The organism is Paenibacillus sp. FSL H7-0690 (genome assembly GCF_037980415.1).
GTDB classification, from domain to species: domain Bacteria; phylum Bacillota; class Bacilli; order Paenibacillales; family Paenibacillaceae; genus Paenibacillus_AQ; species Paenibacillus_AQ odorifer.
The window spans coordinates 4,902,076-5,017,418 of record NZ_CP150281.1; the positions used below are offsets into that span (position 1 = coordinate 4,902,076).

A 115,343-nucleotide genomic window follows, 5' to 3' on the forward strand; every position below is an offset into this window, starting at 1 on the left:
GCTTCCTCCTGAATTAATTGACATAAGTAAAGAATTTCTTTCGATTTTACATGAATTAAGAATTCCGTATAGAGAAGAAAACAATACATTTTTCATTTATGGATACATTTCAAATACTTCTCACTTTTCAAAGGTAATCAATTAAACTAACGGGACACGATAGTTCAATAATATGAGTTACAAACAAAGATACCCACTTCATAATGAGATAGGTGTCTTGCTTTCTATATCATATCCTTCTCTGCGCCATGAGCGACAAAGAGATCAAACAGATTAACTGATGGCTCCTTAGCCTTTTGCCTTATACTCCGTTTAACTGAATCCCCACCATAGCTAACCAATCCATATTTGCATTTCTACGTAAAGCCCAAAATGCTTTCTTATCCTGTTCCTGGAAGCTAAGAGTACATCAGTTGAAGCCTATCATTGACACTTATAGTTAATGAATAACAAGGCAATGTGATCCTCTTATGTTATCGTATCGCGCAATAATTAATATAGATTTCGGGCTGGATGTGTACTATGTGCGTTACAAGAATTCTATTTAATATTCTTCCTTAAATCTGCTTCTTAACAAGTAACAAGAACATAGTGGCGAACAAAATGATACTTTTTGCCGTACCACAACTTCGTTGTGATACGTCTTAAAAGTATCATTTTGTTTCTCCACCTACATAATTAGAATTATCGTTTGATTTCTCCTTAATATACTTACCTAGAGTGTCACTAAATGATTCGAAAGAGCGAAGCGATTCGAATCATAAACAAGGACAGGAGCGAAGCGGTGTCCGCGTTAGCCCGCAATGAGCGACAGCGAATTGCTAATTAACAATAAGTTTAACAGTCATCGTTCACATTAAAATTCTTGTTCTTATACTAGATAGCCATATTTGCCCAAAACTATGACATAACTTTTCCGAATATCATTTTATAAATCCCTTGATATAATTAGGTTTTTCAACCAAGTCATCATTACTTCTATATAATAAATAGAATTGATTGATTGCGTACTTCTTACTATTAATACATATAAAAACTTCTATTATTCATCAGCAGGATCGATAGGGTCAGTCAGTTTCTCAATCAACTTGTTATGTACATTTATGATACCTAGACCAGTATCCGTAGCGAGTAAGGCTTTTACCCTTGCGTCCGTTAAAATTCTATTGAAGTTCGTTGTTATGCCTAAAGCTAGAAACACATCTTTCTTGGGGTACTCTCCCTTTGATAATTTATATAAGTAATCAACAATTCTGTCAACGTTATCTACTTTTTTCAATCCTTTTTTCTTCTGCTGGAAGTCCATATCGGTAATTTCGACATTGTCAGTACCCTTGATTTGGCTTAACACCATTTTCATAATCTGTTCGTCACTATTGACAATAAAAAACTCGCCATGTGGCATTGCATTTCGTTGGATACGTTTGATACTCTGATAAATTTCAGAAGCAATATAGCCTAACTGGACAGCCCTAAATTCATCGTTTTTGAATCTGCCACGCACAATATCAATTGACTTCTTCCCCAAATCATCTTGCTTGTGCATCATGTATTGAACTAGATACTGCTCATATGGAATGTTGGGTGTTCCAATAATCCAACATTGTGTGAAATTAGAATATTCATTTTTACCAATCAAGTTACCAAACCAATTGATAGCGAATTTTTCTCCATTGTATTCATCACCAATCCCAATTCTAGATATTTCTGCTTGGTATAATAGTTCCAAGATGGCTTTGTGATTGTCCTTGTGGCAGATAATTAATGTCTTGTCGTCAGTCTTATGATTAGCTTTAATCTTCTCACAAATCTCAGGATAGAATTCACTATGATTATTTCGTAAGTGGCTTTTACTTGAATTAAAATTAAAAATTCTGAAAATCGAGTTGCTGTGATCTACAATCCTCTTCTGACCAATGAGTTTGAAGTTACCAAGATTGTAGATCCCATCTATTCCTGCACTTGCATCAAGGATGATGTTATTTTTCAGTCCCCACAACTTGTGTTTTCGATTGTATGTGGAGATGTTTCCGCTATTGTAAACACATTTGGTACTGTACCACTGATCAAGCCCAGCCATAAAATGCTTTAGCGTATTTCTGGTTTTATTATCTTTCTCATTTTCAATGTTCACTTCCATGACTTTCTGAAAATTCACTAGTGTTGCAGGATGAATCTTTGGTTCACAGCGTAATACTTTGTTAATGCTCTTCTGGACTTCCTGTTTTTGGAGTTCTTTTAAAAGCTTTTGGCAAACCTTATCATATTCTGGCTGAATACTTGTATGGAGTAGAGAACGAACTTCGTCATAAGTTTTTTTTGAAAAAGTATAAATAGGGAAATTTACTTTTTCGTCAATCACAAGTACTTTCCTGTTTACCATAAATGCTTGCCTCACTGTATCATCCAGACAGAGGTTGATGTAGCGTTGGTGGCTGATAATTAGAACACGAATATCTTTCAGTTTATCTATTTTGTATTGCCACTCATTCCAATTGTCAGACGTAATTCCTAATACCTTTGTAAGTAACGGATTATTATGATGTTCAAGATATTTCTGACTTTGTTGAATATCAATCGTGAATCTTCTAACTATCAAGTACGATTGTTTATTATCCCAATCATCTAAATTCTCATTAATCACTTCTATAATTGCCTTACTTTTCCCTAATCCCGCTTCCAATGCAAATACATTAAAACTATCTGATAAAGAGTGTTTTGAATTAATAACATTTTTTAATTCATTAATTTTATCTGTATAGAGCGAACCATAAACCCTTGCGTAATTATCTATCACGTTTTCATTAAGAGCCATATCTTCCTTAGATATTTCATCAAGCATATTTTCTATCTTCCCCATTCCGTTTCTTATGAATATGTGTGTATGTTTATAGATCAATTATTCTAGCAATCCACCATGTTTCACTTAATCATAGCAATATTACATTTTTCCGCAAAGTCTTAAAAAAAACGGTAATAAAATGTAATTTCAGCATCCGATTTACACTCATACAAAACATTTATCATAGCAGAACCTTGATAACATTAGATTTTTTATCTTGCTATCACTATAATAATAGGACAGTACTTTATTTGACATTAATTAACAGAAATTCTTTCCATTTACATTTTCGAACCCATCATAATATACTCCCCTTACAACAAGATTTGCAACTCAGATAAGGAGGTAGTACACATTACTACTGCTAGCAAGGAATACTTCAAACGATATTATTTGTCAAAGATACGAAAATGGTCTGATGAAGAATATATACGTGAGTTTCTAACTGTAATATCTCAGTCTGGTAAGTATCTTACGAGGAAAGGTTTTGATGAGATTAGCAAAATTCCTAGTATGGGTATCATCAAGGGTTTGAAAAAAACATGGAAGGAATTATTAGTTGAATATAATCAATTAAATGCTCTTTATGATTATGCTGTACAAGAATATCAGTTACACGCATTTAACAATGGTAAATCAGATTCCACAAAGTTTACGAGGGAACATCCTTATTTAAAGCAATATGTTTTTTCTGATGTTTTAGACATAGCGATCGTAAGAGAAAGATCAGGTTTCATCAATGAGCATTACAAAGGAAATTACAATGATTCAATATTAAGAAATCATTTTTTCAATGTTAAGAAACAAATAGGAACTATCCCCTCAGTTTCGGAATTTTTAGTCCATGGAAAAATATTGCCTAGTATTTATTGCGATTACTACGGAATTCAAAATCAATATTGGGACGAGGTACTTAGGAGAATGATAGATGATGAAAATGAACTAAATATGTACTTTAAAAAGAGAAGTTTGTCATACAAGGAAAAATCCATCCTTGCCATGAAAAAGTTTAAGGAGGAAAGTCTCATTCCAATGTCAGAACTAGAAGATGATTTTAAGAGAGTCTTTGATTTGTTTCTAAAAAAATACGGCACTCACCCAACAAGAAGACTATTTAATAAACATTCCAAATTTAGTTATAGAATAATTTGTGAACGACTAAATCTAAAATGGAGCGAAGTCCCAAACCACTATGGATATAAAATAATGGAAAAAAAGATATCCGAGAAAATATTTTTAGAAATAATTAAAGAAATAGTGAATTGTAAATATCAAAGAGAAAAAACATGGTCTTGGCTTTATTGGTATACGAGGCAAACACTTATATTGTGATGGTTATTTCGAGAAAATTAATCTCATTGTTGAGTTTGATGGAAAACAACATCGTACTCCTGTTCCAAATTTCGGGGGAACTGAGAGATATTTAAGGGATAGGCAGAATGATAAACTGAAAGAAGAGTTAGCCAAAGAGAGGAATTACATTTTTATGAGAGTCTCTTCTAATGAGAGATGGAGCGATATTGACTATTTGAAAAAAAGATTATCAGAAGCAGGACTAATCATAAAATAAAATTTTGACTTTGTAGATAATGTTATGAAAAACCAAAAAGATCGTAGCCAGTACAATAATGAGATATTTGAAAGTATTCCTCCCAATCTATCGATGAATATACTCACCAATGCTAGAATGGTTATCTGACAGTTATCATCACAGACAAGTTTTTGGTGCTCATAAACTTCAATAATAATGAGGAATCTTCTTTATTCTGAACCTCAGTACTCAGTCTAAACTGAATCTACATTTTATTTAGAGTATCAGAGGAGAAAAAAAGATGGAATAAAACAAATTTTCACACTTAAGAGCAGCATAAAACCTCTATCTCAGATGGGGATAAATCAATTGTGATTTTTAAAAAAAATACCCCTAATCTTATTAAAAAGATTAGGGGTTAGGGGTATTTCCCTCTTTCACAGATGCTTAGTTCAAATCTATTCTGGAACCTACTATCTTAACTCCATTAGGTGTTAATGTAATGGAACTGGAACCACATCTAAGAGTAATATTTGTATCAGACTCCACTACTACCTCTCCACCAACTGCATACATTTTTACAGCACTGCCTTGTGCTGCATTTAACTCTAACGCTCTCATATTTCCTGCGTCATTAGTGTATTGGAATTGCATTGCACTTGGAAGTTTTCTAATATAACCAATGTTTCCACCTACACCATTACCTTGACCCCAAATCATTTCTGGATAGCTGTAATCCGAATTCGAGTCTTCTTTATTTAAAAGTAACATAAATTTCGTTATATCACTTTTTGATGAATTGCCTGTGTTCAACTTTAAGAAGTTATTACGTATATACACATAATCCTGCTTTTCTCCGTTTCTTTCTACTGCTTTCAAGCTGTTTACCATCAGATCAGAGATATATCCATTAGTCTCTTCATCAAGTACTAATTCCCCATCTATGTCTGGTTCGATAATCAGCTTTCTCGCCCGAAGCGTTCCATCATTATGAACCCAAAATCTTTTTTCTCCATTGACCTTAATGTCAATTCCTTCATTTGCATTTAATCTGATTACTTCGCCACGCTTACCATTAATCGTAATTCCATCCTGCCAATCAAATATAATCGCATCGCCTAGATTAGCATCAAGAATACGCAATCTTCTTGTACTCATATCTTCTGCAAATAAGTTTCCATCAACATCAACATAGAATGTTTTATACCAACTTGGAGATTGTGCAGTTCCATCATTACGCTCAATCTTAATTCCATATGTTGCATTCAAAGTAGTCTTATTCTTCATGTTACCTCTGGTAACTACAACGCCATTCAAAGCATCTATAACAGTATTGTTATAGTTTCTTCCTAATTGTAATGAACTCTTCTCAAGGAAGTCTGCAAGCATACTTCTTCCATACTCATACGCCTTGTAGAAGTCCTCCCACTTGGCGTGGAAGATATCCCTTGTAGAGTGTAGGTCATCAACAATATGAGTCTTAGCGTTCATGTCAGCCCATACAGGAGCCATATATGATGTCAGGGCATTAAACGTATTCGTCAAATCTTCTCCTGCTGAAACCAATCTAGTTTTCGCAACATCAAGACCTGAGTAAGTAGAATCCCTGTCACTATAAATAGTCGTTGCATACCTATCCAACTGTTCTTCAAGAGTAATGTATTGTTTTGTAATACTCTTGTATTGATTGATTAATGTTATCTTTTCTGTTGACATAATCACATCATCGAGGATAATCGAATCCAACACAGAGAAGTCGAAGTTGAGCGCAGCGGCATCCAGCAATACTTTTCCTTGCTTAGTTTCGATTCGTAATCGTTTCGCTACTAAATCCTCTGCAATAAGCGTTCCATCTTCATATGAAGAATTACCAATAGAAGCATACACTTTATTAGTCCACTTATTATTCTCCCACTTCTGCAACGCCAATCCATTCGTTGCATTAAGAACTGAGCGGTATTTTCCATCATCACGCAAAGCAATGAATCCAAATTGACCAATAACAACATTATTATAGTACTGACCCATGTTAAGTCCTGAATAGAACAGAGCATCTTCAATTTTGTTACGAATGTTAATTTCTTCGTCGTAGTATGTCCTAAATTTCAAGATGAACTCTGCTCTGTCTGGAATCTCACTCGTTTGATCTGTCATAGGAGAATTCACATTGATGTTTAATGGACTATCCTTTGTGATGATTTCGATATACTGAGAGATATAAGTCATTAACGCGAAATACGCATCTGTCAAAGGGGTTGTTGAATACAAGTCAATTATGCTTGGAGTCTTGGCAAAGAATTGTGCATCCATATCAAAAATATCATCACGCTGAGAACGTTGATATCCTTCTGCTTGTTTAAGCATTCTGTGATAGCCAGAATTGATCTTGTATAACTCTGTGATGATTTGCATTTTTTCCATTGAAGTAAGCTTATTGTCCATTACTATAGTGTTGAAGTCACCAATGCTCAGATAGTTATTCTCAGCGTCCAGAATGACTTTTCCAACCTTATTAACAATTTTAATATTCTCAGCTACTAAACCCTTCGTGTAGAGCGTACCATCCGAAGGGTCAGCCCACATTATCTTCTCCCATCCATCTGAATAAGTAGCAGTGTCTTTGCTTGCTCTATCAATAACAAAGCCTTCTGTGCTATCCAGCTTAACTCTAGTGACATCGTTGAATGACCAAAGCCCAAATACATCAGGCTCCTCATCAACTAGTCCGAGTTTCATAACTAGTTCGCCATTCCGATCAAAGATTTGCGTCTTACTACCTTGTGTCAGCATAATACCATCTTCATCTTCTAGAGCAAGGTTAACACCTGTAAAAAGCTTACCATATACCCTTTCTCCTACGATTAACTGCATATGAAATTGATTTAAGACATCACTTATAGTTAGTGTTTTAAACTTTACTTTTTCTGTAATCTCATGAGTAAGATACTTACTGACTCCACTTTTATTTAGCCTGTACACTGTTAATGTTCCACCAATTCCTTCATACGAGATACCATCAAATATCGACTTATATACATCGGAAACACTCTTCCCTTGGAGTAAATTTTCATATGCTAGTTTGTAGGACTCTTTTGTTTTTATCCCTGCTGTCACAACATTTACCCCACCAATAGGGATATCTGAAAAACAAACAATTTCAAAATCATTATAAGGAGATACTTGATATACAAACGACTTATTATCTTTAAATTCACACAGCAAAATATCAACTTCTTCTCCATTGTGACTTGTGATCAATAAGTTCCTGATAACAGTAGCATCTTTGAATTTTTCTTTTGAAAATTCCTCCACTAAATCGTAGCAATAGTTTAAGTTCCCAGAACAAAATAAAACCAAGTTATCAAAATGATATAACTTGGTCGCTTTTTGATCTACCCTATATAATTGTCCATCTAACATTGCTGATGTTGCTGAATCTGAACCTATAAATATATTATCATTGGTCTGTACAACAGTGGCATTGCTCATAACATCACTCCTATTTAAATTATTTCCAAAACAATTTTTAGTTACATAAAAAAAAGACCCTTGTCCATATCAAAAACGTGAACAAGGGTCTAAATAACACTGGAAATATTCTTTTTGTTAAAATCCCACTCTACTTTATCCCTCTTTTAGAAGAACTGATAATGAACTCACGATACTTCTTTTCTTTTTCTTTATGAAGATTGACATTCTCATTTTCGTACATTGATAACATAGGCACTGAAACACCTACTATTACAGAAAGGTCTTTCAACTTAATCTTTTTCTGTTTTCGTAATAATTGATACCCCTGTCTGATACTCATATTAAATTCCATCTGTATTCCCCCTCAAATTATCTTCTAACTATAAAAGTAATTACGACTGAAATAGTTAATCAATATTGGCAGAGAAGAACAGAATATAATACTGTATGTTTTACGACATTTCCATATCTAACAACCGACATTCACCATTATCAAACTCTAGGAACAACTTTCTATCCTTTAAAAGGATAACAAATAAGATATTCAAATTAAGATGACACAAGTATTTCCCCCGTTTAATTTTTCTAAGATGTAGTTTAACCTTTTGCGATCAACTCCATCAATCAAACTTATGCTCATCTAACAAATTATGATTTCATGTATTAGACGATTCACAACTTCTTTAGTCTTTTCTTTTTTTCACGACATGATTGTTACCTTTGTAGCTTCCACTTACTAAGTGGAGAATGATTTTGATACTTCTTAGCTATTTCTTCACGGGTTAAATCCATATAGGCTTGCTCTGTAACCGTGACTGAGCTATGACCAAGAATACGAGATAACGTATAGAAATCCCCGCCGTTCAACAAATAATGCCTTGCGAAATTATTCCGAATCATGTGAGGGTGAACATCTAACCCAGCCATTCTGCTAACATCTTTTAATTGCTTCTCGAATGATTGAATACTTAAAGGAGTTCCTTTTGTTGTTGGAAAAAGTAATTCAGATTCTGTGTATCGGTCTTTAAATTTTAGATATTGCTTTAATTCCCTCTGCATCACATTGGAAAAATAAACATACCGTTCTATTTTACCTTTAGTTTTAGTCAATAGAATCATTTTACTCTTAAAGTCGATAGCATCTACTGTTACTTCTAAGCATTCACCAATTCTCATGCCAGTATCTTGCAACAATAACACGATGATTTTATTTCGATATCCATGAAACTTGGTGTAATCAAATTTTTCAATCAATCCATTAAAATCTTCTTGGCTTATTCCCTTTTTCTGTCTCCTTACAGTTTTTATTTGTGAGATATTCTCAACAGGATTTTTAAGTAACTCTCCTTCTTGTTTCAACCAATTAAAGAAAACCTTTATGTTTCGAATGTAGTTATTAATTGTGATTGATGAAACCTCTTTTTTAAAATCCATTCTCTTTTCTGGAAAATTGACCAATTTGGAAGACTCACGATTTACTACTGTATATTTACCTCTTTCTTGTATATAAGCAATATATTGCCTAATGTGTCCAACACGTACTTCTCTCACCTTATCCACATCATGCTGATTCTTTAAATAAGCAACAAATAACTTCAAAGATTGTTCATAAGAGTTAATGGTCTTACGTGATAAATTTTTATTCTGACAATATGCTAAAAAGTCTTCTAAGAAAAACTCCAAATCCGATAACTTCATACAATTCCTCCGTCTCTTTACCTACAAAAACAAAACCCAATAAACCATATAGGTTTATCGGGTGAGATGGAAAAAGTTTATCGGCTTCAAAACAAGTTTATCGGTTTTTATATACTGACTGTAAACACCTTCCAACAATTCAAAATCCCTTACCACGCACTGCCCCTAACCCTTTCAACTAACCTTATGCTCAATCCGCAGCTTGTCCGCTACCATGGCAATAAATTCCGAGTTAGTAGGCTTAGATTTGGAGATATTAATAGTGTAGCCGAATAAATGGCTGATGGAGTCAATGTTGCCACGTGTCCAAGCGACTTCAATCGCATGGCGGATCGCGCGTTCTACGCGTGAAGGCGTGGTTTTGAACTTCTCAGCGATTGCTGGGTAGAGTGTCTTCGTAATCGCACCAAGGATCTCGATATTGTTATATACCATGGTGATCGCTTCACGCAGGTACTGATAGCCCTTGATATGCGCTGGGACACCGATTTCATGGATGATCGAGGTAATGTTAGCGTCGAGGTTCTTGCCCTTAGAGAGCGGCACTACATTCGATCTGGACGTCGACGAATAATTGTACATGTTGGAGGAGGAGCTCATGCTGCCTTGAGAGCCGACAAGCTGACGTACACGATTTGCCAGGACCTCCATATCGAACGGTTTCAAAATATAATAGGATGCACCAAGCTGTACAGCTCTTTGAGTGATGTTCTCCTGACCAAAAGCAGTCAGCATGATGATCTTCGGTTGAGGATTCAGATCCATATCACGTAGACGTTCCAATACACCTAGGCCGTCTAAATGCGGCATGATGATATCAAGAATAAGAACATCGGGAATTTTACGCGCTTCGCTAAGCATTTGAAGCACTTCTTCACCATTGTAGGCGATACCCGTTACGGTCATATCTTCTTGCTCAGAAATGTACTCGGAAAGCAAATTCGTAAATTCCCTGTTATCATCGGCCAACAACACTTCAATATTCTGCACTGGCTGCTTCCTCCTTAATTATATCTGCTATTCGAAAATAACATTTTTTTCTTGTCTCTTACGTTTTCGACATGGAGATCGAATTCCCTTCTGTCGAAAATTATTTTTCTTTATTTTTTTTCTGCGTTGGATTATAATTAAATATTTTATCTCAATGTTCGAGGTTCTTCGTAATCGTTCGACAAAAAATCTTAAGGCTAAACCGCCTTAAGATTTAATGAATACCTATTCTCCTGTTTGGTCACACCTGAATCTTGAAGCATCCATTCGATGAAGCATCCATAACCGGACTTAGGATCATTTACAAATACATGAGTTACGGCTCCGATGAGACGGCCATCCTGTACGATAGGACTTCCGCTCATGCCTTGAACGATACCGCCTGTCTTATCGATAAGACGTGGATCGGTGATCCGCAGCACCATTCCTTTAGTGGCTGGCGTTTGCTGATGTGCTACATGAATGATCTCAACCTTAAACCGTTCCACCTGCTGTCCGTCAACTACAGTTAGGATCTCAGCTGGACCTTCCTTGACTTGATCGCTCATCGCCACGGGGATAGGTTCTTTGTAAAGACTGTGCTCGGGATTGGAGCTCATTTTACCGAAGATGCCGAAGTCAGTATTGCTCTCCACATTTCCAAGCACTTGGCTTTCTTTCAAAAAATGCGCTCGTTTCTCGCCCGGATCGCCATCCTGGCTTTTGGATATGGAGGTGACACTGGACTGAACGATATGACCACTGCCTACAACAATTGGAGTACCGGTATTCATGTCTGTAATCACATGTCCCAAAGCTCCATATACACCTTGCTCTGGAGCATAAAAAGTTAATGTGCCAACACCCGCTGCTGAATCACGAATGTACAGGCCTAACCGCCACACTTTGTCATGAATGTCATACGCGGGCTTTAACTTAGCTGTATGCTCTTTACCTCCGCGTTTGAAGACAATGGTCAAGGGGTTATTCGCTTTACCAGCACGATCCACCAGCTTGGCCACCTTGGACAACTCGTCCAATTTCTCACCATTCATGGAGATCATCAGATCACCCGGCACTAAACCGCTGACCTCTCCTGGGGAAAGCTTAGTTTTCTCGGATACTTCAATCAGATGATGACCAACAACCAAAACACCTGCTGATTTCACTTTCACACCGATCGTTTGACCTCCCGGGATCACCTTAAGCTCGGAATGAATTCCTTGTGCAGTCACCTTGGCTGGTTCACCTTGCAGTGGTGCAGCAGAACTTAGGTTTGTTCCCGTTATGCCCGATAAACTAAGAAAGAAGGCAAATAAAAGGCCTGGCATTAACTTCCTGAGGTTAGGCTTCAATGGCTGTCACGCTCCCTTTTGCTTCTTTCGCTTGACGAAAAAGGTGGTCGCCAATTGCGTACCTATAAGATAACCTTGCCCCCAGGCTTTTATTACTGTCAATCATTGCTCCGCTTAGCTTGTTGCAGCCTTACTTGCCTCGGCCAGATTAAGCATTTCCTGCGAGTGGTGCAATGTTTTTTCGGTAATTTCTACGCCACCCAGCATCCTGGCCAGCTCCATTACACGTCCATCGTTCGTTAGGGATTCCACTTCAGTCATGGTTCTTCCATCCTCAACCTTTTTGCGGATTAAGTACTGATGGTCAGCCATACAAGCCACCTGCGGCAAGTGAGTAATGGAGAACACCTGACAGGTAGAGGACAGCTTAAACAGCTTATCTGCGATGGACTGAGCAGCTCTGCCGCTGACACCAGTATCCACTTCGTCAAAAATTAGAACTGGAATTGCATCATGGCGCGCAAAAATACTTTTCATTGCCAGCATAATACGCGACAGCTCACCACCAGAGGCAATTTTGCCAAGAGGTCTCAGGGGTTCGCCCGGGTTAGGGGATATCATAAATTCTGCGCTGTCTATCCCTTGTCTTGTGAGGCGAATACGCCGACCATTGTATTCGACTCCACGCGGGTCCTCCAGCCTGTCCAATTTGACCTGCAACGAGGTTCTTTCCATTTGAAGGTCTTTGAGCTCACCCTCCACTTGGGTGGCCAGATCAGCAGCACAAAGCTTTCGTGCTTCACTTAATTCCGTAGCTGCTTCCATTAATACAGACAGCAACGAATCGCGCTTCGCCGTCAGTTTCTCCAGATATTCATCTTTATTCTCAAGCAAATCAGTTTCCCGGTGAATTTGTTCATAATAAGCCAAAATCTGTTCTACACTTTCTCCATATTTACGTCGGAGTCCAGTGATCAAATCCAAACGATTCTCTATTTCTTCAAGTCGCATCGGATTGAACTCGATATTTTCCCGGTAATCACGAAGCTGAAAAGCAGCATCCTCTAGCTGGTAATATGAGGACTGCAGCTGTTCGAGCACTGTTCGCAGACCCTTCTCATCGTAACGAACTGCATCCTCAAGTCTGGAAATAACATTACCGATCGATTCCAAGCCTTGTCTGTCGTAAAGTAGCTCATATGCACCCGATACGGAATCCATCATTTTCTCACTGTGGGATAGTTTGACCCGTTCTTCGGTAAGTAATTCATCTTCTCCCGGTTTTAATCCGGCGGATGAAATTTCTTCAAGCTGAAAACGATATAAGTCAAGCATTTGGTATGCCTTCTGGCTGGATTCCTGCAGCTCTCGCAGCTCTTTCTCCACCTTCGCGAAGGCAGAATACCTTTCCTGAAAAACTGCCTTTAGCGGACCAATAATCGGTTCTCCGTATGTATCCAGCAGTCCCAGATGCCGTTCCGCCTTAAGCAAGTTCTGGTGCTCATGCTGGCCGTGTATATTAACCAGCTGCTCGCCGATCTCGCGAAGCATGGTAAGATTGACCATCTGCCCATTTACACGTGATGTACTTTTACCTTGAGAGGTAAGCTCGCGTCGTATAATAAGATGCTCCTCGCGCTGGGCCTCAATGCCAAGACGCTCCAAAGTCTCCCAAACGGGATGACCGCTGGGAAGACTGAAGAGCGCCTCCATCTCCGCTTTTTCACAACCATAACGAATGGAATCCGCAGAACCGCGGCCTCCAACAATCAATCCAAGCGCATCAATAATAATGGATTTACCTGCCCCGGTCTCCCCCGTAAGCACGTGGAAGCCAGGATAAAAATGCACATCTACCGCCTCAACGACGGCAAGATTGCGTATAGACAAGGTTTCTAACACTAATAGAGCACCTCCGAGAAGATGACAGGCATCTGATTAATTATAATTAAGAAATATAACCCATGATTTGTGAAATTACGGTCTTGCTGTCCTCAGGTAAACGGCAAATGATAAGGATTGTATCATCACCAGAAAGGGTTCCCATAATTTGCGGCCAGTCAATATTATCAATTAAAGCAGCGACAGAGTTAGCCGTACCTGGTAAACATTTCATCACCACAAGATTAGCCGAGGAATCGATCTGCACAAAATTATCCACAAGAACGCGCTTAAGCTTCTGAATGGGATTGTACCGTTGATCCGTTGGAAGTGAATATTTATATCTTCCATCATCCATGGGTACCTTGATGAGCAACAGCTCTTTTATATCTCGAGATACTGTGGCTTGAGTAACTTGAAAACCTGATTCCCGCAAGGCTTCCACAAGCTCGTCCTGTGTCTCGATATCCTTTTGTGTAATAATTTCACGAATTTTAATATGTCGTTGTCCCTTCATTGTTGCCTCCTGGTATATAAAAAATATGGATTCAGTTTGATTCTCCGTCGTCTTTGCCAAGCTTAATGACATGGATCGATGCTGTTGCTACATTAACATATAGAACGCCGCTGCATTCCGGATAGATCAGCAGGTAGGGAAGCAAGGTATCACGTAAGCCACTGCCAGTGAAATCCAAAGGCTTGCGTGGTCTGGAAAGGATAACTAAATATAAAGATCCTTCCTCTTTTGTCGCCACATAATCTATAAATAACCGGCTATACATCTGCGCCCCATTTACGTTGAAAGACAAGGGGATTTTTAATTTCCCTCCAACGACCTCATATCCTTCATCCTCAAGTATATCAATAGAGGGATGTGGAATAATCACTTTATTGAAAGGAATTTGATCCTTCATAAAAGAACGCGGAGAACTCTGCAGCCATACATATATCCGATATATTATAAAAATCGATAATGCTACCCCAATAAACGCCATAACGACCTTGTCAGAGCTACCCGCCACTATCAATCACCTCGGTGATTTATTCGCGTGAAGCCCTGGTAAATCCTGCTTCTAAGCTGTCTTTTTATAAGCTTTCCGCATAATTGATATTATTCGCTAATTCAGCAATTTACAATTACAACGAGCACAGTAAATCCAAAAAAAGATTCAAAATATAAAGACCCGGATTTTATACCGGGTCTTTATTTTAATAAATTCAATCCCTTTGAGCAAATCTGCTCCCTCAATCTTAACAGATGAAGAGGAATTTTCAAGGTTGAACTCTTCAGACTTCCCGCTCAAAAAAAACACCCCGCTGACCATTTGAGGTTGACGGGGTGTTCATAAAGCTCTAACGGCGCGCGGGGTTTCCATGAGTAGAACTCACATTAAAAGTACCCGTAGCCTGCTTAATCACTTCATCAGCAAGGGATGGAAAGTCCTCCACTGGAATGACTGCTGCAACAGCAGCTGCCGGCTGTACGGATGATTCTTCGCCTTCTGCCACTTCTGGCGTCAGTCTCCAATGAGCAAGAAACTCAATATTGCCTTCCCCGCCTGTAATTGGCGAAAAAGTCAATCCATGGAGACCGAATCCTAACTCTGCAGCCATAGTCAGTACATTAATCAAAACCTCTTTATGGACAGCGGAATCACGAATCACACCTGATTTTCCAACCTTCTCACGTCCAGCCTCAAATTGCGGCTTGATGAGTGCAGCGATATCTGCTGGACGTTGCAGCAAGGCTTTGAGGGGTGGGAGAATTATTTTTAAGGATATAAAAGATACATCAATACTGGCAAAGTCCGGAACAGGACCCTGCAAATCTGTAGGTGTCATATACCGGAAGTTCGTACGCTCCATAACGCTCACTCGCTCATCATTCCGCAGTGACCAATCCAGCTGGTTATAGCCAACATCAATGGCGTACACATGGCTTACACCATTCTGAAGCGCACAATCTGTGAAGCCGCCAGTGGAAGCACCAATGTCCAGCATGTTCCGACCGGTAAGATCAATATTAAATTGGCGAAGAGCCTTCTCCAGCTTTAGGCCTCCACGACTGACATACGGATGCACAGAGCCTTTAACCTTAAGGGTAGACTCCCGCGAGACCTTCATGCCAGCTTTTTCAATACGTTCCTCATCCGCGAGCACCAACCCTGCCATAATAGCAGCTTTAGCTTTCTCCCGGCTTTCATAAAAACCTTGCTCCACAAGCAGTACATCAATCCGTTCTTTACGGTGTTCCATGGTCATCTCCCGATCGTTCAAGGGTTACTAATTTCCGGCTTCCACTTAGGAAGACGAAGTCGTTTTGTAATTATAAGCACTTAGAGCCATCATGGACTTGATACGTGCACATAACGCTTCTACGGTAAGACCTGTTTGCTGACGTTGTTCTTTAATGGAGCCATGCTCCACGAAGATGTCGGGCACACCCATCAGATGTACACGAGCGTCATAAATTTCATGCTCCGCGTAGAACTCCAATACCGCACTGCCGAGACTTCCCGCTTGGCAAGCCTCTTCAATAACAACCATATTGGTTCCAGCATGAGCCAAATCCAGAAGCATGGAATTATCAAGCGGCTTCAGGAAACGCGCATTCACAACGCCCACCTGAATCCCTTCCCGCTTCAGCAAATCAGCGGCTTCTTCAGCCACTTGAACCATAGGACCACATGCCACTACAGCATATCCTTCTCCTGTACGCAGTCGTTCCCATGATCCTATAGGAAGGGTATGCAGTTCAGCGTCCAATGCCACACCTGTTCCGTTAATACGCGGATAGCGGTAAGCAATTGGACCGTCATTATATTCAAGTGCCGTCTTCATCATATGACGCAGCTCATTTTCGTCTTTTGGCATCATCATAACCATATTAGGGATATGGCGCATAAAAGCAACATCGTACACACCCTGATGAGTCTCACCATCCGCACCCACAAATCCAGCACGGTCAATGGCGAACATAACATTGGCATTATGGCGGCAAATATCATGGACGATCTGATCATAGGCACGCTGCATGAAGGTAGAATACACGGCGTATACCGGCTTCATCCCTTCCATAGCCAAAGCTGCACACAAGGTTGCTGCATGCTGCTCTGCAATCCCCACGTCAATCATACGATCCGGGAATTCCTTCGCAAAAGGAAACAAACCTGAACCGCCTGGCATCGCAGGGGTAACTGCAATCAGACGCGAATCTTCACGTCCTAGCTCAATCAGTGTACTACCAAATACTTCGGTGTACATTGGAGGACCTACAGCTTTAAGTGCCTGACCTGACTCAATTTTGTAAGGGGAAATAGCATGCGATTTATAAAAATCAGTCTCAGCCGGTTTATAGCCCTTGCCTTTGGTCGTCAGCACATGCACAAGCACAGGACCCGCCACGTTATCTGCTTGATGGAAGGTGTCGATCATTTTCTCCAGATCATGTCCATCCACTGGCCCAAGATACGTAAAGCCAAGTTCTTCAAACAATACTCCAGGAACCATCATATATTTAAGACTGTTTTTTAATTGTTCAGCGGTTTTCGCTAATCGTCCACCGATGGCCGGAATCTTCTTAAGCAGCCCTTCAACCTCGTCTTTGGCACGCAAATAATGACGGTCCGAACGAATTTTGCTTAAATAATTGTGCATCGCCCCTACATTCGGAGCAATCGACATTTCATTATCGTTCAAAATAACCATCAGCTTACGCTTCTCATGGCCAATGTGGTTAAGCGCTTCAAAAGCCATCCCGCCGGTAAGCGCACCGTCACCAATCACGGCAATCACCTTGTTGTCTTCGCCTTTTAGATCACGAGCCATAGCCATCCCCATCGCTGCCGACAAAGAGGTGCTGCTATGTCCAGCCTCCCACACATCATGTTCGCTTTCAGAGCGCTTAACAAAGCCGCACAATCCCTGATATTTGCGCAGGGTATCAAAGCGATCTTGACGGCCGGTCAGTATTTTGTGGACATAGGCTTGGTGGCCAACGTCGTAGATCATTTTGTCACGAGGACTGTTGTAGCAATAATGTAAGGCCAGCGTGAGCTCCACCACCCCCAGATTAGAACCGAGGTGCCCGCCGGTTGCTGTAAGCTTCTCAATCAGAAATCGTCGAATCTCCTCTGCTAGAGTAGTTAATTCTTCGACTGACAGTGATTTCAGTTGTTGTGGATCATTTATTTGTGGAAGCAGCACGAATAGTTCCCCGCTTTCCTAGATGTTGTAAAATATATAAAAACCATTATAACACAAACGAAACGGCTGTCGAAATACAGCCGCTTCGAAAGTTCATACTTAGTGATCACGTGCCATTAAATAATCTGCAATTTCCAGCAGGCGCTGGTTGTCGTAAAAACCGCCATTCAGCACAGCATTTCGGGCTGCTTCTGTAAGCTGCTTCACCTCAGCACGAGATTCCTCCAACCCAATAAAATAAGGGTAGGTTACCTTCTGCTGCTTGATATCGCTGCCTGTTTTTTTGCCAAGCTTGCCTTCATCACCAACCAAATCAAGAATATCATCCTGGATTTGAAAAGCTAGTCCGATGCTTGTACCAAAATCACGCAGAGCTTCAAGCTGCTTCTCTGTTGCCCCTGCGATACGTCCGCCGGCTAACAGCGAAAAGATAATTAAATCTCCGGTTTTATGCAGATGAATATACTTCAACTGCGCAAGATCTGTTAGTCCTTGCTCGCCTTCCATATCTGCAATCTGACCGCCGACCATGCCGCGTGGACCTGCCATTTCCGCCAGATCCTCCACTATGGATAAAACATTATCAGCAGGAATGCCAAATTTACGGGAGGCTTGTACCACACTATAAAAAGCATGGGTCAAAAGCGCATCACCCGCAAGAATAGCCGATGCTTCACCAAAGACTTTATGATTCGTCAGCTTGCCGCGCCGATAATCATCATTATCCATGGCAGGCAGATCATCATGAATCAACGAGTAGGTATGTACCATCTCAATCGCAGCTGCAACAGGCAAGGCTGCTTCACGGCTGCCTCCCAGTGATTCACAAGCAGCGATCACAAGTAACGGCCGGAGGCGTTTGCCCCCTGCCATTAGCGAATACTTCATCGCTTGCTGTAAATTTTCTGGAACCGTCCACGCTGCGGGAAGAATAGTCTCAAGCTCATGTGAGAGCAAATCACTTATCGATGCGATGTAATCCTCCAGCGGCTGCCGCATGCTTTCACTTGCGGAGCTTCCCTCCAGATCATTCTCAAAGCGATTCATCGGCGTCCCCTTCCAGACGTGCACCAAACGGCTTTTTGCGCAGTTCTCCGTCCTCTTGGGTAATCATTTCGATCTTACGCTCTACTTGTTCCAGCTTGCTGCCGCAAAGCTGCGACAGCTTCATGCCCTGCTGAAATAAATCGATGGCCTTCTCCAGAGGAACGTCGCCGTGTTCAAGCTCACGAACGATTTCCTCCAGTCGGTCCATAGCGCCTTCAAAATCAAGTTCCGCTTCCTTCGTCATCGTCTTTGCCATCCTCCTTCATCCCCCATACTTGGCAGTTCAGCTGTCCGTCATTCATCTTTATCACCACAAGATCGCCAAGCTGTACTTCAGTCAGCGATTTGATTAAATGTTCTTCCGCCTCGTCATACACTAAGCTGTAGCCTCGTGACATTACTTTAAGCGGGCTAAGCGCATCCAAATGGCGGATCTCCGCCACATAGCGAGATCGCTTCTCCTGCAAACGAGCCTGCATAGCGCCCATTAACTCACGGCGCAGACTGTCTGTGAGCTGACGTGCTGCGGCAACACTGTCGCGCGGATGGAACCGCTGCAGACTGTGATGCAGCACCGCCTTGCGCTCGCGGGAACGGCTGAGCCGTGCATCCGCCGAGCGCTGGAGCCGCTCACGCAGCATGTCCAGCCGCTGCGTGTGCTGAATCAGCGTGCGGCGCGGCCCTGCCAGCGCCAGCGAGCGCTGCAGCACCGAGTGGCGCTCGCGTCCACGCTGGGCGCGTTGTTGCAGCGCCTGGCGCAGCCGCTGCTGCAGCTGGAGAAGCTGCGCAGCTAGCTCGCCGGCATGAGGCACGGCCAGCTCAGCGGCCGCTGTGGGCGTAGCCGCGCGGAGGTCGGCGGCGAAATCGGCAATCGTGAAATCGGTCTCGTGGCCGACGGCCGAGATGACCGGAATCCTTGATGCCGATATCGCTCGCGCGACTTCCTCCTCGTTGAACGCCCACAGCTCCTCCAGCGAACCGCCGCCGCGGCCGACGATAAGCACGTCGGCTTCACCCATGGCGTTCAGCGCACCAATCGCCTTCACTATCGAAGGCGCAGCGCCTTTGCCTTGCACCAGTACGGGATAGATTACAATAGCTACCTGCGGAAACCGCCGCTGAAGCGTAATTACAATATCTCGTACAGCTGCTCCTGTTGGGGAAGTAATCACACCAATACACTTCGGGAACCGCGGCAACGAACGCTTACGAGCTTCTGCAAAAAGGCCTTCTTTTTCAAGCTTGCTCTTCAGCTGCTCATAGGCCAGATATAAACTGCCAATCCCATCAGGCTGCATATGTGTGGCGTAGAACTGATATTGCCCATCCCGTTCATAGACGGTCACATTACCTCTGGCAATTACCCGAGCGCCTTCTTTCGGAATAAAGGGCAGCCGCTGGTTATGAGAAGCGAACATAATCGCTTTAATGCGGCTGCTCTCGTCCTTAAGTGTGAAATACATATGCCCGCTGCCATGATGTGTAAAGTTGGAAATCTCTCCGCGAATCCACACATCCGAAAGTAAATTATCCGAGTCTAGCTTCATGCGGATATAACGGTTGAGTTCTTTGATCGAATAAACCTGCCGCTCTGCCGCCATGAATCTTACCCCTATTCCAGGCCGTGACGGCGTTTAGCCGCAATCAGCGTGTTGCTCATCAGCATTGTAATAGTCATCGGACCAACCCCGCCTGGAACAGGCGTGATGTATCCGGCAACTTCTTTTGCACTTTCATAATCAACGTCACCTGCGAGTTTACCGTTATCCAGACGGTTCATGCCCACATCAATGACAACAGCACCCGGCTTCACATAGGAAGCATCAATGAAATTAGCTCGTCCGATCGCTACAACCAAAATATCCGCTTGACGGCTAATCTCTTGCATATTAGCTGTACGGGAATGGCACATAGTTACGGTAGCATTTTCGCGTTGCAACAAGAGGGAAACTGGCTTTCCTACAATATTGCTACGACCAATTACAACGGCATGTTTACCTGCCATACCTGTTCCTGTACGTTTGATCAGTTCGATTACTCCTGCAGGAGTACATGGAAGAAGACTGTCGGCACCGATGACCAGGTTGCCTACATTGACAGGGTGAAAGCCGTCTACATCCTTTTCCACGGAGATTGCATCAATAACAGCCTTCTCCTCGATATGCTTAGGCAATGGGAGTTGAACCAGAATTCCGTCGATATCATCGCGTCCGTTTAGCTCTGCTACCAGTGCCAGAAGTTCTTCTTGAGAAGTGGATTCATCCAATTTATGCACTTCCGAATGGAATCCTAAGCTGATACAAGATTTCTCCTTATTGCGAACATAAACCTGAGATCCCGGGTCTTCACCTACTAGAATAACAGCCAAACCGGGCTTTACGCCGCGTTTCGCCAGTTCAGCAACCTCTTGGGCAATGCTAATACGAATTTCCTCGGATACTTGTTTACCACTGATGATTGCTGCTGTCATGTTAGTCTCTCCCCTTTTATATACTTTACTATGGTTTATAAATTAAGAATGGTCAGCTTTAATAGTATCTATCTCTTGGATCATCTTGCCGAGTACTCCGTTAACAAACTTCCCGGAATCATCCGTTCCAAAATGCTTGGCCAAATCGATCGCTTCATTCACCGCAACCTTCGCAGGCACATCATTGGCGAACACCATTTCATACGCTGCTAAACGTAGAATCTGACGATCCACACGTGACAGACGGCTCATTTGCCAGCCCTTCAGGTAATGTTCAAGTATATCGTCGATCGCTACCTTGTGCTCCCATACCCCATTCACATGCTCTACCACATAGTGTTTAAGCTGAATCTCGTCCGTGATTACACGTTCGGTTTCATTCTCTTCTGAGGCTTCCTCGAGCAGCATTTCTACAGCTTCCGCGCTTTCCACATCGTTCATTTCCATCTGATACAGGCTTTGGACAATAATCTCTCTAGCTATACGTCTTTTCATGTGTTCCTCCTAAAATCTTATATCGCATTAAAATATTCACTTGTACTGCAACAACGTCTACGACCCAAATATCGCTTCACACTTATTCATTCTTTCCCTATTCCTGTGAGGATTATTGCACAAAGCGAAGATACCTTCAGAGGAAGCTCGCAAATATACCTATCCCTTGTCGCAAAAAAACCGCAAAGCCTTTCTTCCGGGGGCAACGGACAACACAAACTTACGGTTTCCTGCTCCGGGAAAAAGACTATCGCGGTTCACTTAAAGGGACGCCAGCGTCCGGATAATCGCGAAACCAACTCCTGCCATTGAAACAGGGGCGCTTGCGCGGTATCCTTTCTTTTGCCGAGCGTATATCCGATGAACACTACCAGTGCAAAGAACAGCATATCCCAAAAACCGCAAATTAAATAAATCAAACCCAGACCAATGCCGAAAGTCACTCCGGCGATTCTACCCCCGTGACTTTCCCATACTTCTTTCCAAGACATAAGGGAAACTCACCTCTATTCCACTCGACTTTTGAAGCTTGGAGACTGCGTGAGGTTAGCAATATATACAGACACATCAGCAACCGGAATGCCGGTTGTCTCCTGCACGAAATCATGCACCTGACGTTGTACTTCTGTGGTAAGCAGCGGTAATGAATGCTCACCGTCCACTACTGCACGAATTGTAATTTCAAGGCCAGCCTGCGAGACACGAATACGTGACTTGAGATCTCTGATTCCCTTCACTTTACCGGCAGCCTTAAGACTCAGATTCTCAATAGTTTCCATTGAAATCTGGATATCCCCATACTCTGTACGCTGATCGACCGAAGGCAATGAAGCGCGATCACGGCGCAGAGAGATGTAGAAAAATCGGATGCTCAGAAGGAACAAGACAACTGCTACTATTATTGCTGTAATATAAGCTGCTGGTCCATTCTCAATCTCCAAAGTTCTAGGAATCGCACCGCTTAAGAGGAGGATGGCAATAACAGATAGTATTCCGATACTTAAGCTGTAGACAAACAGCAAAAGTCTGTCCAAAATTTTTGCCACGAGTCTCATAACCTCCTTAAATTAGAGTAAACCCTCGACTTTGCTGTCGGGGGTTTATGGAAGAACGATGACTGCTATTTCACACGAAGAATCGTTTCTGTTTCTTCGTTCTTGTCTACAGTGTTGTTGTTCTTGAATTGCACATCATGAATATGCACATTCACTTCCACAACAGTCAGACCAGTCATAGTCTCGATGGAGCGCTTAACATTACGTTGAATTTCAGCAGCCACTTCAGGAAGGCGATTGCCATATTCAATAATTACAGAAACATCCACCGCAGCTTCACGTTGTCCAACCTCTACTTTAACTCCTTTGGACAGATTCTTACGTCCAAGAAGTTCAACAATACCACCGGCGAATCCGCCGCTCATACCTGCTACACCTTTAACCTCAACGGTCGCCAGACCTGCAATAACCTCGATTACTTCAGGAGCAATCTGGATTTCACCGATTTCCGTCCGTTCGTATTCTGTCGGCAATGTACTCATTTTAGACTTCACACCTTTCAAGAAAGATTGTTCATGATTTCAAGCGTAAAGCACGTCTCTTATTAAACATACTATATCATTTGACGAACTTTATGACAAACAAACCGAAGTCGTCCTAAATTTCATACTCTTCAAGAAACTTAATGTCAAAGTTACCATCCAAAAATACAGGATGCTCCAACAGTTTCTGATGGAAAGGGATGGTGGTATGAATGCCTTCCACGGCGAATTCAGCCAAGGCGCGCTTCATCTTCGCAATCGCTTCCTGACGTGTAGGAGCCCATACAATCAGTTTTGCAATCATAGAATCATAGAAAGGGGAAATCGTATATCCTGGGTACGCCGCACTATCCACACGAACGCCAAGGCCTCCTGGTGGCAAATAAAAGCCGATTTTTCCTGGTGAAGGCATGAAATTACGCTCAGGATCTTCAGCATTTATACGGCATTCAATGGACCAGCCATTAATCACGATATCTTCCTGAGTGAATGACAGCGGATTGCCTTCTGCTACAGAGATCATTTCCTTAATCAAATCCACACCTGTAACCATTTCTGTTACTGGATGTTCAACCTGAATACGGGTATTCATCTCCATGAAGTAGAACTGTCCGTCCGGTCCAAGCAGGAATTCAAGTGTTCCGGCTCCCGAATAATTCACGGCAAGTGCTGCTCGAACTGCTGCATTACCCATTGCTTCCCGAATTTCCGGTGTGAGCACTGAACAAGGTGCCTCTTCAATCAGCTTTTGGCGACGACGCTGCACGGAGCAGTCCCGTTCACCTAAATGCACTACATTGCCATGTTTATCTGCAATAATCTGAATCTCCACATGCTTCATGCCTGTTAGGAATTTCTCCAGATATACACCAGCGTTACCAAACGCCTTTTGTGCTTCCTGTTGTGCAGCAGTAATCTGCTTCACTAAAGATTCCTCGTCCTCAGCAATCCGTATTCCCTTACCTCCGCCACCTGCAGTCGCCTTAACGATGATTGGGTACCCAATATCGCGGCCCAGCATGACAGCTTCCTCTACATCGCCTACAAGACCATCTGAGCCCGGGATAATCGGAACTCCAGCCAGTTTCATGGTTTCCTTCGCCACAGCCTTGTCACCCATACGGTTTATGGCATCTGGAGAAGGTCCTATGAAGATAATATTGCAAGATTCACAAATCTCTGCAAAATCCGCATTTTCAGCTAAAAATCCATAGCCAGGATGGATGGCATCACATTCCGTTAAGGTGGCTACACTCATAATATTTGTAAAGTTCAGATAGCTGTCCTTGGCCGGCATCGGACCGATGCAGTAAGCTTCATCAGCCAACCGGACATGCAGTGAATCCCGGTCGGGTTCCGAATAGACCGCGACGGTGGAAATGCCCAGTTCACGGCAGGCCCTAATAATGCGGACCGCGATTTCGCCGCGGTTGGCAATCAACACTTTTTGAATGTTCATGCGTTTCCTCCCAAAGTTTTGCGAAGCTTCCGCTCCTTAAGTAGTCTGCGGTATTTATTCCGGTTTAACCAAGAATAGTGGTTGACCGTATTCTACAAGCTGACCGTTCTCAGCAAGCACAGACACGATTTCACCTTTGATCTCCGCTTCCAGCTCATTCATCAGTTTCATCGCCTCAATAATGCAAACCGTTGATTTTTCACTTACACGGTCTCCAACATTAACAAACGAAGGCGTTTCCGGAGAAGCGGCACTATAAAAGGTCCCCACCATTGGAGACACAATTTTATGTAGTTTGCCTTCTGCAGCTGCTTGTGGCTGCTGCGCTGGAGGAACTTCACCTACTACCGGATAGGATACTTGCGGTACGCTCTGCGGCTGCGGGGCAGGCGTAAAGGGATAGGCAGCATAAGGAGTCGCCTGTACTGCTGTTCCATCAGCTTCAGGGCGATCCGGTTTGCGAATTGCAAGCTTCATTCCTTCGCTTTCGATCTCCAACTCATGTACAGAGGAGGTCTGGTCCAGCAATTTAATCAATTCCTTAATTTCGCTCAACTTGAACATATATCAGTTCACTCCTTCAGCTTTCTCTCGAAGCCACTTCTTAAGCGGACAAGATAACTTTATGTATTATATCACAATCGGTAAAAATGGAAAGAGCCCGGGGCAACCCGAGCTCTTTCGTCATTTTTCTTTTAATTATACAGCTTATTATTGCTCAGAAACGTATTGTACACTAATTTTATCTTGAGATACACTCAGTTCCTTCATTACGAGATCCACGATGCTGACCGCTTGCTTTACATCCAGTTTGTCGCTGAGAACGACTACTTTATAGCTGTCTCCAGCTTCTTCCTTTACAATCGCTTCGCCATATTTTTGTTGAAGCTGTTCTTCGATACCGGTAATTTTGGATTCTTTTTCTTCAAGATTAAGAAGTTGTTCTTGAGCGACTGCGTTATCAGCAGGTGTTTTGTCCATGTCATTAATCAAAGCAAGCAAGTCTTGTTGGTTCTTAAGATTCTTTTGCTCACGTTCATAAAGGTAGTTAGTGAACATGCTGCTCGCCGATACACTTTGAGAAGCTACTTCATCGAGAATTTCTTTGTCATTTTTAGCTGGAGTCTTGGTTGTTGTATTTGCGGCTGTATCTTTAGCAGATGTATCTGTTTTCGCGGCATCTTTAGCAGCAGTGTCGGTTGTTGCCTTCTCTGAGTCACTGCTATTTGCGGCAGCTTTACTGCTATCGTCCTTAGCAGCTGTAGTTGTACTTTCGTCCGTTTTAGCAGTAGTAGTGCTATCATCCGTTTTAGCGGTAGCAGCACTGTCATCCGTTTTGGCGGCAGTAGCGCTGTCGTCCGTAGTAGCGGCGCCAGTAGTGCTATCTACAACGCCTTCATCGGCAACAACATCGCCTTGACTAACAACTTCGTTCACAACAACACCTTTGTCGCCAACCGTTGGCAACGCTGCACCTGCTGTGTCTTTCAGGGAATCAACCTGCATTGTGCCAGCCGTGTCTTTTGGAATCGAAGCACCTGAGTCTTCAGTGAATAAATAATATGCAGAGAGGACCACCATCAAGCTGAGCATAGAAACCAACCATATCGTTTGTCTTTTGCCGTTCATTCCTAATTCCTCCTAAAATTTAATCTAGTGGCTGCTTCGGAAGCACTCACTTATTGACTTTCTCCTGCTACTCTTGTTTGCGTGGTACTACTGAAATGCGCTGGATTGGGACGTTCAAGCCTTTTTCTATAGCCTGCTCGACAAGTCCACGAACAACCTTGTTCTCTGCCCCTTTGGCAACTACCAGTACGCCGCGTACCTGAGGTTTGATCCGCTTCGTCACGATGGGTGTCTCGTCCCCTGATTGCGAGTAGGTTACGATTTCGCCATCCCTCGTATATTGTGTCGTATGACGTTTCCCCCCACTGGCATCCGTCTCTTCACTAAGCTGTTGGGAGTCATTCATATTACGCACCACGACAATTTCTTCTGTAGACTCCACTGTAACCATGATATCGACTGTACCGACGCCAACGATTTTCTCCAAAATTTCCTTCATCCGGTTCTCCATCGCTAGTTCGATGCTGTCGAACGAATTGGTCGTTGTGGTTGGATCACTCTGCACCAGCGCCGTTTGAGAGGACTGATTCACCGGCGGCTCACGCCCTGTATTCTCGTTATCAATCCTCTTCACATTGACGAAGGAATTGAATAGCATGATCGCTGCGCCCAGCAGACCCAGAATGATCAGCCAGCGAAAGGTATGGCTTCTCTTCGGACTGCCGGCCCCACCCCCAGCCCACTGCTCAAGCTTTTTCAGCCAATTGCTCACTCCCATCCCTCCTAAAAATTATAGTTTCTTAGAAACATCAAGCTCATGATTTGACGTTACTAGCCACGCTGCCATCCACCTGAATGACTTTGGGATCCAAATCCCACTTCAGTTCCAGCAGCTTTACAATGGACTCCATTTCACTCGAGGACGCGCTGTCTTCAGCTACAGTTCCGTTCACTGCTTTATTAGGTTCAGCTGATGATGTTGCTTCACTCCCTACGTTATCTGCCGGATTAGCGCCAATTTTAACTTCTACAGATGCTACAGGAGAGATTGTAATGGGTGCTGTAGTCGCTGTGCTGGAAGCTCCGGAAGTACCCGGGGAGTTAGCCGTTGTCTGAGGCATAGAGACCCTTACATTGGAAATGACAGGAACGTCTTCGTTACCAGTGCCGCCAGACTTCCCCATGCCCAGCGTTACGGTGACATTAACCCCGCGTTTGCCGGTCTCACTGATAATCTGCTCTTTCATCTGACCCGCCACCTCTTCGGCAGCGAGCTGCAGACTCTGTTCCTGACGGCCTTGTGCAAGCTTTTGCCCATCTGCCAGAATCTGTTCCAAGGATGGGTCTCCCTTCCCTCCGCCAGTGAACAAACCGCCCTCTTTCTCTTGCTGTCCCATAGCGACACTCAGTTCGGAGATTGCATCACCTTTCAGGAGAGAGACGATAGGGCTGAGCATCGTGAGCAGGATTAGGAGACTTAGCACCAATCTTGCATAACGCTCCATGGATTTGCTTGGGAGCAGCAATTCAACAAATGACGCCAACAGCACAACCAGGATGATCTCCCGCAGCCAACCGCCTAACCAGCTCATGGTTTCCCTCCTAAAGGTTTTGTTGCTTCACCTCATCATTACGGTCAAATTGCCCGCAGTCAGCATGATCGTAACCGCCATAAAAAACATTAAGGAAACAGCAGCCAAAGCAGCGAATACGTACACCATGCTTTTTCCAATCGTCTGGAGACAGACTACAATCGGTGTCTCTCCCAGCGGCTGCATCACAGCGGCGGCTATGTTGTAGATAAGGGCAAGCACCAGGATTTTGATTGCCGGAAAAGCACACAGGAACAATATGATAATGACACCCGATAACCCGATCGCATTCTTCACCAGCAGTGAAGCTGAGATTACTGTGTCTGTGGCATCCGCGAACATTTTGCCGATGACCGGAACAAAATTCCCTGTAATATATTTAGCGGCCCTAATGGTGACCCCATCCGTTACTGAGCTTGTTATCCCTCGCACGGAAATTACACCTAGGAACACAGTTAGCAGTACACCTAACAGTCCAGCACCGATGTTTCGCAGCAGGTTAGCCAGCTGGGTTAGTTTATATTTCTCTGACAATGCGCTGACCAGATGCAGCACTGCCGAGAAGAAAAGAAGCGGAAAAACAAGGGTGTGGATCATGGTGCCAACCGTATGAATCATAAAAACAATTAACGGATGGGTGACAGAGACCGTAACGATATTCCCCATCGAAGCCAGCAGCGCGAACAGCAGTGGAATCATCGCCATCATGAAATCGATCATCCGATCGATAGCATCCTTTGCATAACCAATAGCGATATTGAAGCTGTTCACGGCAATTACCAGCACCACCATATAACAGAGCGTATAAGCGACCTTACTGACCGTTTTTCGCTCAAAAGCGGTTTGCAGCGTCTCCAGAATCATGCTGAGCACACTGATCATCACAATCGTCACGAGCAGCTTTCCGTTGTACAGCACCTCATGCCACATAAAGCCTAGAAGCCCAGATAACACACCCTTCAAGCTGAGCCCCTTATCTCCTGGAAGCAGCATGTCCATTAGCGTGGGTGTGGCCCCGTCCGGGAAAAAACCACCATAATCCTTCATCAGCTGATCCCAGTACGACTCGACTTTATCTTTTGGCAAATTATTCACCTGGCTCTTGACCCACTGGTCTACCGGGGAGGAACTGCCGGATTCTGGTGTTGAGGAAGCTTGCACACTCTGAGCTGTACCTGCAAACCATAGAATGAAAAAGAATGGAAGCAGCAGCAGTATTATTTTTAGTTTTGGAGGACGGAAAACACTGCGCTCTTGCATAATTTCTCCTTCCGATTCGTTGCTCAGCTCTCTTTACGATTGCTTTAAGCAGGCAGTAGTTTCATGACGGTTTCGATAATGATGCTGATGATGGGTACGGCTAGTACCATAATTAGCACTTTGCCGGCGAGTTCTATTTTGGAAGCAATCGATTCCTGACCGGCATCTCGTACAATCTGTGCACCGAACTCCGCGATATAGGAAATGCCGATGATTTTGAAAACAGTCTTCAAATAAATCATTTCCATCCCCGATGACTCAGCCACCCGCTCCAGTGTAGAGAGGATCATTCCGATCTTGCCGATGAGAAACATAAAAATTAGAATTCCTGTTGTAGTAGCAAGAAGGAAGGCGAACATCGGTTTTTGTTCCTTCAGTACGAGAATCAATATGGTCGATATCAGCCCAACCCCAACAACTTGAATAATCTCCATGGCACGCCTATTGAAAAAGAAAGATCGTTTTTATTTCCTGCAGCAACCCGTCCAGCATACGAATCACCATGAACAGCACGACTACGAACCCGATCACGGTGACCCAATGTGCGAAATCCTCTTTTCCCATCTGTTTGAGCACCGTGTGTATCATGGCGATAATTATGCCAATGCCGGCAATTTGAAAAATCGCATTGACTTCAATATTCATTCCTGGCACCTCGCTAAAAGATCAAAATGACGATCAGTACTCCAAGCAGCAGACCCAGGCTTTTACTTAACTTTTCATATTTGCCTTGATCCTCTCTGGCCACCGACTCCTCCTGCTTCAATTGCTGCAATGCTAACGCGATATGAGTGCTCTGATTCGACCTATCGCTTGTGCCGAGAGTACAGCTGAGCTGGCGAAGAATCTCTCTTTCTGTCCCCTTCATAGCGGTAGACTTCCAATATGCTTCCATCGCCCGCTGGATGGCATCCTGGGCGCTTCTGTCATAGGGAGGGCTCATCTCCTCCGCTGTTTTGACAAACAACGATTTCAGCGGGTCCTTCGACTGATTCCCAATCCGCCGCATGGCTTCCGGCAGTGGGGTGAAGCCGTACATGATCTCTGTTTCCAACCGCTGTAGTGCTGCTATTAAACCTCTGATATGTCTGGGCCTGTCTGCATATTGACGAGCAAACTGGAGACCTGCAAGCGTACCAGCCACCACAATGAGCACAGCACCGAACAGCTTAAGCATGCAAATCACCACCTAGTCGATCCCCGGGAGAGATAAGCAGCATTCCTCTTTTCTGGCCATCCAGAATACGAAACGTGAGGCCTGCTTCTGAACGATGGAGTATGACATATCTCTCGAACATCTTTTGTTCCAGCAGTCCTCCAAGACCCGGCCTACGAGCCAACTCTGTTACATCTTTTCCGTGAGCGGAAGCAATGACAGATATTCCGGCATGCAGGGCCTCGGTAACTGCTTCGGCATCTTCAGGACGCCCAATCTCATCCGCGATTAATACATCTGGCGATAGCGACCGGATCATCATCATCATGCCTTCTGCCTTGGGACAGCCATCAAGAACATCAGTCCGCGGACCCACGTCAAAAGCGGGAACACCACGCCGGCTGCCAGCAATTTCAGACCGTTCGTCAACAATTCCCACCTTCAGCCCCGGTCTAATCCCTTCGCGCTTGCCCAATTCCCCTAAGGAGATTTGTCTTGCAAGATCGCGGAGCAGGGTAGTCTTGCCATGTTGTGGAGGGGAGAGAATCAAGGTGTGCATCATTCGCTGCCGCCCCTTGTCCAGTAAATAAGGCAGCACTCCATCTGCGATTCCAGGTACTTCTCGAGCAATACGGACATTAAAGCCAGTGATATCACGAAGATGCTCTACACCTCCGCCACTCAGTACTGTCCGACCAGCAAGTCCTATCCGATGACCGCCGGGAATCGTAATAAATCCTTTTCTCAGCTCTTCTTCCATCGTATATAGCGAATGGTTGCTGATCAGGTCTAGCAGTCGATGAGTGTCTTCCCGATCCGGCTTGTAAGCTTCTTCAGGCCTCTGCGTCAAACTGCCATTCACTCTTAGAAAGTGATATTTACCAGAGTAGTTAATTTCCAGCGGACGACCTTCACGGACACGAATCTCCTCCACCATTCCTAGCAGCGGAAGGGGAAGGCACTTTAACAGCGCTCTTACTTTTTCAGGAAACAATTGCAGCCAATCATCTGCCATACAAAGTACCCCCAAGCTGTCCTCTACTTAATTGCTTTATTCCATATTTATGCTTGTACGCGCCCAATATGCCTATCATCTATCATTTTTTCAAAATCCCGATTAAGAGAAAGGCTACACCGCAGCCCACCCAGCCTAATTTGCTCCATGACAGCTGCTGTGCCATCCCAGTCAGACCAATAGCTGTCGTCAATATCAATATGGTCGGGCCTACCAAAGCCAGTCCAGAATTGACAGCCAGCGCCTTATCGACCTGATTTAATCTGAGCATTATCAGCGCAGCTATAATCTCTGCACTGCCCGAGAACAACCGCAGAGTCGCCATCCAGCTTACATACTTGTCCAATCTACTCCACTCCTTTTACTAATTCATTCATACCAAAAGAGATCTGAGGCTTGTTTAGCTTTCTATTATTCATGGATATGCGTGGCTTTTTCACTTTAGACAATGAGAAATGACAGATTTGCAGATCAGACTGTGAAAGAATTCATAGTGAGTGGGTTCATAAATAAATATAATCAGTACGATAAAATAATTTTTACGAACGCCTTCATCTGTGGTATCCTTTTTAATTGGAAATATAGTGAGTTTATATTTTCAAAAAAAGGCAAACTAAAAAGACATAAGAAAAAGAGGGGATTTGTGTCATGCACGTACGAAATTACGGGCTACCGCTCAGCATGCGGTCCGTAGTCAGACCAGTAAGAGAAGCGGCAATCATTATTTTTTCAGCTTTTTTAGTCGCCGCAGGGATGAGATTATTTCTAATTCCTCATCAACTGCTAAGCGGCGGGGTAGCAGGGGTAGCTTCAGTCATCGGGTATGTAACTAATCCGAAGTACATCTCAATCATTTATTTTGCGATAAACCTTCCTGTTCTGATCTGGGGATTTATTGCAGTGGGGAAAAAGTACATCTTACTAAGCATGCTTTCCGTTTTAGCTACCACCTGGTTCATGACAATTATTCCTGCGGTGAAAGTGACCAAAGACCCGATTTTGGCTAGTATTTTTGGCGGCGTAATTATTGCTGGCGGGGTTGGATTTTCTCTCCGTGCCGGGGGTTCATCTGGAGGATTTGATATATTAGGCTCGATTATTACACGTAAGCGGGATATTCCTATTGGGAATGTACTCTTCGTAATGGATGGGATCGTTATTCTGAGTTTAGGCTTCTTTAAAAGCTGGGACTCAGCCTTATACGCTATGCTCTGTATTTTTGTGAAAAGCAGAGTGGTTGATATGATTCATATTCGTCATGTTAAGCTAACCTGCTTCATTGTTACCAAGGAACGGGATAAAATGCTGAATCGTCTTAGAGAGCTGCCTCATGGCATCACAGTAGTCAACGCAGAGGGCGGTTACAGTCACGAGGGCAATACAATGCTGATGACCGTAACGACCCGCTATGAGCTGTCAGAGCTGCGTAAGACTATCCTTGAGACGGATCCAAGCTCTTTCGTCAATGTACTTGAGACTGTTGAAATTCTAGGCCGGTTTAGACGTTTAGGATAAATACCCATATAGATGTAAAAAGGAACGCTGCATTCAAACCTGCAGCGTTCCTTTTCATTTATTGCTGATGCCCAAAAAGGAGACCCCGTAGCTAAATAGCTGTAGGATCTCCCTTTTTATTGATTGAACGGCTCTTAACGACGATCCTTAGGACCACCAACAAAGGCCTGCTCAGTTGTATCCAGATTATAAGCGGTGTGAAGCGCCTGAATGATCGATGGCAAATTACCGGATTCGATTACACAAGAAACCTTAATCTCAGACGTGCTGACCATCTTAATGCTTACGCCCTCTTGGGAGAGCACATCAAACATTTGAGCCGCAACACCAGGATGGCTAACCATACCCGCGCCAACAATAGAAACCTTAACGAGGTTATCCTCGGACGTTACTTCACGGTAAGGTAAAGTTTTATGGATTTCTTTAATTACTTCCTTCGCACGGTCCAGTTCATCAAGTGAAACTGTAAATGAGAAGTCAGCCTGCTCATTCTGCACACCACTTTGTACAATGATATCTACGTTTACGCCTTCTTCAGCCAGCTTGCCGAAGACTTGAGCGAGTACACCCGGTACATCAGGTACTCCTAGAATACTGACACGTGCTACATTCTTATCATAAGCAATCCCACTAACTACGACTCCTTGCTCCATGCTTGCTTCCTCCTTCACAACAGTACCTTCATTATGATTAAAGCTCGATCTAACGACCAGCTTAACTTGATGACGCTTAGCATACTCCACTGCACGCGGATGTAGTACCGCCGCTCCCAGATTGGCAAGCTCTAGCATCTCATCGTATGAGATTTCGTTCAGCTTGCGGGCTGTTTTCACAATGCGTGGATCTGTAGAATAGATACCATCAACGTCGGTATAAATCTCACATACATCTGCTTGAATAGCAGCCGCAAGGGCTACAGCTGTCGTGTCCGATCCTCCGCGGCCCAGGGTAGTGATCTCACCATCCAAAGTCATCCCTTGGAAACCGGCAACGATAACGATCTGTTCGCGTTCCAAAGACGCTACTACACGGTGTGGATCAATATCATTGATACGAGCTCTACCGTGGGTTTCGTCTGTACGGAACCCGGCCTGCCATCCTGTATAAGATACTGCATTCCGCCCGATCCCATGAAGAGCTATGGACAAAAGAGCAACGGAAATCTGCTCTCCTGTTGTCATCAGCATATCCATTTCACGTGCAGGCGGCTGCCCGTTTAATTGCTTCGCCGTATCGATCAAATCATCTGTTGTATCCCCCATAGCAGATACAACTACAACGCAGCGATGTCCCTCATCCTGCTTGTCTGCGATGCGCTTGGCAACACGTTGCATGCGTTCTGTGTCGCCGACGGAGCTGCCTCCGAATTTCATAACATAAAGTGACAAAGTCCCACTCACTCCCCATATCGGTCTATGTAGTTGCTTCTAATCGGTTTCCCGCTTTAAACCAGTATAATACGAAAATAGCGTAATGCGTTAATGATTTCATTAAAAAATTATTGATTTTCCAGAAGCTAACAAAAAGATAAGGTCAGCTTCAAGACACTAGCTGACCTCATTTCACTCGTCTTCCAGTTTTTTATTGAGAAGCTGGTCGATAAGTCAGGGCCATCACTCCAGAACTGAATCTTTTGGAGTCCACTAGCTCCAACGTCTTCTCTTCACCAACGTTATCGAACAGGCGCTGACCGCTACCCAGCAGAATCGGGAAGACCAGAAGCTGATATTCATCGACAAGGCCAAGCTGCATCAGGCTCTGCGCAAGCGTACGACTGCCAAAAACGAGAATATCTCTCCCCGGCTGCTCCTTCAGCTTGGACACCTCCTGAGCAAGATCGCCCTTGATCAAGCTTGAATTGCTCCATGTTGTTTCTTCGAGAGTTGTGGAGACTACGTACTTAGCGTATCCATTCATCATTTCACCGTACTCACCTGTCTGCTCAACCATATTTGGCCAAGCCTCTGCAAAACCTTCGTAGGTTGTCCGTCCTAACATTAGAGCGTCAGCAGCTTTCAGTTCAGCAAACTTGAAATGCTCCTGTTCTTCACTTCCGAATGAGAAGGTCCATTGTGGATTTTCCATAACACCATCAAGGGATATGAACTCAGATATAATTAATTTTCTCATATGCGCCTCCTTCTGATCCTTTAATTCGTAAGTATAACATTCTCACCCATACTGTTCCTCATGCATCCTCGTTTATATACCAAAAACCCCCCACCGTAATAACGGGGGAGGCTGATTGGTTATAAGTTCGGCAAGTATGATGCTTCCTACGCGCGGGAGATATATTTACCTTCGCGAGTATCAATAAGCAGCACATCTCCTTCATTGATGAACAGAGGAACTTGTACAGAATGACCTGTTTCAAGCTTGGCCGATTTAGTAGCGCCTTGAGCAGTATTACCCTTCACACCTGGCTCAGTTTCAACAACCTTCAGCTCTACGCTGGTAGGCAGGTTAATCCCAAGGATTTCACCTTGGTAACTGATGATGTTTACAGTCATGTTCTCTTTAAGGAAGTTCAATTCCCATTCAAGCTGCTTGCTGGACAATTCGAATTGGTCATAAGTTTCGTTGTCCATGAAAGCATGCTCCGATCCGCTTGCATACAAATATTGCACGCCACGGTTCTCAATAATAGCACGGCCAATAGTTTCACCAGCACGGAAAGTACGCTCAACAGTGTTACCATTGCGCAGGTTTTTCAGCTTAGAGCGAACGAACGCAGCACCTTTACCTGGTTTAACGTGCTGGAAATCAAGAACGGTAAAAATATCACCGTCCACCTCTACGGTCAAGCCTGTCTTAAAATCGTTTACTGAAATCACTAAAAATCCCTCCTGAATTCGATAATTAAACTACTACTTTTCTTACTTACAGTACTGTATATTCTTTGGACGAATGGGTCAGCAGCGATATTCCGCTCTCGGTGATCACAATATCGTCTTCAATACGTACTCCGCCAATCCCCGGCAAATAGATACCTGGTTCTACAGTAACGACCATTCCCGGCTGCATGATATCGTCACTCAGCTTGGACAAACGCGGCCATTCATGAACTTCCATTCCAAGTCCATGACCCGTGCTATGTCCAAATTGATCACCATATCCGTAGCTAGCGATGATATCACGTGCCAGTGCATCACATTCCCGTCCAGTCATACCCGGTTTGATATGTGCCAACGTATGTAGCTGAGCTTCCAGCACAATATCATAGATTTCTTTCAGCTTCGGATCTGGAGCTCCGAGTGCAATGGTACGAGTCACATCTGAGCAGTATCCATCGAGTAATGCGCCGAAATCAAGCGTAATAAATTCATTACCTTGAATTACACGGCTGCTTGCTACGCCATGCGGCATGGACGAACGTTCACCTGAAGCAACAATCGTATCAAACGATGACGCAGTTGCCCCGTGGGTACGCATATAGAATTCCATTTCCAAATCGACGTCTCTTTCAGTCATGCCTGGTTTGATCACATTCAGAATATGATTGAATGTAGCATCAGCCAGATCAGCTGCACGTTGCATAACAGCAAGCTCTTCAGCATCCTTGAACATACGGAGGTCTTCCACGGCTTTGGAAACTGGAACTAACACTGCCGGCTTAAGGGCTTCCGCATATGAGGTATAAGCGCTGAATGAGACATCATCCTGTTCGAAACCAACACGTACCTCACTGCCTGTTGGCAGCAACTCGCGTACTGTATCAATAAATTTAGGACCATGCTCTACAACCTTAACTCCTACCGCTTGATCCGCAGCCTGTGTCATGTACCTGAAGTCAGTTAGCAGATAACAATCATCACTTGTCACCAATACATAACCGGACGATCCGGTAAATCCACTTAAATAGCGGCGGTTATAACCGCTGGTTATCAACATTGCTTCCAATCCTTTATCCTGCAAAACCTTACGCAGCTTGGAGACGCGCTCGTTACCCATTTTCATTCTCCTCTCGAAATAGCCACATTGTATTTTAACATAGGGATATCCCCTTGAGAAGTTTTTTCGAGCCGTTAGGCAAGTGCAGTCGCTTGCTCACGCTTTCGTTCGTCGGTATACTCAATCGCCGCTGTGTATCCAATGAACATCCCCCAAAGTAAAAAAAGGCAGAACTCACTAATCACAGTGTTCCACGGCAGCTTAAAAGGCGGCTGCATAAGAAACATTTGCGAGCCGGGAATAAATATAACTACCCACCACAAAACACCATAAACCAATCCTGGCCAAGGTCCCTTCAGCTTGCGCAGAATAAGCACGTATAGCAGTGAGGCTATCACTGAAAATAAGATGAAAAACAAATAACCCACGAGATGTCCATACATTGTTGTCAGAAAAGTATGTTTAAAAAACGGCTCTGCTAAATAACCGGGACTAACCTTGGTAAAGCTGAACCAGTAGATTAACCAGTGCAGCCCTCCCCAAATCAAACCTGCGAAAAAACCTAATTCGAGCGCAAAAAACCAAATATTAGTATGATCTGATTGTTGTTGATGTGATTTGCTCATAGAATTGCCTCTCTTTCCGTATTTTTAATAACGATTTGTCTCTCCTTGTCCATATAAGGTAGTATGTGCAGCAAAAGGCGATCCAACTAGTAATGTCTTCAAAAATTAGTTACAATGTATTATATAAATCATATTAATTACGGGAAGGTGAATTGGTTGTCCCAGGAAACTCCCAGCTATGGCGGCCAAGCCGTCATTGAAGGCGTCATGTTCGGCGGCAAGCATATTAATGTAACAGCCGTGCGACGAAAGAATCAGGAGATTACATTTTTGGAGGTGCCAAGAAGCGATAAGAGCTGGGTCACTAAACTGCGCAAGATTCCGCTGCTTCGCGGCCTTGTCAGTATTATAGATGCCAGCGCCAAAGGCTCTAAGCACTTGAACTATTCGGCTGAATCCTATGCCGAAGATGAATTGGAACCCGAAGAACTGGCGAAAGAGAAAGCTAAGCCGAAGAAAAAGGACGAAGGCTGGAGCCTCGGAATGATTTTTGGCGTTGCTGTTATGGGTATTCTCTCCTTCTTATTCGGAAAGCTCATTTTTACGCTTGTACCAGTATTTGTCGAAGATTTTTTATTCAAGAATGCATTTGATAACTATGTACTGCACAACCTCATAGAAGGCGGCATTAAAATGGTTCTCTTGCTGGTCTATTTATGGGCGATTTCGCAAACACCTGTGATCAAGCGGCTATTCCAGTATCACGGTGCGGAACACAAAGTCATCAGCGCCTTTGAAGCAGGTGAAGAGCTGACTGTCCAGAACGTTCAGAAATACAGCCGTCTGCATTACCGCTGCGGAAGCAGTTTTATGATGCTGACGATTATCCTCGGCGTTATTATTTACTCCGTAGTACCCTGGGATAATCTTTGGGAACGTGTGATCCAACGGATTATTCTGCTGCCTGTCGTAATCGGTGTTTCGTTTGAGGTTCTGAAGGGTACCAACGCAGTAAGAGAAATTCCAGGTCTCAAATACTTGGGATACCCTGGACTATGGCTGCAGCTGCTCACTACCAAAGAACCAAAGGATGATCAGGTAGAAGTATCCATCGCCTCTTTCAATCGTATGCGTGAGCTTGATGCAGAGATTGAAGCCAGAGGATATACGGAGGCAAGTGTGTCAGGCGGCATATTGGATCCTGCGAAAGGATGAGTGTCCTATGATCAGGCATGCTTTAATTTTTTGGATTTCAGTAATTCTTGCAATATTCGGTTTTGTGATTGGAGTCTTGACTGAGCCTTTCTATACGCTGTCGAAGCTGATTCTCCCCTTAGTACTGTTAGTGATTATCTATTATGCTTACAAAATGGGACCAGGGAAATACGCTCGCAGCAGTAATGGATCTAGAATCAAAGTCAAACCTTCGCAGAAAACCATGACCAAGGTTGCTGGGATTCGCAAGACACAAGCAGCACCGGGCAAACGTAAAAGTTATCCCTTCCAAGTCATCGAAGGAAATAAAGGGAAAAACGATGATCAGCTTCCGAAGTACCATTAACTAAATAAAAACAAACACCAAAAAGCATCTCCACGTTTCAAAATAACGTGTGGGATGCTTTTTTTCTGATATTATAAAGCTTGCTTTTTATCTGGGGCGCCACTCCTTAAAGAAGTCTTCCCCTGCCTTCAGTCCGGCGGCATACAATTCGTCGCTTTGCATCTTCGTAATATTAAATTGGGTCGTGCCTATACCAAGCGTTGGGATGGTTACCGTGCGGACATATTTATCATCTTCAATATATTTCTCATCATGAGCAGACAGCATGGTGCTTACCATAGCTTGCAGCATACTGAACGGCCCCCTAATCCTGTGGGGCTGCGGGTCGGTTTTACCTACTGTTTGATACCCTACCGTAGGGATTCTTCTCCCCGGCACTTTACTATTCTCATTCATCCCGTCAAATAGCCATAAAGGAAAATTGCTTAATAACCCTCCATCCACAACGTATACAAATTGCTCAATAAAAGACTTCCCTCTAGCAGATTGTCCATTTAACCTGAGCATCACTGGATCAAAAAAATAAGGAATACTGCAGCTCATGCGCACAGCCTTAGCCACCTCAAAATGTTCAGGAGAGATTCCATACTGTTCTAACCCATCTGGTAAGACCAATATCCGGCCATTGGTAATGTCGGAAGCAATTATAGATAGTTTGCCTGGAGGCAGATCACGAAAAGTGATAATTCCCTTTTTTAGCAAAAGCGATCTCATCCACGATTCCAAGGCTTCACCCGAATACAATCCCTTCTTCAATAACACTCGCAGTGCAGGACCTACCCAAGCCGTATTATAGATGGGAGCTCGCTTCATAAACGATGAAAAAGAAGTTCCTTGGATCATCCGACTCATTTCCTCACCTTCATAACCCGCAGCCAGTAAAGTCGCTACAATTGCGCCTGAGGAGGTGCCAGCGACCTTTTTAAAGGTTCGCCCCGCCCTTTCCGTGGCTTCAACTGCTCCAGCGAGAGAAATCCCTTTTACTCCCCCTCCTTCAAACACAGCGTTAATCTCCATACACAAAAACCCCCCGTTTCCCATAGATTCTATTGCTTATCTATGAGCACGGGGGAGCATTCATGACTCCTTATCTAGAACAGTTATCTTATTTGGACTGAAAATAAAAGGTCAGCAAATTTGATAATCCAAACGGATTGCGGACAACAATGTCATTTGCTCTGAACATAATACTGCCTGCAACCTCTTTATATTTCTCATTATACTTAAGCTGGTTGATGATTTGGTCGCCACTTTGCCATTCTGCTTTCTGGTCACTTGCTCCAACCTTATAAGCAGCTTGTCCAATATAGAGCTTAACATTCGTATTCTCTACCTCTTTAACCCACCAATCTACTAGCTTATCGTAACGGGCAGTACTAAAGGACAGACTCCAATAAATTTGCGGTGCGACATAGTCAATCCAGCCTTGCTTGATCCATGTCCGAACATCGGCGTACATATCGTCATAAGCGGTAACTCCAGCTGTGGTATCCGAACCTGTGCTGTCTTTTTTGATATTACGCCATACACCAAACGGACTAATTCCATAAGAAACCTTCGGTTTCACCTTATGAATCTGTTCTCCCAATTGACGAACGAATTCATTAATATTATCGCGGCGCCAATCCGCCTTAGAGGACAGGTTCTTCGTGTTATAAGTCTTATAAGCAGTATCATCGGCAAAAGATACACCTGAAGGATAGAAATAATCATCCAAATGGACACCATCTACATCATAGCCTTTGACGACCTCCAACACTGTATCGATAATGTGCTGGCGGGCTGCTGGGATCCCTGGATTGATGTATTTTTTACCTCCTGCGTCTACAATCCATTCCGGATTTGACTTAGCCACATGATTACTTGCTAATGCGGATGTAGAAGCATCCGTTGTCGCGCGGAATGGGTTGAACCATGCATGGAACTGCATACCGCGTGAATGTGCAGCGCTGACCATATAGCTCAACGGGTCATAACCCGGATTTTTTCCTTGGGTGCCGGTCAGCACCTTAGACCAAGGAACTAGAACAGAAGGGTACAGACTGTCTGCTGAGGTTCTAACCTGTACAAAAACAGCATTAAAACCAACAGCTTTTAGCTTGTCCAGCAGATTATCAAATTCTTGTTTTTGTTTCGCTTCGTTACCTGCAGAAGCTACTGAAGGCCAGTCCAGATTAAATACCGTAGAGATCCAGGCTCCCTTCATCTCCTTGTTAGCCGACGCACCAGGGATACTTGGAACTGTTGGCGAGGTCGGTTTTGGAGTCGCTGTAGGGGCTGGGGCCGGCGTTGGCGTAACGACTGGAGTCGCTGTAGGTACTGCTGGTGTTTCCGGATCAGCAGCCTGCGGCGGCTCTGTATTAGAGTACAAAGAAATATGTTTGGTTGCCTGATCCCAGATAACCTGTAACCCCAATTGCTCACTTACAAAACGAAGCGGCACCATAACCCGTCCCTGCTTAATCTGTACTGAGGTGTCGAGGGCTACAGAAGCATTATTAACTAATGCACTTTTCTGGCCACTGGTCAGCTTGATCTCTGTATCTCCTTGCGTGATTGTAACTGTCTTACTGCTTTGATTCCAAACTACTCCAGCACTCAACCCTTTACTAATGACGCTAATTGGCACCATCGTTACATTCGAAGCTGTGATATACGGCGGCACATCGCTTGCCAGCGCCTCGCCATCCAGTTCAATGGTAATCTGCACAGCTGCCGCACGTGCCCCAGGAGACCATAAAGGCAGAAACAATACTAATACTAACAATCCCAACATCCATTTACGATAATTCATAATTCCTCCCCAAATCTAAATAATATGTATCCTATAAAAAAAGAAAAAACGGATCAATCCTCCAAGTTGATGTACCGATTCCACCCTTCAAAAGAGCGGTATCAGTCTCAGCCAGAAAAAGGACTTATCCGTTTTGACGCTAAAAACTGGGAAAGGTTGCACTAAACAAAATAGAAACGGCTATACCATCTAGTAGTTTATGCTCACCAAAGCCTTGCTGGGCATAACTTTAAGGACGGTATCCGTTTCGGGAAAAAACATTTCAAGAATCGCTTGCCAGTTCATTGTGAATAGCATATAAAGTCTGCAGACGTTCTTCATCGCGGCGGAAATATTCCACCAACGTTTCGATACGTGTAATCGAATCCCAACTCAGGTGGTGCTCGATCCCTTCAACATCATTATAGATAAATTCCTGCTGTACTCCGATCAAACCGAGGAATTCTTCCAATAGTTGATGACGATCAACAAGACGTTTCCCTACTTTTTTCCCTTTGTTGGTTAGGACAAGCCCACGATATTTCTCATAGATGAGATATTCGTCCTTATCCAGTTTTTGGATCATCTTGGTCACAGAGGAGGGGTGTACTTCCAGTCCCTCGGCAATATCCGAGACCCGCGCATAACCTTTCTCATCAATGAGCTTATATATGCGCTCCAAATAATCCTCCATGCTGGGTGTTGGCATTAAAATTTACCTCTTTTCTATAATGAACCTGGCGCCGAGCCAAACCTTGCTCTAACAATGATACATGTTTCTAACGCCCCTTGGCAAGTCCTTCAAGAGAACATACTGCGGAGTTACCCATGATTGCCATGCTTCTAATGAGACTCAGTTAGGCATAATAAACTTACTCATCTTTCAGAAGGAGCGTGAATTCATGACTATAGTGACACCTGAGACCCCTCCCGTAAAGAGAACCAGAAAAGCTACAGCCCTTTTTGTCCCCGAGCTTGTTTTCTTCGAGCCGGATGCTTTAAATTACCCGAAAGGTGAACGAATTATGGAATGGGTGAAGGCTAACAATATTCCCTATCGCATGACTACATCGCATAACCGTATAATGAATTTCCCGGGTGACACAGAGGTCGAGCAATATAAAATTGCCAAAAGAACACTTGTAGTCGGCCTGCGCAAAACCTTAAAGTTTGACCAATCCAAACCCTCCGCAGATTATGCAATTCCGATCGCAACTGGCTGCATGGGCCACTGCCATTATTGTTATTTGCAGACTACTTTAGGGGCAAAGCCTTACATTCGTGTATATGTAAACACCGATGACATCATTGACGCCGCAAAAAAATATATCGAGGAGCGCAGCCCTGAAATCACGACTTTTGAAGCAGCCTGTACCTCAGATCCGTTAGGACTGGAGCATATTACCGGGTCTCTGTCAGAACTCATCACATTCATGGCAGCGGAGCCCCTTGGCCGCCTGCGCTTTGTGACCAAATACCAACATGTTGAACCCCTACTCGATTTGCAGCATAACGGACATACCAGAATTCGTTTTAGCGTGAATGCTGACTATGTGATCAAAAATTTCGAGCCTGCTACCTCGCGGTTTGAAGAGCGAATTGAAGCGGCTGGAAAGGTTGCCCGCGCCGGCTATCCACTGGGCTTCATCATTGCCCCAATTATTTGGTATGACGGCTGGCAGGAAGGCTATGCGGAGCTACTGGCCAAATTAGCCAAGACCCTTCCGCCAGAAATCGGAAAAGGTCTAACCTTTGAAATGATTCAGCACCGATTCACCAAAACAGCCAAGACTGTAATTGAGAAACGTTACCCGAAATCTAAACTAGAAATGGACATGGAGAAACGCAAAAAGAAATGGGGCCGCTGGGGACAGAACAAATATGTCTATCCGGATGAACAGCAAACCGCCCTGCGAGAATTTATCACAGAGCGGATTTTCGAGCATTTTCCGGAAGCAGGTATTGATTACTTCACCTAAAAAATCAGCCAATCCGGCGTTATTCCTTGTAGCCACACTGTGATCCTGAACATTTGATCCGTGAACAGCAAAATACCCATAAATACCATAAGGACGCCGCCAATCTTCATCAGCAGATTCGAATACTTGAGGATACGCTTCACTCCGCCTAGGAAAAAGGCTAAAAGAAAAAATGGCAAAGCAAATCCGATGCTATACGCGGTAATCAATGTAAACCAAGTGCCTGGGTCGCTTGCCGAAAGAGCAATAATTGCCGTCAAAATCGGCCCGATACAGGGTGACCAACCCGCAGAAAAACCAATTCCGAAAATAAAGGAGCCCACATAACCCGCCGGTTTCCATTTTAAATCAAGCTTACGTTCACGAAGTAAAAACTGCGGCTGAAAAATCCCAAGCAAAAACAAACCCATTACAATAATTAGAATCGCCGACAATTGCCGGATCAGATCACGCTGGCCATTAAAGAATTGCCCGAATAACCCAGCCCCAAAACCAAGTGTGTAAAAAACTGCAGAAAAACCTAATATAAATGCCAATGTATGAGTTAGGGTGCGTACACGAACCTCTTTAGAGTTGCTGCCTGATTTTAATTGTTGAACGGATAACCCGGTAATGTACGATAAATAAGAGGGGTACAGCGGTAAACAGCATGGCGATATAAACGATGCCACCCCTGCGGCTAAAGCAATTCCTGCATTGATATTAGACAAAATAGCGGCTCTCCTTCCGGCATTCGAGTCACTTCATGGAGCTGTTTATGGCTCCTTTTTTTCGCTTATCGTCCTTACAAGGACACCGAAGGCGTTTATGCTTGCCTAATGTGATACCGATTACTTAATTCGCTGTTTATGCTGGCAATCCCTTTTTACCGATCAAGGTTAATACCAATAATGATATGAGCAAAAGCACAATAGTTGCACCGGGAGCCAAATTCCAGACTCCAGCTACCACTAGTCCGCCTACAACGGCAATCTCCGAAATAATAACCGCCAGGATGACCGAGGATTTAAAGCTACGGGATAGCAATAAGCTGATTGCGACCGGAATAGTCAACAAAGCAGATACCAACAGCGAGCCTACGATCTTGATGGCTGTGCTAATCACAAGTGCTGTCAGAATGGTGATCAGCATGTTAAGCAGTTTCACCGGAAGCCCACTTACACTTGCTGCATCCTCTTCAAAGCTAAGCAAAAAGAACTCTTTAAAGAACATCGAAACTACCACTACAACAGCTATAGTCACTATGCCTACAACGATCAAATCGGTATTATCGAGCGTATAAATGCTGCCGAACAAATAACTCATTACGTCCGCATTATACCCTTTTCCTAAGGTGAAAAAGAGTGAAGCCAACGCCACTCCGCCTGACATTATAATGGCAATCGACAGCTCCGCATAACTCTTATAAGCCTTGCGAAGCTTTTCAATCGCGAAGGACGCTACCACTGCAAAGATAAGGCCTGCGCCCAGCGGATAAAATCCTGTTAGAAAACCGAGTGCCACCCCCGCTATAGTAACATGAGCCAGCGTATCTCCGATCATGGATAATCGTCTAAGCACAAGAAAAACGCCTATAAGCGGCGCTGTTATACCAATCAGCAGTCCGCCCGCAAGCGCCCGCTGAAAAAAATCGCTAAATAGTATTTCCAACTTAAACTCTCCTTCATACAAAACTCAAACCATTTTAAAGCCTTTTTCAAACCTTTTTCGATCCCTCCCAAACCCTCCCTTCCAAGGGAGGGCCCCAAGGGCTCTGCCCTCTGGACACCCGTTAAGTGCAACTAGCGTAGGAGTTAGTGTTACTGAACATAGTTAGGTTGGGGAAAGATCGCTTTCGTCCCTAAAGGGACACGCTTGCAGACTGGCGGTGCTTAGATAAGAGAAAACAAGAAATAGGAACAAGGTCGAAATACTCCTAGTAAAAACCCTGTCTACTGACTAACTTCCACACGCAAGTTATGTATGCACTGAGAACAGAGGCAAACCTCTGCTCAGAGTTTAATTATGACTTAAGAGAGCGTGTGCTGCAGATTCTCTTCTGTGCAATTCTGGAGATCATGTGAGTGGCGGGAGTAAAAGTTGATTTTACCATTCGTCTGCACGGGCTCATGACCTAAATAATTTTTGATCATGTCGATATCATGCGACACCATCAGGAAGGTCATATGATGATGAGCATGCATATGGGTAATTAATTCAAAGAATCCCGCTTGTGATTCGGCATCAATACCCACGGTAGGTTCGTCCAAAATCAGCAGGTCAGGATGGTTAATCAGCGCCCGAGCCAGAAAAACACGCTGCTGCTGACCGCCTGACAGCTGGCCTACTCTTTTCTCCGCAATATCTTGTATCCGCATGACTTCAAGTGCATCCTCACATTGACGATGCTGAGCCTTAGATACTCTGCGGATCAGATTCTTGTTATTATATAGACCTGACAGAACTACTTCACGCACCGTTGCTGGAAACAATGGGTTGAAGGCATTTTTTTGCGGAACATATCCGATCCGTTCCCAGTCTTTAAACTTGCGGACAGGCGTTCCGAATAATTTAATTTCACCAGAGCTCGCTGGAAGCAAGCCGACGATCATTTTCATCAATGTTGTTTTACCAGCACCATTAGAACCAATGATACCAAGGAAATCTCGTTCTCTTACACTATAGTTAAGATTCGATATCACCTTCTGTTCCCCATATGAAAAAGAAAGATCCTGTATATCGATGATATGCTGATGGCAGTCCAAGGATACCGATTGCATGCTTAAGTACCGCCTTTCCCTTATACTTTCCTTATTATTGTAAGGCCATAATCAGATTTTGCAAATTTTTCTCCATCAGAGTGAAGTAATTATCGCCGTTCTTCTCTTGCTCCGCAGTAAGTCCCTCTACCGGATTAAGCACCATAGTGGAAACGCCCGCTTCGGCGGCCAGAGTCTTAGCCAGTTTATCGGAGACAAGCTCTTCAAAAAAGATATACTTAATCCCTTCATCTTTTACCATTTTCGCAAGCTTCACTAAATCCTGTCCGCGCGGCTCAGCGTCTGGCGAAAGTCCCATAATCGCATGCTGATCCAATCCATAATCACGGGCAAGGTAAGAAAAAGCCTGATGTGATACTACGATCTTATGGTTGGGCAGCTTAGCAAGCTCCTCTTTGAATTTACTGTCTAACGCCTGCAAACGTTCCGCAAGCTTATTGTAACGCTCTTCATAACCTTCTTTATGCTCAGGATCCACGGACTGAAGGCTTTCTTTAATATTCTGAGCCATGACAATGGCTGATTTTGGACTTACCCAAGTATGCGGGTCTGTATGCAGGCTGTCTACAGAGGCATTACTGTTATGATCCGTGTCCTCATTTTGATGAGACTCTTCCTCACTTGCCCCATGATCATGCCCGTCATCTTCATCGGTCATGATATAATCAATACCTTGACTTACTTCAACCGCCTTAACTTTACTGCTGCTATCAAGGCCTTTTAAAAAGTTAGGAACCCAGCCTTCTAAGCCCGCACCGTTATATAGAAATAGCTGTGCCTTAGAAGTGTTGATAATATCTTGACTGCGCGGTGTCCAATCATGTGGCTCCACACCCACTGGAAGCAGGTTAATAGCATTGATATCTTCCCCGCCAATCTCCTTAGCAAACTCGTAAATAGGATAAAAGGTTGTAACTACATTTACTTTCCCTTCAACTATACTTCCACTGCTCTTAGGTCCGCATGCACTTAGTGTAAATACCAGTACCAGTGCAAGGACGAGCAAACTTATACGTGATTTCATTGCCGCCATTATATTGATCTACCCCTCAAATCGTAAATTTTACTATTAGTAGTATAATAGTAATCGTTACGATAAGTCAACAAAGAAACCTCACTCAGAAGAAAGACGGTATCGTCCTTTATAAAAAAGGAATGCTCCCACAACCAACCCGGCTGAAGGAGCATTCCCTTGTTCAAGCAACCTCATTAAAAAATTTCTACAACAGTATTGTCTTATTTCACTACTGCTCCGTTTGGCATACTGTCCGGCACGGTAGCGATCGTTAGCTGGTCATCTTTAGAAGCCGCCAAAATCATCCCTTGGGACAACTCCCCACGCAGCTTCACCGGTTTAAGGTTTACGATACAAATCACTTTACGTCCCACCAGCTCTTCCGGTGTATAGAATTTCGCGATACCAGAAACCACTTGACGTTGTTCATAACCCAGATCCAGTTGCAGCTTCAGCAGCTTGTCAGCTTTTTTCACTGGCTCTGCAGCAATAACCTGAGCTACCCGCAGCTCTGCTTTAGCGAAATCGTCAATGCCGATTTCCTCTTTATGCTCTTCCACTGGCTCGGAGTCCGCAGCAGCAGGAGCAGCCGATTCCGCCACTTCAGCCGCAGCTTTACCAGCGCCCATAGCCTCGGCAATATAAGCTACCTCTTGCTCCACATCCAGACGTGGGAAGATTGGATTGCCTTTCACCAGCTTTGTTCCTGCCGGAATCAGGCCAAAGGTCTTACCGCTATCCCAAGTCGTTAACTCACCAGGCTCAATACCCAGCTGTTCCCAGATCTTCGCTGGTGTTTGTGTCAAGAACGGCTGCAGCAGGATTGAAGCGGTACGCAGACCTTCCACCAGATGTCTCATCACAGAAGCCAGCTCGGCGGTTCTATTTTCATCTTTGGCAAGCACCCAAGGTTGTGTCTCATCGATATATTTGTTGGTGCGGCTAATGAATATTCCGATAGCTGTCAACGCCACGGAGAACTCCATTTTTTCCATAGCTTCTTCTACTTTGGCATAAGTATTCTCAGCCGCAGCTTGAAGCTCACCATCAAATGCTGTTACATTTCCTTCATATGCCGGAATCTCGCCTGCAAAATACTTTTCAACCATAGCCCCTGTACGGTTCAACAGGTTACCAAGGTCGTTGGCAAGGTCATAGTTAACCCGGTCTACAAAGCTTTCCGGTGTGAACGTGCCATCCGAACCAAACGGTACTTCGCGCAGCAGGTAATAACGTAATGCATCCAAGCCATAACGATCAATCAGTGTCACAGGATCAACTACGTTACCTTTAGATTTCGACATTTTTCCATCTTTCATGAGCAACCAGCCATGGGCAAATACCTTTTTCGGAAGGGGTTCACCAAGCGCCATCAGAATGATCGGCCAGTAAATGGTATGGAAACGAACGATTTCTTTACCAACGATGTGTACATCCGCAGGCCAGAACTTGTCATACAAGGTGCGATCCTCGGAACCATAACCCAGAGCAGTAATATAGTTAGTCAAAGCATCAATCCACACGTACACGACATGCTTCTCGTCGCCCTTAACTTTTACGCCCCAATCAAAGGTTGTACGGGAAACTGCAAGGTCTTCCAGTCCGGGTTTGATGAAATTGTTAATCATTTCGTTCTTACGGGATTCCGGCAAAATAAACTCTGGATTCTCCTCGTAAAATTGCAGCAAACGATCCGCATATTTACTCATCCGGAAGAAATAACTTGCTTCCTTCACCAGCTCAACCGGGTGGCCGCTATCTGGGCTTTTTGCACCAGTAATCACACCGTTGTCATCACGCACTATATCAACTAATTGCGTTTCTGTGTAAAAGGTTTCATCTGGGATACTATACCAGCCTTCATATTCACCTTTATAGATGTCTCCTTGCTGCAGCAACCGATCAAAAATATCCTGTACCACTTTTTTATGACGCTCTTCCGTAGTACGGATGAAGTCATCGTTCGAAATGTCCAGCTTACGCCATAGCTCCTTAATACCAACAACAATGTCGTCTACGAACTGCTGAGGGGTCTTTCCTGCTTCCTCTGCCTTCCGCTCGATCTTTTGTCCATGTTCGTCTGTACCGGTTAGATAACGCACTTCGTAGCCGCGCAGACGTTTGTAACGGGCCATTGCGTCTCCTGCCACGGTTGAATAAGCATGTCCGATATGTAGCTTGTCACTTGGATAATAAATTGGTGTCGTTAGGTAAAACGTTTTTTTCTCACTCATTCAGTAATCATCCTTTCTTATTAAAAAACAAAAAACTCCCGCCCCCATAATGGGGCGAGAGTATAACTCACGCGATACCACCCAAATTTCCTGTCTCTTCACAGAGCGCAGGCTTCGCCAGTTCCCTCGCGGGAACTGTCCATTAACGCTGGATCACGCTGTTATCTTACGTGAACCACAATTGCAGTTCCCGCTCGAACACAGTTCCTCCCGGACCATATTCAATCTAACGCTCCATACCGGATTTCAGCATATTCCGGCTCTCTGTAATGGACGTAACGATTTACTTATCCGTTCTTCGGAATTCATACTATTACTTGTGAATATACCCAATGGTAAGGCCCCATGTCAAGTCGCAGGGGCAGAATCCTTCTCAGCAGATTCATCTTGAAGAGGCGGCACAGGATCAAGTCCTCCAGGATGAAAGGGATGACATCTGGCAATCCGCTTAGCTGCAAGCCATGAGCCTTTCAATGGACCATGGACTTCAATGGCTTCCAGGGCATAGGCAGAGCAGGTTGGATAGAAGCGGCAGGTTGCAGGTTTAATAGGGGAAATGTACCTGCGATACACCCGAATAGGCGCCTGAATCGTTCTGCGTAGGGTCACCATTTCTAAAGTCCCTTTTGTTTATCTGATGCTGCAACTAATTCTTCTTCCCGGTTCTCTTCACATTCTTTGCAATAACCGAACACCTCAAATTTATGCTTGACTACCCGGAATTGATCGGGTGTATCCGTTAAATTCATCGGGCAGAAATTAATCGGGTAGGTCTTTTGGCATTGAAGGCAGATCATATGATGGTGATGATCCTGATGATTGCAGCTTCCCTTGAACTTCACTCCGTCTTCAAAGACAATCTGTTCAAGCACACCAAGCTCTTCCATTACACGAAGATTGCGGTACACCGTATCAAAGCTAAGTCCGCTATACTTACGGCCCATATGCTCATATACATCCTTCGCTGACAAATATCCCTTATTCTCGCCGAATAACTGGGCAAGCGTTTTGCGTTGGTCGGTGATTCGCAGTCCTTGCCCCGACATGACTTCTAATATTTGTTCTGTCGACAGCATACGCTCATCTCCCATAAGATCAGTTCATTTATATTTCACTCTCTTAATAATGCCCCAAAATAAATGCCCCGTCAATGAAGCACCATGAAGCGCCCCTACGCAACCTCTGAATTATTATATTTAAACAAAAGCCCGGCTGCGTATTCCCTTACGGAATATTCAGCCGGGCCTTTATTGTAGATAATTCCCCAATAGAGCTTATAGGGATATTCCTATTTGTTATTTCTTTGCTGGAAGTGGAGTGATGAGGAAATTGACCGGCAAGTTACTGCCTGAAGCTGCTGTGAACAAAATCTCCACAGAACCTCCATACTCACCACTACGATAAACCACACTGTTCATGTCAGCGTTCGAGAGACTTCCCACGCTTGGCATATGCACGATTTGGTTATTAACCATAACCGGCCCCATATAGTTACCGCCACGTGGATTAAACGTAATCAATGAGTTTGGTGCAACATTTTCGAATCTGATCTTGTATAATACCCCGAAATTACCGGCATTGGATGCTTCCGTACCTGCCATTGGGTCTACGCCAGCCAGGTTCTTATCACTGGAATTATCGCCTAGCAGAAGTTTTGCAGGAGTTTTTCCTACCTCATCGGTAACCGTGATAATACGAGTAGAATCTTCGTAAGTTCCCCGATTATGCACTCCGTCTCGATCCAGAACTGGAAGTGTTGGAAGTGTAGTCAGTGGATCTTTATTCGCATCAATCAACATGACATTATAATCGATTGGATAATCACTAAATAAGTCCGCTTGAAGTGAAACAATTTCACTTGGTTTCATAGCAATTTGGTTTAGATCAGTCAGAATTGAGACACTTTCCCCTGGTTGCAGAACAATCGTTTTATAATGCTCATTTGTAAGCATAGATTTCCAATAACGTTCTACAGACATTTTACCAGTACCTTCAGGATATGTGCTTGGTCCTGCAAAGCCCACATATTCGGTTGTAAGCGTCGTTGGGTACAAATTGTTATTCGTAGCAATCACATACACTTTAGCTTTAATATTCAGGTTATTCTTGTGGTGAATCAAGAAGCGGGTTTTACCCAATGAAGTCTCACGGTAAGTAACACCTTCTGTATACACCGTTTCTGGGCTGTTGCTGCGAATTAGTTTATAAGGCTCGGAAGAAAGATTATAAGCTACTTGCTGCCAAGTCGGAACCATTGATCCATCGATGCTAAACACACTGCCCGGAGATGCAAATAATCTGTTGAAATCTTCTTTACTGTACAAGATTTCATCCGAAATATTAACGGTTTTCTCAAACGTGCTGATCGCGCCATGTGAATCTTTTACTTGGACAGCAATTGTCGCTGGACCCGGAGTAAAGAAAGCCTCGGCCTTGTTCGTCCAAGTTACGGTAATTTCATCACCATCAGGATCGCTACTTAGATCGGTATAAGTAATCATTTCACCCATCTTGTATGAATCCTTGTCTGTAGTGAAATTAGCAACTGGAGGTGTATTAGGTTTAAGCACTGTGATGGTCATGGTGTAAGGATCACTCCACTGTTGATTCGCATCCATTACGGAATAGGTTACTACATAATATCCTGGTTGATCATAGATATCCTGCTTGTTACCTCCCCAGCTTTCATCCACAATAGCTACACCATTTGGTGACGAGCTGGAGGTTACGAAGGTCACTGGTTCACCGGCGTAAATTTCAGTTGGCACTGTAAAGGAAGCTTTAGGTTTGTTGTTTAATGTAAGGATTACTCGTTTTTGCACATTATCAACGGTATATGGAATGCCCAGTGCTCCAGTTATGGATGTCAATGGAACCATGAAAGTCCCCTTGTATTGGTAAGCTGGACCTTTCATCGTCTTCTTCTCACCATTAACTGTATAGACCTTGCTGTCGGTCTTAAAGCGCATAACGTCGCTTCCCTTGGTAACAATGGTTTCTTTCGTTTTATAATCATAAACGTATTTCACGCCTACACGTTCTACCATAGCCCGGATCGAAACGTAGGATACGCCGTTTTTCACTGCCATAGGCTGATTAGCTAAATATTCCTGGCCGTTCTGATACATTTTGTTGCTGTTCATCATAAGAATAAGCTGACTGTTAGCCGCAGCACGAGCACCATCTGTTGTTGTAGGTTCTGTAGTAACTCCAGGTGTTGCAGTCGGAAGCGGTGTTGCAGTAGGTGCAATTGTTGCTGTAGGTTCAACAGTAGCCGTAGGATCAACTGTCTCTGCAGGAATTGGAGTAGGTGTTGGTGTCGGTGACACTACTCCTCCTGGCGTCTCCGTCGGCAATGGCGGCAATGGATCAGTAGATTCTGGCATTACCTCCGGCGCAGCTGAAACAACTGTCCCAACTACAGTAGTATTACTTGGGGTATTATTGACAGCTTCAGCAAAAGCCGGCACTGCCGCGGCGGCCTGAGATACGGCCAAAACAGCAACTAACGTTAACTTTTTCAAATCCATGATATAACTCCTCTGCTCCTATTTGTAAATATAAGTAGGTCTCTGTCTTTTTCATACTCCTCTTATATTCCCCGCAAAATGCTGCCACCCACGGTAGGGCGGCAAAAAGCTTTTGCCACGATCGTCATAACAAACATAGTATTAGACGCATGCCACCATAAAAAGTTTCATTATTAAGTAAAGAAAGATTAACGCTGTATTAAATATTGTTGGACAACCACGCTGTTTCCCCTGAAAAAAATGAGATTTTTTCTATAAATATGTTTATTTTTCGTCTGACTATATTCGCTTTCATTTGCTTTTGTTACAATGTATGGAAGAATATCTTTTACATGCGAGGGATAACATGTCCAAAAAAATCTCCATCCTCGTTCAATTAATCATGGGCTTCTCTCTAATCATCTTCACCATCGTAGGATTCACCATTTTTTTGTCCTACCGCTCTTCCTCTCAAGCTGTTCTAAACCGCTCCAACCAATATATCCTGGAATCCGTCAAGCAACTTCAAGGTAAAATGGACGCAATTCTTCAGGATAACGATAAGCTTTCTTCTACGATCATGTTCAGTCCCTTGATTCAAGAAACCTTGGGAGACTTAGCGTTGTCACGTTCACCTCGTACAGACGCCATGGAAATTACTCGTTACATAGATCAACAGACACGTTCCATAAACTCTGACATCCAGTTCAAGCTGCTCGGTCTGTCCGATGATCAGGTGTATACCAACAGCAGTTCCTTAAAGGTCATCTGGGACAGCGAAAAGGAAATCCGCGATGCTTATTGGTTTCCGGCTATAGCACAGAATAAAGGCCGAATGGTCTGGTTCGGTGTAGATGTATGGCAGAACGGTAATATCCCTGTGGTGATGGGAGCCAGACAAATTAATGATTGGAATGATCTAAACCGGTTAGGAACCCTGTTTCTTGTCCTCCCTGTCGAGGTTATCCATAACGCTGTCAGCCAATTTCACCTCGGCAAAAACGAGAAAATCCAAGTTGTTGATTCATTTAATACCATTGTCTATTCCACAGATCCAAAAGAAATTGGACTCTATATGAACGACGGGCTTCTAAAACAATTCAGCAATCATAAAGCCAGAATCGTTCCACAAAAAATAAACTCACGCAATCTGTTCGTATCCTATGCCTATTCCGACTATAGCGAGTGGAGCGTTTTTGCTTACATTGATTCTAAAGACGCTGTTAAAGATTTAAATACGATTCGCCGGAATATTATTTTAATTGGCCTGCTGGGGATGGGTGCTGCCCTACTATTCACTTTCTTTTTCTCTTGGACCCTATCCAAGCCCCTTCGTAATCTGGCAACCAAGCTGAGCAATGTCGAACGGGGAACTACTTTACCTTTTGTAAAAACAACCATGAACAAAGAAATGGCTATCCTTTATTCAAGCTATAATTCGATGCTCCAAAACCTGGATCATACTATAGCTGACCTATCCAGCAAACAAATTAGTGAAAAGCAAGCTCAGATCGTAGCACTCAAAGCGCAATTCCGCCCGCATTTTCTTTATAACACTTTGAATACAATCTATTGGTCGCTCGCCAACAAGCGCATGCAGGAAGAGTCCCAAATGGTACTCGCTCTAAGTGATCTGCTCCGCTATAGTATTGACCGCGGATCCGAATTCGTTACAGTTGAGGAGGATTTAAAGCAATTAGAACGATTCATTTTTCTCCAGAAGCTGCGCTACGAGGACAAATTGCAGATTGATCTTTTTGTAAATCCTGAGGTTATGAATGGCCAGCTTATGAAATTAACCCTTCAGCCACTTGTCGAAAATGCCATTACTCATGGACTTGAACCCACACTTCGGGAAGTATGGCTAATTCGCATACGCGCCTATAGTGAAGGAACATCTCTGGTGTTAACTGTAGAAGACAACGGGGACGGCATGAGCGAGGAAAGTATGGCAGACGCATTAGTCGGCGGTGAGGTTAATCCGGAGAAGCTGCTTCATACCGGAATTGGACTATCTAATCTAAATCATCGCATAGAGCTAATCTACGGACAGGAATTTGGTCTACAGCTATCAACAAGCGAGCTTGGTGGCTTATTTGTGAAGGTCACTGTTCCATTACAGTATGATCAAAGTTAAGGGGGCACAACGATGAATGTGTTAATCGTGGACGATGAAAGTTTTGTTCGCCGTTCTCTGTCAGAAATGCTGGGAAGTGCGAATCACAACTTTAGCATTATTGGCTCGGCAGAGAACGGTTTAGAGGCTGTGCAATTGTTAAAAGAGCATATGGTTGATCTGGTGATATCCGATATCCGAATGCCCGGCATGGATGGGCTGGAACTCGCTAAGCATATCCATGAATGTTATCCAGACACTGAAACCGTGCTGCTCACAGGTTATCAGGACTTCACCTATGCCAGTCAAGCCATCCGTTATGGTGTAAAGGAATATTTGGTTAAACCAAATTCAGTAGAACATATTCTTGAAGTCGCAACAGGCGTATATGAACGTCTTCAATTGAAGAAACAGCAGAGGCAATTAACGCAGCTAAGAGAAAAAAACCTTCGGGAGAAACGCTTATCTGATCTTCTTTACGGCATCCCGTTGCCCTATTTTGAAGAACAACTTATACCTCCTTTTCATTCCTTTGTAGTCGTAACCGTAAACCATCTTGGAGTGGGCATGCCTCAGAACTGGTCGGAACAAGCCATGTATGCAGCAGTTATAAATATATTAGAAGAATGTTTTGCGCTGTACGCCAACGTTGTTGGCATTCAAGAGGAGCAGGAAGCCATCATGCTATTATTCTATCCTCTTGAGCAGCCTAACGGCGTTGATGAGGTATTGACACAAGAGCTGCTGCATAAGCTATCGGGCATTCTGAAATCGCCATTTTGTGCAGGGGTCTCCAACCCTCACTATCAATTGGGGGCGCTCGCAACCGCCTATCATGAGAGTCTGGAAGCTTGTCAGCAGGTCAAAAAAGAGAGTACGCCATCCGTTATCTTTTTCAGAGACCTCTCCATGCATTCGGCTTCTCCACAGCTCACTGAACAACTACAAGTAAAGGCAACGCGCAGGGTAATCTCTATGATGATTGAGGTTATGAATTCCCGGCTCCAAGAAAATCTCTCCCTCAAAATGATCGCAGACGAACTGTATATGAATCCAACGTATCTCGGCCGATTGTTTAAAGATGATGTAGGGGAGCCTTTCTCTAGCTTTCTTACCAAACTTCGTATTCAAAAAGCTACTGAATTATTAGAGAATGTTACTCTCAAGGTATATGAGGTTAGCGAATTAGTAGGCTTTAAGGATCCTGCGTATTTCAGTCTCATTTTCAAGAAATACATGGGGATGACTCCTCAGGAATTTCAGAAGCACAACAAATAAAGCAGAGGTGTGTTTCTCTTGAATGTAAATGGTAAGTTGATTACTGTCCTATTAACATTTGGCTTGTTACTTAATACAAGTGGTTGTCAGCTCTCCCCTTCCAAGGAAGATACCGCTTTACAAGACCCGATACAGCTGAACATCTGGCTCACTGCTGGATCAGGTCTTGAGTCGCTCATTGACCAATATCAATCCCAACATCCCGAGCTAGAGATTCATATTCAGACCTCCACCTCCACGCAGCTTCCAGCCAAGCTACAGACCTCGTTCGCAGCTGGATATAGTTCGCCGGATGTGGCTGCCATTGATATTAGCTATTTAGATCGCTTCAAACAATTTCCTGATTATTTTTATAATCTAAAAACCTTTGAAGCTGACAATCTGAAGGACCAATTTCTGAATTGGAAGTGGCAGGAGGTGCTGGGTAATGATTTTATTTTCGGATTACCAACGGAAATTGGACCCTATGCCATGTTATATCGAACGGATATATTCGCATTATCAGGCCTCCCTACTAAACCAGAGGAAGTGGCTAAAGAAATCCAAACTTGGGATCAATTCCTTGAAGCGGGCACCAAAGTACAGGAGAGAACAGGAAAAGCTTTTGTAAATGACTTGGAGAACCTCTATCTCACCCTTCTACGTCAGTCCAAGCTTCAATATTACAGTCCCACAACGCAAGAATTGATCCTCGACAATAATCCAGCGGTCAAACGAGCCTGGGACTTCTCAATTCAAGCCCTTAAGCTAAATCTGTCCGCCAGTATTGCAGTGGATACCCAACGCTGGGGTGCAGGCCTGCTCAACGGAGATTTTGCAGTCATGCTCTGTCCGGCTTGGATGATTGGTCATATCAAGAGCAGTGCTCCAACTGCCAGCGGTTTATGGAATGTAACACAAATCCCAGAAAACAGCGCTAATCGCGGAGGCTCCGTTCTGACCTTACCAAAGACAGGTAATCATCCTGATGAATCCTTTGCTCTTATTAAATGGCTAACCGAACCAACGCAGCAATTGGTTTCTTTCAAGGTACAAGGGGCTTTCCCTTCCACCCCCGAAATCTATGATGACCCAGAAATCCACGATCTGCATGATCCTTATTTTCCTAATTCAGAGCTTGGTCTGACCCTTTCGTCAGCAGCAAAAGCAGTAATTCCCACCTATTACGGCCCTCATCATGCTGACGTGGAGACAAGCATGCTCGAATACTTGACCAAAGCTGAAAAAGGCGAGCTAACTCCTGAACTGGCTTGGACCCTTGCTGTTCAAGCCGCAAAGCGAATAGACAGCTCCTTCCGCTAAGTACTATCATAAAAAGGCTCTCCCCGGCTAAATCAGCCTGCCGGGGAGAGCCTTTTTTGAATTCATTTTCGCTTTATTTTTGCGCAGCCAGGAAAGCATCCAGCTGTTTTTGTTTCTCTGCAATAATCTTATCGAGCCCTGCCTTTTTCAGCTTATCAGCATACTTAGTCAGTACGGTATCAGGATCAACAGAACCCGTATCCAAGCTGATGTCGTATTCATCCATTACAGCTTTACAAGCAGCCATTTCAGTCTTCATTGAGGAGGCATCGAAGTTGAAACCAAGCGCTACAGAGGCTTTACCTTTAGAGTTAAAGGCTTTGAATTGTTCCCATTTGTCTGGAGCTTCACTTTCCCACACGGGGTTCAGGAATTGACTTCCAAGCATCCAAGCTGCAGCCGTATTATAATCAGCTGTTTTATCTGTAGCTTTGATCGTATCACCACTTACGACTTCATAGTGCACACCTTTTATACCGAAAACAAGCAGATTGTTGATATCTTTATCTGTGTGCAGAATATCTAGCACCATCATGGCCCGAGCCGGATCACCAGAGGAAGCGGAGATCGCAAGCATCGATCCAGCAGCATCACTTGTAGAAATCGTTGGATCATTGAATGCAATTTGTTTCAGCTTGCCAACCAAGCCGGTAGCGTTAGCCAGCTCACTATCTTTACCCGGTTTAAGCGATTGCACTGTCATAAAGACATTGCCAGCCTTCATTGCATCCTGAGTCGAATTCGTAGCAACAGCTGCGTCTTTGTTAATGTAACCTTTTTTCATATACTCACGAGTAAGTTTAATGATTTCTTTATAACGATCCATCTCAATCATCGATTGAATCTTAGTATCTGAGGAATCTTTAAGCAGAACACCAGGAATGGCAGCATCACCAAGGGTATCGTATTGTGCCATGTATTGTGAGTTAAAGGTCTCACCTTGTTTGAAATACAATGGAGTCAGGTCAGGTCTTTTCTCCTTCACTACTTTGAGAACTGCATCCAGATCTTGAATGGATTTCACATTCGACATATCGATGCCCAGTTCATCCGCAATATCGGAGCGATAGACAACCCCACCTTGTGCAGCCAGCTCCTTGTTTGTAGGAACAGCATAATTCACACCATTGATCGCTGAACCTTTTAAGAATTGTGGATCCAGATTTTTTAGAATTCCTTGGCCGTATTCATTTAGGAGATTACCATATTTGCCGCTATCGTCATTAATCGGGAGATAAGCGCCTTTAGCTGCATTCGTTACGTAGTTCTTCCATTGAGCTGTAAAGATGATATCGAATTTTTCCTGACTCGCAATTTTCAGATTGACATCATTGTCCCATGGACCCCAATCGATCGGTGCGATATCCAATTTGGCGTTGATTTTAGGTTCCAATAACTTATTGATTTCATCTTCTACAGCTTTTTCATCCTTTTGCACGGCACCGACATAAATTAACTTGACGGTATAAGGCTCCAATTCTTTTGCCGGTTCGGCAGTAGGATCCGCGGCTGGCTCATCCGTAGCAGCAGCATTGGTAGCGGTTGCATTTTCGCTTGGAGCAGGTGAAGCTGCTTCATTATTCCCGTTATTCCCACCGCAGCCTGCTAAACTAAGACTCAGTACCATCGTTAGCAATAGTGTCATTAGTGCGCTTTTTCTAACAGCTTTCATATACACCATAACCTCCCTCAAAATATTTATATATGCTGAATCGGCCGTTCACACCTTAGCATAAAGCGGCCGAATTAAGCCATTACAATCGTCCTTAACCTTTGACAGCACCCACGGTAAGCCCTTTAATAAAATACTTCTGGAAGAAGGAATATACAAACACGATAGGTCCGATACCAATAACAGCCATCGCCATTCTTACCGTTTCTGTTGGAATATTGATTTCTACACCCTGTGCAGCCAAGGCAGCCATCGCCTGAGGACTTGCTGTCAGGAATTGAACATTCAGCATCGTCTTATACATTAGGTATTGTAAATTGACATGACCTTCGGGTGAGATAAAGATCAAACTAAGGTACCAATCATTCCAATAGGCCAGGGTCTGAAACAAACCTACTGTAGCTAACACTGGCATAGACAAAGGCAAAATAATTTGAACGAAGATCCGGAATTCTGGTGCCCCATCGATCTTAGCAGATTCGATTAAAGCTGGCGGTATGGTATTGGCAAAAAAGGTCCGTAAGATGATAACAAAGAAAGCAGAAACCAGCAGCGGCATAATTAGAATCCATAACGTATCCTTCATATGCATCATTCGCGTGTAGACCAGATACCAAGGCACAAGGCCGCCATTAAACAACATTGTAAAAAACATAAAAAATGAGAAGAAATTACGATGTGGAAAATCTCCACGTGAGATAGGGTAAGCGTACATAGCCATAATGATAAGACTCAGAATCGTGCCCACCACAGTCACAAATAACGAAACGGAAGCTGCATCGATAATTTGCCAATAATCTTTTAACAGAAATTCATAAGAAGAAATATCCCACTTGTTAGGAAAAAAGCTGTAGCCGTTCTGGATAACGGAATTCTCGTCCGAAAACGATACAATAACTACGAGGATCAGCGGCACCACACAAATCGCTGTGTATATCCAAAAGAATATATTAATTAGCAAATTAGATATATTAGATATTTCATTGGGTTGTCTTTGCCGTTTTGTGCGCTTCCCTGTACGCCGTGACGACCCTATTGCTGTTTCTGTCTGGCTCAACACTCCCACCTCCCTTTAGAATAAAGCATCATCTTTACTGATTCGCCGCACTGCTAGATTCGCTAAGAAAATCAATAGAAATCCTACAACAGATTGAACGAGACCCGCGGCTGAAGACATTCCTATATCACCGATTGCGAGGAAGGTTTGATATACATATGTGTCGATAACCTGCGTCGTCGAGTATAACGCTCCTGCATTTCTCGTAACCTGAAAGAATAATCCGAAGTCTGCGTTAAAAATCCTGCCTATCTGCAGCAGCGTCATTACTATAATAACTGGGCTGATTAGCGGCAGTGTGATTTTTCGAATCTGCTTCCATTTAGAAGCTCCATCAATTAGTGCAGCCTCATAATATTCATTATCTATTCCAATAATAGCGGCCATATAAATAACCGTTGTATACCCAATCTCTTTCCATATCTTCACGATTACTAGAATCCCAGGCCAATATTTGGACTGTGAATACCATTCGATAGGATCTACCCCAAAGAACGGGAGTAATGTCTTGTTCATGAACCCATGCTCTGCACTCAGAAAGCCGTATACTAAGTAACTTACGACGACCCAAGAGAGAAAATAAGGGAGAAACATAGCGCTTTGATGGAATTTCGATAGCCATCTGCTGCGCATTTCGTTAAACATAATTGCGAAAGCCAGCGAAAAAAATAGCGTCAGTATAATAAACGCTGTATTATACAATAACGTATTCCTCGTAATGATCCAGGCCGTCTCCGTCGAGATTAAATATTTAAAGTTCGCTAACCCGACCCAATCACTACCCAGAATCCCTTTTTGGTAATTGATATCCTTAAATGCAATTACCGTCCCTAACATCGGTATGTAATTATTGATGATTAGAATCACTATCGCAGGTAACATCATCAAATAGAACACCCAATATTTCTTCATTACTCTAAGAAAATTCGGCGTTCTTCCCCTGCCTGGTTTCTTTACTTCTGACAAGCTGACGGAAGGATTCGTCACACTCATTTTTGGTTCCCCCATTCTCCATCATCCCATTCTTAAGCCCCAATTACTCTTGCTTGCCTAACGTTTTGTGTATCCTCCTTACACTCTAATTAAAACATATGATAATTTATGGGAGTATAGGAAACATATTATATTTCTATAAAAAAAGAGACGATTATCCTCGAAAATCGAGGAAAACCATCTCTTCAGCCTCTATATAGAGGCAAAAAATTTAATTAATCATAGCTTATGTACCTTAATCGCATTTATCACAGCCAAAGGCTGGTTGATAATTCCTGCCTTAAATTAACTAGGCAATCAGTCCTTGTGTTCCCAGAGAGGCCCACATCCGCAGGTGTGGGACGGCCCCTATACTACGAAGAGGGGTGAGGGAGAAGGAACGGAGAGGAAGTTTGGAACTGTAGGAGCGTAGCGTTCGCCTTTATCCTCGGATTTCAACCGCTAATAGCGGTATCTAATCAAGAAATCTGAGGATAACAGCGACCGGAAGTCCAAACATTCCTTGGAGCGACGCTAACCTCACCACTCAGCAGCTAACCTCACTGCACTTCGGTCCGGCATCGGTCGCGATACTCCTTAGGCGACATTCCTGTCTGCTTCTGAAATACCTTGGTAAAATAACGCCGCTCCTGATAGCCAACTCCCGAGCCAATCATCGTAATACTCTTATCGCTGTTAGTTAGCATAAACTTAGCAGCTTCAATTCGTTGTAGGGTCACGTATTCCACGAAGGTCATAGCAAAACGATTCTTAAATAAGAGACAGAAATAACTGCCACTAATCCCGATCTTATTCGCCACTTCCTCAATCCCAATATCAGAATGGAGATGTTCTGTGATGTACTTAGCTGCTTGGTTCATCAGCTGATCCGGTGTTTTTTTGCCAGAATCATCTTCACCTTCAGGGATTTCCTGAAAAATTGGAATGCTATTATACAGTTTATTCTTAAACTGCTTACTACGGATCTTAGCCCCAATCTCCCGTACCTTATTGCCAAGCTCTTCATAATGTATCGGCTTACAAATATACTCTTTAACACCTAGCCGAATCGCTTCCCGTGCATAATCAAACTCCTGATATCCGGTAAGAAGCAGCACCTCGCTATCCAATCCCATCTCCCGCAACTTACCGATAAAAGTTAACCCGTCCATCACTGGCATACGGATGTCACATAACACAAGATCAGGCTGTTTCTCCTCGGCAATACGCAAAGCATCCATTCCGCTTCGCGCCATACCGACAACCTCCATCCCCATCTCCTGCCAAGGCAACACCCTGTTCAGATTATTCAGAATTGGGGCTTCGTCATCAACCAATAATACTTTTAGCATAATGATCTTCCCCCTGCTCGTATTTAGGTATGACACATTGGATAATAGTACCATGACCTGGACTAGAACAGATAAATATTCCGTACCTGTCACCGTATTCAATGCGGATGCGATCTGCTACACTGCGAATACCAAGACCTCTGCGTTCAAGATTCATCCGGTTATCCCGTTCAGCCTTAACTTCTTGCTCCACAGGATCATTCACAATATATTGAAAAATAGCCAACTGAGAAGGTGTAATACCAATACCATTATCTTCAATACGTAAAATCAAATCCCCCTGCTTCTCCCAAACTTTCACAGAAACATGACCTTTGTAATCAATGCCCTCAAATCCATGTTGAATGCTGTTCTCTACAAGCGGTTGTAACGTGAGTTTAAGGATACCGCAACTCATCAATTCATTCGGAATATCGATCTCGTATTCGAACAAATCTTCAAAGCGGAATTTTTGTATATCCAAATAATTGCGTAAATGTTTAACTTCTTCATCCAGTGTAATCTCTTCCCGATCCTGAATGCTGATTCGCAAAATACTGGCCAGCCTGTAGACCATCTCACTAACTTTTTTGCCTTCATTCTGTATAGCGAGAACATTGATTGATTCTAATGTATTGAATAAAAAATGTGGTTTAATCTGTGCCTGCAGAACACGCATCTCAGCTTGATTCTTGCGACGCTGCTCCACATGAATTCTGTTAAACAACCCATTGATTTTATCCATAAGGTCATTAAAACCCTTAGCAAGCAGCGTTAGCTCATCATTCCCTTTAACTTCTACCCTAGTGGTCAGATCTCCGTCTTCAACCCGGCGCATAAAACGAACAATGACAGCGATGCCGCCGGTAATCCGGTTCATAAAAAATAAATTGAAGATCACAGCTGCCAATAAGCAAAGGAAAATCACAGCGACGAACCAGCGAGCAAATACTGTAACTTCATGAGACAACGTATCCCAAGAAGTCACAGATACCAGACTCCATGGATAGTCCTTCAAATGATACATGGAAAGAATGCTTTTCTCCCCGTTGTACTCTGTTTTGAAACTCTGAAACCCTTTTTTAAAGGTAATCTCTTTATCCGCGAAAGACTGGAAGTCCTGTCCATCCAGCTTTTGATCTGGGTCAAAAAGAATCATTCCATCATCATTTACAAGCATAAAGGAAACATCCTGATTGCTATCCCCAATTTTTAAATTGCGAAATATGGATTCGAACTCCCAATTCTTGATCTGCACAACTAGGATACCTATGTTCTGAAAGAAGCTCAATTCCTTCACTAGCCGAATTTGTGTAAACACAGGTTCAGTACCCGTAAGCTCGGGATACTCGTGAGGAGCCAGCCATTTCGGCACACCATTTAAGTCCATAACTTCCTGGTACAGATCACTTTTTTTGAATGTATCATAGGGTAGCGTTCGGAAATTTTCCTTGTTAAAAAGCGACACGATTTCAGAGTTACCTCTACCGTTAAAATTGTACAAAAATGCATAACTGATCGATGGATGATTAAACAACAGACTACGGAAATTGCGCTGGCTCGCATTCAGATTCAGTTGCTCAGCATCAGTCAAATCCTGGTTGTTAGGATCATCTGCACTAAGGGCCATATGAAACACCGAGGTAGCAATTCCGTTGTCTGTAACGTTATCCATATCTTTTAATACATTAGAAATACTGTAACTAATCGCTTTAAGTGAGTATTCCGACTGCTGGCTGTACTTTTTTTCAATAGAATTATAAGTCACAAAAAACATAAGCATGCCTAGAATAAATAAAGGAATGATAATCAGGCCCAAAAATGCCGTAAATAATTTATAGCGCAAATTCATCGGCTAGTGCTCCTGACTGTGAATAAAGTTATCCTTTTACGCCGCCCGCTGTTACACCTTCAATAATCTTCTCCTGAAGAATTGCATAAATGATAATTACCGGCAGTACGCTGAAGACGATACCGGCTGACATTTGTGCATAGTTCATCTGGTATTGATCCCGGAATTGGACCATACCTACTGGAAGCGTTCGCAGCTCGTCATTCGACAGGAAGTAGTTAGCTAGCAAGAACTCGTTCCAATTTCCCAGGAAATTAACAATGAATACAGTAACCATAGCCGGAACCGTTAGAGGTACAATAATTCTAGCAAAGATACCCGGTGCCTTCAAGCCATCCATGACCGCAGCTTCTTCTATTTCTCTAGGTAAATTTCGCATAAATGCTGCTAAAATAATGATGGTAAATGGAATCGCATTGGCGATATAAGGAATGATCAACGCCCAGTGGGTGTTCAGTATTCCTAACTTACGTACAATCGTATAAATCGGCAGCATTAAAGCATTATTCGGGATGAGCATTCCTACTAAAACCAGTGAGAACAAAATAGTATTCCATTTCCCCTGACGCATCCGCGTAACCGCAAAAGCAAACATAGACGCAAGCAGAATGGACACTACAGAGGCAAGGATCGAAATGTACAAACTGTTGAAAAAGTAAGTACTAATCTTGGCATTTACCCAAGCCTCCACGTAGTTATTGAAGACGAATTCCTTGGGGATGCCAAAAGGATTAAGCGCAATCTCATTATTATCCTTTTTCACAGATGAGAATAATACGAATAGGAAAGGAAACAGGATCACTAACAAATAGAATAAAAGGGCAATATGTGGCAGACTCTTTTTCAGGGCGCGTGGCATCAGTATTCAATCCTTTCTGTACGACGTGCAATCAGCAGCTGATAAAGGACTGTAACCACCAGTGTAAATGCAAAGATCAGGACAGCGATGGCATTTCCGTATCCATACTTAAAGTTCGTGATCGCATATTTAATCATGTATGTTGCCATTACATCGGTTGAACCTGCAGGTCCCCCCTTAGTCATAACGATGACGATATCCGCAGCTTTCATTGCTCCAGCAATGGATAGCATAATTACAACCGAGATGATCGGTACGATTAGTGGGAGCGTGATACGAGTAGCGCGTTGAAATCCAGTTGCGCCGTCAATGGCTGCAGCTTCATCCAATTCACCAGGAATAGCTAGAATCGCCGCTAGGACCATAACGATATAAAATCCAGTCCACTGCCAAGCATTCGTCAACAAAATAGAAAGCATTGCAAATCTTTCATCTGACAGCCAGTAAATAGGATTAATTCCTACTAGACTAAGGAGCTTATTAAAAAGTCCAATGTTGGGCTCATAGATAAACCCCCAGAGAATACCGATAACCGCTGTAGACATAATGGAAGGCATAAAGACTGCTGTCTTATATAAGCCCTTTAACTTCTTCACATTAGAAATTAATAACGAGAAGAATACGATCAACGGTACCTGTATACATACGGAGAAAAGAATAAACCAACCGTTGTTTTTAACGGATATCCAGAATCGTTCATCTCCTAGTGCTTTCTCATAATTACTTAATCCGGCTGATTTAACCGTCTCCGATACACCGTTCCAACTAGTAAAGCTGTAATAAATAGAACTAAAAATGGGGTAAATGAAAAACATCGTGAACAATATCAATGCTGGAAGAACGAAAAGGAAAAATACCACTGGATTTCTTAATGCTTTATTCATGACTACCTCCGGTTGCTTTGACATCTGGCGAATAGTGAATGCTTCAGATCAAGTGCAAACAAATATTTTCTTTGATTTTAAAAATGTACCCTGGATTTAGCACCAGGGTACATTCAGTTTGCAGCTATTTATTCAACTGCTGCGTTTGCTTCTTCTTGTACCTTTTGCAAAGCTTCGCCCATTTTCTCAGGAGTCGTCTGATCGCCAATCAGTTTTTGAATTTGAATGTTACTGATTTCTGTAGTTACATCAGCTTGAACAAGAGAGTCAAATGCTGGGAACGAAGATTGTGAGTTGTTAAGTACACCTACGATTTCGCTCATCAGATCATCAGTAATATTCTCATTCAATACGTTTTGGTCAATCTTCATTGCTGGCAATACACCATCTTCAACAAGTCCGCGCAATTGCATTTCTTCATTAAATAAGTTTTTAATAAAAGATTTCACAGCAGCCAATTGACGTGGATCTTTCTCAGCAGATGCAGAGAAACCATAACCATTGTTCACATCGCGCATCAATGCAGTTTGGTCACCCGCTCCGCCTTCAACTGCTGGGATGTTGAAGAATCCAACTTTACCGATCAAACCTTCGCCAGATTGGCCCGTTTTAAATACGGAAGATTTCCAAGTACCATCATACAGCAGGATCGCTTCACCACTAGTGAATTGTGTTGTGTATTCAGCATATTCAAAGCCAAGTTCGCCTTTTTTGAAGTAGCCTTTATCAACCCATTCTTTGTATTTCGCAAATCCTTTTACTACATTTGGATCAGACCATTTAGCTTCGCCTGTTGCAAATTTAGCAGTTACATCCGGACCTGCATAACGTGACCACAGGTGGTTAGCTAACATAAGTGGTACCCAACCAGCTTTGGATGCACCAGCCAAAGGTACTTTTCCATCAGCCTTGATATCAGCCAATTGTTGTTCCAATTCAGCAAATGTTGTTGGAGCCTTCCAGCCCTTGCTTGTATAGTATTCTTTGTTATAGAAGAAACCTTCACCAGAACCACCGATTGGCAATCCATAGATTTTTCCTTCATAAGTGAAAGGATCAAGATTTGAGAATTTATCCTTAATTCCAAGTTCCTCAAGGATTGGAGTCAGGTCAAGTAATTTACCTTCTTTAGCATAGATCTTGGAGTCAGGGCTGCCGAACAGATCGAAGATTTCCGGTGGATTACCCGCAGCCATTTCACCACGCAATTTTTCTTTACGGTTTACATCTGAATCTACCCCATCGAGTTTAAAGGTCAGACCCGGTACATCCTCTTGTACTTTGTTAACTACTTCTTCGAGAATAGCCAGACGTTTCTGCTTGTCTGCACCGATTTGAGTGTGACGAATCGTCATTTCAAATGGCTCGTTATTTACCGGTTCTTCTGTTGCTGGAGCATTTGTAGCGGCTGAGTTAGTCGCGGTAGCGTTTCCATCTCCTTTGTTAGAAGACGCATTGTTGTTGCCTCCGCAACCAGTCAGTAAAGCTGATGATACGAAAATCAGGGACAATAGCAAAGTCATACTTTTTTTCATTTCTTGTGACCCTCCCTATATATTGATGTGCTTTACACTTCTTATTATAGAAAACAGACTTCATTATCGTAAGGTTAAGATTCATCCACTATAGGGATAAAAATCTCTAATGTAAGCGGAATCAACTACATGATAAGTTATATTTTATAACATAAAAATGTTAAATCGCTTTATTCATTTGTTTTTCTCATCACAAAAGTTTGTTTTTCTTTAAAAACATTTAATTAAAATATCAAATTAGTCATATTACCTGACATATTCATTTATTATCTACCCCATAAACCACGTGTAACTATAGCATGTCTTTATTAGGAATAATATAAAATTCCCCCTCAGAGGAGATTTAACCCCTCCCTTTTTACTTCCTCATAACAAAAAACCGCACCTTCAGTGATGATCAACCACTGAGGGTACGGTCTCTCTAAAAAATAGATATCTATTATACCAATGCCGTTTGCTTACGACCTTCTTCGACCAAGCGATATGCCCGTTGCACTTCTTCTTCTGTTGGAGAAGGTACTCCATCCAGTTCATAAGCCTTGCCGAGCATTTCCCATTTATAGATACCCATCTGATGATAAGGTAAGATTTCGAATTTCTCGACGCCATTTAAAGTTCCAATATAACGACCTAAGTTAATGAGATCCTCTTCACGATCATGAATACCAGGAACATATACATGTCGGATCCACATCTTACGATTATGGTCTGAGAGCCAGCGTGCAAGCTTCAAAGTTCGATCATTGGATTTACCGGTTAATTTGATATGCGCTTCTTCATCAATATGCTTCAGATCAAGCATAACCAAATCTGTTACATCCAATAAGTCATTAATCTTGTCACCTTCGTTGTAACCATTACTGTCTAATGTGGTGTGCAAATTCCAACGTTTTTTTACTTCCGTGAATAACTGCTTTACAAATTGCGCCTGCAAGGTTGGTTCTCCACCGGATACAGTTAACCCGCCACCGGATGAACGATAATAGTTTATATATGGCTCGATTTCCGAAAGCACTTCTTCTAGAGTCATTTCTTTACCTTCATCTAAAGCCCAGGTATCAGGGTTATGGCAATACTGACATTTCAGCAAGCAGCCTTGCATAAATAAGACAAATCGAATACCAGGTCCATCAACGGTTCCAAAGGTTTCCAAAGAATGTATGCGACCTTTAATCATAGGATGTCATCCTTTCGCCACGCCAGACTAACAGTCCCTTTTTCAACGATGAAGATCCCTGTCCTTGAGACTGTCATATCCCTATATCGCGGCAATAAAATTTAAAATTTTAACAATTCTCAAACAAGATATTACCGCCCTTGAGACAAGGGCGGTATCTTCCTTGCAATTATTTCAATAGTAGTACTAATTCAAAGATCTTCATGACAGGAACAAATTACATCGAACCGTGGAATGTACGGTTGATTACATCCATTTGTTGTTCACGAGTCAGCTTGATGAAGTTAACTGCATAACCGGATACACGGATAGTCAATTGTGGATAGTTCTCTGGGTGCTCCATAGCGTCCATCAGCTGTTCACGGTTAAATACGTTAACATTCAAATGCTGAGCGTTGTTATGGAAGTATCCATCCATCATGTGTACCAGGTTAGACTTACGGGAATCCTCGTCTTTACCAAGTGCCTTAGGTACGATGGAGAACGTATTAGAGATACCATCTTGTGCATCGGAGTAAGGCAGTTTAGCTACAGAGTTCAGGGAAGCCAAGGCGCCTTTCTTGTCACGTCCGTGCATTGGGTTAGCACCTGGTGCGAAAGGTTCACCTTTCTTACGTCCATCAGGTGTAGTACCTGTCTTCTTACCGTACACTACATTCGAAGTAATGGTCAGTACCGATTGAGTCGGCACAGAATCACGATATGTTTTGTTTTTACGGATCATAGTCATGAAGGTTTCAACCAATTCTACTGCGATGCTGTCAACAGCATCGTCATTGTTACCGTAGCAAGGGAATTCGCCTTCTGTTTCGAAATCGATCGCAATACCTTGTTCGTTACGAATAGGTTTTACTTTGGCGTATTTAATTGCGCTTAGTGAGTCAGCTGCAACGGACAGCCCAGCAATACCACAAGCCATCGTACGCAGAATGTCACGGTCATGCAGCGCCATTTCGATACGTTCGTAAGAATATTTGTCATGCATATAGTGAATGATGTTCAAAGTGTTAACATAAGTCTTAGCCAACCACTCCATCATCGGTTTGAAACGTTTCATTACTTCGTCATAATCCAGATATTCAGAAGTGATCGCTGGGAATTCCGGTCCAACTTGTGCTCCGGATTTTTCATCCACACCACCATTGATAGCATACAGTAATGCTTTTGCCAGGTTGGCACGAGCACCGAAGAACTGCATTTGTTTACCGATACGCATTGGAGATACGCAGCAAGCAATCGCATAATCTTCACCCCAGTATGGACGCATTACATCGTCATTTTCATACTGAATTGCACTAGTTTCGATGGAAACCTTAGCACAATATTTTTTGAAGGCTTCAGGCAATTTTTCGGACCACAGTACAGTTAAGTTTGGTTCCGGAGCTGGACCCAAGTTGTACAGGGTGTTCAAGAAACGGAAGCTGTTCTTAGTAACACGAGTTGTTCCGTCTTCAGCCATACCACCGATGGATTCAGTTACCCATGTTGGGTCGCCGGAGAACAGATCATTATAGTCAGGTGTACGCAAGAATTTCACGATACGCAGTTTCATTACGAAATGATCGACGATTTCTTGTACTTGTTCTTCAGTCAAAGTACCTTCAGCAATATCGCGTTCTGCATAGATGTCCAGGAAAGAGGACACACGGCCCAGGGACATCGCCGCACCATTTTGCTCTTTAACTGCTGCCAGATATCCGAAGTATACCCATTGAGTAGCTTCTTTGAAGTTGGTCGCCGGTCTGGAAATATCCATACCATGAGCAGCTGCCATTTCTTTCAATTCGCCAAGTGCACGAATTTGCTCGGACAGCTCCTCACGCAAACGAATGATATCTTCAGTCATGGAATCTACTTCAAGCTCAGTTTGTTGTTGTTTTTTGTCTTTAATGAGGAAATCAATACCGTACAGAGCAATGCGGCGGTAGTCGCCGATGATGCGTCCGCGTCCGTAAGCATCAGGAAGACCTGTAATTACGCCGGATTTACGCACAGCTCTCATGTCTGGTGTATATGCATCAAATACGCCTTGGTTATGCGTTTTGCGAATGTTCGTAAACATGTCAACGATGTTTTGTGGAAGCTCGAAGCCATAAGCCTTCGTAGCATCAACCATCATCTTGATCCCGCCGAATGGCTGGATGGAACGTTTGAAAGGAGCATCAGTCTGTACGCCTACAATTTGTTCCTTGTCCTTGTCAATGTAGCCTGGAGCATGTGAAGTGATTGTGGAGACAGTATCTAGGGAAACATCCCATACGCCGCCTCTTTCTCTTTCTTCCTTGCTCAATTGGGAAATAATCTTCCACAGTTCAGTTGTGTTACTAGTAGGTCCTACGAGGAATTCTTCGTTTCCTTCATAAGGCTTAATGTTGCTTGCGATAAAGTTGTTAACGTCAACTTTTCTGGACCATTTACCTTTTGTAAAACTTCTCCAACCGGATTTCACTTCTTGTACATCTTTTTCAATCACCGACATGCTAAATCCCTCCATCTATATTTATATTATATTTGTAGAGATCGCGGGCTTGAAGGTTGATCCCGTGTCTCGTGATCCCAAGAAAAATATGGTTGTTCGAAAATTCACAATCATTGTTCCATATATGGGACCGTTGTTTATATAAACATTTTAGTTTATTTTCTATAAATAGACTGTGACAAATATCACCTTTCCGGTGATATTTGTCACTTATATCTAATCCACAACCATCCTATTATCTACTTAACCAAATATTAATTATCAAATCTTCCGTAGAAAGCATTACGATATACATCTGCGAGTTCAGATACCAGCGGCAGCTTAGGATTGGCAGTTGTACATTGATCTTCAAATGCACGGTCAGCCAAGTAATCTACATGGGATTCAAAATCCTTAGGATCAAAGCCCAATTGTTGGAAGGATTCTTCGATACCCAGTTTTTTGTTCATGTCGCGAATAGCATTGATCAGGCTAGTTACACCTTCTTCAGTTGTGCGAGCTGGCAATCCCAGAATACGGGCGATTTCTGCATAACGCTCGTCAGCTACGAAATGTGAATATTTAGGGAACGAAGCGAACTTCGTAGGTTTCTTAGCATTGTAACGAATAACGTGTGGCATAAGGATCGCATTAGTACGACCGTGAGCAGTGTGATATTGACCGCCCCATTTATGCGCCAAGCTGTGGTTAATACCCAGGAAAGCATTAGCAAAGGCCATACCAGCAAGTGTTGATGCGTTATGCATTTTTTCACGGGCAACTCTGTCGCCTTCAAGAGCCGATTTTTCAAGGTATTGGAATACCAATTGGATTGCTTTAATTGCCAGACCATCCGTGTAGTCACTCGCCATAACAGATACATAAGCTTCGATGGCATGTGTCAATACGTCCATACCTGTATCAGCTACAGCAGTTTTTGGCAAGCTATATACGAACTCTGGATCAATGATAGCTACGTCTGGAGTTAGCTCGTAGTCAGCCAAAGGATATTTAGTGTGTTGTTCAGTTGTTTTATCGGTAATAACTGCGAAAGATGTTACTTCCGAACCTGTACCCGAAGTAGTTGGAATCGCTACAAACTTAGCTTTGTTTCCAAGTTTAGGGAATTTGTAAACCCGTTTACGGATATCCATGAATTTTTGTTTCAGACCATTAAAGTCTGCGTCTGGATGTTCATAGAATAACCACATTCCTTTTGCAGCATCCATTGGGGAACCACCGCCAAGTGCGATGATGCAGTCCGGTTGGAATCTGTTCATCATTGCAGTACCTTTTTCAACTGTAGTTGTTGATGGATCTGGTTCAACTTCCGAGAACACTTCGATTGCTACAGGAGTTTGGCGTTGACGCAGGTAATGTTCAACTCTCTCAACATATCCAAGCTTAACCATCATTGGGTCAGTGATAATTGCGACACGTGTGATATCAGGCATTTTGGTCAGGTACTGAGTAGCGCCTTTTTCGAAATAGATCTTGTCAGGTACTTTAAACCATTGCATATTCACGGTACGACGATTCACCCTTTTCACGTTGATCAAATTAATTGCTGTAACGTTTTGCGACACGGAGTTACGACCATAAGATCCGCAGCCCAGCGTCAACGAAGGGATGTTAGTGTTATAGATATCGCCGATCGCACCATGAGTGGAAGGCGAGTTAACGAGAATACGTCCTGTTTGCAGACGGTTAGAGAACTTCATGATTACTTCTTCATTGTTGGAGTGGATAGCCGAACTATGGCCCATACCACCAAATTCAACAACTTGTGCTGCGCGTTCAATACCTTGATCTGCGTTTTTAACTTTGTAGCAAGCAAGCACAGGACTCAATTTTTCAGCGGACAATGGATATTTAGTGCCTACACCTTCAAGTTCTGCTACCAGAATCTTAGTGCCGGCAGGAACTTGAATGCCGCACATTTCAGCAATTTTCACTGCGGATTGTCCAACGATTGCTGGATTAACCGCACATTTATCAACGTTCATAGCGCCGCTAGTAAGTTTGGCAGCTTCTTCTTTGTTAACAAAGTAGCAGCCATTAGCGATCATTTTCTTTTTCACTTGATCGAAGATTGGTTCTTCGATAATAACAGCTTGCTCGGAAGCGCAGATCATACCATTATCAAATGTTTTGGAAAGAATGATGTCCGTTACGGCTTGATCGATATCCGCGCTCTTTTCGATGAATGCAGGTACGTTACCAGGACCTACGCCAAGAGCTGGTTTACCACAGCTATAAGCTGCTTTTACCATTGCAGAACCGCCTGTTGCGAGAATAAGTGCAACGTCAGGGTTGTTCATCAAAGCGTTTGTTTTGTCCATCGTTGGCATTTCAATCCATTGGATACAATTCTCAGGTGCGCCAGCTTTTACAGCCGCATCATGAAGAATTCTAGCAGCTGCTGCACTACACTCTTGCGCAGATGGGTGGAAACCGAATATAATAGGGTTCCGTGTCTTAATCGAAATCAACGCTTTAAACATCGTGGTGGATGTAGGGTTGGTTACCGGTGTGATACCCATTACAATTCCGACGGGCTCAGCAATTTTTTGGAAGCTTTCATAAGCATTGTCTTCAATAACGCCTACTGTTTTATCGTATTTAATTCCGTGCCAGATATATTCTGTCGAGAAGATGTTTTTAGTAATTTTGTCTTCGTAAACCCCGCGGCCAGTTTCTTCTACAGCCAATTTAGCGAGGTACATATGTTTGTCGAGTCCAGCCAACGCCATTGCATGAACGATTGTGTCAACTTGCTCTTGATCCAGCGCCATGAATGCCTCATGTGCTTTTTTCGCTTTATCCACCAAAGTCTGAATATACTCTTCAGCGGTAGTTTGTTTAACTTGGGCGGCGACTTCGTTCTTAACTGCCATCTCCCTCGTCCTCCTGTCAATTTTTAGGTTGTTTTTCTCTACACATTTATCTTATCACATCATTTCCACCTTGTATAGTGAAATCTTTCACAAAGTATAAAGTTTTTTTGATTTGTTTTCAAAGCGCTTTCATTCGATCATATTATAGGTTTTTTACCATTATTTATGCTTTATTATTCCTTAAATCTAAAGTTTATGTTTAAAAAGACAAGAACCGATACCCATTTCCTACCTTTCCGCTCGCAAAAATATTTTAAAAATGCAAATCTAATTTTGTTGACACTCTATTTTTCTCATGACCCTCTAAAAAAAAGTCGGAAGCCATCCGTCGTGTTGATTTATAAAAATATCAATAATATAAACATAAAAAAACCGACTCCTAATGGAGCCGGTTCTGTCCTTCCTTGCCTATTCTACTTTAATTGTATCGAAGAATTTCTCCTGCACTGTTTTTGCAGCAGCTTCAAGCTGTGTCTTGGAATCTGTTCCTTTTTTGGAGAACAGTTCTTGAATTACATTGGACATGGTTGCGTAGTAGTCCTGTGTATTGTATTGCGCTTCCGGTTTACCGTCCAGCAAGCCTAAAATATCAGGGCTGTATTGATATACATTAGTATATTTATCATACACAGCTTTTGTTTTCTTGCCGAAGTCAGAATCTGCAGAATAGTAATCTAAGAGCGGCGGAATAAAATATTTGCCATCCGTTGTACGTTGTTGCAGAACCGCATCCAGTGCTTCTAGACCTTTATCTGAGAAGTAATCAAATGTAATATAACGGAATGCCATTTCTTGCTCGTCTGGTGTTGCATTTGGATTGATTACAAGGTAGTCACCACCAAGTACCCCAGTGTGTTTTCCGCCTTTTTCCATCGCAGGCATTGGATACGTAAGTACATCTTCTGGTTTCAGACCGCCTTGATTCAACGCTTGCTCAATAACACCGTCAGATCCAGCCATTACCATTGCTGTACGACTTTGTTGGAATGCGCCTACAGCATCACCCCAGCCCAGTGCCCAGTCCTGAGGAATCGCGTTTGCTTCCCATCTAAGTTTCTTGTAGAAATCCAGCGCTTTAATCCCAGCCTCAGAATTAAAAGTAGCTACAACCTTACCGCCTTCAATCTTCTGAATTTCACCGCCAGCTTCGAACAGGAAGTTGGTCCAGTTCCAGCCTGCTTCATTCCCTTTACCCATTGGAGCAATACCGGAAATCCCTTTTTTGGTATCAGCTACACCTTTCGCGGTATTCAGCATATCATCCCAAGTCCAATCCATAGATGGAACAGCAACGCCTTTTTCATCCAACATTTTTTTGTTGATCATTGTGGTTGTTACATAACCCTTTTGAGTTACGCCGAATACTTTTCCGTCAATGATAAATTGATTTTGGAGAACCGGGTTAATTTGATCCTTAAATTCGTATTTATTCCACAGATCCGTAATGTCAGCTACCCAGCCTTTTTCAACTAGGAATTTTGCTTCTGTAGCGTAAGTGTTAAAGAAGGTTGGAGCTTCATTCGCTGCCATTTTGATGCCGATTTCACTTACATTGTACTGCCAATCGTCTTTGACGATTTCAACATTCGGATACTCCTCTTGGAAACGTTTGATCTTGTCATCTTCCTGTGCTCTAACTTCGGTTAGGTCAGGGGTTGGATAGTGAATTTTGATGGTCACTTTTCTTTGTGTGATATCATCAGTTGGCGCTGCTGTAGCACTGCCAGCATTATCTGTTGCAGCATTCGTTGGCGCAGTAGTCGCTTCCCCTTCCTTGTTTCCTGTTGTGTTTCCGTTATTGTTGTTACCGCCGCATGCGGTTAACAATGATCCGGCCACAAGGAGGCTTAGTAGCACGCTAGAGTACTTACGCATTGAAACTCCCCTTTTCAATTCATAGTTATCTTACATATCGATCATAAAAGAGAAATCGTTTACAAACGAGGTGCATTTATATTCCTTTCATGTGCATGTTTACGATCCGTGACTAAATTCGTCGATCCGCGCTTATCCCTTAACTGCTGATAATGCGACGCCACGCATAATGAACTTTTGGAAGATCAGGAAGACAAGGATCGGCGGCAACGATACGATAAATAGGATAGCGAATTTAATATTCGTATTAAGTGCCTTTACATTAATAACGTATTTATAGATTGCTGTCGCGAGCGTATATTTCTCTTCACTGTGCATAACCAGAGATGGCCAGAACCAGTCATTCCATGCAGTAGAAAAGATAAAGATCGCCAGCGTAGCAAATATCGGAACCGACAATGGCACTGCAATGGAGAAAAAGCTTCTCGGCTCAGAGGAGCCGTCAATCCGCGCGGCTTCAAAAATTTCAGGATGTATCCCATCAAAAAAGTTCTTTAAGAGTAGAAAATAGAATGTATTCGCACCAGCCGGCAGCCAAAAGGCAGCGTACTGATTCAGTAATCCAAGCTCTTTTAGATTGACAAAGTTGGGAATCATGTAGCTGGTCGCCGGAATAAATAATGTCATCAGGAAAAAGAAATAAATTGCCTTTCTGTAAGGAACATTCATACGAGAAATGCTGAAAGCAGACATTCCCAATACGACTAGTGTCACGACCATATTCCCCACAAAAATATAAATAGTGTTCTTAAGGAACATCAGCAGATCAATGTAGTTCATCGCTTTTTTAAGGTTGCTGAAGTGCCATTCCTGCGGGAAAAAATGCGGTGGGAATGAGTTCACCTCTTGATTCGATTTCAGTCCGTTAAATAACGTCATACAGATCGGATACAGCATGCTAAACACCATAATCAAAATAACCACGCACATCAAGCCATAAACGATCTTATTGCTTGTTTTTTTCAAATCATGTTCTGAGAGAATCCCTCTATCTGCGCTCTTCATCTTAGTTGTCCTCCTTGTTAAGCTTGAACTGTAAAATGCCCAAACCACCTAGGACTATGAACATTAGCATGCCAAGCGCAGTCGCTGTTCCATAATCGAGTCGCGTAAAAGCATATTTTACGATCAGCAGCGCATAGGTAAGCGTAGTATTATTCGGCCCACCATCAAGCAGCGCCATTTGTGACTGATACCCTTGTGAAGTCCCGATAATCTGTAATATAAACATCAAAATGATCAAATTACGTAGCGAAGGCAATGTGATGTACTTTATACGTGCCCACACACCCGCCCCATCAATCTCAGCTGCTTCATACCAATCCCGCGGAATGCTGAGTACAGCAGCCAAGTATATTAACATCCCTGATCCAAACTGCTGCCACGTCTCCATAAAAACAAGGGAAATCATCGACCACCTTGTATCTGTCAGGAAGGCAACCTGGTCCACACCAAGCGAGCTTAATACTGCATTGATTGGGCCCACAGGATCATAAAGCCATCTCCAGAGTCCATATAGCACCACACCAGGCATTACAAAAGGTAGGTAAGCCGCTACCCGCACAAAGCCCCCAAACCTTCTCAGCTCCGAGATCATAATAGCAAAAGCAATCGGAACCCAGAACCCGATAATAAGACATAGAAGCATGTAATACCCTGTATTTTTTAACGCGGTCAAAACATCCGGATCACTAAGGGCTCTAGCATAGTTCTCAAAGCCAACAAAGCTATTCCCTTTTACAAAATCAACATGGTAGAAGCTGTACAACAAGCCTTTAAAAATTGGCACCCACAAGAACATTACAAAAATAATCACAGCAGGTACGAGGAACATATATCCCCAAAAGTTTTTCTTCCAGCGGTTTTGCTTGTAAGGTGTACCCTTCAGCGCCGGCGGATTTTCGGATACAACTGCGGTTTGATTCATCAGGCTCCCTCATTCCATTTTTCTTTCAGCATTTTTCGCAAAATGCTTCCTACCTTAAATTGTAGAAAATGAGGGTTGTACTGAACATGTCTAAATCTACCGAAGTAGTATGTGTTTTTACTTCTTCAATTCACTGGGGCTAATCCCATAATATTTTTTGAAAATTTTACTAAAATGCTCCGGTGATTCATAACCTACACGCTCGGCGATTTCGTATCTGCGAAGATCTGTGTTCAAAATCATCTCCCGGCTTTCTTCCATCCGCAGCTTAATTACATATTCCCACAGGTTGTAACCTGTATTTTTCTTAAACAGATAGCTCAAATAATTGGGGCTGACATGGTTTTTCTTAGCCACTTCATGGATGGTTAATCCTTTTTGCGCATAGTTCTCGTCAATATACTCTCTCGCTTTCTCTACAATCAGATTGCTGCGTGTATGAAGCTCTTCTACTGAAGGATCGGTTGTGTAGCTGTTCCAATTAAAATCCCCGTAGTAAAACACATAATGGTCATTGTGTTCATTATTCCAGAGAATGGCTTTGGAGGCTTGACGGTTCAATACAGCCATAAAAGAAAGACCCTTGAGAATCTGGCTGATGCCGATAACTGCATTTAAGTGCAGATATTTTTGAATATTAAAATGAAGACTACGGCCAAGGATATCTAGCCTATTAATTTGGCTGGCAGACGAATCTTCATAGCTTTTTTCATCCCACTGAATAATGATCGTAATCTCTTCATCCTCTGCGTAAAAGGCTGTCGAGTTCCACTCCTGATCCATCAGCTCTTTGGCGATATTCAGCGCGGCATAACAAAGAAGCCGTCTGTCCCGCAGGGTGTAGTGCTTCTCCTGATTCGTTCCAGCAAGAGGTACCTTAATTTTTAAGACGGAAAAATACGGCCCTTGCAGCTTCAGGTTATCCAGCTTTTGCAAGCGTTCTGCATCACACAGTACACCTTCAGGCTCAATGAGCAGCTCATTCAATAACTTGCTGTATTCCGGAAGCGGCTCTTCCAGCCGAAAGCTTTCGTTAATTCCTGACATGAAAATATCCAATTCTGGTGATGGTTTCCCCATCTTAAGCAGCACATTTCGCACCGAATCCAGAAATTGCTCACTATTCAAAGGTTTGATCAAATAATCCTTCGCTCCAAGCCTAACGGCCATTTGCGCATATTGAAACGTCTCGTGTGCAGAAATCACGATGGTCTGTACCCAGGGTTTGGCCAATTTTGCATGCTGCATTAGATCAATCCCGCTCATTGCACCCATCTGAATATCAGTAACGAGCAGGTCTATTTCCTCCATCCGAATGCAGTCCAGCGCTTCAAAACCACTGTTTGCTGTATAAATATGGTCTATGTTTAACCCCGAAGAAGCTAATAAATTGCTCAGCCCTTTACAAATCAAGGGTTCGTCATCCACAACTAATATATTGAACATATCTGTATGCTCCCCTTCCTTAGTCCTGATTCTCTGATTTCGGAAGCTTAACCGTCACCAATGTACCGCCCTCTTTACGAGGGGTATAGCTGATGCCATAATCAGAGCCGAAGTGTAAATGAATACGCTGGTTAATGTTGCGAATCCCGTAACCGCTGGCCGGATTTGGACTGTCGTCATTCAGCACAGCTTCGATGGCCTGATAATCAACAGTCTTATAGCCATTATCTTCAATCGAGATCTCGACGGTATCGTCCACACAAACTGCGCTAATGATGATTTCCCCATCCTCGCCCATATTTTTGACACCATGAATAATAGCATTCTCAATTAACGGCTGCAGGGTAATTTTAGGAATTAGATTTCTTTTCGTATCTGGATGAATCTCCATTACTACACGAAATATATAATCATACCGGTGCTGCTGCAGCTTGATGTAGGCCGTTGCATGCTCCAGCTCTTCTTCAAGGCTAATCAGCTCCCTTCCCCGACTGAGGCTAATCTTCATAAGCTTGGATAATTCCTTGATCATCTCGGCGGATTCAACGTTACCTTCCAGCGAGCTTTTCCAGTAAATACTCTCCAAAGTGTTGTAGAGCAAATGCGGATTGATCTGCTGATAGAGCAGTTGAAGCTGTGATTCCTTCTGTTTTAGCTCCATCTGGTATTTATAAGTAATTAGTCCATTTAGCCTGCGGGCCATGTCATAGGTAGAGCCAATCAGCACACTGACCTCATCGTTACTCCCTCTTTTTGGCGTCTCAGGGACACGATTGCCTGGCTCAAACTTCCGGACGAAAAAAGCTAACTTTTGCAAAGGCGTCATTAATGAACGCCAGAAATAAGTAATCATGATTAATCCAAAAACAGCATAGGCCACAGTTATGTATTGAATCACACTTTTCATTTCGTTTTGTTGCTGCAGCAGCGCTTTTACGGCGATTTTGTAGACTAGCTTCTGTCCTAAGGCATGGTTATTATTGACCACATAAATAAAATCCGAGGTAATAACATCCACGGTTCCCTCCAAATCCTCAGCAACGACCGTCTCCGGCAGCGTAATGATCTCACCAGTATTATTCGTAGTAGAAGCGAGTACACGATTATCCAGATCTGTTAAGTAAATATCACCATCAGGCAACGATATGGATTTAAGGGATTCTCCGATTTTTGCGTCCATTTTGGTAATGACTAAAACCCCAATGGTCTCAGCTTTTCTGGAGATGTTATTGACAGCTCTCATATAGGTAAGAGTCTTCAAGTTTTCCGCTTGTGCACTTAGCTTCCCTGTAAATTTTAGAGATCCGCGACCCTTTTTCTGGACAACCTCCTCGAACCAATAGGGCTCTTCCGCTTTGGAAAAGAAATATACTCCCGCCTTCTTAACCTGTGGGAAATTGGGTGCAAAAAAATAATAATCCTCGGGATCGTATATATAAAGGGAATAATAGATGCCGTCCCCACGCTCCGCTCCCTGCGAGTAACTGACCAACAGCTTCTCTATCGTCTCATAACGTTTAACCCGCTCCAGAATGGTATCCGAACCCGTCATATTAATCTGTTGAATCAGAGGATTTTGAATTACAGTGGTAGTAATTTTATTTACGGTATCAATATCTCGGTTAATGATGGTGAAGTTTTGCTTGTTCAGCTCTACATAAGCATTCGTCACATGGCGCTTCAGAATTTGCTCAGCCTTCATATTCCCGTAAATGTTCAAAAACAGAATCGGCGAGATCATAATCAGAAACAGCAGGATAAGCTGTTGTTTGACGTTTAGCTTCAAAATCGGCCTAATCAGCCTAGACAACATCGAGATACACCTCCGGGTTCAATAACTATATCAAAGTGATAAACGCTTACATATGTTTATTTTAAAGTTTTTTATGTTCATTTGTATGTAGTTTTTTCTGTTGGGCGGATAAAAAGAGCACAATGATATGTTCGCCACTACGTGGAGCGTTTGGGCTTACGATCGCTGTTATCCTCAGATTTCCTGATTTTATACCGTTGAGCGGTAGAAATCCGAGGATAAAGGCGACCACTGGCGTTTCTCCAGCTCCAAACCTCCACTTCGCAACTCCATCAACGGAACTCTTAAAAACCGCAAACAGAAAAAGTGGGAGGCAACGTAAAGGACACTGCGTGGGGCTAGGAGAAATGAACTCTAAATGGAAGAAGTGCGATGTATGTTCTTGAACACTTGAATACTTGAACACTCAAGTACTTCAATACTTGAATGTGCTTTGTCTGTTGGGCGTCTGGATTACTTGATGTGCGATGGTGGTATTGTAGGGCGTTGGATTGCTTAATGTGCGATGGTTGCGTTGTAGGGCGTTGTGGGCGTTGGGTTTCTTGATGTGCGACTTATTACTTATTCGGCGTTTTGCATTCCCACACACACTCTTTTCACGATGAGCGATCGGACTCAGATGCAGCTATTGGGCTGATTTTTGGCTTTTACGGGGAGTTACGGACCCCAGAGGCATTATTCGTTCCAAACGTGTGCGATATGAAGGATTTTCGCGCCAATAGCGACTATGCGGTCCGATAGGATCGCAAATGAGCCGGATTATTACTTATAGCGACTATGCGGTCCGATAAACTGTTGAGCTTTTGACTAACGTTCTGAATGACTTAATATACGGCTAATAGCGACTATGGGATCCGATCACCGTCTGAGCTTAAGACTAACTATCTGAATTACTTAATGTGCAGCTCAGCTACTTATTCAGCGTTTACATTCCCACACACCCTCTTCACGTTGAGCGATCGGACTCAGATGCAGCTATTGGGCTGATTTTTGGCTTTTACAGGGAGGTTCGGACTCCAGAGGCGTTATTCGTTCCAAACATACGCGATACGAGGACTTTTCGAGCCATTAGCGACTATGGAGTCCGATATCTTCTCAAATGAGCGTAATTTTGGCTAATAGCGACTATGGGGGTCCGATCTCCGTCTGAGCTTTAGACTAACTATCTGAATTACTTAATGTGCAGCTCAGCTACTTATTCGACGTTTTGCATTCCAACACACACTATTTTCATGATAAGCTATCGGACTCAGATGCAGCTATTTGAACAAATTCCTGCTTTTACGGGGAGGTTCGGACTCCAGAGGCGTTATTCGTTCCAAACATGCGCGATACGAGGGCTTTTCGAGCCATTAGCGACTATGGGGTCCGATAGGATCGCAAATGAGCCGGATTATTACTTATAGAGACTATGAGGTCCGATACACTGTCCGAGCTTTTGACTAACGTTCTCAATTACTTAATATGCAGCTAATAGCAACTATGGGATCCGATCACCGCCTGAGCTTTAGACTAACTATCTGAATTACTTAATGTGCAGCTCAGCTACTTATTCGACGGTTTGCATTCCCACACACACTCTCTTCACGATAAGCTATCGGACTCAGATGCAGCTATTGGGCTGATTTTTGGCTTTTACAGGGAGGTTCGGACTCCAGAGGCGTTATTCGTTCCAAACATGCGCGATACGAGGGCTTTTCGAGCCAATAGCGACTATGGGGTCCGATAGGATAACAAATGAGCCGGATTTTGGCTAATAGCGACTATGCGGTCCGATACACTGTCCGAGCTTTTGACTAACTTTCTGAATTACTTAATATGCGGCTAATAGCGACTTGGGGTCCGATCACCGCCTGAGCTTGAGACTAACCTTCTGAATTATTTACTGTGCGACTTACTACTTATTCGGCGTTTTGCATTCCCACACACACTCTTTTCACGATGAGCGATCGGACTCAGATGCAGCTATTTGAACAAATTCCTGCTTTTACGGGGAGTTACGGACCCCAGAGGCATTATTCGTTCCAAACGTGTGCGATATGAAGGATTTTCGCGCCAATAGCGACTATGCGGTCCGATAGGTTCGCAAATGAGCCGATTTATGGCTAATAGTGACTATGAGGTCCGATAGCAGTCTGAGCTAGCTAAATACAGAGACTTTGCACAAAAAAAGACCGCCCCCAAAGTCATCCGCTACTTTGGAGTCGGTCCCATGTTCATTTAGAGCTTTAGTCTGTCAGCAGCTCATACAACCCTTTAACGACCAGATCAGCTTCCTTCAGCACCTCAGGTTTGCCGATACCTACAACCTTCATCCCAGCAGCTTTACCTGCTTGAACGCCTGCCTCAGCATCTTCAAACACAACACATTCATCCGGCTGCAAGCCTATCTCCTGAGCCGCGATCAGGAACACCTCTGGGTCCGGTTTGGCTAGTGACACTTTGTTGCCGTCAACAACTGCATCAAATAAGTCTGTAATGTTCAGCTTATTCAAAATAAACTCAGCGTTCTTACTGGCTGAACCTAACGCAATGCCAATCCCACGTGATCTCAATCCTGTTAGGTATTCTTTCACTCCAGGCAGCAGCTCCGATTCCTCGAGTCGAGAAATGTATTCTACGTACAGGCGGTTTTTCTTCTCCGCCATTGCCAGCTTCTCTGCTTCCTTAAATTCCAGGCCACCCACTTCCAGCAGGATATCAAGTGATCTCATCCGGCTCACACCTTTAAGCCGTTCGTTATCCTCCTCCGTGAATTTAAAGCCAAGCTCATCTGCAAGACTCGCCCACGCCAAATAATGATATTTGGCTGTATCTACGATCACGCCATCCAGATCAAAGATGGCGCCTTTCATATTTTCCAACATTGATTTGCTTCCTCTCCGTTGTGTATTAATATTTATAATCCCGTTTCGTCAAAGGCCAGTCGAAGGATCTCACCTGCAGAGCAGGACTTGCCTTCTCCGCCTTGCACCGAGAATACCAAGTCTCCACTGTAATCAGCAGCTGTGATCACAGTGACTTCATCCTTACTGATCCGCAGTTGGATGGTGTCGCCGCGCAGGGTAACCGGAAGCTGAACGGACTGCCAATGTTGCGGCAGAGATGGATTGATGTGCACAACCCCTCCATCGTAGTCCAACCCAGCGAAGCCAAGAACCGCAGCCATCCAAGCACCACCATTCGCAGCCGGATGAGTCCCTCCGATGTAGAGATCCCCTACATATTGCTTAGATTCGCCGGTGAGATCGACGGTAGCCGTACGCATAAAATACGGATAACCCCAATCCGGTGAACCAATATCAGCAGCTACCAAAGCGTAGATACAAGGGCTTAAGCTTGATCCGTGTTCCGTACGCGGTTCGTAAAATTCCCAGTTCGCTTGTTTCACTTCCTTGCTAAAGGAGTGCTTGAACAAATTCAGCATCAACACAACATCTGCTTGTTTAAGTATGGTTGTGGTGGTAGCTAAGCCATTGCCGCCGCCAAAATACTCATTTTTATTAAGCACACGTGATTTCAGTTCTGTTAGTTCTACATCCTCCAAGGTGAGGTACCGGTCGAATTGTTCAATAACAAGATTGGCAGGATCAGGCTGTGGAACATAAAAGCTATCCAGCATCGTTTTGAACTCCTCTAGGAATGGCCCTGAGCTAAACTGAGCGGACAATTGACTGTAATCCTCAGGATACTTCTCTTGCAGCAAAGCTGCCGTACGCAAGGCAATCTCAAGCGTCTCTTTAACCAGTGCATTCGTAAAAGCATTATTGTTCACACGCTCATGATATTCATCCGGACCTGTAACATCCAGAATCTCAAACCGCTGTTTAACCGAATTATAGTAAGCGTAAGAGTAGAAAAAGCGAGCGCATTCCCAAATGACCTCTGCTCCTCCACTAGTAAGCAGACTTTCATCGCCTGTGAATTGAACATATTTCCAGATCCCATGCACAACGTCACCACTGATATGAACCTGCTTATCGCGGAAATAGGTGCGCATCGGCCGGCCTGTAAATACATCATTCACATTAAACAAAGTACAGGCATCGTCTCCCGTATCCTGACTTTCCCAAGCATAAAATGCGCCCAAAAATCCATATTCCGCTGCCTTACGGCGAGCACCATCCAATGTATGAATCCGGTACATCATCAAGTTCCGCGCTACCTTAGGATCACTGTGCAGGAAAAACGGCAACATAAACATTTCCGTATCCCAAAATACAGCTCCCTTATATACCTGACCCGATAATCCCCGGGCTGGAATAGACACCTTCTCCGAAACTGTAGGCGCAATGATTAACAGCTGATAGATACTATATCTCAAGGCAAATTGGGCAGCTTCATCACCTTCGATGATTACATCACTGTGTGACCATCTCTCATCCCATATCAGACGGTGAGACTTAAATAACGCCTCATAACCCAGCGCCTCAGCAGCATGGACAGATTTAAAAGCTTCCGTCTCCGGCTGATCCGCATCAAGTCCAGTATAGACTGCTACATACTTAAACCATTCATACGTCTCACCCGCACGGGCATCAAAAGAAATCCGGCGAACAGCAGCACCATCTTCCAGTAGCTCCTCACCAAAACTGAATACCGCCCTCTCCGCCACAACCACCGGAATCTTCAATTCTCCGCTAACCGATGAAGAGATCAGCACCTCGTCCTTCAATTGCACCGTTTGTCCGTAGAGATGAGGTCCATTGATATCCCACACATCTACGTCAATTCCCGTCTCAATGGCTACTCGACAGTCTTGTGTGCTGCGAATAGAGTATTTACTAACGAGCAAGTGAAGATTATCCTGGCTTACGAAACGATCTGCGGTAAACGTCAACGTCCCTCCGTCAGATACAGCAAATTCAGTGCTCCGATGATGAATGGCATTTCGGATATTTAACTCCTGAGTATGAGCGACCGGTTCACGGTCAAGCACACTTAAGAGCTGATCATTACAGAAAATTTTGGTCAACAATCCATTAGGGGCATTAACGGGTTCTCTCCATTTGTCTCCTGCTCTGTCATATAGACCTGCGAGGGTGACAGCTGCTAGCTCGGTTTTACTGAATTCCTCCAGTGTGCCGCGATATCCCATGTAGCCGTTGCCTAACATATATTTGTTACCGTTCGTCGTCACAAGCTGTTTATCAAAACAACTATCCTTTACGATCCAGTTCATCCTGCCAGCATCCCTTCACCTAGTGGAAGCGTCTTTCCGGAAGCATCCACTGTAATCGACTGTCCGTACACTATAATTTCGGTACTTCCACCATTAACCGCAGTGATTGTTACTGAATTTTTGTCGACCACAATTCTCAGAAGCACTCCTTCATACAACACTTGGAAGCTATATTCATCCCAGCGTTCTGGCAGGGTTGGCTGAAAGGACAGACGCGCTCCATCCGATCGCATTCCGCCAAAGCCGTAAACAATATTCATCCAAGCAGCAGCAATTGAGGTAGTATGCAGCCCTTCACGGGTATTGCGGTTATAGTTGTCTAAATCCAGTCGAGTAGCGAATTCAAAAAACGAATATGCTTCCTCGGGTTTGCCAATTTCACTTGCCAAAATGGAGTGGATCGAAGGTGACAGCGAAGACTCATGAATACATCTAGGCTCGTAGTATTCATAGTTCGCCAGCTTCGCTTCTTTAGAGAATTGTCCGCTGTACAAGAACATAAACATAAGTACATCCGGCTGCTTAATCATGTCATAGCGATACAAACGATCATATGACCAGTTCGAATATAATGGGAATTCTGTTACCGGAATCGAATGAATATCAATATGTGGCATATCGAAGAACCCATCATGCTCTTCATAAACTCCTGTCACTTCGTCAACCGGAATCCGCATATGCTGCGCCTTGTTTTCCCAATCGGTGAGTTCCTCGTCATGAAGTTCTGTTTTCTCTACCACAGCTGCAAAAGCAGCAGGAGCTTGTTCTTTCATCTCCCGAAGAGTCTCTAGGGTGTATTCAAAAGATTGTTGAGCCATCAGATTAATGTAACAGTTGTTATTGACCATCAATTGGAACTCATCAGGACCCATTACGCCAAAATAACCATATTCCCCGCTGCGTTGCCCCCATTGACCACGTGTAGCATAGAATCTGCTGATCTGAATCAGCATCTCAGCCCCTTTACTATGCAGGAAGCTTTTATCACCGGTATTTTTGACATAATGCCAAATGCCATAAGAAACAGCAGTCCCTACATGAAGCTGAAGATTAGAGTGCTGCCAGAGATCACAGCTTTCTGTTCCATCTATAGTAGCAATAGGATAGCAAGCTCCCTCACAATCCACCTCTTTAGCGCGCTGCATAGCCTGTGGCAATGTTTTATATCTGAATTCCAATAAGCTCCGGGCAGCCTTTGGATTATTGAACATATAGAACGGTAAGCAATAGGATTCTGTATCCCAAAAAGCCAACCCACGATATACTTCCCCCGTCAGCCCTTTGGCACCAATATTAAAACCGGGATGATCGCCATGATAGGTCTGATAAAGCTGGAAGATACAGAAACGAATACCCTGTTGATTCTCAGGATCGCCCTCAATTCGGATATCACTTGTCTCCCAGATGCCCTTCCAATAAGCTGTCTGATCAGCGATTATTTGAGTATCCGTCAATTGGCTTGCGGTTTCAGCAAGAGACAGACCTTTGCTCCACAGCTCTTCAGCTGTATGGGCAGAATCACTATCCGAATAGTTCATAACCAGTTTGGTAAAATAGGAGACTTCTCCTTTCGTAAGGTCCAGGGTGAAATTTTGACCAACAAACTTATCACTCTCGACAGCAGTAAGCTGCAACGGCTGCGAGGATTGTAAGGTAAAGCTTGAGAACAGCTTGTTCCCAGTATTCACGGTACTCGCCATAATAGCAGAGGACGCTCCACTTACTCCGCTGCGGAGACTGTTCCACATACATTCGCCGCGTTCTTCATGAATAATGCCGAAATCAAGACCTGCACAAATGTCCACGCTCCCCGAGAAATTAAGGGGTTCAAATTCCACCCGCTGCAACCCCAAATGAGACATAGTCATGCTGACCAGACGTGTAAAGACTACTTTTAGCGACTTGCCATCGTTTAAATGCCAGATAAGCTCTCTCCGATACGTACCCTTACGAAGATCCAACCTACGCACATAATCCGTTACGTTACTTTTTGCTAAATCAAGCTGTTCACCATCTACAGATAGACGTGTATACAGCCAGTCCACCGCATTCACCATATATCTCAGCGAGCGAATAATCCCTTTGTAGTGATTGCCAATATCCAATTGTTCATTTAATCCATTAAAATAACTTCCTTGCAGGGTGTCACCTGAATACCCTTCCTCTGCATATCCCCTTACACCCATATATTCATTACCCAATGAAAAAATAGATTCCGAAGTCCGATTTCGCTCTGGATCAAAGCCCTCTTCAATAATTGCCCACGGATCAACCTTAAGATATTTGTCTGCTACTTTTGCCATATATGATTTCTCCTTCTCCTGATTTTTGCTCCAATTTCAGGATATCGCTGCATAGCAGTAGAGCCAATGTCCGACCGTAATGAAGATGTGTGCATTTATACGGAGTTGAGATAAAACTAATTTCTTGAACATGAATTTCAACTGTGTTATATGTTACAATCTAACGGGGACGCAAAAAAACAGCGATTAACCCAGTATTTGAGAATAATGGATAGCCGCTGTTCATATATCATAAACGTGAGATCACTTACTCTTTTTTAGTTAAAAAGAATATTACATCGAACACTTTAGAAGTGAAATTTATCACAATGTTGAAAATTCGACACTTTTAAACGATTTTTTATAACCAATTCGAGGGATTTTCAAGGTATAATTAATTTAAAATTTACTGAAAAACTGAGGGAATAAAGGGGATGTCGATTATGCTAAAAGAACATTACAATGTTATCGAAGCCCACGGAAATACAAACTGTTTCTCCGAACAGAATTTCAACAGACTTCTAGTTACAATGAAAGAGCGCATAGTTCCAGAGGGTTCACATCTATTCTGGGAAGGCGACTACTCGGATAAATTGTTTTATATCAAACGTGGACGTGTGAAATTAACTAAATCTACTGATGAAGGTAAAGAACTCATTCTTTATATGTATCAAGCTGGTGATATGGTAGGTCAAGCAGATCCATTCTTCAGCACTAAGCATAGCTTTACAGCCGAAGTGATTGAAGAAAGTGAAGTTGGCGTCATCGAACAAAAGGATCTAGAAATTCTCATCTGCCAACATTGTGACTTTGCTATCGACTTTATGAAATGGATGGGTATTCATCACCGTCTCACCCAAACTAAATTCCGTGATCTAATGATGTACGGCAAACCAGGTGCACTCTGCTCCACGCTCATTCGTCTTGGCAACACCTACGGTGAGAAGAGCAGCGACGGTGAGAATATCCTTATCAACAAAAAAATTACGCATACAGATTTGTCCAACATGATCGGTGCCACTCGTGAAAGTGTTAACCGGATGCTGAGCGACCTGCGTAAAAAAGATGCTGTTGAGTATGAGAACGGTATGATTGTCATCAAGGATCTTGGCATGCTGCAAGAAATTTGCCACTGCGAATTGTGTCCGAACGAAATCTGCCGGATCTAATTCCGTTATAATATACCCTCTATTCACCTCAATGAAACATACATGACCCAATTATTCTGCATAATATAAAATAGAGTGGTCCAAGGCGCCTAATGCAGGTGTCTTTTTTTTATATTCAACAAAAAAAGAGCTAAACCCAAGATCGGTTCAGCTCTAATATAGTTAATTAAAAATGGATCTTAACGGTTGTTGCGAGCACCACGCACTGGTGAGATCACCCAATAGGCCATACCGACGAATACGCCTCCACCAATGATATTCCCCAAAGTTACAGGGATCATATTATGCAGCCATCCAGCTATCGTAATGGTTTCCGGATGATTTGGAAGCAACACAGCAACACTAAGCAGAGTCATATTAGCCACACTATGCTCATATCCGCTTGCGATAAAGGCGAACAGACACCACCAGATTAAAATTAGCTTAGCAGATTCACTTTTAGCGCGTGAGGACATCCATAGCGCTAAACAGACCAGCCAGTTACACAGGATTCCACGAAAAAACAGCTCGGAGAACGGGAGACTCATTTTTTTAGCAGCGGCTGTAAAAATCAAATGCTCCGGCGGCGCAGCACTGAACAACCCAGTCCCACGAATTAAAAGTGCTAAAATCACTGCACCTACCACATTCCCGATGAATACAAGAATCCAGTTCTTAACGGTATCCCAGATACTAGTTCTGCCTGCCAGTGTACTTACAGTAAAAAACATATTATTCCCGGTAAACAGCTCTGAGCCTGCAAATACTACAAGCGTCAGGGCGATGCCGAAGGATGTGCCCATAATAAGCGGTTGGAAAGGAGATTTGGCAGCCGCTAGCGGTGCTCCTAGGGAGAAAATAAGGATAATCCCAATGCCTACATAAGCACCTGCCAATAGGGCTGCTAGAAAATATCTTGGCAAGCTTTCATTCATTTTGTCCCGCTTACTGACTGCCGTCTCTACGATGCTCTCCACACTTTGCGTAAACATAATACTCCACCCCACCGTTTTCTATTAAATCTATTACTACAATCTTCGGTGTCTACACGCTCACTGTAACTTTCTCTCCGTCCAGTGTGACTGGATAAGTCACCACACTACCTTGGTCTGGTGCCTGCACCTCACCCGTGCGCAGATCGATTTTCCAATCGTACAGTGGATCGTACAGATAGTGACCTGACACGATCCCTTCAGCAAGCGGGCCCCCCTTAGGATGAGGACTGCGATTCTCTACTGCATAGATGGCTCCGTCAGAGGCACGGAACACAGCCAGTTCAACATTTCCAGCAATCACTACGCGGCCAATTTGCAGCAGGAAATCCTGTACTGATCCTATTGCATACGTTTGTGTGGTCTTATTCATTGGTCTCTCCCCTTCTGTGTGCGTTATATCCGTTAGACTCTTGTTTCTTCAAAAAGCGCAGTACGAGTGCTGCTGTCATTGAGCATTTTTTTCCAAGGATCCGTAACCTGAGTCAGAGCAAAGTCAATCCGTGCGGCCAGCTCTTTGCGGTTATCTTCATTATTCAAAATGACCATTTGAATCTGCTCAAGTCCCATACGCTCAACCCACTCGGAGGTTCTCTCCAAATAATTGCCGGTCTCACGGTAATATTGCATCACAGCGGAGCACACTTCGATCAACTCTTCATCGGTCTTTATTTTGCAGAAGGAGTCAGCGATCCGTGGCTTGATCCCACCGTTACCGCCGATAAACACTTCCCAACCGCCATCATTACCGACGATGCCAATATCCTTCGTACAGGATTCCGCACAGTTACGCGGGCAGCCGTTGACAGCTATTTTAAACTTGGCAGGAAAATCAAGACGTTCATACTTACGTTCTATGAGCGCGCCCATTCCCAGCGAATCCTGTGTGCCGAAACGGCAGAACTGTGAACCCACACAAGTCTTAACGGTACGTAGCGACTTGGCATAACCATAACCTGATGGCATATCGAGCTCTTCCCATACTTTCGGCAGATCCTCTTTTTTCACCCCGATTAGATCCAGGCGTTGCCCACCCGTCACCTTCACAACTTTCACATCATATTTAAGGGAGACATCGGCGATTTTCTTCAAATCCTCCGGTGTCGTTACCCCGCCGTACATACGTGGAATAACGGTATAGGTTCCGTCTTTCTGAATATTGGCTCCCATACGTTCATTAACAAAGCGTGATTCCTTCTCGTCTTGATGTGTATCCGGATTTATCATCCCCAGATAATAGTTAATCGCCGGACGGCATTTAGAGCAGCCTTCCTCTTGTTTCCAACCCAGTACATGCATAACCTCTTTAGTAGTACTAAGACCTTTAGCTGTAATCTCAGCAACAATCTCATCCCGGCTAAGCGTTGTGCAGCTACAAATTCCTTGCTTGGCAGACTGCTCAAAACTATCACCCAGGACAAATTGTAAAATTTGTTCTACAACCGGTTTACAACCTCCGCAAGAGCGCGTCGCTCCTGTACATGCTTTTATTTCGTCCACAGTAGTAAAACCATTTTCTATGACCGCATCCACAATCGCTTTTTTCGTAACCCCGTTACAGCCACAAACGATTTCTTCGTCCGCCATTGCTTCTACGGATGTGCTCTTTTTGGCTCCACTTCCGCAGCAGCCGGTACCCATAACCTCTGTATAAATTTCATCGGTCATTACAGCGCCTTGTTTTACTAACTTTTGCAGGTTAGCCGACTCTGTCACATCCCCGAACAGGACTGCACCAACAATGACATTGTCTTTGAGCAGAATTTTCTTATAGGTTCGCTTCCATTCATCTTTGCTTGAGATTACAGTATGTTCAGGAGAATCCATAAACTCACCTGCAGAAAATACATCCACTCCGGAAATTTTTAATTTGGTGGAGACAACAGAACCTTCATATGGGTTTGTGTCGCTTCCGCAGAGATGTTTAGCTAGAACCATCCCCTGCTCAAAGAGCGGCGCTACTAATCCGTAACAAACTCCGCGATGTTCGGCACATTCGCCAATGGAATATACATTTTGCATAGAGGTCTGCAGATAATCGTCCACTACAATCCCACGATTAACAGCAATTCCGCTTTCTTTTGCCACAGTTATATTCGGTTTGATGCCTACAGCCATAACTACAAAATCAGCCGCAAGTGAAGTGCCATCACTAAATTGTAATCCACTTACTCTCTGTTCCCCGGTCAATTCTACTGTTTGTTTGCCCATGGCAAATTTCACGCCTTGACGCTCTAGCTCAGCTTGCAACATAGAGGAGGCATTACGATCCAGCTGGCGCTCCATTAGATCTTCCATCAGATGCACTACAGTAACGTCCATGCCAAGGTTCACAAGACCCTTTGCCGCTTCCAAGCCAAGTAAACCCCCGCCGATTACCGCCGCTTTGTTGTATTGTTTAGCCGCAGCCAGCATTGCATCACAATCTGCAATATCCCGGAAACCCACAACGCCTTCCTTATCACAACCAGGTACAGGTAAAATAAATGAATTCGAACCCGTTGCAATAATCACTTTATCGTAAGAAACAGCCATACCGTTATCCGCAATTACTTGCTTAGAATGCTCGTCAATTCGTGTAACTGTTGTTGCTGTATGCAAGGTAATGTTGTTATCTTCATACCAATTCCAGTCGTTTAGGATGATATCATTGATGGTTTTGCTGCCTTCGAGAACATAGGACAACATGATCCGATTATAATTGGGATGAGGTTCGCTTCCAAAGACCGTAATGTCATAAGCTCCACCTAGCTTCAATATTTGCTCTAGCGTACCTATGCCTGCCATACCGTTGCCGACTAATACTAATTTTTCTCTCTTCGCTGCCATTGTTAGGTGCCTCCTCAGTCTTATCCGTTCTTGTTGAACTTTGCTTCAACTTCTCTTCTACATAATGGAATTATACATTTCAAAATTTAAGAGAGATTGTGATTACAGTCACATTAAATGTGAATGTTTTCACATAAAAATAAGGCAACTTTATTAGGTTATAACTTCCAATAAAAAAAGCCAGATCACGGGTTCTGAGCAACCGTTGATCTGGCATTTATGTACTTTTTTTTAACGTATAGCCAATAAAATCTCCAATTCATCCTGCACCCTAAGCTTCATGTCCATTCCATTCTCAAGCAGCTGCTTCCCATTCACCTTCATCTTCCAAACTTCATTGCTAAGGGGAGTATAATCACCAATGGATAACACCTTTTTGTTGTCTTCGGTCAACTGCACCACACTGCTGTTCTTCAACAAACCTCTCACTGTTAAATCTTCAGTAAATCCCATAACATATGAATGATTCAAATTCACTTGCTCACTTCCACCATTCACGGTCAACAACACAATTTGAAGGGGTTCCTCTTGTTCCTTAGACATCGCCGTAATTACTAATTTTGATTCATGCCCGACTGTTCGACCCCAATCCTCAGGTCCAATGGTCTCCCCATCCATTTGCAGCTCCCAATTCATTCCTGGACCGAGTGAAATATTATTTACCGTTAGAATGCTTGTGTTATCCTCAGAAAAGGTGGCCTTCCCACTACCTTTCAGTAGGTCAAAGATCGTTATCCCTTTTCTGTAGCTCTCGCTAAGCTGCTTGTCCAAAGGGTTGGTAAGCAAGTCATTTCCCGCAACGATAAGCGAAAGCGTAGGCCCGTCTGATCCTGCTAAGCCATTATTCCCTTCATTATTAATGTCAGCAAGAGTGGAACACCCACCTATTATGAATACGATGACTAATCCTAGTAACAACCTCCACATATATTTCGTGGGCATAGTGACACCGCCTTGTCCCGCCTAATGACCACACAGCGTCTCAGGCTTGTAGTAAGTTATGCATACTGTCTATTTAAGAATAACGTAAATAAGCTTTGTTCTCAAATATAAAAAAAGTCCCCTAAGGGACTCTATGAAAACTCATTTTTTCTACTGGAATCTAGGGAACAATATATTATTCTCCAGATGAACATGTTCAAAAGTCATGCTCTCCAGCTCCTCTAGCCGGGCATAAGTCAAACGATAGGTTGTACAAGCATGAGCCGGTGGGGTGAAATCAGCTGTTATTTTGCGTATTTGTCTCAATAGTTCGCCTGCTGTGTCATGTTCACTCTCGAGTTCAATTAATGCCTCGCGAAGTGTGGTCAGCCCTTCTTCACTTGGATTGGCATCATACGCTAATAATTTTGGAAACTCATCTTCCTCTTCTTTAGCTGTATGCTGAAGCAGATCTTCCTTAAGTGCATTAAACAAACTATATAACTCTTCTAAATGGGGGGAATCTCCGCCATGAACTCGGTATACCTTGGTTACATTTTGGCTAATTAGGGGCAGCTCTTCCCGCAGGTAATGGTGATGTTTACTCACGATATGCTCGATTAACTCTGCAGAAGGTGCTGTGTTCCATGCGAGTTCTTCTTGAGGTACCGGATATTCCTCGAACAGCTTGTTGAGATCACTAATGATCATCTCTTGATCTAGTCCACGCTCTACAGCTGCTTCAGCAAGAGGTTTGGCGCCTCCACAGCAGAAATCAATCCGTTTGGACTTGAAATAATCCGCAGCTTTTGGGAATTGCAGCACAATATCTTTTACCAGGGCATCTGGAGTAAATCCAGGTTGCACCGATTGCTTATGCTGTAAATCCGAAATTCTATCATTAGGTAGTTTAGTTTCCATAATAGTTCCTCCTCGGGATATGTGATCAGGTTCTGAAAAATCTTTTCTACCTGTTCACCTTAACCCTGAAAGGAGTTTTGACTTGTGATTGTACTCACGAAAATTGTATCTCTTTGTTGAACGAAAAAGGTCAATTATGGTGATCTCTGACCACAATCAACCTGTTTACATAACGCTTTAGCGTACTTTAGGTTAAAATTACCAAGCATTATTGTATGTACAAACGAAATGACGAAATTTTATACAGGTATTATATGTGTTATTGGCTGAATAATAGATTACTTAGGCACTCGGTAGCCCCACCAAAAGAAGAAGCTTGAGCAATACTTAAAAAGTTTCTTCTGTTACAGCCTTAAAAGGAGCGTGTCCAGTTTCTGCATTTCTTAATAAAGTCGGCTTTCTAAACCTTAAACTGCACCGCAACTTATAAATAGCCGTGTCTTCATTCATTTCAATGAAGATTACATCTATCCATATTGGTACTAATGGTTCTAGTCCACAAAGTATATTTATAGTTTTATCCAGCGTTAATTGCTTATTCCCAATGTTTTCTTCACTTAAAATGTTTAGCCTCATCATATCATCTGCACCGTTTAGCGGCTTGTCTTTTTCTTTCACAGGCTCTATAACAAATTTACAATCGGTAAAAATCAATCCTTTCTTTCTTGATATTTCCTCAATAGTTTTTAATAAATTCCCTTTAAAAATATCTTTATTCATCTGTTTTATCTCTTCCACGTTCATCACCTACTTTATCTGAATACTAGAAATCTTAACAAGTTCATTTGTATTAACGTAACCTGAAGGAGTTGTTTCTATGGTGTATATTTCAAGCCATGCATTTTTAGTTTTCACCCCTATTTGCTCAAGAACTTGTGAGAATAATTTTGCTTGCTCAATTGAAGGAGTATAGTGACCGGATAAGTTAGATATGCTTCGGACCTGTCCTTGATTATTAAGTTTTAGCTTTCCTGCCGCTTGAACAGACTCCCCATTTGCCAAAAAGGAATGCCCTCTCCCAATATGAAGTTTGCCATTCATGTCTACAACAAAATCAACCTCGGAAAGACCACTGTTATTTTTCAAGTATCCATTTTCGATATTGAAAGAAAACTCTTTTCCAGTTTGAATATCATTTGGAAACCTATTATTGATTTGTTGAACAGGTTTAACATTTCCAGTCCCCTCAACCGCCTTCACGTGTATGTCACTTGGTTGAACCTTAACTTCCGGTAGTTCTATCACGGGTGTTTTAACAGTTTGCTTAGGAATTTTCACCGAACCTTTAGGCAGCTTTAAGTTCTTATTCAGCCCCCCACGGCTAACGCTAATTCCTTGGAAATTATAGAGTATACCACTAATAATAATGGAATACGCCTGTAATTTCGATATCTTTTCTCCTGTGAAATAATTATAACCTTCTGTTGCCGCTATCGTCTGTTCCAGTATGATATCCACACCTGGTTCTTCTCGCTCTAGCTGGATATCTCCATTTCTAATAGCTTCCTGATAGGCGATGCTCGCTTGGGCTGCTTTTTGATCTGTCACACCGTTTTTACTGAGGACCCACGTATTCCCCATTAACTTTTTATCATATTCACTAAAATCAAAGGCTGATTTGCCCTTTAGTTGATTCTCTGCTTGTTCGATTTCCAGCCGCTTCCCTGCCAATTGACTCTTGGCCTGCTCCCCAACACCTTCCTTTTGCAACGCCATTCGCAGTAGTAAGAGGTATTCTTCATTTTGGAGTAGGGGCACATTAGACGTCGTGATCGATGGATCATAATCACACGCCTGTACCGCTGGCCTCTTAAAATTAGCGCTTAAATTCTTACCCAACTGGTACTGGACTTCGCCTATACCCAAGGATTCCAGCTTCTTACGTGCGTCATCCGCCAGCTTATGCATTGCATCCATTTGCGTCCGATTTCCAAACGCCTGATATACCTCATAGGCGGTCTGTGCCTTTGCGATTTGATTCCGTGCCTGGTAGATATCCTTCAGCTTGCTTTGTGCGGCAATGGAATCAATCGTTCCCAGTCCCGAATTCTTAACAGTTGTTTGAAGCTTCTTCACCATAGGATCGCTATCCAGCTCATCCTTTCCCATTAGAGCAGCAATCGAGGTGATCAGATTCGTGACCGCCTTCTGAGCTGCTGGTGGGATCGAAAACTGCCCAATTGCGCTGTCTCCTCCTAGCCTTCCGAACATACTTCCTAAAGCGCCAAACTGCTGAAAGAGTTGATTCATCTGGCGTTTATTCTGATCCTGAACACCTTGAACACCCTTTACAGCTGAACGAATAATATCTTCAAGCTTCTCAGCCTCTACCGTCAATTCGTTGATAAGCACTTGGGCTTTTATCTGGTTTGATCCCAGCGGGATACCATCCCAATTATTTATTTGACCTTTCAGTTGCAAGTACAACCGATTGGTGTCCTGGCTAACCTGTCTAATTTTTGTCTGCAGTCGTTCAACTTCGTCTTCTTTGAATACCATTTTGTTAGATGCCATTCATGACCTCCAGTTCTTACACTTAGACCATCCAATGTGCTACACTCTTCGACTCATCATTCCAGATCTTTATGTACTATTTTATCTTTAAATACTTAAGTAAAAGGAGCGCATATCTAACCTATATATCGGCTTAACTTCCCATTATTTTACTTTAAATCCTTTCTTTTAATTTTTTAATTCTAATTACTGCCCTGAAAATAGCAGATAACAAAAACAGGTCAATCATGGAGATAAATCTCCACAATCGACCTGACACTAAAATCTGTATCTTCTATTGAACATAAGCCTGCATATACGTTCGCTTACCCTTTGCGTCCTTCAAATAAGGTCCTAAGCCAGCAAAGCGGGAGTGATCCATATAAACACCAGTCATCCATCTGCCTTCTGTTAGGCCTCCGTTCCATTTGAGGACAAGGTCAGGGGCGGATATCCATTCCTGATAAATCTGTATATTCTGATCTTTGTACTCTTTACAAGGCTTAGACTGCTCCAGAAGACGTAGATCATTAAGGTAAGTTGGCACGAAATAAGAGGATATCGTATGCAAATCATCTTCATCAAAAAAGGGCTCATCCCCTAAAAAGGGTTTGAATAATACGGTATTCTCGTACATGGACCAAATTAGGGCTTGTAGCACCATGCTTTGGCGAATGCCATTATGGAACTTATATTGTCGTTGATTACTCGCCACATTCACTTCTTGAAGAGGTTCCGTCGACTCCAGGCAATGCCGTTCACAGCCGATACATTTCCAGCCAGAAGGACTTTGAATCCATTTTTGAAAAATAGTCCCGCTATCATTGTTGCCTTTGTAGAGTGAAGAGATAATGCTGTAAGGCACGCCAATCCACGCATCCCATAAGGAATCTGGAAGATGGCTATGCAGCATGAACAACGTCTTGTCATAGATGAGCTGTACTTTGATCGAAGCGTTCTCCAGCTCAGCAACATCCTTTTTTCCATACGTTATTTCCCGGGAAAACAGGGTGGTCTTCATCTCCCTCGCCTCCTAATAGTTTTGCTATGCCTGTACTCCAGCTGAGTAGATTTGAGCAAAAACCAATATTGCAAGCGTTTCCACGCAAGGAACATACAACGTTTTTTCTATTATATTACAGATTTTTTCGATCTGTGCAAGGTTTTTATTTAAAAATTGAAAAGCCCTCCTCCGTTCTTCAGGAAAAAGGGCCACAACACGACTTTGATTTCTACTCTACCCAGCTCTCAGCCCAAGACTGAATCTGCTGCATAACAGGCTCCAGCGCACGGCCTTTGTCTGTTAGTTCATATTCAATACGCACAGGTGTTTCCGGGTATACATGTCTAACCAGAATACCCTCACCTTCCAAATCCTTCATCCGCTCGGACAGCATCTTATCGCTCATTGAAGGAATGAGGCCGGAAATATCTTTAAACCGCTTCGGTCCACTCATCAATGTCTGAATAATAAGTCCATTCCAACGTTTGCCTAAGAAAGAGAAGGCTGTCTCAAATCTGGGACACATCGAAATTTGATGTTCTTCCATTGTTCTCACCTCTCACTAGCGAAACTTACTATTAGTTAGTATATATAATATTAACACATTTCATCCCTGATGAACATCGTTTACTAAAAAAAGTTCATCTGACATTATCATTATATCCTCGTTGTCAATCCCCTGTATGTGCTTTAGATTCCCTTTTAGAGATCGCTTCTGTCACGATTTGCGCCAAGTCATCATTTCCGAATAAGGAGAGTACGCCCAGAACTGTGTCATCGGAAATATCCCCTGCTTCCTCCGCAGAAACCGTTAGGGCAAGCGCTTTTCGCAAGGCTTCATTCCCTTCTTGCTGTGGATACGCCTGTAAATACAAACTGTGCGGGTCGAGTCCTTGATTCACGCACCACTGGGCGAATACAAGGATCATCATCTCTTCCTCACGCTTATAGCTTTCGATGATTTGTTCCTCCACTAATTTACGGTTGTCTTCCATATTTTACTCCTTTCTTAGAGACCTCATTCAGCAAGCTGAGCTGCCAATCTATGACTAGGCAGAACTGCTGAAGCAGCAATACTGCATAACTCTGGTGTATTTATATTGTTCAGGAAATGATCTACCACTCCACCAAAACCTCTTCTATCCAGCACCGTATCCCAGCTTCCAAAGCTCTGGGTCCGTGGCAAAGCATTTTTTTCATATAGGATGGCTTGGTCCAGATCTGCCACTTCCACCGAACGTCCATTACCGTGCAGCTCCAGCTTCTCCAAATCAACACCCGCCTCACGAACCATACTATACATCCCCACTGAGCCTTGCTTCCAACCCAGCATTCCAGATGCCTGCACAAGTCGTCCCTCTCCATTGGATTGAAGATTACTGCGAAGCAGCTCATACTGATCTCCACATAACCATAACAGCAGATCAAGCATATGAATCAAGTCGTCATGCACAGTCTCACGGCTGCTGCCTAACTGCAGCTTCGTGCGATGTTTAATCGCGTGGCAATGGCTAATGCCTCCGGCTTCCTCGAGCCAACTCTTGGCAGTGACATACATTGGGGCAAAACGTCGATTAAAGCCCACGCCTAGCAGCAGCCCTTTATTTTCTGCCAGCTCTGCCATCCTTCTGGATTCTTCCAGATCATAGGACAGCGGCTTATCTACATACACCGAAATCCCATGTTCGAGACATTTTGTTACTATATCATAATGGGTCGTCGTTGGGCTATGCACAAATACTGCATCCAGATCCCAAGACAACAGCTCGTCCAAATTTGTCGTACCTTTAGGAAAACGGTAGGCTTTAACAGCTTGCTCTACTGTTGTGGATGAGTGACTGAGAACCCCCACCACCTCAACTTGTCCATGCTGAGAGAGCAGTGGCAAATATACTTTGCGGGCGATATTTCCAATCCCGATGATGGCGACTCTTTTGCGTGCAGAAACGATCAATGATTTAACTCCCCTCTTTATAATTCAAGAATTTATCTCTCTCTTTGTTCTCTATAAATGCTATTATACCTGCTTGGCGTTCGCCGACAATGATCTTCACTTCAATATTTACTTTTTATCCCGTATGATGAGATGAATGAGTGGAAGAAAGGGTATATTAGCTATGAGAAAATGGTTCTCGATTATTCTTTATGTTTCGGGCACAATCCTTGCGTTTATCTACAGATATGACATCCTTAGCTGGATGAAAGAGGATCATAATCTTTTCAGCTCTATAGGGATCGCAACTTTACTGGCTCTCTTTCCAGTTGTACCGTACAAAGCGGTCATCGGATTTTTTGGTTATGCATACGGAAGTTTAGCAGGTGCTTTAATTTGCTGGGTAGCTACAACCCTTGCTGCCGCATTCCTTTTCGGCGTAGTGAAGTTCTTATTTCAAGATCAAGCGAGAGCTTATCTGACTTCTATTCCCCTACTCGAAAAATTTACAAAAGGCATAGAACGGCGGCCCTTTGCTTCTATTGTCTTAGCACGTCTCTTGCCGATTATCCCGCAGACAGCAGTTAACATCTATGCCGGAGCAGCCGGGCTGCCCTTCTGGAGTTATCTTGCTGCCTCAGCTATTGGAAAAATCCCAGGCATCGCCTTGTATGCCTTCCTTGGGGATCAACTGTTCCAGAACCCTGGAAATGCGATTATAGCCATCATTGTTTATGCCATTGTGCTTATTATAGCCGGACTAAGCTTTCGTTACAGTTCACAGGAAGTAAAAAAATACTAGGTAACAGAGAGCTTATTTGGCGTAAGCTGGCAGGCTGTGGTTATTTGCTTTATAATTAGATTGTGATCTATTTAATTGCATACATGAATGGAGGGATATTAATGAGTGAACATCAGACTAACCATATAAATTCCAAGGCGGAAAAAGCAACCTTTGCAGGTGGATGCTTCTGGTGCATGGTCTCGCCGTTCGAGGAATTGCCAGGCATTATTAGTGTCGTCTCCGGCTATACTGGCGGGCATACAGTGAATCCTACCTATGAAGAGGTATGCTCCGAAACTACAGGACATGTTGAAGCCGTACAAATTACGTTCAATCCAGAAATTTTCCCTTATAGCAAGCTGCTTGAGTTATTCTGGCAGCAAATTGACCCAACCGACGCGGGTGGACAATTCCATGATCGCGGCACCTCTTACGGAACGGCTATCTTCACCCATTCTGAAGAGCAGAAGCAACAAGCAGAGGCTTCCAAGGCAGCTTTGCAAGAAAGCGGCCGATTCGCTAGCCCGATTGTTACCCCGATCCTCCCGGCAGCAACCTTCTATCCTGCCGAAGAATATCATCAGGGCTACCATCGTAAGAACCCGGGCCACTACAAACGTTACCGTAAGGGTTCCGGACGAGAGGATTTTATCGAAACCCACTGGACACATAAAGAAGACAAACTAAGCTTGAAAGAACGTCTGACGCCACTTCAATATGAAGTCACTCAGAATAGCGCTACAGAGTCACCTTTCCGAAATGATTTTTGGGATCACCACGGAGAAGGCATTTATGTAGATATCGTATCTGGTGAAGCATTATTCAGTTCGCAGGATAAATACGATTCCGGTTGTGGCTGGCCCAGCTTTACACGTCCGATTCGCGATTACGCCGTGAAGGAAAAGACGGACCTCAGCCATTTGATGGTTCGCACAGAAGTGCGCAGCAAAGTAGCAGATTCCCATCTAGGTCATGTCTTCGACGATGGTCCAGGGGAAAACGGCCTGCGCTACTGCATTAATTCAGCGGCACTGCGCTTTATACCAAAAGAGGATCTGGAGAAAGAGGGCTATGGCGAGTATCGTGTACTCTTCCAGCCTGCCTAATCTTCGATAAAAGCGAAATACTGTACTGTCTTACAGAAAAGAAAAGCCTCCAATTCACGGTATACCATGAATTGGAGGCTTTTTAATTCATAGAAGCTTATTCTTTATTCTCGTCCTCGTTAGCTTTCTTATCCTTTATTGAGGTTGTCACCTTTGGCTCTGCTGGTCCAGGGAGTACCTCCTTGTTCAGTTCCCGATTTTCCTGCCGTATCCGCTGGGTCTGCTGCTCCCGTCGTGCACGGATATTTTTGCGGGCAAACCAAACGATGGCTAAAATAATGCCCGCACCGATTAGAATCGGCAATGCGCCTGCAAGAATTACAAAAATCCACTGAAACATAACAGATAGTGCGTTCAGGCTTCCTTTTAAAGCATCCGATGCCCGTTCTAGCAATGGACCTTGCTCTGCCTTTCCCTTCACGGCTAAGCTCTCATCCGTCTGGTACACTCTAAGCTCTACCGTTGAAAAAGATACGTTCTGATCTATATATCGCATTCTGCCTTTGATCTGCTCAATCGTTTCTTGAATCGAACCAAGCTCGTTTGCAAAGGCGACCAGATCACTTGATTTCGTTGCTTTTTTCATAAACTCTGTGTATTGAGCTTCCATTAACTGCTTTGCCTTTAGACGCGACTCCAGATCAACATACTCCTCCGAGACATCCTGACCTTGAATACTGCGCTGTAGCGATTCGTGTTTTACTTTTTCCAAATTATTCAGAAAAGGAGAGAACCCGGAGGCAGGCACCTTAAGGATAAACGTCCCTCCTTGCTCATATTGCGACATGTTTTCGTTAAACTCTATAATATATCCTTTAGCCATCGTTACCATGTTGCGGATTTCAGTCTGAGCTTTACCGTAATCTTCTACTTCCATAGTCAGATTGGCATGATAGATTAGCTTCTTGTTCAATCCTTCCACGACATCACTGCCCGTGAATCCCGCGTTCCCTTGATCCGTGTTCTCTGATGTCAAACCTTTTTCAACTGGGGCTTCGTTGCCTCCCGCTGCTGTCTCAGCTTCTGCTGAGGTGCTCTTATCCGCTAATGTAGCTTTCGAAGATTGCTCAGTGGTTGCTGCAGCAGAATTACTCGTATTTCCGCCGTCACCAGCTAATTTGTCTGCCGCCGAATTGTTATCACCCGAGCCACAACCTGCCAATACCACCGCAAGAATTAATAAACATAAGTAATGCAGACCCCATTTGCGCATTCTCATTCCTCCAAAAGTGTAGTGGTTATCCCTAGCATTGTAACGTTACGGAATGTCATGTTCTGTACAGATCTCTTCCGTCTCTCATTTCTATAACGCCCCAAAACTTGGAAGGTTGCACTGGAATATGGAATTTCGGTAAATTTCTTTTGGTTTTTCTTGTTGAATACACAAAAAGCCGCATTTCTGCGGCTCTTATTGGACATATTTTTGATGTGGGAAGGTGACCCGAAAGTTAAAGAACTCATTTGCTTACAAACTCATTATTTGGTACAATTACCACGTCTAACCTAGTAAAAAAAGCCAAATACCCTCTATTCATAATGAATGAGGGCGTGACACGGCTTTGTTGAGACAAGCTCCACCTTGCTGAACAGAGCCGTTCATTGAATGATACTATCAATTACTATAAGGGGAGGTGAACCCTCATGGCAAAAGACGTAGTTTGTGAAGTTAACTCCTGCACCCACTGGGCAGAAGAGAACAAATGCAGCGCTGAATCGATCTTCGTAGCTTTCCACAGCTCCCAAGAACCAAAACGCGCAGAAGAAACAGATTGCAAAACTTTCGAAAGTAAATAAGTAAATGCCTGAAGGGACCCTCCACGGTTCCTTCTTTTTCTTTTTCATTCTAACAAGATTGAGAATTATTATCAAGTAGCTGATTATAAAAAAATAAGTGAACTAAAAAGCCAGGGTAAATTACCCTGGCTCTAATTTATTTATGTCTATTTTGATGCAATAACCCCTGACTTTTCCCTCGCAATAGCAGCAGCGCTTACCATGTTACGTAGTGCATCCTCTGTCTCCTGCCAGCCACGTGTTTTCAGACCGCAATCCGGATTAATCCAGAACTGTTCAGGGTCCAGCACCCGCAGCGCACGATCGATATTCGCCGTCATTTCTTCTACAGCCGGAACCCTCGGACTATGGATGTCATACACTCCAAGACCAATTCCTTTATCATAGGCCTGCTCCTCAAAGCTGATAATCAGCTCCCCATGGCTACGTGAAGTCTCAATGGAGATTACATCAGCATCCATAGCCGATATGGAATCGATCATGTCATTGAATTCGCTATAGCACATATGCGTATGAATTTGTGTCGTAGCCTTCACATGGTTCGTAGCAACGCGGAACGACTTCACTGCCCAGTTCAGGTAATGCTCACGGTCTTCTGCCTTAAGCGGAAGTCCTTCACGTATAGCCGGCTCATCCACTTGAATCATTTCGATGCCTGCATCTTCCAACGCTTTTACTTCATGGCGAAGGGCAAGAGCAATTTGATTGGCTACCTCTTCCCGGCTGAGATCATCACGTACAAATGACCAATTGAGGATAGTTACAGGACCCGTCAACATTCCTTTAACCGGAAGCTTCGTCAACGATTGTGCATAGACACTTTCTTTAACAGTCATAGGCTGTATAAATGCAACATCCGCGTAGATCACCGGTGGCTTAACGCAACGGGAACCGTAGGATTGAACCCAGCCATTACTAGTAAACAAGTATCCGTCCAGCTTTTCTCCGAAAAACTCCACCATATCTGTACGCTCGAACTCACCGTGGACCAGAACATCCAGACCTAGCTTTTCTTGGAAGGTAATTGCATCCGCGATCTGCTCACGAACAAATCCATCATAACGCTCCTGATTCCAGACCCCTTTACGCCATTTCAATCTCGCCTGACGCACTTCTACTGTCTGCGGGAAGCTACCAATTGTAGTGGTTGGCAGAAGTGGAAGCTGCCATTTCTCTTGCTGCACCTTTAAGCGTTCAGCAAAAGGCAAACTGCGTTGGTCCGGCAAAGCTGCAAGTGCAAGCACTTGCTCCGCCACATCCTTACGGCCACGCTCAGGTAGTGCGCGGAATGCTGCAATAGCTTCACGACTAGCGGCCAGCGCTGCTTTAGAAGCTTCTCCTTTATCTGCGAGGGCTGCTCCGAGCAAACTAAGCTCTGCAAGCTTCTCATCGGCAAAAGCTAACGCATTCTTAACTGTCGCCTTCTGCTTCACCTCACCTTGAACGGTGACTGGGACATGCAGCAGACTGCAAGAAGGCTGAAGAATAAGACGATCAAGCGGCACATGAACACTGAGCTTTTCTACCAGTTGCAGCTTAGCGTCTAAATCGGAACGCCAGATGTTCCGTCCATCAATAATTCCGGCACCCAGCCATTTGTCCTTCGGCCAGCCAAGACGTTCGATAGAAGCCAGATTTGCTCCACCATCGTGCACAAAGTCAAGACCCAAGCCTTGAACAGGCAACTCTAGCAGTGCCTCCAACGGTTCAGCAGCTTCGAAATACGTCTGTAAAATAATATTCAAGCCCGGCACGGAGCCGGCAATTTCTGTGTATATCGAGTTAAGCAGTGTTAATTCTTCTTTACTTATGCCTGTAACAATCGCTGGCTCATCGATTTGTACCCAGCTTACCCCTTCTTGCTTCAGTTCCTGTAGCAGTTGAACATAGACTGGAACAAAACGTGCAGCAATCTTGGCGATATCTGCCGCTGCGTAACCTTTGGACAGCTTAAGGAAGGTATACAGACCTAAAAGTACCGGTTTACCTTCAATCCCTGCCTGCGATTTAGCAAAACGATAAGCCGCTAGAGGTTTATTTTCAGTCAAGCGTGGTGTTTGTGTGCCGATCTCTGGAACGATATAGTGATAGTTCGTATTGAACCATTTGGTCATCTCACAGGCAGTAGCCTCAGCATTACCACGGGCCATTGCAAAATAAAGATCAAGCCCGATGTCGCCGCCATCATACGTGTACCGTGGAGGTACAATTCCAAACATAACAGCCGTATCCAACACATGGTCATAAAAAGTAAAATCATTCACCGGAATAAGCTCAATTCCTGCCTCTTGCTGGGTCTTCAAATGCTGCAGCTGAATTGCTGCCATTTCGGAGCGGAATTGCTCTTCATTTATTTTCCCCTGCCAGTAGGCTTCCAGTGTCTTTTTCCACTCGCGGTTCTTTCCGATTCTCGGATATCCAAGATTACTTACTTTTACTTTATTCGTCATCTCGATACACTCCCTCTTCCATCTCTTATTTCAAACTCCAAAGCTACTTGCTTTCCTATAAAAAAGAGCGCCCTTCCCTAAAAAAGTCAAAGGGAAAGACGCCCATGATATACCCATGGTTAACGTCTAACACCTCCCTATCTTCCGTAGGTGAAGCAGTGCTGTTGAAACAGGCAGGTCTCCTGGCTAGCGGCGTCAACATCTTGAGCAGTCTTCCCAGCAGTAGTAAATTGCCAGTGACCTCTGTTGCTCGAGATTCTTCCGTTACAGTGGCGGGACCGCATCGGCGTCGAACCGAATTTCCCTATTAAGCCTACCGAATTACTATTTTCCGGTCAGCACCTGTCTCCGATATCATTCATCATTTGAGTGTCTTAATCTGATGTCATCATACGTGAAAGCCCCAGCAATCTGCAATAGATTACTGGGGCTTCTGTTATATCGATTCCTTATAACGGACTTAGAAAAATACGAAATATACTACAGCAGCAAGAATTATACGGTATATAGCAAACGGTAAGAGCTTGATACGATTGATCAGTTTTAAGAAGAAACGCATCGATAACAGCGCAAATAGGAAGGCACTAATAAAGCCTGCAATAAAAAACGGCAACGCGTCCATGGTGAAATATTGCCAGTTTTTCATCAGTGACAACAGACTGGCACCTGCCATGATGGGTACTGCCATAATAAACGTAAAATCAGCAGCGGCACGATGGCTCATCCCGAGGAGTACTCCACCAGAAATCGTCGAGCCCGAGCGTGAAAATCCAGGCCATAACGAAAAACACTGTACAAGACCTACACCAAGTGCCTGTTTGTATGTAATCTGATCTACACTCTCAGTTCTGATCTTCTTCGGCCCAAACAGATCGGCAATAATCATTAATATAGCCCCAATCACTAGACCAATTAACACTGTTGAGGTAGAGAATAAATGCTCATCAATATAATCATTAAACAGAACACCTAACACACCTGCAGGCACTAACCCTACCAGAACCTGAGTCAGCTTGAGATGCCCGCCCTGCTCCAACTGCGGTAGCTCCTCTGTTACAGGATCCAACTGCTTACGGCTGAAACGCTTTAAGCCTAACAAATCAATGAACCGATTTCTAAAGATCACAACAACCGCTAATATTGAACCCAGTTGAATAACTACTTTGAAGGTATTTGCTGTATATTGTCCAAATAACTCCTGTGATTTCAGCCACATATCATCAACAATAATCATATGACCCGTGGAGGATACTGGAGCAAATTCGGTTAAACCTTCAACAAGCCCCAAAATAATGGCTTTAATAATCGTTAATAGCTCCATTTGTTTCCCTCCTTTTTAATAGTCATTTCTATTATCAGTCCACTACCCGCTTAGCCCTCAGTGTTCATTCTCCGGCTGCGTTTGCGGAAGTACAGAAACCCAAGAATAACTAATCCGCCAGCAATTAGTACATAGACTACATTGGAGTACACATCCATGTACACGGCAATGTCTTCCCAGGATTCGCCCAATACCGCGCCAATAAGCACAAGCAGCAAATTCCATCCCAATGTGCCAATCGTTGTGAAGATCATAAATACTCCAAATTTCATGCCCGACATTCCCGCCGGAATCGAAATCAGACTGCGGACCAGCGGAACCATCCGACAAAACAATACAGTCCAGTAGCCATATTTATCAAACCAGGCGTCAGCCTTGTGGATATCTTTTTTACTGACCCTAATTAGGCTACCCCAGCGTTCAACCAGTTTCTCTAACCGGCTCACATCCAATAATCGGCCAATATAATAGAGAATTACTGCACCCAGTAGTGAACCAGCCGTGGCAGCAATGATTACACCAGGGATCGTCAAGCTCGTCGTAGTCGTCATAAATCCTCCAAAGGGCAGGATCACTTCTGAAGGAATTGGTGGAAATATATTTTCAAAGGCCAGCATCAGAAAAATACCGAAGTAACCAAACTGCTCCATAAAATCTGTAATCCATGCTTGCATCTTGTTACCCCCATTTCTCATATCAAGTTCTTCTTCAGGTTGCGTAAATAGCGGCTGCGAATAAAAAAGAAGTATAGTCCTTGAACAGCCAAATATCCGAGTAACACCGCGCCTGTCTCCGTTGCGATAGATAAGTAGAACAACCGTTGAAGCGCAATAAAGGCAAACACACTGTGTAAAATAGCTATTCCGACCGGCACAAAAAACAACAAAGACAGCTGAATCGTAACTATTCGATTGAGTTCTTTATCCGTAAGTCCCATCTTGGACAAAGTGGAATATTGATTGCGATCATGATCAAGATCGGTATATAACCGGAAGTAAAGAAAGCTGCCTGCCGCGATAAAAAAGACAGTACCCACCAGCAAGGAAGCAAAAAGCATTGTGTTATACAATGTTTTCTGAAGTTCAAACAGCGTGCCGCTGATCACAATCGCATACGGAGAATCACTTTCATAGGACTGTTTGCCTTTATGGGCAAGATCAGCTGCGATACCTACCGTCTGCGGAAAATCCTCTACATAAAAACCTGTATAAAGATCCGTCTGCACGGGATCAATAGCACTGTAAAGCTCGTCACTGATCACGACACCACTAAAATCCCCGCCATCTCTACCATCCAGCTCCGGCAATAAATATTCGGCAATGGGGACTTGCTCGGTATAACCTATTTCTTTAATGGCAAGTCCTTGCTGCAAGGAATAGACCGCTTTTACTCTGCCTTCTGTTAAACTGCGATCCCGCTGCGAACCAATCATCACCAGACCTTCGTTGCCCACCAGAGCACGCTCAGCCGTTGTGAAACCTGCACGTTGCAGGGCGAGATTATAATCACTGAAAGCAATCAAGGGAAGGCGTAAAGTGCGATCGGGTCCAGTCTGAGCTTCGACCTCAGCATATTTAATCGGGATACTAAGCGCTTCATAAGGGAGTCCGTGCGTCTTGAGCTCTTCCTTAATTTCGTTCAGATGCTGATCAAAGGGTACACCCGTCTGATTTCCTTTGGCTACATAACCCACTGCTGCGGGATAATCCAATTTCAGCTCTCTGGAAAGTGTATGTATCGATGCAAATACCCCTACGGAAGTGAAGGAGACTGCGGATACAATCGTCACCATAAAAAACATTCGGCCGTTCTCTTTCCAGCGGTAGGACAAACCGGATAAAGTGATGATATTCGTACGATGCCAATACAAGCGCCGAATGTCCTTAAGCAGCTTAACCAAACAAATACTTAGCTGGGTATAAAAGAGATACGTCCCGATAACCGTAATCGCAACGACCGGAAACATGACTTTCTCTACGGAAGCAGCTTTTGCAGTAGCCGCCATATAATAACCACTGATCAGCAGTACAGCAGAAATAATAGATAATACAAAGGATACTTTGGGTTCTTCTTCTGCCTTACGCTCTCCCTGAAACAGATGCATCAGTGACTCATTGCCGATAAAAACAAAGGTGCAAAGCGATATCAGAAAAAACAATAACACGAAGCTGCAAATCGTAAGCACAAGTGCCTGCCATGGGAGATGAAAGGTTAACAGGGGAATTCCCAAAAAAGTAGATCCGATCATCAAAAATAATTTGCCCAGAAGTAACCCGAGAAGGGTACCTGTCAGGATGGCAGAGGTGCCGATCATCATATTTTCCAGAAAAACCATGGTGTTCAGCTGTCTCTTCGTCATTCCATGCATCAATAAAATTCCGAACTCCATCTTGCGCGACTGCAGGAAGGATCCAACGGATACGAGTACGAACAAAGAACAAAAGACATAAATAATTGCCTCTGCCACCATCATCGTATGAGCCGCCGTACTATAAATTAAGCTCTTTGAAATATCCGGATGGTAAATAAACAAAGCGCACACGAAAAAGATCATCACCGAAAAAGCACTGACGACAAAATAAGCGGCATATTTGCGTTTATTACGTGTTACATTCCTATAAGCGAATTGCCGAAAGGTCATGGCTGGTTCCCCCAAGCAGAGACAGCATATCAATAATACTTTGGAAGAAAGCGCCTCTATTACTGCCCTTGTACATTTCACTATAGAAACGTCCGTCTTTAATAAAGATGACCCGGTTGCAAAAGCTTGCCGCCACTGCGTCATGTGTGACCATCAGCACCGTAGCTCCTTCTTCCTTATTCACCTCTGTCAACATATTCATGACTTCCCCTGAGGCTTTGGAGTCCAGATTGCCTGTGGGCTCATCCGCCAAAATTAACGATGGACGATGAATCATCGCCCGGGCGATAGCCGCCCGCTGCATTTGTCCGCCTGAGACCTCGTACGTGCGCTTCTTCAGCAAATGTTCGATGCCAAGCAAGGTAGTGACCTCTTTCAGCCTGCTCTCCATCTCTGGGACACGAGCACCTGCAAGCGTTAAAGGTAATACGATGTTTTCCTCTACAGTGAGCGTATCCAGTAGATTAAAATGCTGAAAGACGAAGCCTAGCTCATGACGGCGAAAAAGCGCCTTTTCTTTTCTGCTAAGCAGATTAGGATCTCGGCCGTTGATTAGAATCTGACCGGAGGTCGGTTGGTCGATGGTGGCAATCGTGTTGAGCAGCGTTGTTTTCCCGCTCCCGGATGGACCCATTATGCCAACAAACTCCCCCTTTTCTACAGAAAAGCGGATATGATTCAGCGCCTGAGTGGACACTTTACCCTCATATATTTTTGATAAATTATGAACATCTAGAATGGGCAAGTGTTACCTCTCCTTCTTTCGACTGGATTGCCTTCATTATACAAAGTGTACACATAGGCTGCTATTTCTGAAACTTACAATGCCCTTACACATTTGTAAGGTTTGTTATATGCTGCTCCCTAAATACAATCCGCACGGTGGTCCCGCTTCCTTCTTCGGAACGGATACTCACCTCATGTCCAAGCTTGCCGCAGATCTGCTTCACGAGATATAAACCCATCCCCGTAGATTCCTGGAAGGTTCGTCCATTCACCCCGGTAAAATAAGCATCGAACACGCGCGGCAGATCTCCTGCTGGTATGCCTACTCCTTCATCCCGGATCTCAAGCACAGTCTGCTTATCTTCCGTGACCATCCCTTGGAAATAAACATGTTTGCCCTCTTCTGTCGTATAACGTACAGCGTTCGTAATCAGCTGCGTAAGGACAAAAGTGAGCCATTTTTCATCCGTGGTTACGGTAATCTGCTCATCTATTTGTATAGCTGGAAATACTCTTTTTCGAATAAAAAGACGCTTCTGCTCAGAGGTCACACCACGTACGATGGTCTCCAAATTCAGCCGTTCCACATAAAAATCGTGCTCGAAAGTATCCAGACGGGCCGTATAAAGCACGGTATCCAGTCCTTTTTTCAGACGATCCAGTTCATCACCAATTGCCGTAAAAGGCGGACCATCCTTATCCTGAATGATCAGATGAATGACAGACAACGGCGTCTTCATGCCATGTACCCATTGATTAATAAAGTGAATATGCTCTTCTAATTTGTGGCGGTAGCTGTGCAAATCATTTTTGTAGAGGCGGAATTGCGACCCCAGTAAACCTCGCAAGCTTACGGCTAGCGGAGAATCCTGTGTAGGGCCACCTGCCTCATCGAGAGAGGAGGGCGTAGTCTCCAAACGTTCATAGAACGTGCGATTGGTGACGTAACGGTAAGCGAGGTAGCCAATCAGTAGACAAGTGCTGAGCAGCGCGGCATATAAACTTACATTCAGACCGCTGCCTCCATCCAGCCGATACACTAATGTGATCAGGACTAGCTGGGCTAGATAGACCACGATCAGGGGGAACTGTTCCCGTAATAACAACTTCATTCCTCATCCCCCCAATTCGGAATCAAACGGTAGCCTTGACCGCGCACGGTTTGTAGTCCATCTGTGATAGCGAGAGCGGCAAGTTTTTTGCGTACACGTGTAACATATACATTTAAGGTATTTTCATCCACGAAGGCTTGATCATCCCAGATTTTTTCGAGCAGCCTGTCCCTGGTAACGATGACGCCTGATTTTTGCATTAGCTCATCTAGTATCTTGGCTTCCGTGTGGCTTAAGTCCACTTTAGCTTCGCCTCGGGTAAGGATTAGCCGCTCTACATCCAGCGTCATTCCGGCAACGTTTAGTGTGCGTTCATTATTCCCACCGGCATAGGTGCCGTAGGCGCGCCGCAGCTGACTTTTGATTTTGGCCATCGCGATTTCGTAATCAAAAGGCTTAGTGATATAATCGTCGGCTCCATTTTCCAGCGCCATTACTTGGTCCATTTTGCCATCGCGGGCAGATATAAAAAGAATAGGGCAGGTTGAAATTCCGCGAATCTGGCGGCACCAGTAATAACCATCGTATTTTGGCAAATTAACATCAAGGAGTACCAGATGTGGCGTGAACGCCTCAAACTGAGTGCGGACCCGCTCAAAATCACTCACCGCCTGCGTTTCATATCCAAACTTATGTAAATAATCCTGTAGCAAAGCCACAAGTCCACGGTCATCTTCTATAATAAATATTTTGAACATATCATGCCTCCGGTCCAGCCTTAACAATATAAGGGGGTCTGCCAAATAATATATACACCGTGCATAGGGTTAGTCAAATCGGAAGGAAGAAAAAAGAACCCATGAAGCCCCTGTTTACGGCACCTTCTAGGTTCTTGGATAAGTTAGGTTTAAGGATATCAACTAGTCCCATTGTTTCTTCTGAATCCCGGCAAGAACTCTCTCTACAGGTGCCCAGCCGATAAGTTCTGGTTGGCTCCAGCCCGGAGCAGCTTGCAGATGGCAAATTTCCATGTAGTGATCTATCCTAACTATATCCCAGGCATGAATGGCCTCGCCATTCCCAAGGGCCAAAGCTACATGCCCCCAATCCTTAAGCTCACCGTCCACCAAACCTGAGCAAGCATAAAAAACAAACGCGCCAGCTGGCGGAGCCCCGGTATTCTTGTGCGCATCGTACAGCTCTGCGGATTCGCGTGCATCGCTGCCTCCCCACATTTCGATCCCATTGCTTCTTTCATATGCATCTTCAACAAAAGCAAGACAACGCAGCGGATACTCCTGCGACCCCAGCCGCTCCTTAGCCCAACTAATGGCACTCTCAATTTCCTTGCCAAATTCCACGTCCATTACCAATATACATTCCTCCAAAGTACGATATAGTGTTGAACACATCATACCTGAACCTGCTACTCATGAGCTGGTATTATATAGTTATCAATTAAACTATCCCAATTGTACCTGAGTGGTCATCTACTTCGGCCAACCATTACTTAAAAAACATAAAAAACCGTAAATGAGCATAGCACATTACGGCTCTAACAAACTATAAATTGGTTTAAAGATACAGGAGTGGTGGTGGTAGCAGTAACAGTAGTAGTGGTAGCGGTAGTGGAGGACAATTTAAAGTTGATATTGCAGACGCCGAACGGTGATATCCCATCGAACATAAGTAACTTATTGCTTGTTGGAGTAGCTCATCTGCGGGATTTATACCGCTCATTTGACTGTAGGAGTGCTCCATCGGCTCCATTCTGCGGGATTTATACCGTACATCTGACCGTATACGCTCTATCGGCTCCATTCTACGGGATTTATACCGTACATCTGACCGTATACGCTCCATCGGCTCCATTCTGCGGGATTTATACCGTACATTTGGCTATATATGCTCCATCGGCTCCATTCTACGGGATTTATACCGTACATCTGACCGTATACGCTCGATCGGCTCTATTCTACGGGATTTATACCGTACATTTGGCTATATATGCTCCATCGG

Annotated in this window: 98 protein-coding genes, 1 riboswitch and 1 other annotated feature (1 of these 100 running past the window's edge); of the genes, 13 read left to right on the top strand and 85 right to left on the bottom strand. The window is 43.6% G+C overall.

Annotation, left to right across the window (positions count from 1 at the left end; translation table 11 throughout):
* Positions 1–1,042 precede the first annotated feature (1,042 nt).
* A complete protein-coding gene (locus MHI32_RS21695; protein WP_340010828.1) occupies positions 1,043–2,842 on the bottom strand; it encodes a hypothetical protein in 1,800 nt (599 codons plus the stop codon).
* A gap of 393 nt (positions 2,843–3,235) precedes the next feature.
* Here MHI32_RS21695 and MHI32_RS21700 point away from each other — a divergent pair, with 393 nt between their 5' ends.
* Entirely contained in the window at positions 3,236–4,174 is a 939-nt protein-coding gene (locus MHI32_RS21700; RefSeq protein ID WP_340010829.1) for a hypothetical protein, read from the top strand.
* Between the two features lie 646 nt (positions 4,175–4,820).
* On the opposite strand, the gene MHI32_RS21705 is transcribed toward MHI32_RS21700, so the two are convergent.
* The 29 genes from MHI32_RS21705 to MHI32_RS21845 form a co-directional block, all read right to left on the bottom strand.
* On the bottom strand, positions 4,821–7,862 hold the full coding sequence (locus MHI32_RS21705; RefSeq protein WP_340010830.1) for a hypothetical protein: 3,042 nt from the start codon (positions 7,860–7,862) through the stop codon (positions 4,821–4,823).
* Between the two features lie 130 nt (positions 7,863–7,992).
* Positions 7,993–8,196: a helix-turn-helix transcriptional regulator gene (locus MHI32_RS21710; RefSeq protein WP_340010831.1), complete on the bottom strand. Its 204-nt coding sequence runs from the start codon at positions 8,194–8,196 to the stop codon at positions 7,993–7,995.
* 362 nt (positions 8,197–8,558) lie between these two features.
* Entirely contained in the window at positions 8,559–9,542 is a 984-nt protein-coding gene (locus MHI32_RS21715) for a tyrosine-type recombinase/integrase (protein ID WP_340010832.1), read from the bottom strand.
* Positions 9,543–9,716: 174 nt separating this feature from the next.
* Positions 9,717–10,532: a sporulation transcription factor Spo0A gene (gene spo0A, locus MHI32_RS21720; RefSeq protein WP_036682806.1), complete on the bottom strand. Its 816-nt coding sequence runs from the start codon at positions 10,530–10,532 to the stop codon at positions 9,717–9,719.
* A gap of 197 nt (positions 10,533–10,729) precedes the next feature.
* A complete protein-coding gene (gene spoIVB / locus MHI32_RS21725) occupies positions 10,730–11,866 on the bottom strand; it encodes a SpoIVB peptidase (protein ID WP_076129655.1) in 1,137 nt (378 codons plus the stop codon).
* A 114-nt stretch (positions 11,867–11,980) separates the two neighbouring features.
* Positions 11,981–13,708: a DNA repair protein RecN gene (gene recN, locus MHI32_RS21730; protein WP_076129654.1), complete on the bottom strand. Its 1,728-nt coding sequence runs from the start codon at positions 13,706–13,708 to the stop codon at positions 11,981–11,983.
* A 46-nt stretch (positions 13,709–13,754) separates the two neighbouring features.
* Positions 13,755–14,204, bottom strand: coding sequence for a transcriptional regulator ArgR (argR, locus tag MHI32_RS21735; protein ID WP_036682813.1), 450 nt, complete (start codon positions 14,202–14,204; stop codon positions 13,755–13,757).
* 31 nt (positions 14,205–14,235) lie between these two features.
* Positions 14,236–14,709 carry a hypothetical protein gene (locus MHI32_RS21740; protein ID WP_232061423.1) on the bottom strand — a complete coding sequence of 158 codons (474 nt, stop codon included), beginning with the start codon at positions 14,707–14,709 and terminating at the stop codon, positions 14,236–14,238.
* A 331-nt stretch (positions 14,710–15,040) separates the two neighbouring features.
* Positions 15,041–15,943 carry a TlyA family RNA methyltransferase gene (locus MHI32_RS21745; protein ID WP_076308890.1) on the bottom strand — a complete coding sequence of 301 codons (903 nt, stop codon included), beginning with the start codon at positions 15,941–15,943 and terminating at the stop codon, positions 15,041–15,043.
* 45 nt (positions 15,944–15,988) lie between these two features.
* Positions 15,989–17,893: a 1-deoxy-D-xylulose-5-phosphate synthase gene (gene dxs / locus MHI32_RS21750; RefSeq protein WP_076129652.1), complete on the bottom strand. Its 1,905-nt coding sequence runs from the start codon at positions 17,891–17,893 to the stop codon at positions 15,989–15,991.
* A gap of 99 nt (positions 17,894–17,992) precedes the next feature.
* Complete coding sequence (locus MHI32_RS21755) at positions 17,993–18,940, bottom strand: polyprenyl synthetase family protein (protein WP_076129651.1); 948 nt, start codon at positions 18,938–18,940, stop codon at positions 17,993–17,995.
* Positions 18,927–19,184 (bottom strand): exodeoxyribonuclease VII small subunit, encoded by a 258-nt coding sequence (xseB, locus tag MHI32_RS21760; RefSeq protein ID WP_036682818.1) that lies wholly within the window; start codon positions 19,182–19,184, stop codon positions 18,927–18,929. The genes MHI32_RS21755 and xseB overlap by 14 nt, the downstream gene beginning before the upstream one ends.
* Positions 19,162–20,541: an exodeoxyribonuclease VII large subunit gene (xseA, locus tag MHI32_RS21765; protein ID WP_340010835.1), complete on the bottom strand. Its 1,380-nt coding sequence runs from the start codon at positions 20,539–20,541 to the stop codon at positions 19,162–19,164. Before xseA ends, xseB begins: the two co-directional genes overlap by 23 nt.
* A gap of 11 nt (positions 20,542–20,552) precedes the next feature.
* Positions 20,553–21,410, bottom strand: coding sequence for a bifunctional methylenetetrahydrofolate dehydrogenase/methenyltetrahydrofolate cyclohydrolase FolD (folD, locus tag MHI32_RS21770; protein WP_036682821.1), 858 nt, complete (start codon positions 21,408–21,410; stop codon positions 20,553–20,555).
* 42 nt (positions 21,411–21,452) lie between these two features.
* Entirely contained in the window at positions 21,453–21,905 is a 453-nt protein-coding gene (nusB, locus tag MHI32_RS21775) for a transcription antitermination factor NusB (RefSeq protein WP_036682824.1), read from the bottom strand.
* Positions 21,906–22,162: 257 nt separating this feature from the next.
* Entirely contained in the window at positions 22,163–22,396 is a 234-nt protein-coding gene (locus MHI32_RS21780; protein ID WP_036682825.1) for a DUF2273 domain-containing protein, read from the bottom strand.
* A 15-nt stretch (positions 22,397–22,411) separates the two neighbouring features.
* A complete protein-coding gene (gene amaP, locus MHI32_RS21785) occupies positions 22,412–22,951 on the bottom strand; it encodes an alkaline shock response membrane anchor protein AmaP (protein ID WP_036682827.1) in 540 nt (179 codons plus the stop codon).
* A 74-nt stretch (positions 22,952–23,025) separates the two neighbouring features.
* Entirely contained in the window at positions 23,026–23,442 is a 417-nt protein-coding gene (locus MHI32_RS21790) for an Asp23/Gls24 family envelope stress response protein (protein WP_076129649.1), read from the bottom strand.
* A 115-nt stretch (positions 23,443–23,557) separates the two neighbouring features.
* Entirely contained in the window at positions 23,558–24,901 is a 1,344-nt protein-coding gene (accC, locus tag MHI32_RS21795) for an acetyl-CoA carboxylase biotin carboxylase subunit (RefSeq protein WP_036682831.1), read from the bottom strand.
* A 54-nt stretch (positions 24,902–24,955) separates the two neighbouring features.
* Positions 24,956–25,465: an acetyl-CoA carboxylase biotin carboxyl carrier protein gene (gene accB / locus MHI32_RS21800; RefSeq protein WP_076098642.1), complete on the bottom strand. Its 510-nt coding sequence runs from the start codon at positions 25,463–25,465 to the stop codon at positions 24,956–24,958.
* A gap of 147 nt (positions 25,466–25,612) precedes the next feature.
* The gene (locus tag MHI32_RS21805; RefSeq protein ID WP_076278399.1) at positions 25,613–26,530 is read right to left on the bottom strand and encodes a SpoIIIAH-like family protein; all 918 of its coding nucleotides are present in this window, start codon (positions 26,528–26,530) and stop codon (positions 25,613–25,615) included.
* Between the two features lie 67 nt (positions 26,531–26,597).
* Positions 26,598–27,242, bottom strand: coding sequence for a stage III sporulation protein AG (gene spoIIIAG / locus MHI32_RS21810; RefSeq protein ID WP_175617305.1), 645 nt, complete (start codon positions 27,240–27,242; stop codon positions 26,598–26,600).
* 43 nt (positions 27,243–27,285) lie between these two features.
* Positions 27,286–28,062, bottom strand: coding sequence for a stage III sporulation protein AF (gene spoIIIAF / locus MHI32_RS21815; RefSeq protein WP_076129645.1), 777 nt, complete (start codon positions 28,060–28,062; stop codon positions 27,286–27,288).
* A 27-nt stretch (positions 28,063–28,089) separates the two neighbouring features.
* Positions 28,090–29,322: a stage III sporulation protein AE gene (gene spoIIIAE, locus MHI32_RS21820; RefSeq protein ID WP_036682845.1), complete on the bottom strand. Its 1,233-nt coding sequence runs from the start codon at positions 29,320–29,322 to the stop codon at positions 28,090–28,092.
* A 44-nt stretch (positions 29,323–29,366) separates the two neighbouring features.
* Positions 29,367–29,756, bottom strand: a complete 390-nt coding sequence (gene spoIIIAD, locus MHI32_RS21825) for a stage III sporulation protein AD (RefSeq protein WP_340010838.1) — start codon at positions 29,754–29,756, stop codon at positions 29,367–29,369.
* 7 nt (positions 29,757–29,763) lie between these two features.
* Complete coding sequence (gene spoIIIAC, locus MHI32_RS21830) at positions 29,764–29,967, bottom strand: stage III sporulation protein AC (RefSeq protein ID WP_036682849.1); 204 nt, start codon at positions 29,965–29,967, stop codon at positions 29,764–29,766.
* 13 nt (positions 29,968–29,980) lie between these two features.
* Complete coding sequence (gene spoIIIAB, locus MHI32_RS21835) at positions 29,981–30,499, bottom strand: stage III sporulation protein SpoIIIAB (RefSeq protein WP_076104383.1); 519 nt, start codon at positions 30,497–30,499, stop codon at positions 29,981–29,983.
* The gene (gene spoIIIAA, locus MHI32_RS21840; RefSeq protein WP_076129644.1) at positions 30,492–31,493 is read right to left on the bottom strand and encodes a stage III sporulation protein AA; all 1,002 of its coding nucleotides are present in this window, start codon (positions 31,491–31,493) and stop codon (positions 30,492–30,494) included. The genes spoIIIAB and spoIIIAA overlap by 8 nt, the downstream gene beginning before the upstream one ends.
* A gap of 82 nt (positions 31,494–31,575) precedes the next feature.
* Positions 31,576–31,818 carry a YqhV family protein gene (locus MHI32_RS21845; protein ID WP_036683194.1) on the bottom strand — a complete coding sequence of 81 codons (243 nt, stop codon included), beginning with the start codon at positions 31,816–31,818 and terminating at the stop codon, positions 31,576–31,578.
* A 323-nt stretch (positions 31,819–32,141) separates the two neighbouring features.
* Here MHI32_RS21845 and MHI32_RS21850 point away from each other — a divergent pair, with 323 nt between their 5' ends.
* Positions 32,142–33,008, top strand: a complete 867-nt coding sequence (locus MHI32_RS21850; protein WP_081382367.1) for a YitT family protein — start codon at positions 32,142–32,144, stop codon at positions 33,006–33,008.
* A gap of 134 nt (positions 33,009–33,142) precedes the next feature.
* Here the strand turns inward: MHI32_RS21850 and MHI32_RS21855 are convergent, their stop codons facing one another.
* From MHI32_RS21855 to MHI32_RS21875, 5 genes are all read right to left on the bottom strand, one after another.
* Complete coding sequence (locus tag MHI32_RS21855) at positions 33,143–34,396, bottom strand: aspartate kinase (RefSeq protein WP_036682855.1); 1,254 nt, start codon at positions 34,394–34,396, stop codon at positions 33,143–33,145.
* A gap of 193 nt (positions 34,397–34,589) precedes the next feature.
* A complete protein-coding gene (locus tag MHI32_RS21860) occupies positions 34,590–35,138 on the bottom strand; it encodes a dihydrofolate reductase family protein (RefSeq protein ID WP_076193103.1) in 549 nt (182 codons plus the stop codon).
* A 146-nt stretch (positions 35,139–35,284) separates the two neighbouring features.
* Complete coding sequence (gene efp, locus MHI32_RS21865; RefSeq protein WP_038572538.1) at positions 35,285–35,842, bottom strand: elongation factor P; 558 nt, start codon at positions 35,840–35,842, stop codon at positions 35,285–35,287.
* A 46-nt stretch (positions 35,843–35,888) separates the two neighbouring features.
* Positions 35,889–36,959 (bottom strand): Xaa-Pro peptidase family protein, encoded by a 1,071-nt coding sequence (locus MHI32_RS21870; RefSeq protein WP_036682862.1) that lies wholly within the window; start codon positions 36,957–36,959, stop codon positions 35,889–35,891.
* Positions 36,960–37,033: 74 nt separating this feature from the next.
* The gene (locus tag MHI32_RS21875; protein WP_036682865.1) at positions 37,034–37,525 is read right to left on the bottom strand and encodes a YqhR family membrane protein; all 492 of its coding nucleotides are present in this window, start codon (positions 37,523–37,525) and stop codon (positions 37,034–37,036) included.
* 156 nt (positions 37,526–37,681) lie between these two features.
* Between MHI32_RS21875 and MHI32_RS21880 the strand changes: the two genes are divergently transcribed.
* Positions 37,682–38,680 (top strand): DUF1385 domain-containing protein, encoded by a 999-nt coding sequence (locus MHI32_RS21880; protein ID WP_036682868.1) that lies wholly within the window; start codon positions 37,682–37,684, stop codon positions 38,678–38,680.
* Positions 38,681–38,687: 7 nt separating this feature from the next.
* Positions 38,688–39,026, top strand: a complete 339-nt coding sequence (locus tag MHI32_RS21885) for a hypothetical protein (RefSeq protein ID WP_076193100.1) — start codon at positions 38,688–38,690, stop codon at positions 39,024–39,026.
* An 87-nt stretch (positions 39,027–39,113) separates the two neighbouring features.
* On the opposite strand, the gene MHI32_RS21890 is transcribed toward MHI32_RS21885, so the two are convergent.
* From MHI32_RS21890 to mntR, 3 genes are all read right to left on the bottom strand, one after another.
* On the bottom strand, positions 39,114–40,043 hold the full coding sequence (locus tag MHI32_RS21890) for a patatin-like phospholipase family protein (RefSeq protein WP_076193098.1): 930 nt from the start codon (positions 40,041–40,043) through the stop codon (positions 39,114–39,116).
* An 88-nt stretch (positions 40,044–40,131) separates the two neighbouring features.
* Positions 40,132–41,820, bottom strand: coding sequence for a family 10 glycosylhydrolase (locus tag MHI32_RS21895; protein ID WP_076220441.1), 1,689 nt, complete (start codon positions 41,818–41,820; stop codon positions 40,132–40,134).
* A gap of 262 nt (positions 41,821–42,082) precedes the next feature.
* Positions 42,083–42,508 (bottom strand): transcriptional regulator MntR, encoded by a 426-nt coding sequence (gene mntR, locus MHI32_RS21900; RefSeq protein ID WP_036682880.1) that lies wholly within the window; start codon positions 42,506–42,508, stop codon positions 42,083–42,085.
* Between the two features lie 193 nt (positions 42,509–42,701).
* Here mntR and splB point away from each other — a divergent pair, with 193 nt between their 5' ends.
* Complete coding sequence (splB, locus tag MHI32_RS21905) at positions 42,702–43,778, top strand: spore photoproduct lyase (RefSeq protein WP_076184169.1); 1,077 nt, start codon at positions 42,702–42,704, stop codon at positions 43,776–43,778.
* On the opposite strand, the gene MHI32_RS21910 is transcribed toward splB, so the two are convergent.
* The 8 genes from MHI32_RS21910 to MHI32_RS21945 form a co-directional block, all read right to left on the bottom strand.
* Entirely contained in the window at positions 43,775–44,488 is a 714-nt protein-coding gene (locus tag MHI32_RS21910; RefSeq protein ID WP_076129637.1) for a cytochrome c biogenesis protein CcdA, read from the bottom strand. The two genes, splB and MHI32_RS21910, sit on opposite strands and share 4 nt — an antisense overlap.
* 136 nt (positions 44,489–44,624) lie before the next feature.
* The gene (locus tag MHI32_RS21915) at positions 44,625–45,428 is read right to left on the bottom strand and encodes a metal ABC transporter permease (RefSeq protein WP_036682884.1); all 804 of its coding nucleotides are present in this window, start codon (positions 45,426–45,428) and stop codon (positions 44,625–44,627) included.
* 359 nt (positions 45,429–45,787) lie between these two features.
* A complete protein-coding gene (locus MHI32_RS21920) occupies positions 45,788–46,537 on the bottom strand; it encodes a metal ABC transporter ATP-binding protein (protein ID WP_036682888.1) in 750 nt (249 codons plus the stop codon).
* Between the two features lie 34 nt (positions 46,538–46,571).
* A complete protein-coding gene (locus MHI32_RS21925) occupies positions 46,572–47,570 on the bottom strand; it encodes a zinc ABC transporter substrate-binding protein (RefSeq protein ID WP_248548416.1) in 999 nt (332 codons plus the stop codon).
* 203 nt (positions 47,571–47,773) lie between these two features.
* A complete protein-coding gene (gene metG, locus MHI32_RS21930; RefSeq protein WP_340010843.1) occupies positions 47,774–49,786 on the bottom strand; it encodes a methionine--tRNA ligase in 2,013 nt (670 codons plus the stop codon).
* 47 nt (positions 49,787–49,833) lie between these two features.
* Positions 49,834–50,094 (bottom strand) — a binding site (T-box leader).
* 40 nt (positions 50,095–50,134) lie between these two features.
* Positions 50,135–50,398 (bottom strand): membrane protein insertion efficiency factor YidD, encoded by a 264-nt coding sequence (yidD, locus tag MHI32_RS21935; protein WP_036682893.1) that lies wholly within the window; start codon positions 50,396–50,398, stop codon positions 50,135–50,137.
* Positions 50,399–50,400: 2 nt separating this feature from the next.
* Positions 50,401–50,862, bottom strand: a complete 462-nt coding sequence (locus tag MHI32_RS21940) for a transcriptional repressor (protein WP_036682896.1) — start codon at positions 50,860–50,862, stop codon at positions 50,401–50,403.
* A gap of 219 nt (positions 50,863–51,081) precedes the next feature.
* Entirely contained in the window at positions 51,082–53,316 is a 2,235-nt protein-coding gene (locus MHI32_RS21945) for a copper amine oxidase N-terminal domain-containing protein (RefSeq protein WP_076281382.1), read from the bottom strand.
* A gap of 346 nt (positions 53,317–53,662) precedes the next feature.
* Between MHI32_RS21945 and MHI32_RS21950 the strand changes: the two genes are divergently transcribed.
* From MHI32_RS21950 to MHI32_RS21960, 3 genes are read left to right on the top strand one after another with little or no spacing between them, the layout of a single operon-like run.
* Positions 53,663–55,432, top strand: coding sequence for a sensor histidine kinase (locus tag MHI32_RS21950; RefSeq protein WP_076134511.1), 1,770 nt, complete (start codon positions 53,663–53,665; stop codon positions 55,430–55,432).
* A 12-nt stretch (positions 55,433–55,444) separates the two neighbouring features.
* Positions 55,445–56,689 (top strand): response regulator, encoded by a 1,245-nt coding sequence (locus MHI32_RS21955; RefSeq protein WP_076184175.1) that lies wholly within the window; start codon positions 55,445–55,447, stop codon positions 56,687–56,689.
* Between the two features lie 18 nt (positions 56,690–56,707).
* Positions 56,708–57,991, top strand: coding sequence for an extracellular solute-binding protein (locus MHI32_RS21960; RefSeq protein WP_076306152.1), 1,284 nt, complete (start codon positions 56,708–56,710; stop codon positions 57,989–57,991).
* Between the two features lie 73 nt (positions 57,992–58,064).
* Here MHI32_RS21960 and MHI32_RS21965 read toward each other — a convergent pair whose 3' ends face one another.
* The 19 genes from MHI32_RS21965 to MHI32_RS22055 all read right to left on the bottom strand — a co-directional run bounded on the left by MHI32_RS21965 (position 58,065) and on the right by MHI32_RS22055 (position 89,231).
* Positions 58,065–59,663 (bottom strand): ABC transporter substrate-binding protein, encoded by a 1,599-nt coding sequence (locus MHI32_RS21965; protein ID WP_076193080.1) that lies wholly within the window; start codon positions 59,661–59,663, stop codon positions 58,065–58,067.
* A gap of 94 nt (positions 59,664–59,757) precedes the next feature.
* The gene (locus tag MHI32_RS21970) at positions 59,758–60,720 is read right to left on the bottom strand and encodes a carbohydrate ABC transporter permease (protein WP_235219483.1); all 963 of its coding nucleotides are present in this window, start codon (positions 60,718–60,720) and stop codon (positions 59,758–59,760) included.
* 15 nt (positions 60,721–60,735) lie between these two features.
* Positions 60,736–61,728, bottom strand: coding sequence for an ABC transporter permease subunit (locus MHI32_RS21975; RefSeq protein ID WP_305953563.1), 993 nt, complete (start codon positions 61,726–61,728; stop codon positions 60,736–60,738).
* 524 nt (positions 61,729–62,252) lie between these two features.
* Positions 62,253–63,044 carry a response regulator gene (locus MHI32_RS21980; RefSeq protein ID WP_036682908.1) on the bottom strand — a complete coding sequence of 264 codons (792 nt, stop codon included), beginning with the start codon at positions 63,042–63,044 and terminating at the stop codon, positions 62,253–62,255.
* On the bottom strand, positions 63,022–64,875 hold the full coding sequence (locus MHI32_RS21985) for a sensor histidine kinase (protein ID WP_076129629.1): 1,854 nt from the start codon (positions 64,873–64,875) through the stop codon (positions 63,022–63,024). The genes MHI32_RS21980 and MHI32_RS21985 overlap by 23 nt, the downstream gene beginning before the upstream one ends.
* A 28-nt stretch (positions 64,876–64,903) precedes the next feature.
* Positions 64,904–65,734 carry a carbohydrate ABC transporter permease gene (locus MHI32_RS21990; RefSeq protein ID WP_036682912.1) on the bottom strand — a complete coding sequence of 277 codons (831 nt, stop codon included), beginning with the start codon at positions 65,732–65,734 and terminating at the stop codon, positions 64,904–64,906.
* Complete coding sequence (locus MHI32_RS21995) at positions 65,734–66,618, bottom strand: sugar ABC transporter permease (RefSeq protein WP_036682917.1); 885 nt, start codon at positions 66,616–66,618, stop codon at positions 65,734–65,736. Before MHI32_RS21995 ends, MHI32_RS21990 begins: the two co-directional genes overlap by 1 nt.
* Before the next feature lie 128 nt (positions 66,619–66,746).
* Positions 66,747–68,153, bottom strand: a complete 1,407-nt coding sequence (locus MHI32_RS22000) for an extracellular solute-binding protein (RefSeq protein ID WP_076129628.1) — start codon at positions 68,151–68,153, stop codon at positions 66,747–66,749.
* A 439-nt stretch (positions 68,154–68,592) separates the two neighbouring features.
* The gene (pflA, locus tag MHI32_RS22005; protein ID WP_036682920.1) at positions 68,593–69,330 is read right to left on the bottom strand and encodes a pyruvate formate-lyase-activating protein; all 738 of its coding nucleotides are present in this window, start codon (positions 69,328–69,330) and stop codon (positions 68,593–68,595) included.
* A gap of 217 nt (positions 69,331–69,547) precedes the next feature.
* Positions 69,548–71,809, bottom strand: a complete 2,262-nt coding sequence (pflB, locus tag MHI32_RS22010) for a formate C-acetyltransferase (RefSeq protein WP_076218917.1) — start codon at positions 71,807–71,809, stop codon at positions 69,548–69,550.
* A gap of 254 nt (positions 71,810–72,063) precedes the next feature.
* The gene (gene adhE / locus MHI32_RS22015) at positions 72,064–74,685 is read right to left on the bottom strand and encodes a bifunctional acetaldehyde-CoA/alcohol dehydrogenase (protein WP_036682925.1); all 2,622 of its coding nucleotides are present in this window, start codon (positions 74,683–74,685) and stop codon (positions 72,064–72,066) included.
* A 408-nt stretch (positions 74,686–75,093) separates the two neighbouring features.
* Entirely contained in the window at positions 75,094–76,560 is a 1,467-nt protein-coding gene (locus MHI32_RS22020) for an extracellular solute-binding protein (protein ID WP_076129626.1), read from the bottom strand.
* A 132-nt stretch (positions 76,561–76,692) separates the two neighbouring features.
* Positions 76,693–77,565: a carbohydrate ABC transporter permease gene (locus MHI32_RS22025; RefSeq protein WP_340010847.1), complete on the bottom strand. Its 873-nt coding sequence runs from the start codon at positions 77,563–77,565 to the stop codon at positions 76,693–76,695.
* A gap of 1 nt (position 77,566) precedes the next feature.
* Positions 77,567–78,487, bottom strand: coding sequence for a sugar ABC transporter permease (locus MHI32_RS22030; protein WP_076129625.1), 921 nt, complete (start codon positions 78,485–78,487; stop codon positions 77,567–77,569).
* A gap of 117 nt (positions 78,488–78,604) precedes the next feature.
* Positions 78,605–79,933 carry a response regulator gene (locus tag MHI32_RS22035; protein ID WP_076278412.1) on the bottom strand — a complete coding sequence of 443 codons (1,329 nt, stop codon included), beginning with the start codon at positions 79,931–79,933 and terminating at the stop codon, positions 78,605–78,607.
* A gap of 19 nt (positions 79,934–79,952) precedes the next feature.
* A complete protein-coding gene (locus MHI32_RS22040; protein WP_076184180.1) occupies positions 79,953–81,746 on the bottom strand; it encodes a histidine kinase in 1,794 nt (597 codons plus the stop codon).
* A 2,228-nt stretch (positions 81,747–83,974) separates the two neighbouring features.
* Complete coding sequence (pgmB, locus tag MHI32_RS22045) at positions 83,975–84,613, bottom strand: beta-phosphoglucomutase (protein ID WP_076134520.1); 639 nt, start codon at positions 84,611–84,613, stop codon at positions 83,975–83,977.
* 32 nt (positions 84,614–84,645) lie between these two features.
* Positions 84,646–86,928: a glycosyl hydrolase family 65 protein gene (locus MHI32_RS22050; RefSeq protein WP_340010850.1), complete on the bottom strand. Its 2,283-nt coding sequence runs from the start codon at positions 86,926–86,928 to the stop codon at positions 84,646–84,648.
* Positions 86,925–89,231, bottom strand: a complete 2,307-nt coding sequence (locus MHI32_RS22055; protein ID WP_340010852.1) for a glycosyl hydrolase family 65 protein — start codon at positions 89,229–89,231, stop codon at positions 86,925–86,927. The genes MHI32_RS22050 and MHI32_RS22055 overlap by 4 nt, the downstream gene beginning before the upstream one ends.
* Positions 89,232–89,653: 422 nt before the next feature.
* On the opposite strand from MHI32_RS22055, the gene MHI32_RS22060 reads away from it, so the two are divergent.
* On the top strand, positions 89,654–90,379 hold the full coding sequence (locus MHI32_RS22060) for a Crp/Fnr family transcriptional regulator (RefSeq protein WP_036682945.1): 726 nt from the start codon (positions 89,654–89,656) through the stop codon (positions 90,377–90,379).
* A gap of 179 nt (positions 90,380–90,558) precedes the next feature.
* Here MHI32_RS22060 and MHI32_RS22065 read toward each other — a convergent pair whose 3' ends face one another.
* The 11 genes from MHI32_RS22065 to MHI32_RS22115 form a co-directional block, all read right to left on the bottom strand.
* On the bottom strand, positions 90,559–91,350 hold the full coding sequence (locus MHI32_RS22065; RefSeq protein WP_076130683.1) for a formate/nitrite transporter family protein: 792 nt from the start codon (positions 91,348–91,350) through the stop codon (positions 90,559–90,561).
* Between the two features lie 52 nt (positions 91,351–91,402).
* Entirely contained in the window at positions 91,403–91,723 is a 321-nt protein-coding gene (gene nirD / locus MHI32_RS22070; protein WP_076130684.1) for a nitrite reductase small subunit NirD, read from the bottom strand.
* A gap of 32 nt (positions 91,724–91,755) precedes the next feature.
* Positions 91,756–94,179 (bottom strand): nitrite reductase large subunit NirB, encoded by a 2,424-nt coding sequence (gene nirB, locus MHI32_RS22075; RefSeq protein ID WP_076184185.1) that lies wholly within the window; start codon positions 94,177–94,179, stop codon positions 91,756–91,758.
* Positions 94,180–94,410: 231 nt separating this feature from the next.
* Positions 94,411–95,121: a hypothetical protein gene (locus MHI32_RS22080; RefSeq protein ID WP_076130686.1), complete on the bottom strand. Its 711-nt coding sequence runs from the start codon at positions 95,119–95,121 to the stop codon at positions 94,411–94,413.
* 150 nt (positions 95,122–95,271) lie between these two features.
* Positions 95,272–95,967: an iron-sulfur cluster repair di-iron protein gene (ric, locus tag MHI32_RS22085; RefSeq protein ID WP_076308971.1), complete on the bottom strand. Its 696-nt coding sequence runs from the start codon at positions 95,965–95,967 to the stop codon at positions 95,272–95,274.
* A 381-nt stretch (positions 95,968–96,348) separates the two neighbouring features.
* Positions 96,349–96,741 (bottom strand): hypothetical protein, encoded by a 393-nt coding sequence (locus MHI32_RS22090; RefSeq protein WP_081387696.1) that lies wholly within the window; start codon positions 96,739–96,741, stop codon positions 96,349–96,351.
* 27 nt (positions 96,742–96,768) lie between these two features.
* A complete protein-coding gene (locus MHI32_RS22095; protein WP_340010854.1) occupies positions 96,769–98,535 on the bottom strand; it encodes a hypothetical protein in 1,767 nt (588 codons plus the stop codon).
* Positions 98,536–98,809: 274 nt separating this feature from the next.
* Entirely contained in the window at positions 98,810–99,535 is a 726-nt protein-coding gene (locus MHI32_RS22100; protein WP_076130692.1) for a hypothetical protein, read from the bottom strand.
* Between the two features lie 211 nt (positions 99,536–99,746).
* The gene (locus tag MHI32_RS22105) at positions 99,747–100,064 is read right to left on the bottom strand and encodes a helix-turn-helix domain-containing protein (RefSeq protein WP_036682958.1); all 318 of its coding nucleotides are present in this window, start codon (positions 100,062–100,064) and stop codon (positions 99,747–99,749) included.
* Positions 100,065–100,188: 124 nt separating this feature from the next.
* The gene (locus tag MHI32_RS22110) at positions 100,189–100,512 is read right to left on the bottom strand and encodes a hypothetical protein (RefSeq protein WP_076184188.1); all 324 of its coding nucleotides are present in this window, start codon (positions 100,510–100,512) and stop codon (positions 100,189–100,191) included.
* 23 nt (positions 100,513–100,535) lie between these two features.
* On the bottom strand, positions 100,536–101,471 hold the full coding sequence (locus tag MHI32_RS22115; RefSeq protein ID WP_076218896.1) for a Gfo/Idh/MocA family oxidoreductase: 936 nt from the start codon (positions 101,469–101,471) through the stop codon (positions 100,536–100,538).
* Positions 101,472–101,634: 163 nt separating this feature from the next.
* Here MHI32_RS22115 and MHI32_RS22120 point away from each other — a divergent pair, with 163 nt between their 5' ends.
* Both MHI32_RS22120 and msrA read left to right on the top strand, forming a co-directional pair.
* Positions 101,635–102,252, top strand: coding sequence for a VTT domain-containing protein (locus MHI32_RS22120; protein ID WP_339187977.1), 618 nt, complete (start codon positions 101,635–101,637; stop codon positions 102,250–102,252).
* Positions 102,253–102,353: 101 nt separating this feature from the next.
* Entirely contained in the window at positions 102,354–103,340 is a 987-nt protein-coding gene (gene msrA / locus MHI32_RS22125) for a peptide-methionine (S)-S-oxide reductase MsrA (RefSeq protein WP_038572566.1), read from the top strand.
* Between the two features lie 97 nt (positions 103,341–103,437).
* Here the strand turns inward: msrA and MHI32_RS22130 are convergent, their stop codons facing one another.
* Entirely contained in the window at positions 103,438–104,553 is a 1,116-nt protein-coding gene (locus tag MHI32_RS22130; protein ID WP_340010857.1) for a DUF4349 domain-containing protein, read from the bottom strand.
* A 428-nt stretch (positions 104,554–104,981) separates the two neighbouring features.
* Between MHI32_RS22130 and MHI32_RS22135 the strand changes: the two genes are divergently transcribed.
* Complete coding sequence (locus MHI32_RS22135) at positions 104,982–105,134, top strand: DUF1540 domain-containing protein (protein ID WP_076098619.1); 153 nt, start codon at positions 104,982–104,984, stop codon at positions 105,132–105,134.
* A gap of 146 nt (positions 105,135–105,280) precedes the next feature.
* Here the strand turns inward: MHI32_RS22135 and metE are convergent, their stop codons facing one another.
* From metE to MHI32_RS22175, 8 genes are all read right to left on the bottom strand, one after another.
* On the bottom strand, positions 105,281–107,584 hold the full coding sequence (gene metE / locus MHI32_RS22140; protein WP_340010859.1) for a 5-methyltetrahydropteroyltriglutamate--homocysteine S-methyltransferase: 2,304 nt from the start codon (positions 107,582–107,584) through the stop codon (positions 105,281–105,283).
* A gap of 154 nt (positions 107,585–107,738) precedes the next feature.
* Positions 107,739–107,945: riboswitch (cobalamin riboswitch) on the bottom strand.
* Positions 107,946–108,044: 99 nt separating this feature from the next.
* Complete coding sequence (locus MHI32_RS22145) at positions 108,045–108,905, bottom strand: undecaprenyl-diphosphate phosphatase (protein WP_076130699.1); 861 nt, start codon at positions 108,903–108,905, stop codon at positions 108,045–108,047.
* 50 nt (positions 108,906–108,955) lie between these two features.
* Positions 108,956–109,579 carry a DedA family protein gene (locus MHI32_RS22150; protein ID WP_076281532.1) on the bottom strand — a complete coding sequence of 208 codons (624 nt, stop codon included), beginning with the start codon at positions 109,577–109,579 and terminating at the stop codon, positions 108,956–108,958.
* A 17-nt stretch (positions 109,580–109,596) separates the two neighbouring features.
* Entirely contained in the window at positions 109,597–111,546 is a 1,950-nt protein-coding gene (locus MHI32_RS22155; protein ID WP_340010860.1) for an FtsX-like permease family protein, read from the bottom strand.
* Positions 111,521–112,291: an ABC transporter ATP-binding protein gene (locus tag MHI32_RS22160; RefSeq protein WP_076184196.1), complete on the bottom strand. Its 771-nt coding sequence runs from the start codon at positions 112,289–112,291 to the stop codon at positions 111,521–111,523. Before MHI32_RS22160 ends, MHI32_RS22155 begins: the two co-directional genes overlap by 26 nt.
* Positions 112,292–112,376: 85 nt before the next feature.
* Positions 112,377–113,384 carry a sensor histidine kinase gene (locus MHI32_RS22165; protein WP_076130702.1) on the bottom strand — a complete coding sequence of 336 codons (1,008 nt, stop codon included), beginning with the start codon at positions 113,382–113,384 and terminating at the stop codon, positions 112,377–112,379.
* Complete coding sequence (locus tag MHI32_RS22170) at positions 113,381–114,082, bottom strand: response regulator transcription factor (RefSeq protein ID WP_038572574.1); 702 nt, start codon at positions 114,080–114,082, stop codon at positions 113,381–113,383. The genes MHI32_RS22165 and MHI32_RS22170 overlap by 4 nt, the downstream gene beginning before the upstream one ends.
* A gap of 162 nt (positions 114,083–114,244) precedes the next feature.
* Positions 114,245–114,697, bottom strand: coding sequence for an NlpC/P60 family protein (locus tag MHI32_RS22175; RefSeq protein ID WP_340010862.1), 453 nt, complete (start codon positions 114,695–114,697; stop codon positions 114,245–114,247).
* A gap of 222 nt (positions 114,698–114,919) precedes the next feature.
* Between MHI32_RS22175 and MHI32_RS22180 the strand changes: the two genes are divergently transcribed.
* Positions 114,920–115,343, top strand: partial view of a hypothetical protein gene (locus MHI32_RS22180; protein ID WP_340010864.1) — the 5' portion only. Its footprint extends 239 nt past the window's final position; the window shows 424 of its 663 coding nt (coding positions 1–424); its start codon is at positions 114,920–114,922; its stop codon lies off the right edge, out of view.

Excerpts from the sequence above, each read along its gene's own strand:
- MHI32_RS22120 (WP_339187977.1), top strand. The coding sequence starts at position 101,635 with ATGAGAAAATGGTTCTCGATTATTCTTTATGTTTCGGGCACAATCCTT.
- MHI32_RS22065 (WP_076130683.1), bottom strand. The coding sequence starts at position 91,350 with ATGTTTACGCAAAGTGTGGAGAGCATCGTAGAGACGGCAGTCAGTAAG.
- splB (WP_076184169.1), top strand. The coding sequence starts at position 42,702 with ATGACTATAGTGACACCTGAGACCCCTCCCGTAAAGAGAACCAGAAAA.
- MHI32_RS21995 (WP_036682917.1), bottom strand. The coding sequence starts at position 66,618 with ATGAATAAAGCATTAAGAAATCCAGTGGTATTTTTCCTTTTCGTTCTT.
- MHI32_RS21860 (WP_076193103.1), bottom strand. The coding sequence starts at position 35,138 with ATGAGAAAATTAATTATATCTGAGTTCATATCCCTTGATGGTGTTATG.
- MHI32_RS21965 (WP_076193080.1), bottom strand. The coding sequence starts at position 59,663 with ATGAAAGCTGTTAGAAAAAGCGCACTAATGACACTATTGCTAACGATG.
- MHI32_RS22165 (WP_076130702.1), bottom strand. The coding sequence starts at position 113,384 with ATGAAGTTGTTATTACGGGAACAGTTCCCCCTGATCGTGGTCTATCTA.
- spoIIIAC (WP_036682849.1), bottom strand. The coding sequence starts at position 29,967 with ATGAATATTGAAGTCAATGCGATTTTTCAAATTGCCGGCATTGGCATA.
- MHI32_RS21940 (WP_036682896.1), bottom strand. The coding sequence starts at position 50,862 with ATGCTGTCGACAGAACAAATATTAGAAGTCATGTCGGGGCAAGGACTG.
- MHI32_RS22150 (WP_076281532.1), bottom strand. The coding sequence starts at position 109,579 with ATGCAAGCATGGATTACAGATTTTATGGAGCAGTTTGGTTACTTCGGT.
- MHI32_RS21850 (WP_081382367.1), top strand. The coding sequence starts at position 32,142 with ATGCACGTACGAAATTACGGGCTACCGCTCAGCATGCGGTCCGTAGTC.
- xseA (WP_340010835.1), bottom strand. The coding sequence starts at position 20,541 with ATGGCGGCAGAGCGGCAGGTTTATTCGATCAAAGAACTCAACCGTTAT.
- xseB (WP_036682818.1), bottom strand. The coding sequence starts at position 19,184 with ATGACGAAGGAAGCGGAACTTGATTTTGAAGGCGCTATGGACCGACTG.
- spoIIIAE (WP_036682845.1), bottom strand. The coding sequence starts at position 29,322 with ATGCAAGAGCGCAGTGTTTTCCGTCCTCCAAAACTAAAAATAATACTG.
- nirB (WP_076184185.1), bottom strand. The coding sequence starts at position 94,179 with ATGGCAGCGAAGAGAGAAAAATTAGTATTAGTCGGCAACGGTATGGCA.
- spoIIIAA (WP_076129644.1), bottom strand. The coding sequence starts at position 31,493 with ATGGCAGATGATTGGCTGCAATTGTTTCCTGAAAAAGTAAGAGCGCTG.
- nusB (WP_036682824.1), bottom strand. The coding sequence starts at position 21,905 with ATGAAAAGACGTATAGCTAGAGAGATTATTGTCCAAAGCCTGTATCAG.
- MHI32_RS21985 (WP_076129629.1), bottom strand. The coding sequence starts at position 64,875 with ATGAATTTGCGCTATAAATTATTTACGGCATTTTTGGGCCTGATTATC.
- MHI32_RS22055 (WP_340010852.1), bottom strand. The coding sequence starts at position 89,231 with ATGGCAAAAGTAGCAGACAAATATCTTAAGGTTGATCCGTGGGCAATT.
- MHI32_RS21895 (WP_076220441.1), bottom strand. The coding sequence starts at position 41,820 with ATGAATTATCGTAAATGGATGTTGGGATTGTTAGTATTAGTATTGTTT.
- MHI32_RS21950 (WP_076134511.1), top strand. The coding sequence starts at position 53,663 with ATGTCCAAAAAAATCTCCATCCTCGTTCAATTAATCATGGGCTTCTCT.
- MHI32_RS22100 (WP_076130692.1), bottom strand. The coding sequence starts at position 99,535 with ATGAAGACCACCCTGTTTTCCCGGGAAATAACGTATGGAAAAAAGGAT.
- MHI32_RS22130 (WP_340010857.1), bottom strand. The coding sequence starts at position 104,553 with ATGCGCAAATGGGGTCTGCATTACTTATGTTTATTAATTCTTGCGGTG.
- MHI32_RS22135 (WP_076098619.1), top strand. The coding sequence starts at position 104,982 with ATGGCAAAAGACGTAGTTTGTGAAGTTAACTCCTGCACCCACTGGGCA.
- MHI32_RS21980 (WP_036682908.1), bottom strand. The coding sequence starts at position 63,044 with ATGCTAAAAGTATTATTGGTTGATGACGAAGCCCCAATTCTGAATAAT.
- msrA (WP_038572566.1), top strand. The coding sequence starts at position 102,354 with ATGAGTGAACATCAGACTAACCATATAAATTCCAAGGCGGAAAAAGCA.
- MHI32_RS21955 (WP_076184175.1), top strand. The coding sequence starts at position 55,445 with ATGAATGTGTTAATCGTGGACGATGAAAGTTTTGTTCGCCGTTCTCTG.
- folD (WP_036682821.1), bottom strand. The coding sequence starts at position 21,410 with ATGACAGCAGCAATCATCAGTGGTAAACAAGTATCCGAGGAAATTCGT.
- MHI32_RS21845 (WP_036683194.1), bottom strand. The coding sequence starts at position 31,818 with ATGGCGACTCTGCGGTTGTTCTCGGGCAGTGCAGAGATTATAGCTGCG.
- accC (WP_036682831.1), bottom strand. The coding sequence starts at position 24,901 with ATGAACATTCAAAAAGTGTTGATTGCCAACCGCGGCGAAATCGCGGTC.
- MHI32_RS22050 (WP_340010850.1), bottom strand. The coding sequence starts at position 86,928 with ATGAACTGGATCGTAAAGGATAGTTGTTTTGATAAACAGCTTGTGACG.
- nirD (WP_076130684.1), bottom strand. The coding sequence starts at position 91,723 with ATGAATAAGACCACACAAACGTATGCAATAGGATCAGTACAGGATTTC.
- MHI32_RS21885 (WP_076193100.1), top strand. The coding sequence starts at position 38,688 with ATGATCAGGCATGCTTTAATTTTTTGGATTTCAGTAATTCTTGCAATA.
- metE (WP_340010859.1), bottom strand. The coding sequence starts at position 107,584 with ATGACGAATAAAGTAAAAGTAAGTAATCTTGGATATCCGAGAATCGGA.
- MHI32_RS22040 (WP_076184180.1), bottom strand. The coding sequence starts at position 81,746 with ATGTTGTCTAGGCTGATTAGGCCGATTTTGAAGCTAAACGTCAAACAA.
- mntR (WP_036682880.1), bottom strand. The coding sequence starts at position 42,508 with ATGCCAACACCCAGCATGGAGGATTATTTGGAGCGCATATATAAGCTC.
- MHI32_RS22090 (WP_081387696.1), bottom strand. The coding sequence starts at position 96,741 with ATGAATAAAGATATTTTTAAAGGGAATTTATTAAAAACTATTGAGGAA.
- MHI32_RS21975 (WP_305953563.1), bottom strand. The coding sequence starts at position 61,728 with ATGGGGGAACCAAAAATGAGTGTGACGAATCCTTCCGTCAGCTTGTCA.
- spoIIIAD (WP_340010838.1), bottom strand. The coding sequence starts at position 29,756 with ATGGAGATTATTCAAGTTGTTGGGGTTGGGCTGATATCGACCATATTG.
- MHI32_RS21890 (WP_076193098.1), bottom strand. The coding sequence starts at position 40,043 with ATGGAGATTAACGCTGTGTTTGAAGGAGGGGGAGTAAAAGGGATTTCT.
- spoIIIAF (WP_076129645.1), bottom strand. The coding sequence starts at position 28,062 with ATGAGCTGGTTAGGCGGTTGGCTGCGGGAGATCATCCTGGTTGTGCTG.
- MHI32_RS21870 (WP_036682862.1), bottom strand. The coding sequence starts at position 36,959 with ATGGGTAACGAGCGCGTCTCCAAGCTGCGTAAGGTTTTGCAGGATAAA.
- MHI32_RS21705 (WP_340010830.1), bottom strand. The coding sequence starts at position 7,862 with ATGAGCAATGCCACTGTTGTACAGACCAATGATAATATATTTATAGGT.
- MHI32_RS22155 (WP_340010860.1), bottom strand. The coding sequence starts at position 111,546 with ATGACCTTTCGGCAATTCGCTTATAGGAATGTAACACGTAATAAACGC.
- MHI32_RS21780 (WP_036682825.1), bottom strand. The coding sequence starts at position 22,396 with ATGTCTTGGAAAGAAGTATGGGAAAGTCACGGGGGTAGAATCGCCGGA.
- MHI32_RS22145 (WP_076130699.1), bottom strand. The coding sequence starts at position 108,905 with ATGGAGCTATTAACGATTATTAAAGCCATTATTTTGGGGCTTGTTGAA.
- MHI32_RS22080 (WP_076130686.1), bottom strand. The coding sequence starts at position 95,121 with ATGCCCACGAAATATATGTGGAGGTTGTTACTAGGATTAGTCATCGTA.
- spoIIIAB (WP_076104383.1), bottom strand. The coding sequence starts at position 30,499 with ATGCTTAAGCTGTTCGGTGCTGTGCTCATTGTGGTGGCTGGTACGCTT.
- MHI32_RS22095 (WP_340010854.1), bottom strand. The coding sequence starts at position 98,535 with ATGGCATCTAACAAAATGGTATTCAAAGAAGACGAAGTTGAACGACTG.
- pgmB (WP_076134520.1), bottom strand. The coding sequence starts at position 84,613 with ATGTTGGAAAATATGAAAGGCGCCATCTTTGATCTGGATGGCGTGATC.
- adhE (WP_036682925.1), bottom strand. The coding sequence starts at position 74,685 with ATGGCAGTTAAGAACGAAGTCGCCGCCCAAGTTAAACAAACTACCGCT.
- MHI32_RS21790 (WP_076129649.1), bottom strand. The coding sequence starts at position 23,442 with ATGAGTACATTGCCGACAGAATACGAACGGACGGAAATCGGTGAAATC.
- MHI32_RS21805 (WP_076278399.1), bottom strand. The coding sequence starts at position 26,530 with ATGAACGGCAAAAGACAAACGATATGGTTGGTTTCTATGCTCAGCTTG.
- MHI32_RS21745 (WP_076308890.1), bottom strand. The coding sequence starts at position 15,943 with ATGGAACACCGTAAAGAACGGATTGATGTACTGCTTGTGGAGCAAGGT.
- MHI32_RS22025 (WP_340010847.1), bottom strand. The coding sequence starts at position 77,565 with ATGAAGAGCGCAGATAGAGGGATTCTCTCAGAACATGATTTGAAAAAA.
- MHI32_RS21710 (WP_340010831.1), bottom strand. The coding sequence starts at position 8,196 with ATGGAATTTAATATGAGTATCAGACAGGGGTATCAATTATTACGAAAA.
- MHI32_RS22020 (WP_076129626.1), bottom strand. The coding sequence starts at position 76,560 with ATGCGTAAGTACTCTAGCGTGCTACTAAGCCTCCTTGTGGCCGGATCA.
- accB (WP_076098642.1), bottom strand. The coding sequence starts at position 25,465 with ATGTTCAAGTTGAGCGAAATTAAGGAATTGATTAAATTGCTGGACCAG.
- MHI32_RS21875 (WP_036682865.1), bottom strand. The coding sequence starts at position 37,525 with ATGAGCAAATCACATCAACAACAATCAGATCATACTAATATTTGGTTT.
- MHI32_RS21990 (WP_036682912.1), bottom strand. The coding sequence starts at position 65,734 with ATGCCACGCGCCCTGAAAAAGAGTCTGCCACATATTGCCCTTTTATTC.
- MHI32_RS21920 (WP_036682888.1), bottom strand. The coding sequence starts at position 46,537 with ATGCAATCGGTATCCTTGGACTGCCATCAGCATATCATCGATATACAG.
- MHI32_RS21755 (WP_076129651.1), bottom strand. The coding sequence starts at position 18,940 with ATGAATCGCTTTGAGAATGATCTGGAGGGAAGCTCCGCAAGTGAAAGC.
- MHI32_RS22030 (WP_076129625.1), bottom strand. The coding sequence starts at position 78,487 with ATGAATCAAACCGCAGTTGTATCCGAAAATCCGCCGGCGCTGAAGGGT.
- argR (WP_036682813.1), bottom strand. The coding sequence starts at position 14,204 with ATGAAGGGACAACGACATATTAAAATTCGTGAAATTATTACACAAAAG.
- yidD (WP_036682893.1), bottom strand. The coding sequence starts at position 50,398 with ATGGTGACCCTACGCAGAACGATTCAGGCGCCTATTCGGGTGTATCGC.
- MHI32_RS22110 (WP_076184188.1), bottom strand. The coding sequence starts at position 100,512 with ATGGAAGACAACCGTAAATTAGTGGAGGAACAAATCATCGAAAGCTAT.
- MHI32_RS22060 (WP_036682945.1), top strand. The coding sequence starts at position 89,654 with ATGCTAAAAGAACATTACAATGTTATCGAAGCCCACGGAAATACAAAC.
- MHI32_RS21695 (WP_340010828.1), bottom strand. The coding sequence starts at position 2,842 with ATGCTTGATGAAATATCTAAGGAAGATATGGCTCTTAATGAAAACGTG.
- MHI32_RS21925 (WP_248548416.1), bottom strand. The coding sequence starts at position 47,570 with ATGGCGGCAATGAAATCACGTATAAGTTTGCTCGTCCTTGCACTGGTA.
- MHI32_RS22170 (WP_038572574.1), bottom strand. The coding sequence starts at position 114,082 with ATGTTCAAAATATTTATTATAGAAGATGACCGTGGACTTGTGGCTTTG.
- pflB (WP_076218917.1), bottom strand. The coding sequence starts at position 71,809 with ATGTCGGTGATTGAAAAAGATGTACAAGAAGTGAAATCCGGTTGGAGA.
- MHI32_RS21945 (WP_076281382.1), bottom strand. The coding sequence starts at position 53,316 with ATGGATTTGAAAAAGTTAACGTTAGTTGCTGTTTTGGCCGTATCTCAG.
- MHI32_RS22105 (WP_036682958.1), bottom strand. The coding sequence starts at position 100,064 with ATGGAAGAACATCAAATTTCGATGTGTCCCAGATTTGAGACAGCCTTC.
- MHI32_RS21715 (WP_340010832.1), bottom strand. The coding sequence starts at position 9,542 with ATGAAGTTATCGGATTTGGAGTTTTTCTTAGAAGACTTTTTAGCATAT.
- metG (WP_340010843.1), bottom strand. The coding sequence starts at position 49,786 with ATGAGTGAGAAAAAAACGTTTTACCTAACGACACCAATTTATTATCCA.
- pflA (WP_036682920.1), bottom strand. The coding sequence starts at position 69,330 with ATGATTAAAGGTCGCATACATTCTTTGGAAACCTTTGGAACCGTTGAT.
- MHI32_RS22000 (WP_076129628.1), bottom strand. The coding sequence starts at position 68,153 with ATGAAAAAAAGTATGACTTTGCTATTGTCCCTGATTTTCGTATCATCA.
- MHI32_RS22035 (WP_076278412.1), bottom strand. The coding sequence starts at position 79,933 with ATGTTCAATATATTAGTTGTGGATGACGAACCCTTGATTTGTAAAGGG.